At 70.6% G+C, this 113771-nt stretch carries 102 protein-coding genes and 3 tRNA genes (1 of these 105 running past the window's edge); 45 read left to right on the top strand and 60 right to left on the bottom strand.

The annotated features are described in order from the left end of the window. The 7 genes from ACWEEU_RS02835 to pdhA form a co-directional block, all read right to left on the bottom strand. A protein-coding gene (locus ACWEEU_RS02835) for an NAD(P)H-quinone oxidoreductase (RefSeq protein WP_385739024.1) crosses the window boundary here: on the bottom strand, positions 1–661 show its 5' portion. Its footprint begins 320 nt before the window's first position; the window shows 661 of its 981 coding nt (coding positions 1–661); it begins with the start codon at positions 659–661; its stop codon lies off the left edge, out of view. 68 nt (positions 662–729) lie between these two features. Next, on the bottom strand, positions 730–1827 hold the full coding sequence (locus tag ACWEEU_RS02830; protein ID WP_385739027.1) for a potassium channel family protein: 1098 nt from the start codon (positions 1825–1827) through the stop codon (positions 730–732). Beyond that, positions 1824–3215 carry a molybdopterin molybdotransferase MoeA gene (locus ACWEEU_RS02825; protein WP_451727771.1) on the bottom strand — a complete coding sequence of 464 codons (1392 nt, stop codon included), beginning with the start codon at positions 3213–3215 and terminating at the stop codon, positions 1824–1826. The genes ACWEEU_RS02830 and ACWEEU_RS02825 overlap by 4 nt, the downstream gene beginning before the upstream one ends. Then, complete coding sequence (locus tag ACWEEU_RS02820; RefSeq protein ID WP_451727768.1) at positions 3212–4126, bottom strand: NTP transferase domain-containing protein; 915 nt, start codon at positions 4124–4126, stop codon at positions 3212–3214. The genes ACWEEU_RS02825 and ACWEEU_RS02820 overlap by 4 nt, the downstream gene beginning before the upstream one ends. A gap of 111 nt (positions 4127–4237) precedes the next feature. Beyond that, positions 4238–5701: a 2-oxo acid dehydrogenase subunit E2 gene (locus tag ACWEEU_RS02815; RefSeq protein ID WP_451727765.1), complete on the bottom strand. Its 1464-nt coding sequence runs from the start codon at positions 5699–5701 to the stop codon at positions 4238–4240. Then, the gene (locus tag ACWEEU_RS02810) at positions 5701–6705 is read right to left on the bottom strand and encodes an alpha-ketoacid dehydrogenase subunit beta (RefSeq protein ID WP_451727762.1); all 1005 of its coding nucleotides are present in this window, start codon (positions 6703–6705) and stop codon (positions 5701–5703) included. The genes ACWEEU_RS02815 and ACWEEU_RS02810 overlap by 1 nt, the downstream gene beginning before the upstream one ends. Then, on the bottom strand, positions 6702–7847 hold the full coding sequence (pdhA, locus tag ACWEEU_RS02805; RefSeq protein ID WP_451727759.1) for a pyruvate dehydrogenase (acetyl-transferring) E1 component subunit alpha: 1146 nt from the start codon (positions 7845–7847) through the stop codon (positions 6702–6704). The genes ACWEEU_RS02810 and pdhA overlap by 4 nt, the downstream gene beginning before the upstream one ends. Before the next feature lie 175 nt (positions 7848–8022). On the opposite strand from pdhA, the gene ACWEEU_RS02800 reads away from it, so the two are divergent. Next, positions 8023–8523: an Lrp/AsnC family transcriptional regulator gene (locus ACWEEU_RS02800; protein ID WP_385739044.1), complete on the top strand. Its 501-nt coding sequence runs from the start codon at positions 8023–8025 to the stop codon at positions 8521–8523. A gap of 25 nt (positions 8524–8548) precedes the next feature. Here the strand turns inward: ACWEEU_RS02800 and ACWEEU_RS02795 are convergent, their stop codons facing one another. After that, a complete protein-coding gene (locus ACWEEU_RS02795; RefSeq protein ID WP_451727755.1) occupies positions 8549–9136 on the bottom strand; it encodes a TetR/AcrR family transcriptional regulator in 588 nt (195 codons plus the stop codon). After that, positions 9133–10647, bottom strand: coding sequence for a 3-hydroxyacyl-CoA dehydrogenase (locus ACWEEU_RS02790; RefSeq protein WP_451727752.1), 1515 nt, complete (start codon positions 10645–10647; stop codon positions 9133–9135). The genes ACWEEU_RS02795 and ACWEEU_RS02790 overlap by 4 nt, the downstream gene beginning before the upstream one ends. 211 nt (positions 10648–10858) lie before the next feature. Here ACWEEU_RS02790 and paaN point away from each other — a divergent pair, with 211 nt between their 5' ends. Continuing rightward, positions 10859–12550, top strand: coding sequence for a phenylacetic acid degradation protein PaaN (gene paaN / locus ACWEEU_RS02785; protein ID WP_451727749.1), 1692 nt, complete (start codon positions 10859–10861; stop codon positions 12548–12550). A 34-nt stretch (positions 12551–12584) separates the two neighbouring features. On the opposite strand, the gene ACWEEU_RS02780 is transcribed toward paaN, so the two are convergent. The 3 genes from ACWEEU_RS02780 to ACWEEU_RS02770 are packed head-to-tail and all read right to left on the bottom strand — an operon-like array spanning position 12585 to position 15591. Further along, positions 12585–13343 carry a TrmH family RNA methyltransferase gene (locus tag ACWEEU_RS02780; RefSeq protein WP_451727746.1) on the bottom strand — a complete coding sequence of 253 codons (759 nt, stop codon included), beginning with the start codon at positions 13341–13343 and terminating at the stop codon, positions 12585–12587. After that, on the bottom strand, positions 13340–14554 hold the full coding sequence (locus ACWEEU_RS02775; protein WP_451727743.1) for an HTTM domain-containing protein: 1215 nt from the start codon (positions 14552–14554) through the stop codon (positions 13340–13342). The genes ACWEEU_RS02780 and ACWEEU_RS02775 overlap by 4 nt, the downstream gene beginning before the upstream one ends. Beyond that, positions 14551–15591: a DUF5819 family protein gene (locus ACWEEU_RS02770; protein ID WP_451727740.1), complete on the bottom strand. Its 1041-nt coding sequence runs from the start codon at positions 15589–15591 to the stop codon at positions 14551–14553. Before ACWEEU_RS02770 ends, ACWEEU_RS02775 begins: the two co-directional genes overlap by 4 nt. Before the next feature lie 422 nt (positions 15592–16013). Between ACWEEU_RS02770 and paaA the strand changes: the two genes are divergently transcribed. The 5 genes from paaA to ACWEEU_RS02745 are packed head-to-tail and all read left to right on the top strand — an operon-like array spanning position 16014 to position 19636. After that, positions 16014–17033: a 1,2-phenylacetyl-CoA epoxidase subunit PaaA gene (paaA, locus tag ACWEEU_RS02765; RefSeq protein WP_385739065.1), complete on the top strand. Its 1020-nt coding sequence runs from the start codon at positions 16014–16016 to the stop codon at positions 17031–17033. Continuing rightward, on the top strand, positions 17030–17317 hold the full coding sequence (gene paaB, locus ACWEEU_RS02760) for a 1,2-phenylacetyl-CoA epoxidase subunit PaaB (RefSeq protein ID WP_161179987.1): 288 nt from the start codon (positions 17030–17032) through the stop codon (positions 17315–17317). Before paaA ends, paaB begins: the two co-directional genes overlap by 4 nt. Continuing rightward, on the top strand, positions 17314–18033 hold the full coding sequence (gene paaC / locus ACWEEU_RS02755; protein ID WP_451727736.1) for a 1,2-phenylacetyl-CoA epoxidase subunit PaaC: 720 nt from the start codon (positions 17314–17316) through the stop codon (positions 18031–18033). The genes paaB and paaC overlap by 4 nt, the downstream gene beginning before the upstream one ends. After that, the gene (gene paaD / locus ACWEEU_RS02750) at positions 18027–18572 is read left to right on the top strand and encodes a 1,2-phenylacetyl-CoA epoxidase subunit PaaD (protein WP_451727733.1); all 546 of its coding nucleotides are present in this window, start codon (positions 18027–18029) and stop codon (positions 18570–18572) included. The genes paaC and paaD overlap by 7 nt, the downstream gene beginning before the upstream one ends. Next, positions 18572–19636, top strand: coding sequence for a 2Fe-2S iron-sulfur cluster-binding protein (locus ACWEEU_RS02745; RefSeq protein WP_451727730.1), 1065 nt, complete (start codon positions 18572–18574; stop codon positions 19634–19636). The genes paaD and ACWEEU_RS02745 overlap by 1 nt, the downstream gene beginning before the upstream one ends. Positions 19637–19673: 37 nt before the next feature. Here the strand turns inward: ACWEEU_RS02745 and ACWEEU_RS02740 are convergent, their stop codons facing one another. The 5 genes from ACWEEU_RS02740 to ACWEEU_RS02720 form a co-directional block, all read right to left on the bottom strand. Beyond that, on the bottom strand, positions 19674–20003 hold the full coding sequence (locus tag ACWEEU_RS02740; protein WP_018547693.1) for a rhodanese-like domain-containing protein: 330 nt from the start codon (positions 20001–20003) through the stop codon (positions 19674–19676). Between the two features lie 73 nt (positions 20004–20076). Then, positions 20077–20889: a hypothetical protein gene (locus ACWEEU_RS02735; protein ID WP_385739077.1), complete on the bottom strand. Its 813-nt coding sequence runs from the start codon at positions 20887–20889 to the stop codon at positions 20077–20079. A gap of 109 nt (positions 20890–20998) precedes the next feature. Then, on the bottom strand, positions 20999–21463 hold the full coding sequence (locus ACWEEU_RS02730; RefSeq protein WP_385739080.1) for a hypothetical protein: 465 nt from the start codon (positions 21461–21463) through the stop codon (positions 20999–21001). Positions 21464–21500: 37 nt separating this feature from the next. Then, the gene (locus ACWEEU_RS02725; protein ID WP_451727725.1) at positions 21501–22937 is read right to left on the bottom strand and encodes a DUF2252 domain-containing protein; all 1437 of its coding nucleotides are present in this window, start codon (positions 22935–22937) and stop codon (positions 21501–21503) included. Between the two features lie 194 nt (positions 22938–23131). Continuing rightward, positions 23132–24580: an MATE family efflux transporter gene (locus ACWEEU_RS02720; protein WP_451727722.1), complete on the bottom strand. Its 1449-nt coding sequence runs from the start codon at positions 24578–24580 to the stop codon at positions 23132–23134. A gap of 131 nt (positions 24581–24711) precedes the next feature. On the opposite strand from ACWEEU_RS02720, the gene ACWEEU_RS02715 reads away from it, so the two are divergent. Next, entirely contained in the window at positions 24712–25245 is a 534-nt protein-coding gene (locus tag ACWEEU_RS02715; protein WP_451727719.1) for a PadR family transcriptional regulator, read from the top strand. A gap of 211 nt (positions 25246–25456) precedes the next feature. Here ACWEEU_RS02715 and ACWEEU_RS02710 read toward each other — a convergent pair. Then, positions 25457–25543 (bottom strand) — tRNA-Leu (locus ACWEEU_RS02710). Between the two features lie 495 nt (positions 25544–26038). Between ACWEEU_RS02710 and ACWEEU_RS02705 the strand changes: the two genes are divergently transcribed. The 7 genes from ACWEEU_RS02705 to ACWEEU_RS02675 all read left to right on the top strand — a co-directional run bounded on the left by ACWEEU_RS02705 (position 26039) and on the right by ACWEEU_RS02675 (position 35195). Beyond that, positions 26039–26887, top strand: coding sequence for an FhaA domain-containing protein (locus ACWEEU_RS02705; RefSeq protein ID WP_385739092.1), 849 nt, complete (start codon positions 26039–26041; stop codon positions 26885–26887). 10 nt (positions 26888–26897) lie between these two features. Next, positions 26898–27434, top strand: coding sequence for an FHA domain-containing protein FhaB/FipA (locus tag ACWEEU_RS02700; RefSeq protein WP_199581567.1), 537 nt, complete (start codon positions 26898–26900; stop codon positions 27432–27434). A gap of 84 nt (positions 27435–27518) precedes the next feature. Then, on the top strand, positions 27519–29093 hold the full coding sequence (locus ACWEEU_RS02695; RefSeq protein ID WP_451727714.1) for a Stp1/IreP family PP2C-type Ser/Thr phosphatase: 1575 nt from the start codon (positions 27519–27521) through the stop codon (positions 29091–29093). A 27-nt stretch (positions 29094–29120) separates the two neighbouring features. Continuing rightward, positions 29121–30596 carry an FtsW/RodA/SpoVE family cell cycle protein gene (locus ACWEEU_RS02690; RefSeq protein ID WP_385739099.1) on the top strand — a complete coding sequence of 492 codons (1476 nt, stop codon included), beginning with the start codon at positions 29121–29123 and terminating at the stop codon, positions 30594–30596. 187 nt (positions 30597–30783) lie between these two features. Beyond that, the gene (locus tag ACWEEU_RS02685; protein WP_385739102.1) at positions 30784–32259 is read left to right on the top strand and encodes a peptidoglycan D,D-transpeptidase FtsI family protein; all 1476 of its coding nucleotides are present in this window, start codon (positions 30784–30786) and stop codon (positions 32257–32259) included. Between the two features lie 170 nt (positions 32260–32429). Continuing rightward, positions 32430–34421 (top strand): Stk1 family PASTA domain-containing Ser/Thr kinase, encoded by a 1992-nt coding sequence (pknB, locus tag ACWEEU_RS02680; RefSeq protein WP_385739105.1) that lies wholly within the window; start codon positions 32430–32432, stop codon positions 34419–34421. Between the two features lie 99 nt (positions 34422–34520). Next, a complete protein-coding gene (locus ACWEEU_RS02675; RefSeq protein ID WP_451727709.1) occupies positions 34521–35195 on the top strand; it encodes a restriction endonuclease in 675 nt (224 codons plus the stop codon). Between the two features lie 3 nt (positions 35196–35198). On the opposite strand, the gene ACWEEU_RS02670 is transcribed toward ACWEEU_RS02675, so the two are convergent. From ACWEEU_RS02670 to ACWEEU_RS02650, 5 genes are all read right to left on the bottom strand, one after another. Then, on the bottom strand, positions 35199–35945 hold the full coding sequence (locus ACWEEU_RS02670; RefSeq protein ID WP_385739111.1) for a class E sortase: 747 nt from the start codon (positions 35943–35945) through the stop codon (positions 35199–35201). A gap of 31 nt (positions 35946–35976) precedes the next feature. Next, the gene (locus ACWEEU_RS02665) at positions 35977–37083 is read right to left on the bottom strand and encodes a class E sortase (protein ID WP_451727706.1); all 1107 of its coding nucleotides are present in this window, start codon (positions 37081–37083) and stop codon (positions 35977–35979) included. Beyond that, positions 37080–37721: an aminodeoxychorismate/anthranilate synthase component II gene (locus ACWEEU_RS02660; RefSeq protein WP_385739117.1), complete on the bottom strand. Its 642-nt coding sequence runs from the start codon at positions 37719–37721 to the stop codon at positions 37080–37082. The genes ACWEEU_RS02665 and ACWEEU_RS02660 overlap by 4 nt, the downstream gene beginning before the upstream one ends. Then, positions 37718–37900 (bottom strand): hypothetical protein, encoded by a 183-nt coding sequence (locus ACWEEU_RS02655; protein WP_199581873.1) that lies wholly within the window; start codon positions 37898–37900, stop codon positions 37718–37720. The genes ACWEEU_RS02660 and ACWEEU_RS02655 overlap by 4 nt, the downstream gene beginning before the upstream one ends. A 190-nt stretch (positions 37901–38090) precedes the next feature. Beyond that, positions 38091–38876 carry a DUF881 domain-containing protein gene (locus tag ACWEEU_RS02650; RefSeq protein WP_385739120.1) on the bottom strand — a complete coding sequence of 262 codons (786 nt, stop codon included), beginning with the start codon at positions 38874–38876 and terminating at the stop codon, positions 38091–38093. 151 nt (positions 38877–39027) lie between these two features. Between ACWEEU_RS02650 and crgA the strand changes: the two genes are divergently transcribed. After that, positions 39028–39282, top strand: a complete 255-nt coding sequence (gene crgA, locus ACWEEU_RS02645) for a cell division protein CrgA (protein WP_199581577.1) — start codon at positions 39028–39030, stop codon at positions 39280–39282. A gap of 275 nt (positions 39283–39557) precedes the next feature. Here crgA and ACWEEU_RS02640 read toward each other — a convergent pair whose 3' ends face one another. Together ACWEEU_RS02640 and ACWEEU_RS02635 are read right to left on the bottom strand one after the other, a co-directional pair. Then, complete coding sequence (locus ACWEEU_RS02640) at positions 39558–40460, bottom strand: rhomboid family intramembrane serine protease (protein ID WP_451727701.1); 903 nt, start codon at positions 40458–40460, stop codon at positions 39558–39560. 130 nt (positions 40461–40590) lie between these two features. Next, positions 40591–41166, bottom strand: coding sequence for a peptidylprolyl isomerase (locus ACWEEU_RS02635; protein WP_385739126.1), 576 nt, complete (start codon positions 41164–41166; stop codon positions 40591–40593). Between the two features lie 319 nt (positions 41167–41485). Between ACWEEU_RS02635 and ACWEEU_RS02630 the strand changes: the two genes are divergently transcribed. Beyond that, positions 41486–42187, top strand: coding sequence for a DUF5324 family protein (locus ACWEEU_RS02630; protein WP_385739129.1), 702 nt, complete (start codon positions 41486–41488; stop codon positions 42185–42187). Between the two features lie 119 nt (positions 42188–42306). Here the strand turns inward: ACWEEU_RS02630 and ACWEEU_RS02625 are convergent, their stop codons facing one another. The 3 genes from ACWEEU_RS02625 to ACWEEU_RS02615 are packed head-to-tail and all read right to left on the bottom strand — an operon-like array spanning position 42307 to position 44185. Next, entirely contained in the window at positions 42307–42993 is a 687-nt protein-coding gene (locus ACWEEU_RS02625) for an SDR family NAD(P)-dependent oxidoreductase (RefSeq protein ID WP_385739132.1), read from the bottom strand. A gap of 43 nt (positions 42994–43036) precedes the next feature. Then, positions 43037–43429 (bottom strand): ester cyclase, encoded by a 393-nt coding sequence (locus ACWEEU_RS02620; protein WP_451727696.1) that lies wholly within the window; start codon positions 43427–43429, stop codon positions 43037–43039. 15 nt (positions 43430–43444) lie between these two features. Next, entirely contained in the window at positions 43445–44185 is a 741-nt protein-coding gene (locus tag ACWEEU_RS02615; RefSeq protein ID WP_451727693.1) for an SDR family NAD(P)-dependent oxidoreductase, read from the bottom strand. Between the two features lie 92 nt (positions 44186–44277). Between ACWEEU_RS02615 and ACWEEU_RS02610 the strand changes: the two genes are divergently transcribed. Then, positions 44278–44886 carry a TetR/AcrR family transcriptional regulator gene (locus ACWEEU_RS02610; protein ID WP_385739141.1) on the top strand — a complete coding sequence of 203 codons (609 nt, stop codon included), beginning with the start codon at positions 44278–44280 and terminating at the stop codon, positions 44884–44886. Positions 44887–44994: 108 nt separating this feature from the next. Here ACWEEU_RS02610 and ACWEEU_RS02605 read toward each other — a convergent pair. Further along, positions 44995–45067 (bottom strand) — tRNA-Ala (locus ACWEEU_RS02605). 180 nt (positions 45068–45247) lie between these two features. Between ACWEEU_RS02605 and ACWEEU_RS02600 the strand changes: the two genes are divergently transcribed. Together ACWEEU_RS02600 and ACWEEU_RS02595 are read left to right on the top strand one after the other, a co-directional pair. Further along, positions 45248–45799 (top strand): DNA-binding protein, encoded by a 552-nt coding sequence (locus ACWEEU_RS02600; RefSeq protein ID WP_385739144.1) that lies wholly within the window; start codon positions 45248–45250, stop codon positions 45797–45799. 79 nt (positions 45800–45878) lie between these two features. Then, a complete protein-coding gene (locus ACWEEU_RS02595) occupies positions 45879–47171 on the top strand; it encodes a serine/threonine-protein kinase (RefSeq protein WP_385739146.1) in 1293 nt (430 codons plus the stop codon). Here the strand turns inward: ACWEEU_RS02595 and ACWEEU_RS02590 are convergent. Continuing rightward, positions 47135–48559, bottom strand: coding sequence for a hypothetical protein (locus tag ACWEEU_RS02590; protein WP_451727688.1), 1425 nt, complete (start codon positions 48557–48559; stop codon positions 47135–47137). The genes ACWEEU_RS02595 and ACWEEU_RS02590 overlap by 37 nt on opposite strands. A 205-nt stretch (positions 48560–48764) precedes the next feature. Further along, a complete protein-coding gene (locus ACWEEU_RS02585; RefSeq protein WP_003999697.1) occupies positions 48765–48893 on the bottom strand; it encodes a DLW-39 family protein in 129 nt (42 codons plus the stop codon). Positions 48894–49263: 370 nt separating this feature from the next. Between ACWEEU_RS02585 and ACWEEU_RS02580 the strand changes: the two genes are divergently transcribed. Next, positions 49264–49647, top strand: coding sequence for a DUF6344 domain-containing protein (locus ACWEEU_RS02580; RefSeq protein WP_451727685.1), 384 nt, complete (start codon positions 49264–49266; stop codon positions 49645–49647). A 128-nt stretch (positions 49648–49775) separates the two neighbouring features. Here the strand turns inward: ACWEEU_RS02580 and ACWEEU_RS02575 are convergent, their stop codons facing one another. Further along, positions 49776–49964 carry a ferredoxin gene (locus ACWEEU_RS02575; RefSeq protein WP_385739155.1) on the bottom strand — a complete coding sequence of 63 codons (189 nt, stop codon included), beginning with the start codon at positions 49962–49964 and terminating at the stop codon, positions 49776–49778. A 536-nt stretch (positions 49965–50500) separates the two neighbouring features. On the opposite strand from ACWEEU_RS02575, the gene ACWEEU_RS02570 reads away from it, so the two are divergent. Next, positions 50501–54694 (top strand): nSTAND1 domain-containing NTPase, encoded by a 4194-nt coding sequence (locus tag ACWEEU_RS02570; RefSeq protein ID WP_451727681.1) that lies wholly within the window; start codon positions 50501–50503, stop codon positions 54692–54694. Positions 54695–54895: 201 nt separating this feature from the next. Further along, positions 54896–56143 (top strand): MFS transporter, encoded by a 1248-nt coding sequence (locus ACWEEU_RS02565; protein WP_451727678.1) that lies wholly within the window; start codon positions 54896–54898, stop codon positions 56141–56143. Between the two features lie 13 nt (positions 56144–56156). Here the strand turns inward: ACWEEU_RS02565 and ACWEEU_RS02560 are convergent, their stop codons facing one another. From ACWEEU_RS02560 to dnaA, 10 genes are all read right to left on the bottom strand, one after another. Continuing rightward, the gene (locus ACWEEU_RS02560; protein ID WP_451727675.1) at positions 56157–56585 is read right to left on the bottom strand and encodes a hypothetical protein; all 429 of its coding nucleotides are present in this window, start codon (positions 56583–56585) and stop codon (positions 56157–56159) included. A 179-nt stretch (positions 56586–56764) separates the two neighbouring features. Next, positions 56765–56838: transfer RNA gene (locus ACWEEU_RS02555), tRNA-Ile, on the bottom strand. Between the two features lie 89 nt (positions 56839–56927). Further along, on the bottom strand, positions 56928–57689 hold the full coding sequence (locus ACWEEU_RS02550) for a DUF3566 domain-containing protein (protein WP_451727672.1): 762 nt from the start codon (positions 57687–57689) through the stop codon (positions 56928–56930). Between the two features lie 15 nt (positions 57690–57704). Further along, positions 57705–60317 carry a DNA gyrase subunit A gene (gyrA, locus tag ACWEEU_RS02545; protein WP_385739211.1) on the bottom strand — a complete coding sequence of 871 codons (2613 nt, stop codon included), beginning with the start codon at positions 60315–60317 and terminating at the stop codon, positions 57705–57707. A 42-nt stretch (positions 60318–60359) separates the two neighbouring features. After that, on the bottom strand, positions 60360–62432 hold the full coding sequence (gene gyrB / locus ACWEEU_RS02540) for a DNA topoisomerase (ATP-hydrolyzing) subunit B (RefSeq protein ID WP_451727669.1): 2073 nt from the start codon (positions 62430–62432) through the stop codon (positions 60360–60362). 371 nt (positions 62433–62803) lie between these two features. Further along, on the bottom strand, positions 62804–63346 hold the full coding sequence (locus ACWEEU_RS02535; RefSeq protein ID WP_385739215.1) for a DUF721 domain-containing protein: 543 nt from the start codon (positions 63344–63346) through the stop codon (positions 62804–62806). Between the two features lie 13 nt (positions 63347–63359). Beyond that, entirely contained in the window at positions 63360–64481 is a 1122-nt protein-coding gene (gene recF, locus ACWEEU_RS02530) for a DNA replication/repair protein RecF (RefSeq protein ID WP_385739218.1), read from the bottom strand. A gap of 66 nt (positions 64482–64547) precedes the next feature. Further along, the gene (gene gnd / locus ACWEEU_RS02525) at positions 64548–65423 is read right to left on the bottom strand and encodes a phosphogluconate dehydrogenase (NAD(+)-dependent, decarboxylating) (protein WP_199581596.1); all 876 of its coding nucleotides are present in this window, start codon (positions 65421–65423) and stop codon (positions 64548–64550) included. A 306-nt stretch (positions 65424–65729) separates the two neighbouring features. Beyond that, positions 65730–66860: a DNA polymerase III subunit beta gene (dnaN, locus tag ACWEEU_RS02520; protein ID WP_199581597.1), complete on the bottom strand. Its 1131-nt coding sequence runs from the start codon at positions 66858–66860 to the stop codon at positions 65730–65732. A 1092-nt stretch (positions 66861–67952) separates the two neighbouring features. Beyond that, positions 67953–69860: a chromosomal replication initiator protein DnaA gene (gene dnaA / locus ACWEEU_RS02515; RefSeq protein WP_385739224.1), complete on the bottom strand. Its 1908-nt coding sequence runs from the start codon at positions 69858–69860 to the stop codon at positions 67953–67955. Positions 69861–70256: 396 nt separating this feature from the next. Between dnaA and rpmH the strand changes: the two genes are divergently transcribed. From rpmH to ACWEEU_RS02470, 9 genes are all read left to right on the top strand, one after another. Beyond that, positions 70257–70394 (top strand): 50S ribosomal protein L34, encoded by a 138-nt coding sequence (rpmH, locus tag ACWEEU_RS02510; RefSeq protein WP_018547628.1) that lies wholly within the window; start codon positions 70257–70259, stop codon positions 70392–70394. 21 nt (positions 70395–70415) lie between these two features. After that, positions 70416–70787: a ribonuclease P protein component gene (gene rnpA / locus ACWEEU_RS02505; protein ID WP_199581599.1), complete on the top strand. Its 372-nt coding sequence runs from the start codon at positions 70416–70418 to the stop codon at positions 70785–70787. Then, on the top strand, positions 70784–71146 hold the full coding sequence (gene yidD / locus ACWEEU_RS02500; protein WP_385739227.1) for a membrane protein insertion efficiency factor YidD: 363 nt from the start codon (positions 70784–70786) through the stop codon (positions 71144–71146). The genes rnpA and yidD overlap by 4 nt, the downstream gene beginning before the upstream one ends. Positions 71147–71149: 3 nt before the next feature. Further along, on the top strand, positions 71150–72445 hold the full coding sequence (yidC, locus tag ACWEEU_RS02495) for a membrane protein insertase YidC (RefSeq protein WP_385739230.1): 1296 nt from the start codon (positions 71150–71152) through the stop codon (positions 72443–72445). A gap of 15 nt (positions 72446–72460) precedes the next feature. Further along, positions 72461–72976 (top strand): Jag family protein, encoded by a 516-nt coding sequence (locus tag ACWEEU_RS02490; RefSeq protein WP_451727660.1) that lies wholly within the window; start codon positions 72461–72463, stop codon positions 72974–72976. A 123-nt stretch (positions 72977–73099) separates the two neighbouring features. Beyond that, positions 73100–73816, top strand: a complete 717-nt coding sequence (gene rsmG / locus ACWEEU_RS02485) for a 16S rRNA (guanine(527)-N(7))-methyltransferase RsmG (protein WP_199581603.1) — start codon at positions 73100–73102, stop codon at positions 73814–73816. 322 nt (positions 73817–74138) lie between these two features. Continuing rightward, on the top strand, positions 74139–75212 hold the full coding sequence (locus ACWEEU_RS02480) for a ParA family protein (protein WP_199581859.1): 1074 nt from the start codon (positions 74139–74141) through the stop codon (positions 75210–75212). Beyond that, entirely contained in the window at positions 75209–76297 is a 1089-nt protein-coding gene (locus tag ACWEEU_RS02475; protein ID WP_385739234.1) for a ParB/RepB/Spo0J family partition protein, read from the top strand. Before ACWEEU_RS02480 ends, ACWEEU_RS02475 begins: the two co-directional genes overlap by 4 nt. A gap of 227 nt (positions 76298–76524) precedes the next feature. Beyond that, positions 76525–77142 carry a GNAT family N-acetyltransferase gene (locus tag ACWEEU_RS02470; protein ID WP_385739237.1) on the top strand — a complete coding sequence of 206 codons (618 nt, stop codon included), beginning with the start codon at positions 76525–76527 and terminating at the stop codon, positions 77140–77142. 61 nt (positions 77143–77203) lie between these two features. Here the strand turns inward: ACWEEU_RS02470 and trxA are convergent, their stop codons facing one another. The 7 genes from trxA to ACWEEU_RS02435 form a co-directional block, all read right to left on the bottom strand. Further along, positions 77204–77536 carry a thioredoxin gene (trxA, locus tag ACWEEU_RS02465; RefSeq protein WP_451727655.1) on the bottom strand — a complete coding sequence of 111 codons (333 nt, stop codon included), beginning with the start codon at positions 77534–77536 and terminating at the stop codon, positions 77204–77206. Positions 77537–77578: 42 nt separating this feature from the next. Beyond that, a complete protein-coding gene (trxB, locus tag ACWEEU_RS02460; RefSeq protein WP_199581607.1) occupies positions 77579–78550 on the bottom strand; it encodes a thioredoxin-disulfide reductase in 972 nt (323 codons plus the stop codon). A gap of 182 nt (positions 78551–78732) precedes the next feature. After that, positions 78733–79608: an anti-sigma factor family protein gene (locus ACWEEU_RS02455; RefSeq protein WP_451727652.1), complete on the bottom strand. Its 876-nt coding sequence runs from the start codon at positions 79606–79608 to the stop codon at positions 78733–78735. Next, entirely contained in the window at positions 79605–80378 is a 774-nt protein-coding gene (sigM, locus tag ACWEEU_RS02450; RefSeq protein WP_451727649.1) for an RNA polymerase sigma factor SigM, read from the bottom strand. The genes ACWEEU_RS02455 and sigM overlap by 4 nt, the downstream gene beginning before the upstream one ends. Positions 80379–80512: 134 nt before the next feature. Then, positions 80513–82213 (bottom strand): protein kinase family protein, encoded by a 1701-nt coding sequence (locus tag ACWEEU_RS02445; protein WP_451727646.1) that lies wholly within the window; start codon positions 82211–82213, stop codon positions 80513–80515. Positions 82214–82330: 117 nt separating this feature from the next. Further along, positions 82331–84592, bottom strand: a complete 2262-nt coding sequence (murJ, locus tag ACWEEU_RS02440; protein WP_451727643.1) for a murein biosynthesis integral membrane protein MurJ — start codon at positions 84590–84592, stop codon at positions 82331–82333. A 46-nt stretch (positions 84593–84638) separates the two neighbouring features. Beyond that, entirely contained in the window at positions 84639–87005 is a 2367-nt protein-coding gene (locus ACWEEU_RS02435; RefSeq protein WP_451727640.1) for a DUF6049 family protein, read from the bottom strand. A 262-nt stretch (positions 87006–87267) separates the two neighbouring features. Between ACWEEU_RS02435 and ACWEEU_RS02430 the strand changes: the two genes are divergently transcribed. Next, the gene (locus ACWEEU_RS02430; RefSeq protein ID WP_451727637.1) at positions 87268–88734 is read left to right on the top strand and encodes a CCA tRNA nucleotidyltransferase; all 1467 of its coding nucleotides are present in this window, start codon (positions 87268–87270) and stop codon (positions 88732–88734) included. A 44-nt stretch (positions 88735–88778) separates the two neighbouring features. Here ACWEEU_RS02430 and ACWEEU_RS02425 read toward each other — a convergent pair whose 3' ends face one another. The 3 genes from ACWEEU_RS02425 to ACWEEU_RS02415 form a co-directional block, all read right to left on the bottom strand. Then, entirely contained in the window at positions 88779–90089 is a 1311-nt protein-coding gene (locus ACWEEU_RS02425) for an MFS transporter (protein ID WP_451727634.1), read from the bottom strand. A 95-nt stretch (positions 90090–90184) separates the two neighbouring features. Continuing rightward, complete coding sequence (locus ACWEEU_RS02420) at positions 90185–91267, bottom strand: inositol-3-phosphate synthase (RefSeq protein ID WP_199581615.1); 1083 nt, start codon at positions 91265–91267, stop codon at positions 90185–90187. Between the two features lie 44 nt (positions 91268–91311). Beyond that, complete coding sequence (locus tag ACWEEU_RS02415) at positions 91312–91995, bottom strand: helix-turn-helix transcriptional regulator (protein WP_451727630.1); 684 nt, start codon at positions 91993–91995, stop codon at positions 91312–91314. Between the two features lie 364 nt (positions 91996–92359). Here ACWEEU_RS02415 and ACWEEU_RS02410 point away from each other — a divergent pair, with 364 nt between their 5' ends. Together ACWEEU_RS02410 and ACWEEU_RS02405 are read left to right on the top strand one after the other, a co-directional pair. Beyond that, the gene (locus tag ACWEEU_RS02410) at positions 92360–95020 is read left to right on the top strand and encodes a transglycosylase domain-containing protein (protein WP_451727627.1); all 2661 of its coding nucleotides are present in this window, start codon (positions 92360–92362) and stop codon (positions 95018–95020) included. Positions 95021–95148: 128 nt separating this feature from the next. Beyond that, positions 95149–96642: a glycosyltransferase family 87 protein gene (locus ACWEEU_RS02405; protein WP_385749553.1), complete on the top strand. Its 1494-nt coding sequence runs from the start codon at positions 95149–95151 to the stop codon at positions 96640–96642. A gap of 72 nt (positions 96643–96714) precedes the next feature. On the opposite strand, the gene ACWEEU_RS02400 is transcribed toward ACWEEU_RS02405, so the two are convergent. The 3 genes from ACWEEU_RS02400 to ACWEEU_RS02390 form a co-directional block, all read right to left on the bottom strand. Further along, entirely contained in the window at positions 96715–97746 is a 1032-nt protein-coding gene (locus ACWEEU_RS02400; RefSeq protein WP_366800885.1) for an alanine racemase, read from the bottom strand. 99 nt (positions 97747–97845) lie between these two features. Then, the gene (locus ACWEEU_RS02395) at positions 97846–98967 is read right to left on the bottom strand and encodes a lipid II:glycine glycyltransferase FemX (protein ID WP_161183373.1); all 1122 of its coding nucleotides are present in this window, start codon (positions 98965–98967) and stop codon (positions 97846–97848) included. Between the two features lie 192 nt (positions 98968–99159). Continuing rightward, positions 99160–99477: a hypothetical protein gene (locus ACWEEU_RS02390; RefSeq protein ID WP_385749557.1), complete on the bottom strand. Its 318-nt coding sequence runs from the start codon at positions 99475–99477 to the stop codon at positions 99160–99162. Between the two features lie 278 nt (positions 99478–99755). On the opposite strand from ACWEEU_RS02390, the gene rpsF reads away from it, so the two are divergent. From rpsF to rplI, 4 genes are all read left to right on the top strand, one after another. Further along, entirely contained in the window at positions 99756–100046 is a 291-nt protein-coding gene (rpsF, locus tag ACWEEU_RS02385; protein ID WP_003975025.1) for a 30S ribosomal protein S6, read from the top strand. 77 nt (positions 100047–100123) lie between these two features. Continuing rightward, positions 100124–100708, top strand: coding sequence for a single-stranded DNA-binding protein (locus ACWEEU_RS02380; protein ID WP_385749560.1), 585 nt, complete (start codon positions 100124–100126; stop codon positions 100706–100708). Positions 100709–100750: 42 nt separating this feature from the next. Then, the gene (rpsR, locus tag ACWEEU_RS02375) at positions 100751–100987 is read left to right on the top strand and encodes a 30S ribosomal protein S18 (RefSeq protein WP_003949403.1); all 237 of its coding nucleotides are present in this window, start codon (positions 100751–100753) and stop codon (positions 100985–100987) included. Positions 100988–101005: 18 nt separating this feature from the next. After that, positions 101006–101452: a 50S ribosomal protein L9 gene (gene rplI / locus ACWEEU_RS02370; RefSeq protein WP_199581622.1), complete on the top strand. Its 447-nt coding sequence runs from the start codon at positions 101006–101008 to the stop codon at positions 101450–101452. Positions 101453–101662: 210 nt separating this feature from the next. On the opposite strand, the gene ACWEEU_RS02365 is transcribed toward rplI, so the two are convergent. Further along, positions 101663–103000 (bottom strand): MATE family efflux transporter, encoded by a 1338-nt coding sequence (locus ACWEEU_RS02365; protein WP_385749562.1) that lies wholly within the window; start codon positions 102998–103000, stop codon positions 101663–101665. Between the two features lie 458 nt (positions 103001–103458). On the opposite strand from ACWEEU_RS02365, the gene dnaB reads away from it, so the two are divergent. Further along, positions 103459–104937, top strand: coding sequence for a replicative DNA helicase (gene dnaB, locus ACWEEU_RS02360; protein WP_199581624.1), 1479 nt, complete (start codon positions 103459–103461; stop codon positions 104935–104937). A gap of 36 nt (positions 104938–104973) precedes the next feature. Here dnaB and ACWEEU_RS02355 read toward each other — a convergent pair whose 3' ends face one another. Beyond that, positions 104974–106083 (bottom strand): FAD-dependent oxidoreductase, encoded by a 1110-nt coding sequence (locus ACWEEU_RS02355; RefSeq protein WP_451727618.1) that lies wholly within the window; start codon positions 106081–106083, stop codon positions 104974–104976. A 70-nt stretch (positions 106084–106153) separates the two neighbouring features. Here ACWEEU_RS02355 and ACWEEU_RS02350 point away from each other — a divergent pair, with 70 nt between their 5' ends. Both ACWEEU_RS02350 and ACWEEU_RS02345 read left to right on the top strand, forming a co-directional pair. Further along, positions 106154–106834, top strand: coding sequence for a TetR/AcrR family transcriptional regulator (locus tag ACWEEU_RS02350; RefSeq protein ID WP_385749567.1), 681 nt, complete (start codon positions 106154–106156; stop codon positions 106832–106834). A 69-nt stretch (positions 106835–106903) separates the two neighbouring features. Then, positions 106904–108292 (top strand): serine hydrolase domain-containing protein, encoded by a 1389-nt coding sequence (locus ACWEEU_RS02345; RefSeq protein WP_451727614.1) that lies wholly within the window; start codon positions 106904–106906, stop codon positions 108290–108292. 89 nt (positions 108293–108381) lie between these two features. Here ACWEEU_RS02345 and ACWEEU_RS02340 read toward each other — a convergent pair whose 3' ends face one another. After that, the gene (locus ACWEEU_RS02340) at positions 108382–108834 is read right to left on the bottom strand and encodes a GNAT family N-acetyltransferase (protein ID WP_385749573.1); all 453 of its coding nucleotides are present in this window, start codon (positions 108832–108834) and stop codon (positions 108382–108384) included. An 11-nt stretch (positions 108835–108845) separates the two neighbouring features. Continuing rightward, positions 108846–109304 carry a MarR family winged helix-turn-helix transcriptional regulator gene (locus ACWEEU_RS02335; RefSeq protein ID WP_385749576.1) on the bottom strand — a complete coding sequence of 153 codons (459 nt, stop codon included), beginning with the start codon at positions 109302–109304 and terminating at the stop codon, positions 108846–108848. Positions 109305–109447: 143 nt separating this feature from the next. Here ACWEEU_RS02335 and ACWEEU_RS02330 point away from each other — a divergent pair, with 143 nt between their 5' ends. Both ACWEEU_RS02330 and ACWEEU_RS02325 read left to right on the top strand, forming a co-directional pair. Further along, positions 109448–110656 carry an MFS transporter gene (locus ACWEEU_RS02330; protein ID WP_451727609.1) on the top strand — a complete coding sequence of 403 codons (1209 nt, stop codon included), beginning with the start codon at positions 109448–109450 and terminating at the stop codon, positions 110654–110656. A gap of 94 nt (positions 110657–110750) precedes the next feature. After that, positions 110751–111173: a GlcG/HbpS family heme-binding protein gene (locus tag ACWEEU_RS02325; protein WP_199581631.1), complete on the top strand. Its 423-nt coding sequence runs from the start codon at positions 110751–110753 to the stop codon at positions 111171–111173. Between the two features lie 70 nt (positions 111174–111243). On the opposite strand, the gene ACWEEU_RS02320 is transcribed toward ACWEEU_RS02325, so the two are convergent. Then, positions 111244–112110 carry a GNAT family N-acetyltransferase gene (locus tag ACWEEU_RS02320; protein ID WP_451727605.1) on the bottom strand — a complete coding sequence of 289 codons (867 nt, stop codon included), beginning with the start codon at positions 112108–112110 and terminating at the stop codon, positions 111244–111246. Positions 112111–112414: 304 nt separating this feature from the next. Here ACWEEU_RS02320 and ACWEEU_RS02315 point away from each other — a divergent pair, with 304 nt between their 5' ends. Then, positions 112415–113590 carry a globin domain-containing protein gene (locus ACWEEU_RS02315; protein WP_451727602.1) on the top strand — a complete coding sequence of 392 codons (1176 nt, stop codon included), beginning with the start codon at positions 112415–112417 and terminating at the stop codon, positions 113588–113590. The last annotated feature ends 181 nt before the right edge of the window (positions 113591–113771 follow it).

The following is a 113771-nucleotide window of genomic DNA, read 5'->3' as shown; positions in this document are numbered from 1 at the left end:
GGTACTTGGCGCCCATGTTGTCGAGGATCACGTCGGCGCCCGCGCCGTCCGTGGCCCGTTCGATCTCGGCGACGAAGTCCTGCTCGCGGTAGTTGATGAGGATGTCGGCGCCCAGCTCGGCGCAGAAGTCCAGCTTCTCCTTGGACCCGGCCGTCACCGCGACGCGCGCTCCGACGGCCTTGGCCAACTGGATCGCCATGGTGCCGATGCCGCTGGAGCCGCCGTGCACGAGCAGCAGCTCACCCGGACGCAGATGGGCGATCATGAAGACGTTGGACCAGACGGTGCACGCCACCTCGGGCAGCGCGGCCGCCTGGTCGAGGTCGATCCCGGCGGGAACGGGCAGCAACTGCCCGGCCGGGACGACGACCTTCTGGGCGTAGCCGCCGCCCGAGAGCAGCGCGCACACCTCGTCGCCGACGGACCAGCCGGAGACGCCGGGGCCGAGGGCGGCGATCCGCCCGGAACACTCCAGGCCCGGGTAGGGGGACGCACCGGGCGGCGGGTCGTAGAAGCCCTGCCGCTGCATGATGTCGGCGCGGTTGACGGCGGTGGCCACCACGTCGACCAGCACCTCGCCCTCGCCGGGCGCGGGATCGGGCACCTCCTGCCACACCAGCTTCTCGGGACCGCCGGGTTCGGGAATGGTGATCGCATACATGCCTGCGACGCTACTCCCCGGTGCCGTCGCCCGGCGCCCGCCCCGCTCAGTCACCGGGCAGCCGCCGCTCAGCCGCCGTTCAGCGGGCGCGGATGCGGGGCGACCGGGGTCCCCGGGGTCGCGCGGGTGATGGTGATCAGACGGTCCGTGAGCTGGAGGGTGCCGACGGCCGGATCGTCGTAGCCGAGCACCCGATGGCCGCGCAGGACGCTCACCACCAGGTCCTCGACCTCCCGCGGGGTCTTGCCCACCTCGGCGCGGACCACGGGGCGTTCCACGATGTCCAAGCCGCTGCCCTGCTGGATCAGGTCCTCCATCACCATGCCGGCGGCGGGGCTGAGCACCGAGAGGCCGAGCAGCCGGCCCGCCGCGGCGGAGCTGGTGATCACGGCATCGGCGCCGGACTGCTTCAGCAGCGGGGCGTTCTCCTCCTCGCGCACGGCGGCCACGATCTTGGCGCCCCGGTTGAGCTGCCGGGCCGTCAGGGTGACCAGCACGGAGGTGTCGTCGCGCTGCGGGGCGATGATGATCTGCCGCGCCTTCTGCACCTCGGCGCGGCGCAGGACGTCGCTGCGGGTGGCGTCGCCGACCACGCCCGCGTACCCCTCGGCGGTAGCCGCGTCGATGGCCTTGGAGCTGGGGTCGATCACGACGACCTGCTCGCTCCTCAGGCCGGTGGCGCACACGGTCTGGATCGCCGAGCGGCCCTTCGTGCCGAAGCCGATGACGACGGTGTGGTCGCGCAAGGCTGACCTCCAGCGGTTCAGGCGCCATTCCTCACGGGTGCGTTCGGTGAGGACTTCCAGCGTGGTGCCGACCAGGATGATCAGGAACAGCACGCGCAGGGGCGTGATGACGAGGATGTTGGTGAGCCGGGCGCTGTCGCTGACCGGCGTGATGTCGCCGTATCCGGTGGTGGAGAGGGTGACCGTGGCGTAGTAGAAGGCGTCGAGCAGGTCCACCGGGCCGTCGGAGTTGTCGTGGTAGCCCGCGCGGTCGGCGTAGACGACGAAGGCGGTCGCCACCAGCACCAGCAGCGCCATGACCAGCCGTTTGGCCACCTGCCGGATCGGACGCTCCACCGCTTTCCGGGGGAGCTTGATCCGATGGGTCACCAGATGGTCGCCGGTCTGGCGGGCTATGGCGTCATGGCCCGGAAGTTTCACGTGAAACACACCCCGATTCCGCCCGCCGCCCACGGCAGGTCGAGCAGTTCCGCTCCGGCGCCCTGCGGGGAACCGCCCGGCGGTACGACGGCCAGCGCGTCGGCGGCGGCGATGCCGCGCAGCATGGCCGGGCCGTTGTAGTGCAGCGGTACGGCATGGTCGCCGCGCAGCACCACGGGGACCAGTTTCGTGTCGTGCGGGTGCCCCGGCACCGGCTCCGGCAGCGGCAGCGCGTACGGCTCGGGGGCCGGACGGGCCGCCAGGGTGCGCAGCAGGGGCTCGGCGAGCGTGATCAGGCCGGAGACCGCTGCGAGGGGGTTGCCGGGCAGCCCGACGAGGTGCCGTCCGTCCTTGATCCGCGCCAGCAGCATGGGGTGGCCGGGGCGTACCGCGACCCCGTCCACGAGGAGTTCGGCGCCGAGGGCCGCGAGGGTGGGGTGCACCTGGTCGACCGGGCCTCCGGCGGTGCCCCCGGTGGTGACGATCAGATCGGCGCGCGAGGAGGTGATCGCCCTGCGCAACGCCTTGCCGTCGTCGCCGAGGCGTCGTACGGCGGTCACCTCGGCGCCGAGGGCGCGCAGCCAGGGGGCGAGCATGGGGCCGAGCGCGTCGCGGATCAGACCGTCGTACGGCAGTCCCTCGGTGAGCAGTTCGTCGCCGAGGACGAGGATCTCGACGCGCGGGCGCGGGACGACGGCGAGGGTGTCGTACCCGGCTGCCGCCGCGAGACCCAGCACGGCCGGGGTGACCAGGGTGCCGGTCGGCAGCAACCGGTCGCCGCTGCGGCACTCCTGACCGCGCGGCCGGATGTCCTGACCGTGGCTCATTTCCCTGGTGGCGTGCAGTCGGCCCTGGGGGTCCGTGCGGCCGTGCTCGCTGCGCAGGACGGCGGTCACCCCGGCCGGGATGCGGGCACCGGTCGCGATGGACACGGCCTCGCCGTCGGTGAGCGCCTCGTGCGGGGCGTGCCCGGCGAGCACGCCGGACTCCCGCACCTGCCAGGGGCCGGGCCCGGCGACCGCCCAGCCGTCCATCGCCGAGGTGTCGAAGGAGGGCAGGTCACTGAGCGCGTCGAGCGGCGCTGCCAGGACCTTGCCGAGGGCGTCGGCGAGGGACACGGAGACCGGTTCGCGACGGCTGGTGGCGCGGGTCGCCCGGGCGGCGATCTCCCGGGCCCGGAGCCAGGGGGTGGCGGCGGCGTGTCCGCCGTGGGACCGGTGCCCGGCCCCGGAAGCGGAAGGGGTGGCCGGGGCGGACGGGTGCGTGGAGGCGGACGGGCCCGCGGGGGATGTCGGCGCGGGCCGTACGAGGGCCAGGGCCTCCTCCACGTCCAGGTCGTCGAGTTCGTCCCCGGCGGACGCCCCGGCGCGGGTGCCGGGGGCGGTCATCCGGCGTCCGGAGCGGTGTCGCTCCCGCTGTGCTCGGCCTCCCAGCGCTGGACCAGGGAGGCGACCTTCCCGGCGGCCTCGGCGACGGCCTCCGCGTCGCCCTTGCCCTGGGCGGCGGCGTATCCGACGAGGAAGGTGGTGAGCGGGGCGGCCGGGCGGGCCACGCCGTGCGCGACGTCTCGGGCCACGTCGAGCAGGACCTGGGTGTCCACGTCCAGGTCGATACCGAGTTCGTTCTTGACTGCGGTGATCCATTCGTTCAGCACGTGCCCATGCTCCCTGATGCGCGCCCTGGCGCGGGAGATGTCGTCCCAGGTGTCGCAGTCGAAGGACGCGAGCGCGTCCGGGACGCGGGTCAGCCGCAGCGCGGCGGTCAGACGGCGCAGCGGGAGCCCGGTGAGGCCGTCGTGCTCGGCGGCGAGGGCGTCGAGCGCCTCGCGCAGCGCGGCGGTGCGATAGGCGGCCACCAGCGGCTGGTCGCGTCCGTCGGCGTCGGTGAGCAGCGCGGCGTCGGCGCCGCTCTCCCGCAGCGCGGCCAGCAGCCGCAGCACCGTGGCCTCGTCGAGGAACGGCAGGTCGGCGGAGAGGACCACCGCGCACTCGGCGTCCGTGAGCCGCACTCCGGCGTCCAGGGCGGCGACCGGTCCGGCGCCGGGCGGCTCCTCGCGCGTCCAGCGCACCGGCCGCGCGGTGGGGCGCGGCTCGGCGACGACGACGGTTCCGGCTGCCCCGGCGCAGGCCGCGAGCACCCGGTCGAGCAGCGGACGGCCACCGACCCGCACGCCCGGTTTGTCGGCACCGCCGAGCCGCCGCGCGGCGCCCCCGGCCAGCACGACGGCGTCGTACGGGATGCCGCTCCCCGGCGCGGGGGACGGGGCGGGACTCGGGTCGGCGGGGGCGTTGTCGGTCACTCTCCGAGTATGTCCTGTCCGGGTGACCGGTGACCTCGTACGTCTGGTGGGGCGTACGAGGCCCGGGTCCCGTCCCGGCTCAGGCGTGCTCGGAGCCGAGTCCCGTCGGGCTCAGAGGGTGCGCAGGAGCACCGCCGGCTGTTCGACGCAGTCCGCGACGTACCGCAGGAAGCCGCCCGCCGTGCCGCCGTCGCACACCCGGTGGTCGAAGGTGAGCGAGAGCTGCACGACCTGGCGCACGGCCAGCTCGCCCTCGTGCACCCACGGCTTGGGGACGATCCGGCCGACGCCGAGCATGGCCGCCTCGGGGTGGTTGACGATCGGGGTGGAGCCGTCGACCCCGAAGACGCCGTAGTTGTTGAGCGTGAAGGTGCCGCCGGTGAGGTCGGCCGGGGTGAGCGTCCCCTCGCGGGCCAGCTCGGTGAGCCGGGCGAACTCGCCGGTCAGGCCCTCGGCGTCCCGCGCGTGGGCGTCCCGGACGACCGGCACGACCAGTCCGCGCGGGGTCTGCGCGGCGAACCCGAGGTGCACCTGGTCGAGCTGGACGATCTCGCGGGCCTCGGTGTCCACGGAGGAGTTCAGCTCGGGGTAGCGGGCGAGCGCGGCCGTGCAGATGCGGGCGAGCAGCGCCAGCAGGGAGATCTTCGGCGCCCCGGCCGCGTTCATCGCGGCCCGCGCGCGCATCAGTTCGGTGGCGTCGGCGTCCACCCAGCAGGTCGCGTCCGGGATCTCGCGGCGGCTGCGCGCGAGCTTGTCCGCGACGGCACCGCGCACGCCCTTGAGCGGGATGCGGAGCCCTCCGGGGGGCGCGGCGGCGGCCCGTGTGGCCGGGGCCGGTGTGGCGGGGGCGGCCGCCGGCCGGTCCTGTACCGCCGTCCTGGCCCGCAGTACGTCCTCCACGTCCGCGCGCAGGATCAGCCCGTCCGGTCCCGAACCGTGCAGGGTGCGCAGGTCCACGCCGTTGTCGCGGGCCATGCGGCGGACGAGGGGGGAGATGACGGCGACCGGGCCGTCGGGGTGGATGGGGGGCGCGTCCGCTCGGGCCGGGGTCCCCTCCGGGGCCGACGGCGCGAACGCGTGCGACGCGACGGGGAAGGCGGGCGGGCGGGGGGCGGCGGTGCGGGACGCGTCCGTGCGGGGCAGGGGCGCGGGCCGGGTCTCCTGCGAGCCGTCCGCGGCGGGCACGTTCTTCGGGCCGGCGCCGATCCCCGCGCCGGTCCCCGTGCGCACCCTGCGGCGACGCCCCGAGGACGCCCGGGTGCCGTAGCCGACCAGGACGTTGCCCGACTCCTCGCCCGCGGCCTCGGCGGGCTCGCCGCCCGGCTCCGCCGAGCCGACGGCGACCGTGATCAGGGGCGCGCCGACGGGCAGTTCGGTGCCCTCCTCGCCGAAGCGCGCGGTGACCACACCGCCGTAGGGGCAGGGCACCTCGACCATGGCCTTGGCCGTCTCGACCTCGACCACCGGCTGGTCCACGGCGACCACGTCGCCCACGTCCACCAGCCAGCGCACGATCTCCGCCTCGGTCAGTCCCTCGCCGAGGTCGGGCAGCTTGAACTCCAGTACCTGTGCCATCAGCCCTCGGCCTCCCACTGGAGCCGGGCCACGGCGTCCAGCACGCGGTCGACGCCGGGCAGGTGGTGCCGCTCCAGCATCGGCGGCGGGTAGGGGATGTCGAACCCGGCGACGCGCAGCACCGGCGCCTCCAGGTGGTGGAAGCAGCGCTCGGTGATCCGCGCGGCGATCTCTCCGCCCGGGCCGCCGAACCCGGTCGACTCGTGCACGACGACCGCGCGTCCGGTGCGGCGCACGGAGGCGCACACCGTCTCGTCGTCGAAGGGCACCAGCGAGCGCAGGTCGACGACCTCCAGGTCCCAGCCCTCGGCCTGGGCGGCCTCGGCGGCCTCCATGCAGACCGGCAGCGAGGGGCCGTAGGTGACGAGGGTGGCGCTGCGGCCGGTGCGGCGGACCACCGCGCGGCCGATGGGCGCGACCTCCTCCGGCTGCTCGGGGTTCCAGGCGTCCTTCGACCAGTACAGCCGCTTGGGCTCCAGGAAGACCACCGGGTCGTCGGAGGCGATGGCCTCGCGCAACATGCCGTAGGCGTCGGCGACGGTGGCCGGGGTGAGGACGTGCAGGCCGGGGGTGGCCATGTAGTACGCCTCGGAGGAGTCGCTGTGGTGCTCGACGCCGCCGATGCCGCCGCCGTAGGGCACGCGCACGGTGATCGGCACGGGCATCCGGCCCCGGGTGCGGTTGCGCATCTTCGAGACATGGCTGATCAGTTGCTCGAACGCCGGATAGGCGAACGCGTCGAACTGCATCTCCACCACGGGCCGCAGGCCGTACATGGCCATGCCGACGGCGGTGCCGAGGATGCCCGCCTCGGCGAGCGGGGTGTCGGTGCAGCGGTCCTCGCCGAACTCCTTGGCGAGCCCGTCGGTGACGCGGAAGACACCGCCGAGGGTGCCCACGTCCTCGCCCATGACGTGCACGTTCGGATCGGCGGCCATCGCGTCGCGCATCGCGCGGGTGAGGGCCTGCGCCATGGTGGCGGGCTTGACGGCCACGGTGGTCATCGACGACCGCCTTCCGGACCGTCCTGCTCGGCTTCCAGCTCGGCGCGCAGCATCTCGCGCTGTTCGCGCAGTTGCGAAGTGGGTTCGGCGTACACGTGGTCGAAGAGTTCCATCGGGTCGAGCGGGGCGTCCTGGTTCATGCGTTCGCGCAGGTCGGCGGCCATCGCCTCGGCGTCCTGGCGTACGGCCTCGATGCCGGCCTCGTCGAGCAGTCCGCGCGCGGTGAGGTCGTGCTCCAGCAGCCGGACGGGGTCGTGGGCGCGCCACGCCTCCACCTCGGCCTCGCCCCGGTAGCGGGTGGCGTCATCGGCGTTGGTGTGGGCCTCGACGCGGTAGGTCACCGCCTCGACCAGGGTGGGTCCGCCGCCCGCGCGGGCGTGCCGTACGGCGTCGCTCAGCACCTCGTGCACCGCCGCCGCGTCGTTGCCGTCCACCAGGCGGCCCGGCATCCCGTACCCGACGGCCTTGTGGGCCAGGGAGGGGGCGGCGGTCTGCTTGGCGAGCGGGACGGAGATGGCGAAGCCGTTGTTCTGCACGAGGAAGACGACCGGGGTCTGCCAGACGGCGGCGAAGTTCAGCGCCTCGTGGAAGTCGCCCTCGCTGGTGCCGCCGTCGCCGACCATGGCGAGCGCGACCACGTCGTCCCCCTTGAGCCGGGCGGCGTGCGCGAGGCCGACCGCGTGCGGCAACTGGGTGGCGAGCGGGGTGCTGAGCGGGGCCACACGGTGGGCGTGCGGGTCGTAACCGCTGTGCCAGTCGCCGCGCAGCAGGGTGAGGGTCTCCACCGGGTCGACGCCCCGGGCGACGACGGCGAGGGTGTCGCGGTAGCTGGGGAAGAGCCAGTCGCGGTCCTCCAGGGCCAGGGCGGCGGCGACCTCGCACGCCTCCTGACCGGTGCTGGAGGGGTAGACGGCCAGGCGGCCCTGCTTGGTCAGCGCGGTGGCCTGCGTGTTGTACCGGCGGCCGCGCACCAACTGGGCGTAGAGCCGGAGCAGCAGGTCCGGGTCGGCCTTCGCGGCGGCCTCGGTGCCGAGGACGCGATAGGGCTCGGCGTCGGGCAGCAGCGGCGCGGGGTCCATACGGGGCTGCCAGGCGGGCGGCGGCGATGGCCGGTACGCGCCCCGCTGCTCCATGACCGTCATGACGGCACCTCCTCGTGGGAGTGGCTACGGGAGACGGGTCGGCTGTGACCCGTCTCACCTACCGATTGTTCGGTCGTCGGTGCATTTTGGCTACTGGCCCCTCCAGGCTGTGGACAAACGGTTCTCCACAGCCTGGAATGAACGCAGGACGTCCACGGCGATGAAGCGGGGGGACATGACACCTGAACAAATGGCCCAGGCGCCGGAGGCGGGGACGGCCCTGCCCCCGCCGCGACCGCTGGACGCCATAGATCAGGACATCCTGAGAATCCTCCAGGCGGACGGACGCGCCTCGATACGCTCCGTCGCCGACCGCGTCCACGTCTCCCGCGCCAACGCCTACGCGCGGATCAACCGCCTGGTCGAGGACGGGGTGATCCGGGGCTTCGGGGCGCGCGTGGACCACGAGCGCGCCGGGCACGGCACGTCGGCGTACATCACGCTGAACATCGTCCAGAACACCTGGCGCACGGTCCGCGAGGAGCTGCGCAAACTGCCGGGCGCCTCGCACATCGCCCTGGTCGGCGGGGACTTCGACGTCCTCCTCCTGGTGCACACCCCGGACAACCGGGCGCTGCGCGAGCTGGTGCTCACCCGGCTCCAGGCGATCCCGGAGGTGCTGAGCACCCGCACCCTGCTGGTCTTCGAGGAGGAGGACGTGGGACCGGAGGCGTGAGGGAGGGGTGCCCCGGCCGGGTGCCTCAGTCCCCCCGCAGCCCCGCGAACACCAGCCGCACCACGGCGTCGGCCACCTCGCGCCCGTTGGCGCCGCGGGCCTCGGGCCGGTACCACTCCACGATGGAGTTGATCATGCCGAAGACGAGCCGGGTCGCGAGCCGCACCTCGACGTCCGCGCGCACGTCCCCCTCGTCGGCGGCCGCCCGCAGCAGGTCCGCCACCCGGTGGTCGAACTCGCGGCGCCGCTCCAGCGCCCACCGTTCGGCCTCGGTGTTGCCGCGCACGCGCAGCAGCAGCGTCACGTAGGGCAGCTCGGATATGAGCACCTCGACCATGCGCCGTACGACGTACTCCAGTCGGTCGACGGCGCGCCCCTCACGCGCGTGCTCCTCGGCGAGGATGGCGAACAGGCCGTCCAGCGCCCGCGACACCGCCCGGCGCAGCAGTTCCTCCTTGCCGCTGACGTGGTGGTAGATCGAGGACTTGGAGATGCCGGCGGCCCGGGAGAGGTGCTCCATGGACGTGCCGTCGTAGCCGCGCTCGTTGAAGACGCCCACCGCCACCGAGAGCAGGGTCTCGGGGGTGTACGTGTCGCGCTTGGCGGTCGTCATGAGGTGCCCTCCCGCTTGTCGTTGGCGTAGGCGTGCCGGTAGAGGGCGAGGGACGGCGCGTAGCGCCCGCAGGGGTCGCACGCGTGCAGCTGGTCCAGCAGGTCGTAGGCCCAGCCCCGGCCGAGGGCGCGGCTCCATTCGAAGGGGCCGAGCGGGTAGTTCACGCCGAGCTTCATGGCCGTGTCGATGTCCTCCTCGGTGGCGACGCCCTTGGCGACGGCGTCGTGCGCGAGGTCGACGATCCGGGCGACCGTGCGCGCGACGATCATGCCGGGCACGTCCCCGATGACGCTCACGTCCTTGCCGAGCGCCTGGAACAGGCCGACAGCCTCGGCGAGGGTGCGCGGCGAGGTGTCCTGGGAGGCGGAGAGCGCGATGCGGGTGGCCGCGCGGTAGTCGAGAGCGAGGTCGAAGTGGACGACGTCGCGGAACTCCACGGAGGTCTGGCCGTCGGCCAGGATGAGCTGGCCGCCGCTCGGCAGGACGAGCAGGGCGCCGTTCTCCTCCTCCTGCTCGTGGACCGGGATGCCCGCCTCGCGGATCAGCGCGAGCAGGGGCGCCGCCGGGCCGAGGTCGCCCTCGACGGTGACATGGGCGGGTGGCCGCTCCTTCTCGGCGGTGTGCGGCTCGGGACGCTCGGCGCCCTCCGCGTAGTCGTACCAGCCGTGGCCGCTCTTGCGGCCGAGCCTGCCGGACTCCACCAGCCTGCGCTGGGCGAGCGAGGGCGTGAAGCGCACGTCCTGGAAGAAGGACTGCCACACCGAGTGGGTGACGGACTCGTTGACGTCCTGCCCGATGAGGTCGGTCAGCTCGAAGGCGCCCATCCGGAAGCCGCCGCACTCGCGCAGCACCGCGTCGACGGTGGCCGGGTCGGCACCCTGGGACTCCAGGACCGCGAACGCCTCGGCGTAGAAGGGGCGGGCGATCCGGTTGACGATGAACCCGGGGGTGTCCGCGCAGGCCACCGGGGTCTTCCCCCAGGCGCGGGCGGTCTCGTACGCCCGCGTGGCCGACGTGACGTCCGTGGCGAACCCGGAGACGACCTCGACCAGGGGCAGCAGCGGCGCGGGGTTGAAGAAGTGCAGGCCCACCAGGCGGCCTGGGTTGCGCAGCGCGCCGCCGATGGCCGTCACCGACAGGGAGGAGGTGTTGGTGGCGAGCAGACAGTCGTCGCCGAGGATCTCCTCCAGCTCGGCGAAGAGCCGCTGCTTGACGTCGAGGCGCTCCACGACGGCCTCCACCACCAGCGCGCAGCCGGCCAGGTCCTCGATGGGCCCTGCTGCGGTGAGGCGGGCCCTCGCCGCGTCCCGGTCGGCGGCGGCGAGCCGGTCCTTGGCCACCAGCCGGTCCAGCCGGGCGCGGATCGCCCCGGCGGCCTCGTGGGCGCGCCCGGGAACGGTGTCGTAGAGCCGCACGGGGTGACCGGCGACCAGCGCGACCTGGGCGATGCCCTGGCCCATGGTGCCGGCGCCGACCACGGCCACGGGGCTGCTGAGGTCCAGTGCTGTCATGTGCGCGATCCTCCCGCACGGGGTTGTCCACAGATGCGCCGGACCCCCTTGTCCCGACCGATCGTTCGGTTACTCTAGCTCTGACCACCCGTGGCCCACCACCGCCTTCGAGGGGCGCGCACCGGGCCACACCCCACCCGCAGCCGCTTTCTCCGTTTCCGCCCAGGTCGGAGCTCGACGACGAGTTCCCGAGACGAGGAGTTGGTCCCGCATGGCCGCCCCACAGACCGCCCACGAGCTGATCGCGAAGCACCGGCCCACACTCGACCAGGCCCTGGAAGCGATCCGCACACGCGCCTACTGGTCCCCCCACCCCGAGCACCCCAAGGCCTACGGTGAGCACGGCAGCCTGGACGCCGCCGCCGGCAAGGCCGCCTTCGACGCCGTCCTCGGCACCCGTCTCGACCTGGACCAGCCGGGCACGGACGACTGGGTGGGCGACGAGACCTCGCCGTACGGCATCGAGCTGGGCGTGACCTACCCGCACGCGGACCTCGACGTGCTGCTGCCCGCCATGAAGGCCGGCCAGGCCGCCTGGCGGGACGCGGGCCCCGAGGCGCGCGCGGCGGTCTGTCTGGAGATCGTGAAGCGGATCAGCGACCGCACCCACGAGTTCGCGCACGCCGTCATGCACACCAGCGGACAGGCGTTCATGATGGCGTTCCAGGCGGGCGGCCCGCACGCCCAGGACCGCGGCCTGGAGGCGGTGGCGTACGCGTACGCGGAGCAGGTCCGCACCCCGGAGACGGCCGAGTGGTCCAAGCCGCAGGGCAAGCGCGACCCGCTGAACCTGACCAAGACGTTCACCGCGGTCCCGCGCGGCATCGGCCTGGTCATCGGCTGCAACACCTTCCCGACGTGGAACGGCTACCCGGGTCTTTTCGCCTCCCTGGCGACCGGCAACGCGGTCCTGGTCAAGCCGCACCCGCGCGCGGTGCTGCCGCTCGCGCTCACCGTCCAGGTGGCTCGCGAGGTGCTGGCCGAGGCCGGGTTCGACCCCAACCTGGTCGCGCTGGCCGCCGAGCGCCCCGGCGAGGGCATCGCCAAGACCCTGGCGACCCGCCCCGAGATCCGTGTCGTCGACTACACCGGCTCGACCGCCTTCGGCGACTGGCTGGAGGCCAACGCCCGCCAGGCGCAGGTCTACACGGAGAAGGCCGGCGTCAACACGGTGCTCGTCGAGTCCACCGACGACTACCAGGGGATGCTCGCCAACCTCGCCTTCTCGCTGTCCCTGTACAGCGGCCAGATGTGCACCACCCCGCAGAACCTGCTGATCCCCCGTGAGGGCATCCGCACCGACCAGGGCCACAAGTCCTACGACGAGGTGGCCGCCGACCTCGCCCGCGCCGTCGACGGCCTGCTCGGCGACGACGCGCGCGCGAACGCCCTGCTCGGCGCGATCGTGAACCCGGACGTGAAGGCCCGCCTCGAGGCCGCCACCGAGCTGGGCGAGGTCGCCCTCGCCTCCCGCGAGATCGCCAACCCGGACTTCCCGGACGCGGTCGTGCGCACCCCGGTGATCGTCAAGCTCGACGCCGCCAAGCCGGACGACGAGGCCGCGTACACGAGCGAGTGCTTCGGCCCGGTCTCCTTCGCCGTCGCCGTCGACTCGGCCGGCGACGCGTTGGAGCTGCTGCGTCGCACCATCCGCGAGCAGGGCGCGATGACGGTCGGCGCGTACACCACCGACCCGGAGGTGGCACGGGCCGTCGAGGAGGTCTGCCTGGAGGAGCCCGCGCAGCTCTCCCTCAACCTCACCGGCGGGGTGTACGTGAACCAGACCGCCGCCTTCTCCGACTTCCACGGCTCGGGCGGCAACCCGGCGGCGAACGCCGCCCTCACCGACGGCGCCTACGTGGCGAACCGCTTCCGGGTGGTGGAGGTGCGCCGGCAGGCGTGAGCCCGCGCGGCTCACGCCCGGAGGCCGGAAAGGCTCAGGACTTCGCGGGCGCGGCGCCCCCGAAGGCGCTCCAGTGGTACAGCGTCATGGCCACGCTGGTGGCGAGGTTGTAACTGGAGACCTGGGGGCGCATCGGGAGCGCCAGCAGGTGGTCGGCACGCGCGCGCAGCACCGTCGACAGCCCGCTGCGCTCCGACCCGAAGGCGAGCACGGCGTCGTCGGGCAGCACCGTCCCGCGGATGTCCTCGCCCTCGGGATCGAGGGCGAACAGCGGCCCGGCGGGCAGCTCGTCGACACCGAGCCGCTCGACCGCGGTCGCGAAGTGCAGCCCGGCACCGCCGCGCACCACGGTGGGGTGCCACGGGTCCAGCGTGCCCGTGGTGACCACGCCGGTCGCCCCGAAACCGGCGGCCAGCCGGATCACGGCACCGGCGTTGCCGAGGTTGCGCGGCTCGTCCAGGACCACCACGGGGGCGGTCCTGGGCGTACGGGCCAGCGCCCGCAGATTGGTCTCCCGGGAGGGCCGTACGGCGAGCGCGGCCACGCCCGTGGGGTGCGGGCGCGGCACCAGCGTGGCGTACGCCGTCGCGGGCACCTCCGTGAGGAGCGCGTCCAGCGTGTCCGCGAGGTCACCGGCCAGCTCGTCGGCGAGGGCGAGGGTCGCCTTCCGGTCGGTGGTGACCGCCACCGGCACCTCGGCGCCGAAGCGCAGGGCGTGCTTGAGCGCGTGGAAGCCGTCGAGCAGCACGGCGCCCCCGGCGCGCTCGCGCCAGCGGATCAGGGGGTCGGTCATGCCGTGAACCCTACGCGGCCCGCCGGGTCCTCCTCCGGGGCGCGGGGTCCGGGCACCGCGGGGCGGGCGCCGCGCCGGAACAGCCGGGCACGCGCGCGTGCCACGCCTCCGCCGACCAGCAGCAGGAAGGCGGTGGGCAGGAAGACCGCGTCGGCCGCGATCATCGCCAGCGAGAAGAACGGCAGTCCGAGGACGACGGCGATGGCGGCGTGCTCCATCATCATCAGCACCAGGAGCACGTTCTTCACCCGCCGGTTGAACAGGGTGAAGGGGAAGGCGACCTGCATCATGACGGTGCCGTAGGCCACGAGCATCATGAGCGTGCCGCTCGCGGACATCAGACCGGCAAGTCCTGGCCAGGGCGAGAAGTAGTCCAGGTGGAGCGGGTAGTAGACGGCGGTGCCGTCCTGCCAGCGCGAGCCCTGGATCTTGTACCAGCCGGCCGTGGCGTAGATCAGGCACGCCTCCGCCATGATCACGAGCAGCGCGCCGTTGTGCAGCACGTTCGCGATCACGTCGAGCAGCATCCGGGGCTGCGGCGACCGCGCCCAGCGGCCCGCCGCCCACCACATGCCGAGGCCCGCCCAGGTCGCCCACAGCAGCGTCGGCACCGGCCAGGCGGGCCCGAACCCGCTGGTCAGCGCCACGACCACGAACGCCACGCCCGACACCGCCCACAGCGCCGGGCCCACCCGGTCGACGGGAGCGCGGCCGTCACGCGCGCGTGCCGCGTCGGCGTGGGCGGCCCGCCGCGCGTCGAGCGACCAGACCTGTCCGCAACGCGTGAACACCAGGTAGAGCGACATCAGATGCAGCACGTTGTCGCCGCCGTCGCCCACGAAGACGCTGCGGTTCTGCAGGGACAGCACGCCCACCATGAACAGCACCGAGGCCGTACGGGTGCGCCAGCCGAGCAGCAGCGCGGCACTGGCAAGCACCGCGAGCACGTAGAGAACCTCGAACCAGGTGCCGCTGCCGGACCACATCAGCGCCGTGAAGGCGTGGTTCTCACCGATCAGCCGGTGGGCCAGCTCCCAGCTCCAGGGGCCGTCCGGGCCGTACAGCTCCCGGCGGTGCGGGAACTCGCGCAGCAGGAACAGCAGCCAGGTCGCCGCGAACCCGATCCGGATCACGGCGCTCTGGTACGGCCCGAGCGCCGAGCCGGTGACCTGGGCGACGCCGCGCGAGAGCAGCAGGGAGAGGCGGTTCACCGCACACCTCCGGCGGCCTCGTCGGCCGTCGCGTTCCACCAGGGCAGCTCCCGGTAGACGGGCCGGGTGGAGATCCGCTCACCGCTCCACGAGGGCGGCGGCACGTTGACGGTCTCCGAGCGGACCTGGACGCGCTGGACGACACCCTGGCTCCTGACGTCGGCCTCGCGGCCCAGCCGCATCACCACGATGCGGCGCACGTACTCCTCGGAGAGCGCGCCGCGCGTGCCCACGGGCCGGTTGTCCGCGTTGTGGGTGGAGACGAGGAAGTCCCAGGCCCGGCGCAGCTCGTTCTGCTGGGTGTGGCTCGGCACCGGGTTGTGGTCGATGGCGGCGCCGTCCTCGGCCGACAGGTCGACCCAGCCGGTGGTGCGCACCCCGCCGTCCTTCGTCCGCACCTCCGCGCGCGCCTGCACGGCGATGTTCTGCTGCAACGGGTTCGGCGCGAACAGCTTCCAGTTCTGCTCGAACTCCGGATACACCCACGCCTCGACCGCCTTCCCGTGCCGCTTGCTCACGGTGTTCGCGGGCGCGAGGCTCAGGAACACCATGCCGAGGTGCACACAGACGACGACCCCGACGACCCCGAGCGCCACGGCGGCGGCGATGCGGTAGGCGGGGGAGAGGGCTGCGACGCCGGAGAGCGGGGCGGTGGGGGACGCGTAGGGGCGGCTGGAGGGGCCGAGGTTCGAGGGGTCGGGGTGGGTGGCGTCGAGGCCGGCGTCCGAGTGAGTCGTCCCGCCACGCGCGCCGCCGGAAACGGCGTCCCCGCCGTTCGCGGCCCGGCTCTCGGCACCCTCGGAACCGGCGCTGACGGAACCGACGCCCTCGCCGGTCCCGGTCTCGCCGACCCTCGTCCCCTCGTCCCCTGTCTCGGCGCCCCCGCTCGGACGCCGGACGTCCTCCCGGCCATCCGCCCGCGCTCCGGCCGCCCCGCCGACCGACCCGCCGTCCGGCTCCGGGGCCTCCGCGCGACGCGCACCGGCCGGCCCGTCCGGCCCGCGCGGGGCTCCCGAGTCCTCGTCGTACGCGTCCATTCCGCCCCGTCCCCCGCTTCGCCGCTTCGTCGGAGCACCCGGCACGGGCGCCCCATGGTCAACGGGCGTCCCGTCCCGACGCCCGCACGGAACGGTACTCAGCCCTGACTGCCGGGCGCAGCCCCGGGTACGGCCCCCGCCCCCGGACCTCGGCCCACGACCGGCCGCTCCCGCACCGCCCGGAACGCTCCCCCGCACCCGTCGCACCCGCCTCCACCTCCCCTTCCTCCCGTCCCGAGGCTCCGCCCGCGTCCCGGCGAACTCCTTGTCCACAGACACCCCGGGCAGGTTTTCCACAGCGGTTGACACCCGACGACGGCCCGGCCCACCATTGATGCGCACGGACCGAACGATCGGTCGGGACACGTCCCGGCGGAACCAGAGGTCATATCCCAGGCACAGACCGAGGTCAGGGGGACCGCATGGCCACAGCAGCCGAGCACCGCACGGCCGGCCCGCCGTCGGACGGCGCACCCGACGCCGCCGACGACACGGCGGAGCGGCAGCGCGCCTTCGACGCGGCCGTGGCGGCGGACGAGCGCATCGAGCCGCGCGACTGGATGCCGGAGCCCTACCGCGCCACGCTGATCCGGCAGATCGCCCAGCACGCGCACTCCGAGATCATCGGCATGCAGCCGGAGGCAAACTGGATCACCCGCGCCCCGAGCCTGCGCCGCAAGGCGATCCTGATGGCCAAGGTGCAGGACGAGGCGGGCCACGGCCTCTATCTGTACAGCGCCGCCGAAACCCTCGGCACCAGCCGCGACGAGTTGCTCGACAAGCTGCACACCGGCCGCCAGAAGTACTCCTCGATCTTCAACTACCCGACGCTCACCTGGGCCGACGTGGGCGCGATCGGCTGGCTGGTGGACGGCGCCGCGATCACCAACCAGGTCCCCCTGTGCCGCTGCTCCTACGGCCCGTACGCCCGCGCGATGATCCGCGTCTGCAAGGAGGAGTCCTTCCACCAGCGCCAGGGGTACGAACTGCTCTTGGCCCTGAGCAAGGGCACCGCGGAGCAGCACGCGATGGCCCAGGACGCGGTGGACCGCTGGTGGTGGCCCTCGCTGATGATGTTCGGCCCGCCCGACGCCGACTCGCCGCACTCGGCGCAGTCGATGGAGTGGAAGATCAAGCGCCACTCGAACGACGAGCTGCGTCAGCGCTTCGTGGACATCTGCGTCCCCCAGGCCGAGTCCCTCGGCCTCACCCTCCCCGACCCGGACCTGCGGTGGAACGAGGAGCGGGGGCACCACGACTTCGGAGTGATCGACTGGACCGAGTTCCAGCAGGTCCTCAAGGGCAACGGCCCGTGCAACGAACAGCGGATCACCCAGCGCAGGCGCGCCCACGACGAGGGCGCCTGGGTGCGGGAGGCGGCCGCCGCCTACGCGGCCAAGCACACCGGGACCGCCGGTGGGACAGGAGCGACGCAGGCATGACGAACACCGAATGGCCCCTGTGGGAGGTCTTCGTGCGCTCCCGCCGCGGCCTCTCCCACACCCACGCCGGCAGCCTGCATGCGCCGGACGCGGAGCTGGCCCTGCGCAACGCCCGCGACCTGTACACCCGGCGCGGCGAGGGCGTCTCGATCTGGGTCGTCCCGGCGACCGCGATCACGGCGTCCTCCCCGGACGAGAAGGACCCGTTCTTCGAGCCGTCCGCCGACAAGCCCTACCGCCACCCGACGTTCTACGAGATCCCCGAGGGGGTGCGGCACCTGTGACCGTCACCGTGCCCGTGACCGCGGCGCTCGCCCTCGGCGACGACGCCCTGGTGCTCTCCCACCGCCTCGGCGAGTGGGCGGGCCACGCCCCCGTGCTGGAGGAGGAGGTCGCGCTCGCCAACATCGCGCTCGACCTCCTCGGCCAGGCTCGCGTACTGCTCTCGATGGTGGGCGACGAGGACGAGTTGGCCTATCTCCGCGAGGAACGCGCCTTCCGCAACCTCCAGTTGACGGAGCAGCCCAACGGCGACTTCGCGCACACCATCGCCCGCCAGCTCTACTTCTCCACCTACCAGCATCTGCTCTACGCCGAACTCGCCACCGGAGAAGGCCCGTTCGCCCCGCTGGCCGCCAAGGCGGTCAAGGAGACCGACTACCACCGCGACCACGCCGAGCTGTGGACGCTGCGCCTCGGTGACGGCACGGAGGTCAGCCGCGAGCGGATGCGGCAGGCCGTCGAGGCACTGTGGCGGTTCACCGGAGAGATGTTCCAGCCGGTCGAGGGTATGGACGTCGACTGGTCCGCACTCGACCGACGCTGGCTGGAGTCGGTGACGGACGTGCTCGGCCGCGCGGGCCTGTCCGTGCCCGACGGACCGCGCACCGGTGCCTGGTCGGCGGGCGCGGGACGCCAGGGGCTGCACACCGAGTCCTTCGGCCGGATGCTCGCGGAGATGCAGCACCTGCACCGCAGCCACCCGGGGGCGACATGGTGACGGCCACCGCCCTGGAGGCGGAACTGCTGGAGCTGGCGGGCTCGGTGCCCGACCCCGAGCTTCCGGTACTCACGCTGCACGAGCTGGGCGTGGTGCGCGCGGTGCGTGTCGGTGACTCCGGCGCGGTCGAGGTCGACCTGACCCCCACCTACACCGGCTGTCCGGCGGTCGAGGCGATGAGCGCCGACATCGAGCGGCTGCTGCACGAGCACGGCGTCCACGAGGTCAGGGTCCGCACGGTCCTCAGCCCCGCCTGGTCGACCGACGACATCACCGCCGAGGGCTGCCGCAAGCTGGAGAGCCATGGCATAGCTCCCCCGCGCCCGCAGCGCACCCCCGGTCCGGTCGCGCTGTCCCTGGGCCCCACTCGCACCACCGGCCACGACACGGACACGACCGGTGCCGCCGACCCCGTGCGCTGCCCGCACTGCCACTCCACGGAGACGGAGCTGCTCAGCCGGTTCTCCTCCACCGCCTGCAAGGCGCTGCGCCGCTGCCTGTCCTGCCGTGAACCCTTCGACCACTTCAAGGAGTTGTGATGGCGCGCTTCCACCCGCTCCCGGTGGCCGAGGTCGAGCGGCTCACCGACGACTCGGTCTCGCTGACCTTCGCCGTGCCGCCCGAACTGCGCGCGGAATACCGGCACGCGGCCGGTCAGCACCTCACGCTGCGCCGCCGCGCCGACGGCGTGGACGTCCGCCGCACCTACTCGATCTGCTCCCCGGCCCCCGACCCGGCCGGCGAGGGTCCGAGCACACTGCGGGTGGGGGTGCGCCTGGTCGACGGCGGCGCGTTCTCGACGTACGCGCTGAAGGAGATCTGCGTCGGCGACATACTGGAGGTCATGACCCCGGCCGGCCGTTTCACGCTGGACCCGGCGCCGGGTCTGGTCGCGGCGGTGGTCGGCGGCAGCGGCATCACCCCGGTGCTGTCCATCGCCGCCACGCTGCTGGCTCGCGAGCCCTCGGCCCGCTTCTGCCTGATACGCAGCGACCGCACGGCGGCCTCGACGATGTTCCTGGAGGAGGTCGCGGACCTGAAGGACCGCTATCCGGAGCGGTTCCAGCTGGTCACGGTGCTCTCCCGGGAGGAGCAGCAGGCGGGTCTGCCGTCCGGCCGCCTCGAACGTGCCCGGCTCGCGGAGCTGCTGCCCGCGCTGCTGCCGGTGGACCGGGTGGCGGGCTGGTTCCTGTGCGGACCGTACGGCCTGGTGGAGGGCGCCGAGCGGGCCCTGCGCGATCTTGGCGTGGACCGTACCCGCGTCCACCAGGAGATCTTCCATGTGGACGAGGGCCCCGCCCCGGCGGTGGTGGTCCCGGCGGCCGCGCACAGCTCTGTCACCGCGCGCCTCGACGGACGCGCCGGGACCTGGCCGGTCGCCGAGGGGGAGTCCCTGCTGGACACGGTCCTGCGCAATCGCTCCGACGCGCCCTACGCCTGCAAGGGCGGCGTCTGCGGCACCTGCCGGGCCCTGCTGGTGACCGGCGAGGTCCGCATGGACCGCAACTTCGCCCTGGAACCGGAGGAGACCGAGGCGGGCTATGTCCTGGCCTGCCAGTCCCACCCGCTGACGGAGAAGGTGGAACTGGACTTCGACCGATAGGGACCGCGGCCAGGGGAGAAGCGGGCCGCGACGGCGGTTAGACGACGAAGCCGTCCTTGCCGTCGTCGGTCACCACGGGGCGGCCGGAGGCCTGCCAGACCTGCATGCCGCCGTCGACGTTCACGGCGTCGATGCCCTGCTGGACCAGGTACATGGTGACCTGGGCCGAGCGGCCGCCGGAGCGGCAGACCACGTGGACGCGGCCGTCCTGCGGAGCCGCCTCGGTCAGCTCGCCGTAGCGGGCCACGAAATCGCTCATCGGGATGTGCAGGGCACCCTCGGCGTGGCCCGCACGCCACTCGTCGTCCTCGCGGACGTCCAGCAGGAAGTCGCCGTCCTTGAGATCCGCGACCGCGACGGTGGGCACACCAGCTCCGAAATTCATGTCCCCGACGCTACCCGAAGCGTGCTCCGGCGCACTCCCACGCCGGAGCGGGCGCTCATTCCTGGGTCAGCAGAGCCGCGAGGTCGTTCTCGCGGTGCTGGATGTCGCTCCTGAGCCGCTCGGCGATCTCCTCCAGGAGACTGTCCGGGTCGTCCGGGGCCAGGCGCAACATGCCGGCGATCGCGCCGTCCTCCAGCTCGCGCGCGACCAGGGTGAGCAGTTCCTTGCGCTGGCTCAGCCACTCCAGGCGGGCGTACAGCTCGTCGGCGGGGCTGGGCTGCCGCTCGGGCGGCACCGGGCCGGCGGCCCACTCCGCGGCCAGTTCCCGGAGCAGCTTCTCGTCGCCGCGGGCGTAGGCGGCGTTGACGCGGGTGATGAACTCCTCGCGCCGCTTGCGCTCGTTCTCCTCCTGCGCGAGGTCCGGGTGGGCCTTGCGGGCCAGCTCGCGGTAGAGCTTGCGGGCCTCCTCGCTGGGGCGCACCCGCTCGGGCGGCCGGACGGCCTGGTCGGTGAGCATCGCGGCCGCCTCGGGGAACAGGCCGTGGCCGTCCATCCAGCCGTGCATCAGCTCCTCGACGCCCGGTATCTGCTGGAGGGCGGCGCGGGCCTCCTCGGCGCGGCGGATGTCCTCGGGGTCCTGCGTCTGGGCGGCGCGTGCCTCGGCGATGCGGGCGTCCAGCTCCTCGATGCGGGCATAGAGAGGACCGAGCCGCTGCTCGTGCAGCCGGGCGAAGTTCTCGACCTCGACGCGGAAGGTCTCCACGGCGATCTCGTACTCGATCAACGCCTGTTCGGCGGCGCGCACGGCCTTTTCCAGCCGTTCCTCGGGCCGCGATGCCTTGGACTGCTCAGCTTCCGGGGTCGTCACCCGACCAGCCTAGGCCACGGCCGGTCCGGCACACCCCTGATGACCGCACCGGCCCTACCTCCGAGACGGTCGCACCTGGTTCGCCCCGCACGTGCGCCCCGCGCCCGCCTCAGCCCTCCGGGCAGGCCGCGGGCACCCACTCCGCCTCCAGGTCACGGCAGGCGACCACCAGGGTGCCGGGGCGGCAGGCCAGTTCATGGGTGCAGCCGCCGGGGCGCGGCAGGATCTCGTCGAGGATCACGTCGCCGAGGGAGGCGGGGTCGCAGACACCGAGGACGTCCGACTGGAAGCGGGAGACGCCCTTGTAACGGACGACCAGGTCCTCGTCGTGGCGGAAGCAGTTGTGGCGGAAGCGGATCTCCACGTCGCCGTCGCCGGTGCGGCGCACCCGGGCGGGCAGGAGGTCGCTGACACAGCGTCTGTCCCCGGGGTCGTAGTGCGCGGGGTCGGTCGCGAACGCGCGGGCGCCCGGCGGCAGTCCGGCCGCGATACCCGGCAGCCTGGCCAGATAGGGCCGCGCGTCGGCGGACACCGGCTCCTCGCCGGCGCCCCCGCTCAGTTCGACGTACTTCACGTCATCACCCCGGCCCCCGGCTGCCCGGCATCGGCGATCACACTCCCGCTTCCGCCGCGATCCGCCCGGACCGCACCGCGGACAGCAGCCGCGCGTGGTCGGCCTCGGTGAGGTCGGCGTAGGCGACGGAGAAGGCGGCGACGGCCTCGTCCAGCTCCTCGTTCTTGCCGCAGTAACCGGCGATCACGCGCGGGTCGGCGCTGTGGGAGTGGGCGCGGGCCAGCAGGGCGCCGGTCATGCGGCCGTAGTCGTCGAGCTGGTCGGCGGCGAGCGCGGCCGGATCGACGCTGCCCTTGCGGTTGCGGAACTGCCGTACCTGGAAGGGGCGTTCGTCGACCGTCGTCCAGCCCAGCAGGATGTCGCTGACGACCTGCATCCGCTTCTGGCCGAGCACCACGCGCCGCCCCTCGTGCTCCACCGGCGTCACCGGGAAACCGGCCTCGGGCAGATGCGGGAGCAGCGCCGAGGGGCGGGCCTCCTTGACCTGGAGGACGAGCGGCTCGCCGCGGTGGTCGAGGAGCAGGACGACATAGGAGCGGGTGCCCACGCTGCCCGTGCCGACCACGCGGAAGGCCACGTCGTGCACGGTGTGCCGGGCCAGCAGCGGGAGCCGGTCCTCCGAGAGCGTCGTCAGATAGGGCTCCAGGGAACCGGCGACGGCGGCGGCCTCGGTGTCCGGGACGCGGCGCAGCACCGGGGGAGCGTCCACGAAGCGGCGGCCGCCCTCGGGCGTCTCCTCGGTCGACTTGGCGGCGAACCGGCCGCTGGTGTTGGCCCGCGCCTTCTCCGCGACCCGCTCCAGGGTGCCGAGCAGGTCGTGGGCGTCGGTGTGGGAGACCAGCTCCTCGTCCGCGATGGCGTTCCAGGCGTCCAGCGCGGGCAGCCTGGCCAGCAGGCGCATGGTGCGCCGGTAGGCGCCCACGGCGTCCCGGGCGGCGGCACGGCAGGTGTCCTCGTCGGCACCCGCCTCGCGCCCGGCCAGCACCAGCGAGGTGGCGAGCCGCTTCAGGTCCCACTCCCAGGGGCCGTGCACCGTCTCGTCGAAGTCGTTGAGGTCGATGACCAGGCCGCCCCTGGCGTCGCCGTACAGACCGAAGTTGGCCGCGTGGGCGTCGCCGCATATCTGGGCGCCGATCCCGGTGACGGGGGTGCGCGCCAGGTCGTACGCCATGAGCCCGGCCGAGCCGCGCAGGAAGGCGAACGGTGTCGCGGCCATCCGGCCCACCCGGATCGGCGTCAGCCCGGCGATCCGGCCCGCGTTGGACTCCACCACGGCGTCGACGGCGTCCGGACGCGTCGGGCCGATCTCCAGCGCGCGGTGGGCCTCGCGCGGCACCCGCTCGCGCAGCGCCTTGCCCTCGGCCTTGGCCGAACCGCTCGGCGGCCACTGGGCGAAGCCGCGTACCCGGGGCAGCCGGGCCACGGTCTCCTCGCCGTCCGGCCCGGACACCACGTCCGCACCCGCTCCGGTCACCCCGGCCACCTCCCCCGCACACCGCTCTTTCGCGCTCCCACACGAGCGCTTCGAACATCAACTCGTGCAGACCGTACATGCGGCGACGTGATCGCGTCAGACCCTGTGGACAACTCGTCGGTTGTGGACACGGACCTGTCCCGACCGGAACGAACCCGCCGACCCGCCAACGGACTTCGCGTCACGCCCTCCCGTCACGCGCCCCTCTCACCTCCGGCGGAGCCACCCCGTGGTCGCACCCACGTCCGGAACATCAGCACCGTCGTCCCCCACTGCACCCCCGTACCGAGGCTCATCGACAGCCACACCCCGCGCACCCCCAGCCCGTCCACGGAACTCAGCCAGTGAGCCAACGGGAGCTGCACACAGGCACCCACCGCCGTCACCCACAGCAGCGCCTGAGCACGCCCGCCGCCCATGAACACCCCGCCCGGCCCGACGACCCCGGCGAGCGCCACCAGATACGGCAGCAGGAACCACAGCAGCACGGAGCCGGAATCGACGACTCCGTCCGCGCTCGTGAAGAACCCCACGACCAGGCGCCCGCAGAGCGCGAGCACCAGCCCCGCGCCCGCCCCCACCAGCACGGCGAGCAGCCCGCTCTGCACCGCGATCACCCGGTCGGCCAGCTGCCCCGCGCCCCGCGCCCGGGCCGTGAGGATGCCGCCCGCCTGGCGCAGGGCGTAGAACGCCATGGTGACGAAGAGGATCACCTTGGTTCCGATGCCGTAGGCGGCGAGCGGGTCCTCGCCGAACCGCGCGACCATGCCCAGCAGGGCCGCCCCGATCCCCATGCGCAGCACGAAGTCCCCGGACGCGGGCAGCCCGACGCCCAGAACGCGACGCAGCGCCACGGTCCAGCCCATTTCCGCACCTGACCCCGCGCCGCGCCCCGCGTCCGCCCCCAGCACCACACCCCGCCTCCGCCACAGCAGCACCAGGCTGACCCCGAGAGCGACCGCCCGCCCGAGAACCGTCCCCAGCGCCGCCCCACGCACCCCCAGCGCGGGCAGCGCCCCCACCCCGTAGATCAGCAACGGGTCCAGGAGCAGCACGCACCCGTTGGCGACCAGCGCGGTCCGCATCGGCGTCCTGGTGTCCCCGAGCCCCTTGAAGATCCCGTCCACGACGTTCTGCGCGAAGAAGACGGCGAGCCCCGGAAAGGAGACGGCGAGGAACTCCGAGACCAGGTGTCCGACTTCACCGGAGCCCCCACCCACCAACAGCCCCGCCACCTCGCCGCGGAAGAGGAACCCGGTCCCGGCGACCACGCCCGTGACGACCAGCCACAGCACACCGGCCGCCTTGATCACGGGTGGAATTTCGGCCAATCTCCGAGCCCCGGCCGCGTCCGCGAGCACCATGGTGACGCCGGTGCCGGCCATGAGGATCACCCCGAGCAGCAGGTTCTCCAGCGTCCCCGCGGCGGCCACCGCACCGACCGCCGCCCCGCCGAGGCGCGCCACCCAGAGCGTGTCCACGACGCCCACGACCACTCCGGACAGCAACTCGCAGTAGACCGGCAGCCCCAGCCCGAGCAGCGCCCGCCGCGCCTCCGCCGGACCGAGCACGTCCGCCCCGCCCGGCTCCACCGCCGCACCGTCCTCGCGCACGACGACCGGCCCCGATCCCCCGAACCGCACCAGAACTCCCCCAACCTCACCGGAAAACGGCCCAGTTGATCCCGGGCGCCCCGGAGGCTACCTCGATTAGTGACACTCGAATAGAGGTAGCCCACACTGAGAGACGCCCGAACCTCCCGCGAAGGACCCCCGTGCTGACCCTCTCGATCCTCGGCTTCCTGGCGGAACGCCCTCTGCACGCCTACGAGTTGCGCCGCCGCATCTCCGACCTGATCGGCCACAACCGCCCGGTCAGCGACGGCGCGCTCTACCCTGCCGTCAACCGCCTCCGCCAGGCCGGGCACGTCGAACGCCGGGCAGAGCCGGGCGAGAACGCGCCCACCCGGCAGGTGCTGCGGATCACGCCCTCCGGCCGGGCCGAGCTGCTGCGCAGGCTGACCGAGCCCAAGGAGACCGAGATCACGGACGGCGGCGCCTTCTTCACCCTGCTCGCCTTCCTCGGCCAGGTCCCGGAACCGGCCCGCCGGGCCGCCGTCCTGCGCCGCCGACTCGACTTCCTGACCGCGCCGGCCGGCTTCTTCACCCGCGCCGGACAGCCGGTGCGCATCAAGGACGAGGAGGACCCGTACCGCAGAGGAATGCTGATCATGGCGCGCGCGGCCCAGCAGGCGGAACGGGCATGGCTGGAGGAAACACTCCGCGAACTGGAGAAGAAGCTCCCCTGAGGGCGCATCGAAGAAGGCGCCCGCGGTCCTGAGACCTTACTCACAGAAGCCCTGCGCAGCGGCACCCCGCGGGGCGCCACGCGAAGTCACCCGAAGCGGCCGGAATCGAACGGACGTGACCCGCGACACCCCGGCACGATCCGAGGCGGCGTCACCACCGGCCCCGGACACGACAATGGGCGGCACCGTTTTCACGATGCCGCCCATTGGATGGTGCGCGAGGGGGGAGTTGAACCCCCACGCCCTTTCGGGCACTGGAACCTGAATCCAGCGCGTCTGCCTATTCCGCCACCCGCGCATTGGGTGTGTCTTCCGTTTCCGGCCCTTTCGGGCTGGCCCCTTCCGACATCGAGAACATTAGCACGCCGTCCGGGGTGGATTCACATCCCTTCCCGCAGCCCCCTCCACCACCCCTCACCAGCGCACCTGTCCCTCACTGGGGCACACGCGTTCCCTTCCGCCCCGCCCGGCACGACCTGACGCCCCGCCTCCCGCACGCCCGCACCGGCTCCCCCGTCCCGCCCGGGCCGGCCTTCCCGCACGGAGATGCCTTGTTCAGGTATCAACCTCGTACCGGTCCGGCCCGTCTTATCCACAGGGGGACCGGGCTCACCGCCACGTGCGGGACACTGGAGCCGAGCCGCCTCTACGATCCTTGCCTCAAGGAGTTCGAAGGGGGCGGCTGGGGGAACCGGCTGATTGCCGGGCGCGTAGATACGATCAGTAAGAGGTACGGGCCAAGCGGCGGTACCAAGCACGGCAAGCAGTACGGCAGCGACGGAGGAGGTGCCCCGTGGGAGTCCTGAAGAAGTTCGAGCAGCGTCTCGAAGGTCTGGTCAACGGCACCTTCGCCAAGGTGTTCAAGTCCGAGGTCCAGCCGGTGGAGATCGCCGGCGCGCTCCAGCGCGAGTGCGACAACAACGCCACGATCTGGAACCGCGACCGCACGGTCGTGCCCAACGACTTCATCGTGGAACTGAGCACACCCGACTTCGAGCGCCTCAGCCCCTACTCCGGGCAGCTCGGCGACGAGCTGGCCGGCATGGTGCGCGACTACGCCAAGCAGCAGCGCTACACCTTCATGGGCCCGATCAAGGTCAACCTGGAGAAGGCCGAAGACCTCGACACCGGTCTGTACCGGGTGCGCAGCCGCACCCTGGCCTCCTCCAGCAGCCAGCAGGCGCCCGGAGGACCGCAGCCCGGCGGCCAGCCCCCGGCCGGCCCCCAGGGCGGCTACGGCTACCCGCCCGCCGCCGCCCCGCCCATGCCGTCCGCGCCGCCCCCCGGCGCCCGGCCCGGGGGCTACGGTTACCCGCAGCCCGCCACCCAGCGGCCCGCGGCCGCCCCCATGGGCGGCGGCCAGACCCGCTACTGGATCGAGATCAACGGCACCCGCCACCAGATCTCCCGCGCGACCCTCGTGCTCGGCCGCAGCACCGAGGCCGACGTGCGGATCGACGACCCCGGCGTCTCCCGCCGGCACTGCGAGATCCGGACCGGAACGCCCTCGACGATCCAGGATCTCGGCTCCACCAACGGCATCGTGGTGGACGGGCAGCACACCACCCGCGCTACGCTCCGCGACGGCTCGCGGATCGTCGTGGGCAGCACCACCGTTATCTATAGGCAAGCCGAAGGGTGAAGCGGGGGCAATGTCAGAGCTGACCCTCACGGTCATGCGGCTGGGTTTCCTGGCCGTACTGTGGCTGTTCGTGATCGTGGCCGTGCAGGTCATCCGCAGCGATCTGTTCGGTACGCGCGTCACCCAGCGCGGTGCGCGCCGGGAAGCGGCCCGCCCGCAGCAGGCCGCCCGACAGCAGGCCGCGCCCCCGCAGCAGCGCGCCCAGCAAGGCCGCCGGGCCCAGCAGAGCGGCGGCGGCCGCCAGCGGCGCAACGCACCCAGCAAGCTCGTCGTGACCGAGGGCACGCTGACCGGCACCACCGTCGCCCTCCAGGGACAGACCATCACCCTGGGCCGCGCCCACGACTCCACGATCGTGCTGGACGACGACTACGCCTCCAGCAGACATGCCAGGATCTACCCGGACCGCGACGGTCAGTGGATCGTCGAGGACCTCGGCTCCACCAACGGCACATACCTGGACCGGTCCCGGCTGACGACGCCCACGCCGATTTCGCTGGGAGCGCCGATCCGCATCGGCAAGACCGTCATCGAGCTGCGGAAGTAGTACGACAATGAGCGAGCGGAGCGAGCACGCAACGGCGGACCTCACCCCGGTCCCCGGCGCGCTCCCGACCGGAGGGTGGGCAGTGTGGCTCGACACGACCGGCTGTACCCGGAGCCGACGGGCGAGGTGCGCATGAGTCTGTCACTGCGCTTCGCCGCCGGATCGCACAAGGGCATGATCCGGGAAGGCAACGAGGACTCCGGTTACGCCGGTCCGCGCCTGCTCGCCATCGCCGACGGCATGGGCGGCCAGGCGGCCGGCGAGGTCGCGTCCTCCGAGGTGATCTCCACCCTGGTCACCCTCGACGACGACGTGCCCGGCTCCGACCTGCTCACCTCCCTCGGCCAGGCCGTGCAGTACGCCAACGACCAGCTCCGCAGCATGGTCGAGGAGGACCCCCAGCTCGAAGGCATGGGGACCACGCTGACCGCCCTGCTGTGGACCGGCCAGCGCCTCGGCCTGGTGCACGTCGGCGACTCGCGCGCCTACCTGCTGCGCGACGGGATGCTCACCCAGATCACGCAGGACCACACCTGGGTGCAGCGCCTGGTCGACGAGGGCCGGATCACCGAGGAAGAGGCCACCACCCACCCGCAGCGCTCCCTGCTGATGCGCGCGCTGGGCAGCGGCGACCACGTGGAGCCCGACCTCTCGGTCCGCGAGGTCCGCGCCGGTGACCGCTATCTGATCTGCTCCGACGGCCTCTCCGGCGTCGTCTCCCACCAGACGATGGAGGAGACCCTCGCCAGCTACCAGGGCCCGCAGGAGACCGTGCAGGAGCTGATCCAGCTCGCGCTGCGCGGCGGCGGCCCCGACAACATCACCGTGATCGTCGCCGACGTCCTCGACCTGGACACCGGCGACACCCTCGCCGGCCAGCTCTCCGACACCCCCGTGGTGGTCGGCGCCGTCGCCGAGAACCAGCTCCACCTGCACGACAACGGCATCATGCAGACCCCGGCGGGGCGCGCCTCCGGGCTCGGCCGCCAGGGCCGCGGCCAGGGCGGCGGCGGAGAGTACGGCGGCTCCGGCGGGGACTACGAGGGCGAGAACTACACCGACGACGACTTCGTCAAGCCCCGCAAGGGCCGCCGGTGGCTCAAGCGCACGTTCTACAGCGCCCTCGCCCTCGCGGTGATCGGCGGCGGCGTCTACGGCGGCTACCGCTGGACCCAGACGCAGTACTACGTCGGCATCAACGGCAAGCACGTCGCCCTCTACCGGGGCATCAGCCAGAACCTGGCCTGGGTCTCCCTCTCGAAGGTCGAGAAGGACCACCCCGAGATCGAACTCAAGTACCTGCCGACGTATCAGCAGAAGCAGGTCAAGAACACGATCGCGGCGGGCGGCCTCGAGCAGGCCCGCACCAAGATCGACGCTCTCGCGCTCCAGGCGTCGGCCTGCCGCAAGCAGGCCGAACGCGCGGCCGCCGGGAGCGAGAGCGACAAGACGGGCCGGGATTCGGCGACGGGCGGCACCACCACCGCCACCCGCACCTCCTTCTCGGCCACGGGCTCCCCGACCCCGAACCCGTCGGGATCGGCCCAGTCGTCCACCGCGTCGCCCTCGAAGTCCCCGACCGCAACCGCCACGCCCCGGCCCGGCCCGAGCCTCTCCAAGGATGAGCAGAAGGTCGTCGATCAGTGCGGCAAGCAGTAGGCAAGCCGTGAGAGGCCCCGTCACACGATGAGCAGTACTACCAACACGCCGACGCACCAGACGTCCACGATCGGCTCCATCGGCGCACCGAGCCGTCGGAACACCGAGCTGGCCCTGCTGATCTTCGCCGTGGTCATCCCGGTGTTCGCCTACGCCAACGTGGGCCTGGCCCTGAACGACGAGGTCCCCGCCGGCCTGCTCGGCTACGGCCTGGGCCTCGGCCTGCTGGCCGGCGTCGCCCACCTCGTCGTCCGGAAGTTCGCGCCGTACGCCGACCCGCTGCTGCTGCCGCTGGCCACCCTGCTCAACGGGCTCGGCCTGGTCTGCATCTGGCGCCTGGACCAGTCGAAGCTGCTGCAGTCCATCGGCCAGGCGGGCGGCAAGGCGACCAACCAGCTCGTCTACACCGCGCTGGGCATCGTCCTGTTCGCCGTCGTGCTGATCTTCCTCAAGGAACACCGCACGCTGCAGCGGTACACCTACATCTCCATGGCGGCGGCGCTGGTCCTGCTGCTGCTCCCGCTGGTGCCCGGACTCGGCGCCGACCTGACCTACGGCGCCAAGATCTGGATCAAGATCGGCAGCTTCACCATCCAGCCCGGTGAGTTCGCCAAGATCGCGCTCGCGGTCTTCTTCGCCGGCTATCTGATGGTCAAGCGGGACGCGCTCGCGCTCGCCAGCCGCCGCTTCATGGGCCTCTACCTGCCGCGTGGCCGCGACCTCGGCCCGATCCTGGTCGTCTGGTTCATCTCGATCCTGATCCTGGTCTTCGAGACCGACCTCGGTACCTCGCTGCTGTTCTTCGGCATGTTCGTGATCATGCTGTACGTCGCCACCGAGCGGACCAGCTGGATCGTGTTCGGTCTGCTGATGTCCGCGGCCGGCGCCGTCGGCGTGGCCACCTTCGAGCCACACGTCCAGACCCGTGTGCAGGCCTGGCTCGACCCGATGCGCGAGTACAGGCTCAGCCGCACGATCACGCACGACGGCATTCCCCACTCCGACCAGCTGCAGCAGGCCCTGTGGGCGTTCGGCTCCGGCGGCACCCTCGGCACCGGCTGGGGGCAGGGCCACTCCGAGCTGATCCGCTTCGCCGCCAACTCCGACTTCATCCTCGCCACCTTCGGCGAGGAGCTGGGCCTGGCGGGCATCATGGCGATCCTGCTGGTCTACGGCCTGATCGTCGAGCGCGGTGTGCGCACCGCCCTTGCCGCCCGCGACCCCTTCGGCAAGATGCTCGCGGTGGGCCTGTCCGGCGCCTTCGCCCTCCAGGTGTTCGTCGTCGCCGGCGGTGTGATGGGTCTCATCCCGCTGACCGGTATGACGATGCCGTTCCTCGCCTACGGCGGTTCGTCCGTCATCGCCAACTGGGCGCTCATCGCCATTCTCATTCGCATCAGCGACACGGCCCGCCGCCCCGCGCCCGCCCCTGCCGCCAGTCCCGACGCCGAGATGACCCAGATCGTCCGGCCCGGCGACAACGGACCCGCCGCCGAAGCGTGAGCGCCCGCGACCACGGCGGTGCGGCGGCCCTCAGGTGCCCGCTGCGCCGCCGTACGACCGTCACGGGCCAGCCGGGGCACACAGCCGGTGCCCCTAGACTGTGGGCGGCCGAGGACGAGCGCCAGCACCAGCGACACCGAGAGACTGAAGCAACAGGCGCCCCTGTTAGCTTGTGGAAAGGCCGGACGTGAACAAGCCCCTGCGCCGAATCGCGATCTTCTGCGGACTCCTCGTCCTGGCACTGCTGATCCGCGACAACTGGCTCCAGTACGCCCAGGCCGACAAGCTGCGCACGGACCCCGACAACCGCCGCGTCGCCATCGAGCGTTACGCCTACCCGCGCGGCGACATCATCGTGGACGGCAACCCGATAACGGGATCCGTCGAGACCAAGGCCGGCGACTACAAGTACAAGCGCACGTACAAGAACGGGCCCATGTGGGCGCCGGTCACCGGCTACTCCTCCCAGGCGTTCGACAGCAGCCAGCTCGAAAAGATCAACGACGGGATTCTCACCGGCAACGACGACCGGCTCTTCTTCCGCAACACCCTCGACATGATCACGGGCAAGCCGAAGCAGGGCGGCAACGTCGTCACCACGCTCAACGCCGCCGCGCAGAAGGCCGCGTACAGCGGTCTGAAGGCCCAGGGCGGCAAGGGTGCCGTGGTCGCGCTGGAGCCCTCGACCGGCAAGATCCTCGCGCTGGCCTCCTACCCGTCGTACGACCCGTCCTCCTTCTCGGGCGACCGCAACAGCGACTCGGCCGCCTGGCAGAAGCTGCAGAAGAAGAACGACTCCTCGGACCCGATGCTCAACCGGGCGCTGCGCGAGACCTATCCGCCGGGCTCCACCTTCAAGGTGGTCACCGCGGCGGCCGCGCTGCAGAACGGTCTGTACTCCTCGGCCGACCAGAAGACGAACTCGCCGCTGCCCTGGGTCATGCCCGGCACGCAGACCGAGCTGAAGAACGAGGGCAACCTGCCCTGCGAGAACGCGACGATGCGTGAGGCGCTCCGCGTGTCCTGCAACAGCGTCTTCGGCAAGATCGGCGCCGACCTCGGCAACGACAAGATGCTCGCCGAGGCCAAGAAGTTCGGCTTCGACTCCGAGCAGTTCGTCCCGGTCCGCTCCAACGCCTCGGTGTTCTCGGACAAGATGAACGACTCGCAGACCGCGCTGTCCTCCATCGGCCAGTACAACACCGCGGCTACCCCGCTGCAGATGGCCATGGTCGCCTCGGCGGTCGCCAACGACGGCAAGCTGATGAAGCCGTACATGGTGGACGAGCTGCAGTCCTCCAACCTCGACCCGATCGAGAAGACCGAGCCGAAGGAGCTGAGCCGCCCGCTGACGGCGCAGAACGCGCAGATCCTGCAGTCGATGATGGAGACCGTGGTCAAGTCGGGCACGGGCACCAAGGCGTTGATCGACGGGGCCACCGTCGGCGGCAAGACCGGTACCGCGCAGCACGGTGTGGAGAACAGCGAGAACCCGTACGCGTGGTTCATCTCCTTCGCCAAGCTCCCCGACAACAGCTCCCCGGTCGCGGTCGCGGTGGTCATCGAGGACGACAACGCCAACCGTGACGACATCTCCGGCGGCGGCCTGGCCGCCCCTATCGCGAAGAGCGTCATGCAGGCGGTCATCAGTTCCAAGAAGTGAGCCCGATCACGTCACCTTCACAACGGTGCACGTTGCGATACCGGTCCGGTATCGGGTTACCGGCTTGGCCAGGCCACACAGAGCGGGACGGGTACGGTAGGGCCCGGACGGCAGCCTCCGGCCGCACACACGTGCAGGCCGGGACCGACGGAGAGGGCTGGTAGGTAGCTATGGAAGAGCCGCGTCGCCTCGGCGGCCGGTACGAGCTGGGCCATGTGCTCGGCCGCGGTGGCATGGCCGAGGTCTACCTCGCGCATGACACTCGCCTCGGCCGCACGGTGGCAGTGAAGACGCTCCGCGCCGATCTCGCGCGCGACCCGTCCTTCCAGGCCCGGTTCCGCCGGGAGGCCCAGTCGGCCGCCTCGCTCAACCATCCCGCGATCGTCGCGGTCTACGACACGGGCGAGGACTACATCGACGGGGTCTCGATCCCGTACATCGTCATGGAGTACGTCGACGGCTCCACTCTCCGTGAGCTGCTGCACTCCGGCCGCAAGCTGCTGCCGGAACGCTCCATGGAGATGACGATCGGCATCCTCCAGGGTCTGGAGTACGCCCACCGCAACGGCATCGTCCACCGTGACATCAAGCCGGCCAACGTCATGCTGACGCGCAACGGCCAGGTCAAGGTCATGGACTTCGGCATCGCACGCGCCATGGGCGACGCCGGTATGACGATGACCCAGACCGCCGCCGTCATCGGCACCGCGCAGTACCTCTCGCCGGAGCAGGCCAAGGGCGAGCAGGTCGACGCCCGCTCGGACCTCTACTCCACCGGCTGTCTGCTCTACGAACTGCTGACCGTCCGTCCTCCCTTCGTCGGCGACTCGCCCGTGGCCGTGGCCTACCAGCACGTCCGCGAGGAACCGCAGCCGCCCAGCGTGTTCGACCCCGAGATCACCCCCGAGATGGACGCAATCGTCCTCAAGGCGCTGGTCAAGGACCCGAACTACCGCTACCAGTCGGCCGACGAGATGCGCCAGGACATCGAGGCGTGCCTCGATGGCCAGCCGGTCGGCGCCACCGCCGCCATGGGCGCGGTCGGTTACGGCGGCTACCCCGACTCCCAGGCCACCACGGCGATGCGCGCCGAACCGGCCGGGGCGACGACGATGCTTCCGCCGATGTCCCCGGACGACGGCGGCTACGGCTACGACGACCGGCCCGACCGGCGGCGCCAGCCGAAGAAGAGCAACAACACCTCGACGATCCTGCTCGTGGTCGCCGGTGTGCTGGTGCTGGTCGGCGCCATCCTGATCGGCATGTACGCGTTCGGCGGCGACCCGGCGGACAAGCCCTTCGGTGCGCCCAACCTCGTGGGCGTCAAGTACGCGTCGGACGCCAGGCAACAGGCCGACAACGTCGGTCTGAAGGTCACCGCCGAACGCAAACCCTGCGAGGACCAGCCCAAGGGCAACGTCTGCTCGCAGAGCCCGAAGGCCGGCACGAAGGTCAAGAAGGGCGACACCCTCGCCCTGGTCGTCTCCACGGGTGCCCCCAAGGTCACCGTACCCAGCGTGATCGGTCTCTCCTTCGACGACGCCCGCCAGAAGCTGGAGGGCGACGACTACAAGTTCACGGTCAAGAAGGACACCCGGGTCAGCACCGAGACCCCCGACCAGGTGCTCGACCAGGACCCGGTGGACGGCAAGCGCGTCCAGAAGGGATCGACGATCACCCTGGTCGTCGCCAAGGCGGCGGAGAAGGTCACGGTCCCGGACGTCACCGGCAAGAGCTGCGACGACGCGAAGAAGGCTCTGCGGGAAGCGGGTCTCGCCCCGAACGACAACTGCACCGAGTCCCCGGTCTCCGACCCGAACCAGAACGGCAAGGTGACGGGCACCAACCCGCCCGCGAACCAGCAGGTCAACAAGAACACGCCGGTCGCGATCACCGTCGGCAAGGCGCAGGACGACCAGCCCTTCACCCTGCCCGAGATCCGCAACCGCCCGCTCAAGGATGTCCGCCAGCAGCTCCAGGGCCTCGGCCTCCAGGTCACCGTCCAGGGCAACCAGGACGACGACGCCACCGTGGTCGGCTCCAACCCGGGCGTGGGCAACCCGGTCAAGAAGGGCGACAACATCACGGTGCAGACCGTGAAGCAGGGTGGCAACGGCAACAACGGCGGCTTCCCGAACATCTTCGGCGGCACGGACGGCTGACCCGCCCCGCCCGCTCCAGGCCCCCGACACCGCACGGTGCCGGGGGCCTGGTGCTTTCCGCACTCGTGCCCTCACCCGCGCGTCGGTCGTTGACAGGACATGATTGATCAGACCGCACTCCTGGAGTCCCGGGCCCTCCGCAGCTCCGTGCTGGATCGCACGGATGTGCTGGACCGGGTGAAGACACTCGCGCTGCTGCCGGACGGGTTGCATGTGACGACGGCGATGGTGGCGACGTACTTCGGGGTGAGTGTCGAAGTGGTCCGGCAGTTGGTCCGGCGCCACCACCAGGAACTCCGAAACAACGGCATGACCGTGCTGCGCGGCGCTGACCTGCGGAATTTCGAGAGTGACAACATGTCACTCTCGAAGGGAAGTTATCCACAGGCCCGCCGGAGCCTCACCCTCTACTCCCGCCGAACCGTCCTCAACATCGCCATGCTGCTCCGCGACAGCGGGGTCGCACGGCGGGTGCGCACCTATCTCCTCGACATGGAGCACCTGGCCCGCACCGGACTCCTGAACGAATCCGCCGACTACCCGGCCGAGCCCGCGACCCCCGAGATCCTCTCCCTGGCCGCCCTCGACGCCCGCATCGACCAGCGCGTCCACCACGTCCTCGGCCGCACCGTCGTCCCGATGTTCAACGCCCTGATCGAGACCTCGGGCGAGCACCACCGACGGCTGACCGCGCTGCACGGCGACGTCCGGCGGATCGAGAACCGGCTCAGGCTGCACTCGGCGCGGCTGCGGCGGCTGCAGGAAAGCTGGTGAGGGTCAGCGGAGTTCCTTCGGAGGCGTGCGCTTGCTGTCGACCTTCTGGACGCGTTCCAGTTCGCCCCAGACCACGTAGCGGTAGCGGCTGGTGTAGACCGGGGTGCAGGTGGTCAGGGTGATGTAGTGGCCCGGCTTCTTCTTGCCGGATTCCTCGGGGACCTGGTCGATGACGTCGACGTTGTACTTCGAGGTCTCCGGGAGGATCGCGTAGACCTTGTAGACGTACCAGTCGTCCTTGGTCTCGAAGACGACCGGGTCGCCCTCGCGGACCTTGTCGATGTTGTGGAACTTGGCGCCGTGGCCGTCGCGGTGGGCGGCGAGGGTGAAGTTGCCCTTCTTGCCCGTCATGGGGAGGACGGCCTTGTCGGGGTCGGTGTAGTAGCCCGCCACGCCTTCGTCGAGGACGTCGGTGGAGGTGCCCTTCTCCACCAGGACCGCGCCGTTGTGCATCGAGGGGACGTGCAGGAAGCCGATGCCGTCCTTGGTGTCGAGCTTGCCGGGACCGGTGTCGGCCGAACGGGCCCAGTGGTCGCGGACCTTGTCGGCCTGCCGGTCGGCGTGCCGGTCCGCGACGACGTTCGTCCACCACAGGGAGTAAACGACGAACAGTCCGAGGACCACGCCCACCGTCATGAGGACTTCGCCGAAGAAGCTCACCACCAGGGCGACAGGCCCGGGACGGCGCTCGGCGCTGCCCGCGCCGTACGCGTCCGTGTGTTCTTCGGTGTCGTCGGCGGTCGCTGCCACTCGTCCTCTGCCCCTGTTCGACTCGGCTCGACTACTCGATGAGCGCGTCCGGCTTGCCCTTGCTGCGCGGGCGTTCCTCGACCATCTTGCCCCAGACGATCAGCCGGTACTTGCTGGTGAACTCCGGAGTGCACGTGGTGAGGGTGATGTACCGGCCCGGCGCCGTGAAACCCGACCCCTTGGGAACCGCGTCCAGCACACTGGTGTTGGACGGCGGCGTCACCGGAAGCATCGAAGTGACCTTGTACACGAAGTACTTGTCCTGTGTCTCGACGACGACCGGGTCACCCGCGACGAGCTTGTTGATGTACCGGAACGGCTCACCGTGCGTGTTGCGGTGCGCGGCCAGACCGAAGTTGCCCGACTTGTCGTACGGCATCGCGGTCTTCAGCGGCGCCTCGCCGTAGTGCCCGACCATTCCCTTGTCGAGCACCCGCTTGTTGCTGACGCCCTCGGCGATCGGCACCACCACGTCCAGCTTGGGTATGTGCAGGATCGCGAAGCCCTGTCCGGGCTCGAAGACGCCCGGCGCCCGCTTGCCGCTCGCCCAGTCGTCCTGGAGCTGATGCGTCTCGCTGCCGGCCTGCGCGTGCGCGCGCACGTTCGTCCACCAGAGCTGGTAGGTCACGAACAGCAGCATCAGTACACCGGTGGTGATGAAGACCTCGCCGATCGCCCGGCTCGCCACGACCGCCGCGCCGGGCTTGCGCGCCCGCGCCCGGCGCCGGGCCTCGACCCGGGACAGCGGCCGCCCGGAGTCCGCCTCCGCCGAACTGGCCGCGTCCGCCGTGTCCTTGGCCCCACCGTGCCGTCCGCCGCCCCGCCCGCCGCCGCGCTTGGCGGCCTTCCTGCGGGCCGCGCGGCCGCCCGGAGCACCCGCGGCACCCGACCGGGCCGAAGCGCCCGCAGAGGCGCTCCCAGAGCCGCTCCCGGGGCCCGGAGGCGTCCCGGGGAGCCGCAGCGCCATCGTCTGCTCGCTGGAGGGCGGCTCCGTCGCGCCCCCCGGCACGCCCCCGTGCCCGTCCACGGCCGGCATCCGGGCCGTCGGCGGGTCGCCCGCGCCCGTGAACACCGGGCCGTAGGACCCGTACGGCGCCTCGCCGTACACATCCTCGCGCTCGGGGCGCAGCGCGGTCACGCCGTGGACCTGCCCACCACCGGGGCGAGCCCCGCCGACCTCGCCACGGCACCGCTGTCGCCGCACTCCGCCAGCCAGTTGGCCAGCATCCGGTGCCCGTGCTCGGTCAGCACCGACTCGGGATGGAACTGCACTCCCTCCACCGGGAGTTCCCGGTGGCGCAGCCCCATGACGATCCCGTCCTCGGTGCGGGCGGTGACCTCCAGCTCGGCCGGGACGGTGGCCGGCTCGGCGGCCAGCGAGTGGTAGCGGGTCGCGGTGAAGGGCGACGGCAGCCCGGCGAAGACGCCCTTGCCGCCGTGGAGCACCGGGGAGGTCTTGCCGTGCAGCAGCTCGGGCGCGCGGTCGACCACTCCGCCGTACGCCACCTGCATCGACTGCATCCCCAGGCACACCCCGAACACCGGCACACCGGTCGCGGCGCAGTGCCGGACCATGTCCACGCACACCCCCGCCTCCTCCGGCGTGCCGGGACCCGGCGAGAGCAGGACACCGTCGAAGCCGTCCTGGGCGTGGGCCGTGGTCACCTCGTCGTTGCGCAGCACCTCGCACTCGGCGCCGAGCTGGTAGAGGTACTGGACGAGGTTGAAGACGAAGCTGTCGTAGTTGTCGACAACGAGAATCCGCGCACTGCTCACTGGTGGTCCACCGTCACATCGTTGAAGGGCAGCAGTGGTTCGGCCCACGGGAACACGTACTGGAACAGGACGTAGACCACGGCCAGGGCGAGCAGGAGTGAGAGCAGGGCCTTCACCCACGTGTTGCCCGGCAGATGCCGCCAGATCCAGCCGTACATGCCGTCCCTTCCGTTCCTCACGGCACAGACTCACGCCGTACGGCACCAGACTAACGGCGCCGGACGGCCTCCCGGCCGTTGTCCACAGGCCGGGTCGACACCCGGACTTACGTGCCCCAGCGCCGATCACCTCAACGTGTGACGGAACGGGTTTCGGGGCGCCCCTCGCCGATCTCTCACGAAGCGGCTCCCGGAGCTTCCCGTGACGCTCCTACTTCGCCGGCCGCGCGTAGTGCAGGTCCACGGTGCCCGTGTAGCCGGGCAGGGTCACGTCGCCGTCGTCCGCGACCTGCCAGCCCAGACCGTAGACGTTGACATACACCATGTACGTCTGAATCGCCTTGCTGTCGGCCAGCGCCTGCTTGAGCCGCTCCGGGTCGCCGACCGCCGTGATCTTGTACGGGGGCGAGTAGACGCGGCCCTGGAGGATCAGGGTGTTGCCGACGCAGCGCACCGCGCTGGTGGAGATCAGCCGCTGGTCCATGACCTTGATGCCCCGGGCGCCGCCGTGCCACAGGGCGTTGACCACGGCCTGGAGGTCCTGCTGGTGGATCACCAGGTAGTCGGGCTGCGGCTCGGGGTAGCCGGGGAGCTTGGCGGTGGCGTTGGGCGGGGCGTCGTTCAGGGTGACGGTGATCGCCTTGCCGGTCAGCGCGTGCGTGCCCGCGTCGCGCTCCAGCCCGCCGAGCTTCCGGTCCTGGGTGCGGCTGCTGCCGTCGTCGCTCTCGGCCAGGGACTCCACGCGCTCGCGCAGGGTCGCGTTCGACTCGTCGAGGCCCTTGTTCTTGCGGCTGCGCTCCTGGATCAGGTCGGACAGCTTGAGCAGCGAGGTGTCGGTGCGGATGTCCGTGCCCTTGGCGGTGTCGAAGCTGGTGAAGAAGATCAGCCCGGCCAGGGCGAAAACGCCCGCCGTGAGGATCCGCACCGGCTTGAGGCGCACGCGGGGACGGGTCGGACCCGTTGATCCCGTACCGGGGGAGTCGGCAGAATTGCTCAACGTACCCTTATCTCCTTCGGCGCCGTAGAAGCACTACGCTAACGGACGCCCGGGGGAGCGCTCAGTGTGCCCTTACTGTCCCCTTGTACGCTGCCCCGAGCCCGACCCGTTACCTGCGCGGCCACGCAGCGCATCGACAGGAGAGACCCTCGTGCCGAAGTCACGTATCCGCAAGAAGGCCGACTACACGCCGCCGCCGGTGAAGCAGGCGCAGGCTGTCAAGATCGGCAACAGCGCCTGGGTCGCGCCCGTGATGCTGGCCATGTTCCTCATCGGCCTGGCGTGGATCGTGGTCTTCTACGTGACCGACGGCTCGCTGCCGATCGACAGCCTCGACAACTGGAACATCGTGGTGGGCTTCGGCTTCATCGCGGCCGGGTTCGGCGTCTCCACGCAGTGGAAGTAGCGGGGCCGCACGACGGGGCCCGGGGCACCTCTGCCCACGGCCCTTCACTGAGTTATCCACAGCCTTGGGCAGAGTTTCCACATGTGCCTGGGGAAAAGAAACTACGATCTGTGGATAACTCATCGATCGTTGACGCCGGTGTGACTGCCCTACCGGCTGCGGAACTGCCGCTGCCCCCTGTCTGACCTGCGGGAACTCATCCGAGCGACAGGGGGCACGCCTGTTCCCGCACGCTGTGCACAAGATCGCACACACGCTGTGGACAACGGTTCGGATCAGGTGAGCTGAGCCGTTCTCACCAGGGTGAGAATCGCCACCACGACGAGCACCAGCGCGCAGGCGCCGTACTGGATCAGCGCCCGCCGGTCGCGCGGGGCGTGGATCATCGCGTAGCCGACGCCGAGACCGGCGACCAGGCCGCCGATGTGGGCCTGCCAGGCGATACCGGGGACCTGGAACGTGATGATCAGGTTGACCACCAGCAGCGCGATGACCGGCCGCATGTCGTACTTGAGCCGCCGCACCAGGACGACGGTGGCGCCGAAGAGGCCGTAGATCGCGCCGGAGGCCCCCAGGGAGGGCTCGTTGGGCGCGACCATCAGATAGCTGAGCGCGCTGCCCGCGAGTCCGGAGACCAGGTAGAGGGAGAGATAGCGGGCGCGGCCGAGGGCGGCTTCGAGCGGGCCGCCGATCCACCACAGGCTGAGCATGTTGAACGCGATGTGCAGAAAGCCGCCGTGCAGGAACATCGCGGTCAGCAGCCGGTAGTACTGACCGTCCGCCACACCCTGGACGCCGAGCTGCGGGACGAGGGCGTTGCCGATCAGCTCGAAGCGGTTGGTGAAGGCGCCCCCGACGACCTGCTGGATCACGAAGAAGACGAGGTTCAGCCCGATGAGCACCTTGGTGACGAGCCGGGGGTCGGCGGTGTGCCGCCCTCCGGCGAGGGTGCGGGGCGCGGCGGCGGGCGGAGCCGGGTGGGCGGCGCCGGGAGCGGGGGTGTGCGCGGTGCCGCGCACGCACTCGGGGCAGTGGAAGCCGACCGAGGCGTCGACCATGCACTCCGGGCAGATCGGCCGGTCGCAGCGGGTGCAGCGCACGCCGGTCTCGCGGTCCGGGTGCCGGTAGCACGCGGGCAGGCTCCGGGCGTCCCGGGCGCCGGCTGCGGCCTGGTCCATGAGATCCCCTTGTCCGTCGCGGGACATCACCGGGCGATACCCCGCCCTGCCCATCCTTACGGACGAGCGGGGCGTTTGGTTCCCCTGCGGGTTTTTCGTCCCCGCCTCCACGCCGCCCGGCTTCGGCGGGCTACCCGGCGGTCTCCATGTTCTTCCCCGTCTGGTCCTCTCCCCGCTCCTGCCCCGTCCGCTCCACGACCACGGTCAGGATCACCACGTCCTCCACCGGCCGGTGATCACGCCCGGTGGGCACGGCCGCGATGGTGTCGACCACCTTGCGGCTCTCCGCGTCGGCGACCTCACCGAAGATCGTGTGCTTGCGGTTGAGCCACACGGTCGGGGAGACGGTGATGAAGAACTGCGAGCCGTTGGTGCCCGGCCCGGCGTTGGCCATGGCGAGGAGATAGGGGCGGCCGAAGGACAGGTCGGGGTGGAACTCGTCCGGGAACTGGTAGCCGGGGCCGCCGATGCCGGTGCCGAGCGGATCACCGCCCTGGATCATGAAGCCGCTGATCACCCGGTGGAAGACCGTTCCGTCATAGAGCGGGTCCGTGCTCTCCGCGCCGGTCTCGGGGTTCTTCCAGGCGCGCTCGCCCTGGGCGAGTTCGACGAAGTTTCTGACGGTGGCCGGGGCGTGGTGCGGGAACAGCCGGACCCTGATGTCGCCGCGATCCGTCTTGAAAGTGGCGTAGAGCTGCTCGGCCACGGGGTGCCTTCCCTGTTGCTTCCGTCGTTCGTTTCCGTCGTCATTCCCGGAAAGGCTTCGATCGTCGCACGCCGTGGGCGGGCGACCCCCGGACGGCCACGAGTTCCGCGCCGTACTGCCACCGGTTCGCCGCGGAGAGCGGCGCGCGGCGGGGATTCGTGGCAGGGTCGGCGGTGGGGCCGTTGCCCGGATTTCCGTACGTGTGAAGCGATCGGCACCCGTATGCCCGCTCGCACATGCCGTGCGAGCCCCGGACAGGCATGATCCGTAACAGGGTGGACAGTCGACATACCGTACCGCCACCGAGGAGGAGGTTCCCGTGACCCGCATCGAGAGCGTGCGCGCCGCGACCGGCTCGGCGAAGGACAGCGTGCTGCACGCCGCGGACGTGGTGGCGCCCTACGCCGACACGGCCAAGGAGCGTGCCGCGTACTACGCGCAGGAGGCACGCGTACGCCTCGCGCCCGTGATGTCCCAGGCCGCCGACCAGGCCCGCGTGCAGTACGACGCGCTGCTCGCCCCGCGTCTTGAGCAGGCCCGCGCCCATGTCCCGCCGAAGGTCGACCAGGCCGCCCAGGACGCCGCGGAGCGCACCCGCAAGGCCGCCAAGCAGGCGGCGGAGTACTCGCGTCCGAGGATCGAGCAGGCCGTGGCCGCGGCCGCGCCGGTCTACGACGAGGCCGCGACGCGCGGTGCCGCCGCCCTGGTCGCGCTGCGCGGCAATGTCTCCGCCAAGCAGATCAAGAAGCTGGCCCGCCGCAACGAGCGCCGCGGCACGGCCCGCAGCGTGCTGAAGTACGCGGCCCTGGCCAGCATCGTCGCCGGCACCGCGCTGGCCGTGTGGAAGTGGTGGGACAAGCAGGCCAACCCCGACTGGCTGGTCGAGCCCCCCGCCGCCACCGAGATGCCCGACGCCGCCCGCCTGCACTCGGTGGACGGCACCGGCACCTCTCCCCTGGACCCCGAGGTCCGCGCGAAGCAGAACGAGGAGGACTCGTCCAACGGCGACGAGAACAGGTGACGACCGGCTCGGCCGTCGTCAGCGGGCCGCGGGGGCAGGCGGGTTGCGCACCGCCTGCCCCTCGCCCTGTGGGCGGTCCCGTGCGCGTGAGGCGTCCGGCGACCGCCATGTGCCGGTGACTACCAGGGCAGTTCCCCGTTCTCGTCCTGGAAGGTCCCCGTCGGGCCGTCCGCGCCGAGCGTCGCCAGCCGCACGACGACCCGGGCACTCGCCTCCGGCTCCCTCCCGATGCCGAACGCCGCGGTCATGTCGGTCGCGGTGGGGCCGGGCTCGACCGCGTTGAACTTGATGCCCGGATACGCCTTGGCGTACTGGACCGTCAGCATGGTGGCCGCGGCCTTGGAGGCGGAGTACAGCGTCAGCGGCAGGGTGGACTCCAGCCGGTCCGGGTTGGTCACCGCCCAGAACGAACCGGCGCTGCTCGACACGTTGACGACGACGGGGTTCGAGGACCTGCGCAGGAGGGGCAGCGCCGCCTCCGTGACGCGCACGACGCCCACCGCGTTGGTGTCGAAGGCCCTCAGGGCGGCGGGTCCGTCGATCGTTCCCTCCGCCAGAATGCCCGCGTTGTTCACCAGGACGTCGAGGCGGCCCTCCTCCGCGTCGATCCTCCGCAGCGCGTCGCGCACGGACGCGTCGTCTGTCACGTCGAGCTGGACGAAGCGCGCGCCGAGCGCCGCCGCGGCCTTCTCGCCCCGGTCGGCGTCGCGCGCTCCGACGTAGACGACGTGGCCCGCCGCCAGGAGCTGCCTGGCCGTCTCGTAGCCGATGCCCTTGTTGGCTCCGGTGATCAGTGTGATGGTCATGAACGTCCTCTCGAAGGCGGCCCGGCAGGGCCGTTGCCGGGGATCAACGGGTCAGCCGGCGGCGGAGTTCGCCCGCGTCGTGCAGCGCGGTCATGTGCACGAACCGCCCGTCGCGGACCTGGTAGACGGCGTATTCGGTGATCTCGAAGGAGGCGCCGGTGGGAGTCACGCCGAGCCACTCCTTCACCGGCGTACCCGTGTTGACGAGTCGTGCGGCCAGCCGGTCGCCGTCGAAGAGCAGTTCCTCGAGCTCCCAGTGGAGGTCCGGAACCGCGTCCACGTCGCGCTGCTGCACCGCGAGGACGTCGGCACGGGCGGCCGGCTCCCCGTTCAGGGTGATGCGGTCGGCGATGAACTCGTCCATGCCGTCGAACTCGTGGGCGTTGAGCGCGTCGATGTAGCGCAGGTAGAACGCGCGCAGATCGCTGTCGGACATGAGGGCCCTCTCCGCTCAGATCTGGTTCATGCCGCCGTCGACGTACAGGCTGGAGCCGGTGATGAAGCTGCTCTGGCCGGAGGCGAGGAAGGCCACCGCCGCGGCGGTCTCCTCCGGGCGGGCGAGCCGGCCCAGCGGGACGCGTGCCGCCAGTTGCCGCTTGAACTCCTCCGGGGTGGTGGTGAGCCCCGACAGCGCGGGAGTGTCGGTCGGGCCGGGCGTGACCGTGTTGACGCGGATGCCGCGCCCCTTGAGTTCGTTGGCCCACGTCCGGGCGAGCGAGCGGGTGGCGGCCTTGGTCGCCGCGTACACGCCCATCCCCTCGTCGCCGGTGTCCACGGTGGTGGAGCCGTTCAGGATGACGGACGCCCCGTCGTTGAGCAGGGGCAGCGCCTTCTGCACGGTGAACAGCGTGCCGCGGACGTTGATGCCGAAGAGGGTGTCGACGTGCTCCTCGGTGGCCTCCGCGAGCGGCACGAGCGAGGCGATGGAGGCGTTCGCGAACAGGACGTCCAGACCCTGTCCCCGGGCGCGGACCGCGTCGTAGAGGCGGTCCGGGTCGGCGAGGTCCGCGATGTCGCCGACCACCGGGGTGGCGGCCGGGCCGATCGCCTCGGCTGCCGCGTCGAGCTCGGCCTTGCGTCGGCCGGTGATGAACACGTGCGCGCCCTCCGCCGCCAGCCGTACGGCGCTGGCCAGGCCGATTCCGGTACTGGCGCCGGTGACGAGAGCGGTCTTTCCGTCCAGCAGCCCCATGACGAACAGCTCCTCGAATTCCGCATCAATCGCTACAGAATTCCACCGTAACACTTCTGTAGCGATCGATGCGGAAGCAGTAGGCTGGGATCGTGGAGACGAAACGGACCAGCCCCGTCGGCCGACCACGGGGATTCGACGCCGACGAAGCCCTTGAGCGCGCCATGCTGTTCTTCTGGCGGCACGGCTACGAGGGGGCCAGCACCGCCGGTCTGGCGAAGGCGATGGGCATCTCCACCACGAGCATGTACGCGGCCTTCGGCAACAAGGAGCAGTTGTTCCGCCGGGCCCTGGAGCGCTACACGGAGGGCCCGAGCGCCTATCTGGTCCGGGCCGTGGAGGAGCCGACCGCCCTCGGTGTCGCCACCGCGGTCCTGGCCGGCGCGGTGCGCACCACCACCCGCCCGTCCCACCCGCAGGGCTGCCTGGGCGTCTCCGGCGCCCTGACCACCAGTCACTCCGGGGAGGAGGTCCGCGACCTCCTCGTCTCCTGGCGCGACAACGGCTACCGCTGCCTCGAGCAGCGCTTCCGGCGAGCCGTCGAGGAGGGCGACCTGCCCGCCGACACCGACCCGGGCCTGCTGGCCCGTTACGTCACCACCGTCGCCTACGGCATCGCGGTCCAGGCCGCGAGCGGTGTCTGCCGCGAGGAACTCCAGGAACTGGCCGATGCCGCCCTGCGCACCTGGCCGCTGCGCTGAGCAAGGCGTCGGCACGGCGCCGGCACGACGCCGGCACCGTGCCGACGTTGTGAACGCGAAGAGCCCCCCTGACCCGCGTTTCCGCAGGTCAGGGGGGCTCTCGGGGTGTGGAGCCTAGGGGAGTCGAACCCCTGACATCCGCCATGCAAAGACGGCGCTCTACCAACTGAGCTAAGGCCCCGTGCAGCAGCGTCCGGCCGGAGAAGGTCTCCCGGCGGTCGCCGCAGACCAGAGTACCGGGTCACCCCGGGTATCCGGCAAAAACTTTGGGGCTCCCCCCGTCCGAACACGCTCCGTAGGATGCTCGACAAGGTTCGCGTGAGCGAACCGCGGTTCAATGGGGAAGCGATGGGGAGACGCAATGGACGCCGCACAGCAGGAAGCGACCGCGAGAGCGCGGGAGCTGCAGCGGAACTGGTACGGGGAGCCGCTGGGGGCGCTCTTCCGTAAGCTCATCGAGGATCTCGGGCTCAACCAGGCCCGGCTGGCGGCGGCTCTCGGCCTGTCCGCTCCGATGCTGTCGCAGCTCATGAGCGGCCAGCGCGCGAAGATCGGCAATCCTGCGGTGGTCCAGCGGGTGCAGCTCCTTCAGGAACTGGCCGCACAGGTCGCGGACGGCAGCGTGAGCGCGGCCGAGGCGACCGAGCGGATGGACGAGATCAAGAAATCCCAGGGCGGCTCCGTGCTCAGCAACAACACCGCGCAGACGACGAACAGTTCGGGCGCGCCGACCGTCAAGCGCGTCGTCCGCGAGATCCAGTCGCTGCTGCGCTCCGTGGCCGCCGCGGGCGACATCATCGAGGCCGCAGAAAGCATCGCCCCGGCCCACCCCGAGCTGGCAGAGTTCCTCCGGGTCTACGGCGCGGGACGCACCTCCGAGGCGGTCGCGCACTACCAGTCCCACCAGAGCTGACCGCCGCCCGGCGCGCGTCCCGGTGGGGGTCGGGACGCGGACCGGACGGCGCACCGGACCAGGGGGAGGAGCCGCACGCATGGGTGAGGTGTTCGGCGGCCGGTACGAGCTGGCCGACCCGATCGGGCGCGGCGGTGTGGGCGCCGTATGGCGCGCCTGGGACCACCGGCGGCGGCGTTACGTGGCCGCGAAGGTGCTCCAGCAGCGCGACGCCCACGCCCTGCTGCGATTCGTCCGCGAACAGGCCCTGCGTATCGATCACCCGCACGTCCTGGCTCCGGCGAGCTGGGCGGCCGACGACGACCAGGTGCTGTTCACGATGGACCTGGTCTCCGGCGGGTCGCTGGTGCACCTGGTCAACGACTACGGCCCGCTGCCGCCCCGCTTCGTGTGCGAGCTGCTCGACCAGCTGCTGTCCGGCCTCGCCGCCGTCCACGCCGAGGGCGTGGTGCACCGGGACGTCAAGCCCGCCAACATCCTGCTCGAGGCGACCGGCACCGGCCGCCCCCGGCTGCGCCTTTCCGACTTCGGCATCGCGATGCGCCTGGGCGAACCCCGGCTGACGGAGACCGACCTCGTGGTCGGCACCCCGGGCTATCTGGCGCCCGAACAGATGCTGGGCGGCGACCCGGACTTCCCGGCCGACCTGTTCGCGGTGGGGCTCGTCGCCCTGTACCTGCTGGAGGGCGCCAAGCCGGACGCCAAGGCGATCGTGCGGTACTTCATGGAGCACGGCACGCCGAGTGCGCCCGCACGGATCCCCGAGCCGTTGTGGCAGGTCGTGGCGGGTCTTCTCCAGCCCGATCCGGGGGCCAGGTTCCGCTCGGCGACGGGGGTGCGCAAAGCGCTCGCCTCTGCCGTCGAACTCCTGCCGGAAGCCGGTCCCGACGATGAACCGGTCGAGATCTTCGACCAACTCGGGCCACTGCCGGACGGGTTCGGACCGGACGGTCCGGCCAAGCGGGCCTCCGGGGTACGGCCCGACGCCGTGCGTCCCGATGCTGGACGCCCGGAGGTGGTGGGCCCGGACGCTGCACGTCAGTACCCGCCTCCCCCACCCGACCCCCGCACCGTCCACCCCGCCATGTCCGACACCGGAAGCTTCCATCTGCCTCCCCCCGCTCCCCGGGAAGCGTCCGGCACCCCCGTGCCGCGGTCGGTGTCCGCACCCCCCGCTCCGGCCGGCGAAGCCCCGACCGTCGCTCCTCCAGCCGAACCCCCGACCGCCCCGTACACCGCGCAGGGTCACCGCGCGACCTCTCACCGCCACTCCCGCCGCCGCCCGGGTCCTCCGGCCAAGGTGGCCGTCCCCGTCGTGCTGCTCGCGCTGGCCTGCTACGCCGTCGGCTTCTGGGCGCTGGTACGGATCTGAGCCCGGCGGGCGGCCAGAGTCCAGGCGCCGAGGCCGAGCAGCAGCGCGGTCCCGGTGCCGATGCCCCCGGCCGCGAGGAGACGCATCGTGGTGCCGTCGTCCCCGCTCTCGTCGGTGATCGCGTCGTGCCAGTCCTGGGAGCTGACCTCGAAAAGGCCGTCCGGCACCGACTTCCCGGCGTACCGGGGCCCGTCGTGCGGGTGGCCGTCGAGTTGCACGGTCAGCGTCACCTCGTAGGGACCGGGCCCGAAGCTGTCGGCCAGGCGCGAACTGACGTGGACGACCAGGTAGTACCGGCCGGCGAAGCGCACGGTGTTCTCGTCGTCGGCGACCGCGTAGCGGTTGGCGTACGCCACGGGCGGCACGGGCGGCAGGGCGGCGGTGCGGGGGGTGCCGGTGAAGCCGAGGGAGGCGTCCTCGACGCGGCCGCGCGCGGGGTTGTGCAGGGCGAGGTCCAGGGCGCCGCCGACGTAGCCGCTGCCGCTCGCGGCGCCGAGTTCGGCGGTGGCGTGGAGCTGCTGCCCCCAGCCGACGGGCACCGCGTAGAAGAGGGTGGTGCCGGGGGCGGCACGGGTGCGCCAGATGCCCTCGCCCAGCGGGCGCGCGGTGGCGAATCCGGCTCCGCCCGACCGGGTGCGGGCGGTGCCGACGGGCGGCCGGGGCGTGGCGGAGTCCCAGGTGGCGGGCGGGGTGGTGGGGCCGGCCGTAGTCGGGCGGGACTCCGTGACGGGCGCGATCTCCAGGTCCCAGGTCCGGCCGGATCCGGAGCCCCCGCTGTCCAGGCGCTCGACGAGCAGGTAGTACGTCCCCGCACCCGCGCACAGGGTCCGGCCGGTGTCGCGCTGGGCGAGCGCGGTCACGGGCCGCGGGCTGAGGGCGGCGCCGATGGTGGCGGAGGCGTAGGAGCAGGCGTTGCCGTCGGTGTCGCGGAGCGAGACCCGGATGCCGTCGGTGGAGGCGACGGGGGTGCCCGCCGGGGGGACGGCGGTGACGGGGACGTAGGCGGTGGCCTTCGCGGTGAGGTCGAGGCGGTAGTAAAGCTTTCCGTGGGCGGAGAGTGAGCTGCGGTAGGTGTGGCCCGCCGTCAGCGGCCGCGCCGCGGAGATGCCGGGTTCGCCCGACACAGACTCGGCGCCGGTGGCAAAGGCGTACGGCCGGGGTGTGGACGGTGCGGCTTCGGCGGTCCCGGCCGGGGTGACGGCCAGGACGCACAGGAGGCTCGCGGCGAAGAGGGCGGCGGTGCGGCGGGGGAGGTGGCGCTGCCGGCCGGTCCGGGGGCCCGGTGCCGGCGCCGACGACGGCCGTCGCGCCCGTGCGGTGGTGAACCTCCGCAGTACCCGCCCCGCGCGTCCTCGCCCCCGCATGGACACCCCCGGTCCCTCCCGCATCGTCCGCACCACGCCTGGGCCCATCCTGCACCGGGGGCCCTTGCTCCATCCGGGCATTCCACGCGGCTGTCCGAAAGGTCCGGGGCGTCCCCGCGGGCCTACACCAGCCTCCGGAGCCCGGCAACCGGAGACGGCCGCCCCCGGACAACGCGGAACCCCGGTCGCTCGGGGCGGCCGGGGTTCGGTTCAGATCGTGGTGCCGGAGTCAGGAACCCGTGGGCACGGAGTCGGTGGCCTCCGTCCACAGGTCCTGCTCGGCGCGATCCGCCTGGATCTGGCGGTACACGAGGAGACCGCCGATGGCGGCCAGTGCGACCAGGAGCAGCTTCTTCACCGCGCGACCTCGTCTTTCCTTGGCGTTGGGGACCTCTGGCGCCCGACTATACACACCGGCCGATATCGATCGGTGACCTGCGTCGGGGGCTGTCGCACGCCTCAACTCCCGCTTCCCCGCCCGCGATAGCCGAGCGGAAGGGCGCTCGTCCGGAGGGTGACCACAAGGGCGCTCACACCCGCGCGCACGGTCAGTTTTCTCCCACTTCATTCTCATCACCTGGTTTTGCGGGGTTATCCGGGCTCTTGCGGCCATCCGTGTGGTGTTCATCTGAACATCGACGCGCCACGGCGCGAGGTCCACCACTTCGGGTCGCTCATACACATCATGAGGAAAGTACGCAAATCGCCCAACCCGAAAGTGAGGGGACATGGCCCGCACCAAGGTCATGAAGCTGTGGACCGCGTTCGTCACCGCCTTCCTGGCGCTGTGCACGGCGCTCGGACTCGCCACCGCGACCGCCCCGACGGCGGCCGCCCGGACCGGAAGCCCGACCGAGAGCCCGAGCCGGAGCACCGAGCACCACACGGCGCCGACGACCACCACGGCGGCACAGCACAGGATCTGGCCCCACGCCAGAACCCTGCCCCCCACGATGAAGCAGCGCATCCGGGCCGAGGCCCACGGAAAGTCGCCCCACTGCCGGAGCCGCTCCCGCACCACCGGTGACACCGTGACGAAGATCCCGCACCGGCTGTACGTCCCGGAACAGACGGAGAGCGGCGACCGCCACACCCAGCAGCTCGACTGCTGAGGAACCCCTCGGTCCCACAGAACCGCTGACGTCTCGACACCCGGCGACTTGCGTACGCGACCGTCGATGCGAAACCCCTGGCCGACCCGGCCGGGGGTCAGCGCTGCATCCGCCGCGGCCCCATGCCGCTACTCCTCCAGCACCACGGCCCGGGAGGGACACTTCTCCGCCGCCTCCCGCACCGCCGGATCGTCCCCGGCCTCCTCCTGGCCGGGCCGGACCACGCCGTACCCGTCCACGAAGTCGAACACCGCCGGCACCCGGAACGCGCAGTCGGACGAGCCGTAGCAAGCGTCCCGGTCCACGGAGACCTTCATGCGTCCTCCCCTTCTCGGGCGGCGGGCCCGGGCCACGGGAACCGGCTCCCGCGCGGGCTGCCCCCGCGCCCAGCACGACCCTGCCCCCTCGGCACCCGCCTGAACCGGACCCGAGGCCAACGCGGACACCGCGCGCCACCGCCCGTCCGGCACCGGTCCCTCCCCTCGTGGGGACCGGTACCGAACCGAGCGGGGGTCCGGGAGCCCCGCGCCGCATCGGCGTGTCCGGCGCGAGGTCGTGCGGAGCGGATACGGACACCACCCGGGCTCCGAGCCGGGCGACACGGACCCACCGGGCACGTCCCGGCGAAGTTGACCGAGAACTTTCGACGCCCCGAGGCTCTGTCCCGGCGGCCGGACCCTTGGCCTGTCCGAACGGTGTGTGACAGCTCCGCTACCACGTCGTGATCCTGCCATCCGGTGCGCCCGCAGAGGAGATCCCCGTCCCCCGGAGCAGAGCTTTCGCCCAGGTCAGCCGTATAGGGTGAGTTTTCCGGTCCGGACGTCCAGAAGCGGGGGAAGTAAGGGGTGGGACCTTGGGTTCCGACTCAGGGGCACGCACAGCCTTGGCCGAGCGCCTCGCCCTGCTCTACCGGGAAGCCGGAAATCCGCCCCTCAAAAGCGTGTCCGAGGCCGTCGTCCGGCTCCAGCGCGTGGACGAACGCGGGCGGCCGGTACGGGTCTCCGCGCAGCGCATCAGCGACTGGCGGCGGGCCAGGAACGTACCCGCCCAGTTCACCGCCCTCGCTGCCGTCCTGCAGATCCTGATCCCCGAGGCCCGGCGCGCACGGCCCACCCCGGTCTCCGGCGGGCTGTACGACCTGGCGCAATGGCAGCGACTGTGGGAGACGGCGCTGGCCGATCCGGTGGGCGATAAGACGCAGCCGCAGGCGGGGGCGGAGAGGCGGCAGCCGCCGTCCCAGGCACCGCCCGTGCCGGAGAGCGTCTGCCCCTACCGGGGGCTCACGCCCTACCGGCGGGAGGACGCGCGGTGGTTCTTCGGCCGCGAGCGCGGTACGGACGCCCTGGTAAGCCAGCTCCGCACCGCCGGGCGCACGGGCGGCCTGGTCATGCTGGTCGGCGCCTCGGGCGCCGGAAAGTCCTCCCTCCTCAACGCCGGCCTCGTCCCGGCCGTGCGGGACGGCGCCCTGGGCGATGACGGCGGCCCGGTGCTGCACCTGGTCCCGGGCGCCGATCCGCTTGGTGAGCTGATCCGGCTCGTCCCCGCCCTCGAACCTCTCGTCGCCGAAGCCCTCACGGCCGAGCGGAAGGCCGCACGTGATCCGTCGGTGCCCCGTGCGGACACACCTCGGCTGGCTCGGGCGGTCCGTGGGGTGGTGGATGCGTGGGCTCGGGGCACGACGGAGGGCGGGCTCGTCGTTTCACGTGAAACGAAGGCGACTGACTCATCCGTTTCACGTGAAACAGAGGCCGGCACTTCCGTCGTTTCACGTGAAACAACGCCCGTGGTTCCACGTGAAACACCCATGCCCATCCCCGCCCCCCGCACCGAACGACACTCCCGCCCCGTCCTGATCGTCGACCAGTTCGAGGAGACCTTTACGCTCTGCCCGCACGAGGCCGAGCGCCGTGTCTTCCTGCGCTTCCTGCACGCCGCCTGCACGCCCGGGCCGTCCACGCCGGATCCGTCCGCACCTGGCGCGGCCGCGCCCGTCCTCGCCGTCCTCGGCATACGCGCCGACTTCTACGAGGAGTGCCTCGGCTACCCGGAACTCGCCGACGCCCTTCAGCACCGGCACATGGTGCTCGGTCCGCTGACCACCGCCGAGCTGCGCGAGGCGGTGACCGGGCCCGCCAAGGCGGTGGGGCTGGAACTGGAGGCGGGCCTGACCGAGCTGATCGTGCGCGAGGTGACCGCCGACGGCCCGCGCGGAGCACACGACGCAGGGGTGCTGCCCCTGCTGTCGCACGCCCTGCTCGCCACCTGGCAGCGCCGCAAGGGCGGTCGGCTGACTCTCGCCGGATACCGCGCGGCCGGCGGCATCCAGGGCGCCGTCGCCGCCACCGCCGAGCGCGCCTGGTCCGGCCTCGACCCGGCCGCACGCAGTGCCGCCCGGCTGCTCCTGCTGCGCCTGGTCCGGCTGGGCGAGGACACCCACGCCACGCGCAGGCGCGGCACCCGGCGCCAGCTGGCCGAGGAGTCCACCGACCCGGGCAAGACCGAGGAGTCGCTGGAGGCGCTGGTGCGCGCCCGGCTGGTCACCCTGGACGCGGACACCGTCGAGATCACCCACGAGGCGCTGCTGCACGCCTGGCCCCGGCTGCGCCACTGGATCGACGACAACCGCACCGAGCATCTGCTACGCCAGCGCCTTGAGGAGGACGGCCGGGCCTGGGAGTCCTCGAACCGGGACAGCTCGCTGCTGTACCGGGGCTCCCGTCTGGAGCAGGCCCGCGACTGGGCCGAGTCGGCGGGGGACACCTATCTGACGCGGGGGGCGAAGGAGTTCCTGGCCGCCTCGGTACGGCTGCGCCGGCGCACGGTGCTGATCAGCCGGGCCGCGGTCGCGGCGCTGGTGGTACTGGCCGTGCTCGCGGCGGGCTCGGCGGTGATCGCCTCGCGGCAGCGGGACGACGCGGTGTTCCAGCAGGTGCTGGCCGAGGCGGACAGGGTGCAGCACACCGACCCCTCGCTCGCCGCGCGTCTGGACCTGGTGGCTCATCGGCTCCGCCCGGACGACGACGGCGCCTACAGCAGGCTGATCTCCATCGTGAACGCCCCGCTCGCCACCCCGCTGTCCGGCCACACCGGGGCCGTCTACCTCACCACCTTCAGCCCCGACGGCCACACCCTCGCCACCGCGAGCTACGACCGCACCGTCCGCCTGTGGGACACGACCGACCGGAAACACCCTGCCCCGCTCGGCACACCGCTGACCGGCCACACCGGCTGGGTGAGCAGCGCGGTGTTCAGCCCGGACGGTCACACCCTCGCCAGCGCGGGCGACGACGGCACGATCCGGCTGTGGAACACGACCGACCGGAAGCACCCGACCCCGCTCGGCGCTCCCCTCACCGGACACAAGGGCACGATCTATCTGGTCGCCTTCAGCCCCGACGGCCGCACGCTCGCCAGCGCGGGCGAGGACCACACCGTACGGCTGTGGAACGTGGCCGACCCGCGCCGGCCGAAAGCCCTCGGCACGCTGCGCGGCTCCACCGCGGCGGTGCGCTCCGTGGCGTTCAGTCCCGACGGGCACACCCTGGCCTCGGGCGGCGACGACGACAAGGTCCGCCTGTGGAACGTGGCCGATCCCCGGCGCCCCCGGGCGATCCGCCGGATGCTCACCGGGCACACGGACCTGGTGCACTCCGTCGCCTTCAGCCCCGACGGCCGCACCCTGGCCAGCGGCAGCGCGGACGACACGATCCGGCTGTGGAACGTCGCGGACCCCGGGCGTCCGGCCCCGCTGGGCGGACCGCTGACCGGGCACACCGGGCCGATCTGGTCGGTGGCGTTCAGCCCGGACGGTGGCCGTCTCGCCGCCGCCAGCGCGGACAGCACCGCCAGCCTGTGGAACGTCGGCGATCCGGCGTCTCCCTCACAGGTGGGCGAGCCGCTCGCGGGCGGCAGCGGCGAGATGTACGCCCTCGGGTTCAGCCCGGACGGCCGTACGCTCGCCACCGGCAGCGGCGACGGCAAGGTCCGGCTGTGGTCGGTGCCGGTCTCGGACATGATCGGCCGGGTGGGCGCGTTCCGGCCGGACGGCAAGGTGCTCGCCACGGCCGCGCGGGACGGCCGCATCCGGCTGTGGAAGGTGACGGCGCCCGGACGCCCGGTGCCGCTGTCCGCCCCGTTCATGCCCGCCGACGGGGGCGAACGCTCTCTGACGTACTCTCCCGACGGCCGCACCCTCGCCGTCCTGACCGGCACCGGCTCGGTCCGCCTCTGGAACGTGGCCGATCCGGCCCACCCGGTCCCCGCCGGGCGTCCACTGCGGCTACTGACCCGGTTCATGGGCTCGGACGCGCTGGCCTTCAGCCCCGACAGCCGCGTCCTGGCCACGGCCTACGACGAGCACCGGCTGCGGCTGTGGAACGTCGCCGACCCGGCGCGTCCGGCGCCGCTCGGCAAGCCGCTCTCCGGCCACCGCGGGTACATCAACGGCCTGGAGTTCGCCCCGCGCGGCCACGTCCTGGCCAGCGGCAGCGCGGACGGCACGATCCGGCTGTGGAACGTGCGCCGCCCTGCGCGCCCTGTCCCGCTCGGCCGTCCCCTCACCGGCCACTCGGGCCCGGTCAACGCCCTGGCGTACAGCCCGGACGGGCACACCCTCGCCTCCGGCGGCGACGACGACACGGTCAGGCTCTGGAACGTCACCGACCCGGCCGTCGCGGTCCCCGTCGGCCGGATCCTCACCGGTCACACCGAGGCGGTCACGTCGCTGACCTTCAGCGCGGACGGGCACACGCTGGCCAGCGGAGGAGACGACAACACGGTCCGGCTGTGGGACGTCGCCGACCCGGCGTCGGCCGCGCCCATCGGTCAGTCCATGAGCCCGTACGCCAAGACGGGCAACTTCCTGTCCTTCAGCCCCGGCCGCCAGATCCTCGGGGTGTCCAGCGGCGCCGACACGGTCCGCCTGTGGAGCCTGGACACCGACGCGGCGATCCGGCACATCTGCTCCCTCACCCGGGACGTCCTCACCCCGGCCAGGTGGCACGAATACCTTCCCCGCCTCTCCTACGACCCGCCGTGCCGGGAATGACCCCCCAGGATCAGCCAACTCCCCCAATCTTCAAGCCTGTTGCCCACCCCCCTGGCTCGCTCCACCCTCTCCGACCTTGTACCCTTGGCCATAGCCCGACCGCTGACGCATCCCCCGTCGTCAGCGGTCGGGCCTTTGCGTCGGGCGCGAAGTGGCTTGATCGGCACGGGCGTTGACCAACGCGGCGGTAGGGTCCGCCGAATGGATCTCCGCGCATCCCTGTCCGTGCTGGGCAACCGGCCGTTCCGCCTCCTGCTGGCGGCCCGGCTGATCTCCGCGAGCGGGTCGGCGATGGCGCCCGTGGCACTCGCCTTCGCCGTCCTCGGCTTCGACGACCGCCCCACGGCGCTGGCGACCGTCCTCGCGGGCAACACCCTCCCGCAACTGGTGCTCCTGCTGGCCGGGGGCGTCGCCGCGGACCGGTTCTCCCGCCGTGGCGTCATCATCGTCGGCAACCTGGCGGCCGCCCTGTCCCAGGCCGGCGTCGCCCTCCTGGTCGCCACGGGCACGGCCGACGTCGCGCGGGTGGCCTTGCTGGCGTGCGTGACGGGCGCCGCGAACGCGCTGATGTCTCCGGCCATGAACAGCCTGCTGCCCCAGCTCGTGGACGCCCGGCACCTCCAGGAGGCCAACGTCCTCGTCCGGCTGCCCACCAACGTCCTGAGGATCGCCGCTCCGGCGCTGGGCGGCGCGCTGGTCGCGCTGGTGGGCCCGCAGTGGGTCCTGGGCTGGGACGCGGCGAGCTTCACCCTGGCAGCCGCGCTGTGCGCCTTCCTGACCCTCTCCGGCACGGCGAGGACCGTCCCCGGCGTCTCCGTGCTGCACGACTTCGGCACCGGCTGGCGTGAGTTCGCCCGCCGCCCCTGGATCTGGTCGTACACCCTGTCCGGGACGGTCGTCGTGGCCCTGTGGCTCGGCGGTTACCAGCTCCTCGGTCCCGTCGTCCTGGCCCACGAGGGCCTGGGCGCGGCGGCCTGGGGGATCGTGCAGGGGAGCTTCGCCGTTGGTCTCGTCCTCGGCGGTCTCGTCGCCCTGCGCTGGAGGCCCGAGCGGCTGATGATCGCGTGCGTGGCCACGGGCCTGCCCATGGCCCTCCCCCTCGCGGTGCTGGCGACCGGCCCTCACCTCGCCCTGCTGGCCACCACGGCGGCCCTGGCCGGCATCGGCCTCGACCTGTCCATCGTCTACTGGAACACCGCCCTCCAGCAGGAACTCCCCGCGGACGTCCTGGGCCGGGTGACTTCCTTCAACGCCCTCGGCGAGCTCCTCGCCGTCCCCCTCGGCTACGTCCTCGTCGGCCTGACCGCCACCACCACGGGCACGACTCCTGTCCTCCTCACCTCCGCCACCCTCATCCTCGTGGCCTCGGCCGCCCTGTTCGCCGTCCCCAGCCAGTGGACGATCCACCGCGCCCCCCGCACACCGGCACCCGAGCCCGCGACGGCGTGAACACCGCCGTCGGTCAGTGCGGACCGCGCCGCGGCGGCCGCAGCAGAGCCCGGACGACGACGGTCTCGAAGTGCCACGCGACCCATCCGGTGAACCTTCGGAACGTCGAACGGCGCAGGGCGCAGAGCCAGACGTAGGCGGTCAGGGAGACGCAGAGACACCCCCAGCTCTGCCACCAGAAGTCCCACCCCGCCGGATCCCGGCTGACGAGCAGCCAGAACCCCCAGACCGCCACCGTGGCCCCTTCCCACGCGGCAAGCCCCGCCCCGAGCACATGCCCTTGAGCCGCCCAGCGGGACGCGAGAAGCCCGACCGGAATCTGGACACCCACATGAAGCATCAGCACCCAGAGCATCAGGCCCAGCCACTGGCCGTAGGTCTGCGTCGACACGGCCGGCAGCAGATGCATCCCGATCAACAGCAGCACGCCACTCACGTGCATGGCCACCAGGTTCAACGGCACATGCCACCCCGCCACCCACCGACGCGGCTCACCACTCACCCGCACCACGACCTCCCCCAAGGACTCCGACGGGCCCCCACCCTGTCCGGATCCTACTGACGGCCCCCCGGGAAAGCCGAAGACCCCCGGCCCAAGTGGACCGGGGGTCTTCGCAGATGTGGGGCTAACAGGATTTGAACCTGTGGCCTCATCCTTATCAGGGATGCGCTCTAACCAACTGAGCTATAGCCCCGCCGCGCTCTGCGGTGTATGTCCCGCGCGCTGACTCCTGAAGATTAGCGCACGACCGGGGCAGTCCCAAAATCGGTTGTCGGGGGACGGTCACTCGTCCTCGGCGAGGGTCAGCTCGACGCCGCCCACGAAGCCCGCGGAGAGGTTGTAGATGAAGGCGGCGAGGGTGGCCAGCGCCGTCGCGAGGACGACGTCGATCACGGCGATGATCGTCGCGAACATCAGGACGTGCGGCAGCGAGAGGTAGGACTGCAGGTCGAAACCATTCGCCTCGCTGGACCCGGTCGCCTCGGAGATCGTGCCGCCCACCGTGGAGAACACGCCCATCGCGTCCATGACCATCCACAGCACCGCCGAGGCGACGATCGTGCAGATGCCCAGCGCGATGGAGAGCAGGAAGCTGACCTTCATCACCGACCACGGGTCGGCCTTGGCCACCCGCAGCCGTGCCTTGCGGGTGCGCGGCGCCGTGCGGGCGCCGGTGCGGGCGACGCGCATGGCATCCGCCGGCGGCTGCGCGGGGTAGGCCTGCGGCGGGTGGTAGGGCCCGGCGGGCTGCTCGGGGCCGCGCTCACCGGGGAGCGGCGAGCCGGCGGACTTGCCCTCCGCGGCCCCATCCTGTCCGCCGCGGGTGTCCGTCACAGTGCCCCCCTGGGATGCGTCCGGGTCCGCCTCGGCGGGCGGGACCGGCTTGAGGTTCGTCGTGGGCGGGTCGGCCGGAGCGCTCCCCGGACCCGCCTTCCCCTTCTTGCCCGCAGTGTTCCCTGTGTTCGCGGCGGAGCCACGGCCGCCGCCGTCCGTCTCCGTACCCGTCGAGGTACCGGCCGATCCGGCGCCCGTGGCTCCGCTCACGTCTCACTCCTCGCGCTACTCGGCCGAGGGCGCCTCACCCTCGTCCGTCTCCTCGGCCTCGATCACGACCACGGTCTCGTCGACGACGTCCTCACCGTCGACCTCCTCCGCCTCGCGACCCGCCTCGGCGTTACGTGCGATGCCGACCACGGCATCGCGCTTGCCCAGGTTGATCAGTTGGACGCCCATGGTGTCACGGCCCGTCTCCCTGACTCCGCTGACTCGCGTGCGAATCACACCGCCGGACAGGGTGATGGCGAGGATCTCGTCGGTCTCCTCGACAATCAGCGCGCCGACGAGCGATCCACGGTCCTCGACGATCTTTGCAGCCTTGATGCCGAGACCGCCACGTCCCTGGACGCGGTACTCGTCGACGGCCGTGCGCTTGGCGTATCCGCCGTCCGTCGCGGTGAACACGAACGTACCGGGTCGCACCACATTCATCGAGAGCAGTTCGTCGCCCTCGCGGAAGCTCATGCCCTTCACACCCGAGGTGGCACGGCCCATCGGACGCAGCGTCTCGTCCGACGCGGTGAACCTGATGGACTGCGCCTTCCGGCTGACGAGGAGCAGGTCGTCGTCCGCCGAGACCAGCTCGGCGCCGATCAGCTCGTCGTCCGCGCCGTTCTCCTGCGCGCGCAGGTTGATGGCGATGACACCGCCGGAGCGCGGCGAGTCGTAGTCCTTCAGCGGCGTCTTCTTCACCAGGCCCGCCTTGGTGGCCAGGACCAGGTACGGCGCCGCCTCGTAGTCGCGGATCGCGAGGATCTCGGCGATCGCCTCGTCCGGCTGGAAGGCCAGCAGGTTCGCCACGTGCTGACCACGCGCGTCCCGGCCGGCGTCCGGCAGCTCGTACGCCTTCGCGCGGTAGACCCGGCCCTTGTTCGTGAAGAACAGCAGCCAGTGGTGCGTGGTGGAGACGAAGAAGTGGTCGACGATGTCGTCTTCCTTCAGCTTCGCGCCCCGCACACCCTTGCCGCCGCGCTTCTGCGCCCGGTAGTCGTCGGTCTTGGTCCGCTTGATGTAACCACCACGCGTGACCGTGACGACGATGTCCTCCTCGGCGATCAGGTCCTCGATGGACATGTCGCCCTCGTAGGGGATCAGCTTGCTGCGCCGGTCGTCGCCGAACTTCTCGACGATGGCGGCCAGCTCGTCGTGGATGATCCGGCGCTGGAGGGACTCGGAGGCGAGGATCGCGTTGTACTCGTTGATCTTCGCCTGGAGCTCCTCGTGCTCCTGGACGATCTTCTGGCGCTCCAGGGCGGCCAGCCGGCGCAACTGCATCTCGAGGATGGCGTTGGCCTGGATCTCGTCGATCTCCAGAAGCTCCATCAGGCCCGTGCGGGCGATCTCGACGGTGTCGCTGGCGCGGATGAGCGCGATGACCTCGTCGATGGCGTCCAAAGCCTTCAGCAGACCGCGCAGGATGTGCGCGCGCTCCTCGGCCTTGCGCAGCCGGAAGCGCGTACGGCGGACGATGACCTCGATCTGGTGCGTCACCCAGTGGCGGATGAACGCGTCCAGGGACAGCGTGCGCGGCACGCCGTCGACCAGCGCCAGCATGTTGGCGCCGAAGTTCGTCTGCAGTTCCGTGTGCTTGTACAGGTTGTTCAGGACGACCTTGGCGACCGCGTCCCGCTTCAGGACGATGACCAGGCGCTGACCGGTGCGCGAGGAGGTCTCGTCGCGCACGTCGGCGATGCCGCCGATCTTGCCGTCCTTCACCAGGTCGGCGATCTTCTGCGCGAGGTTGTCCGGGTTCACCTGGTACGGCAGCTCGGTGACGACCAGGCACTGACGGCCCTGGATCTCCTCGACCTCGACCACCGCGCGCATCGTGATGGAACCGCGACCGGTGCGGTACGCCTCCTCGATGCCCTTGCGGCCCACGACCAGCGCGCCGGTCGGGAAGTCGGGACCCTTGATCCGCTCGATCAGGGCGTCGAGCAGCTCCTCCTGCGAGGCGTCCGGGTTCTCCAGGTGCCACTGGGCACCGGCCGCGACCTCACGCAGGTTGTGCGGCGGGATGTTGGTCGCCATGCCGACCGCGATACCGGCCGAACCGTTGATCAGCAGGTTCGGGAAACGCGCGGGCAGGACGGTCGGCTCCTTGGAGCGGCCGTCGTAGTTGTCCTTGAAATCGACGGTGTCCTCGTCGATGTCGCGGACCATCTCCATGGACAGCGGCGCCAGCTTGCACTCGGTGTAACGCATGGCGGCGGCCGGGTCGTTGCCCGGGGAGCCGAAGTTGCCGTTGGAGTCCACGAGCGGCATCCGCATCGCCCACGGCTGGGCGAGACGGACCAGGGCGTCGTAGATCGAGCTGTCGCCGTGCGGGTGGTAGTTACCCATGACGTCACCGACGACACGGGCGCACTTGTAGAAGCCGCGCTCGGGGCGGTAGCCGCCGTCGTACATGGCGTACAGCACGCGGCGGTGGACCGGCTTGAGGCCGTCCCGGACGTCGGGCAGCGCCCGGGACACGATGACGGACATCGCGTAGTCCAGGTACGAGCGCTGCATCTCCGCGTCGAGTCCGACCGGCTCGATGCGCAGCGTCGCCGGAGTCGACTCGGTCTCGGGCGTCACTGGCTCAGGGGTGAAGTTCGGGGTCTCGTCGGCCATTGCTGGTGAAGATCCTTCCTGGTGCGGTCAGCGGAGACCGACTCAGATGTCGAGGAAGCGGACGTCCTTGGCGTTGCGCTGGATGAACTGGCGACGTGCCTCGACGTCCTCGCCCATCAGCACCGAGAACAGGTCGTCGGCCTGGGCGGCGTCGTCGAGGGTGACCTGGCCGAGGACCCGGTGCTCGGGGTCCATGGTGGTCACGCGCAGCTCCTCGGCGTTCATCTCGCCGAGACCCTTGAAGCGCTGGATGGAGTCCTCGCGGATGCGCTTGCCCCGCTGGCGGCCCATCTCGATCAGTGCGTCGCGCTCACGGTCGGAGTAGGCGTACTCGATGTCGTCCCGACCCCACTTGATCTTGTACAGCGGGGGACGCGACAGGTACACGTACCCGGCCTCGACCAGCGGCCGCATGAAGCGGAACAGGAAGGTCAGCAGCAGGGTGTTGATGTGCTGGCCGTCGACGTCGGCGTCCGCCATCAGGATGATCTTGTGATAGCGGAGCTTGTCGATGTCGAAGTCCTCGTGCACACCGGTGCCGAAGGCGGAGATCAGCGCCTGGATCTCCTGGTTCTGCAGGATCTTGTCGATCCGGGCCTTCTCGACGTTGAGGATCTTGCCGCGGATCGGCAGGATCGCCTGGAACTCCGGGTTGCGGCCGGACTTGGCCGAACCGCCGGCGGAGTCACCCTCGACGATGAAGATCTCGCACTTGGCCGGGTCGTTGGACTGGCAGTCCGACAGCTTGCCCGGCAGGGACGCCGACTCCAGCAGACCCTTGCGGCGGGTGAGGTCGCGTGCCTTGCGGGCCGCCACGCGCGCGGTGGCCGCCTGGATGCCCTTGCGGATGATCTCCGCGGCCTCGACCGGGTTGCGGTCCAGCCAGTCGTTCAGGTGCTCGTAGACCGCCTTCTGCACGAAGGTCTTGGCCTCCGTGTTGCCCAGCTTGGTCTTCGTCTGGCCCTCGAACTGCGGCTCGCTCAGCTTGACCGAGATGATCGCGGTCAGACCCTCGCGGATGTCGTCGCCGGTGAGGTTGTCGTCCTTCTCGCGAAGGAGCTTCTTGTCGCGCGCGTACTTGTTGATCAGCGACGTCAGCGCGGCGCGGAAGCCCTCCTCGTGCGTACCGCCCTCATGCGTGTGGATGATGTTCGCGAAGGAGTACACGCCCTCGCTGTAACCGCTGTTCCACTGCATGGCGACCTCGAGGGACAGGCTCTTGTCCTTGTCCTCGGCCTCCAGGTCGATGATCGTGGGGTGCACCACCTCTCCCTTGCGGGAGTTGAGGTACTTCACGTAGTCGACGATGCCGCCCTCGTAGTGGTACGTGACGGACTTGACCTCGTCCTTCTCGTCCGCACCCGCCTCGTCGGCACCGCTGGTCGCCTTCGCCACCGCGCGCTCGTCGGTGAGCCGGATCGTCAGGCCCTTGTTGAGGAACGCCATCTCCTGGAAACGCCGCGACAGCGTCTCGAAGGAGTACTCCGTGGTCTCGAAGATCTCCGGGTCCGCCCAGAAGGTGACCGACGTGCCGGTCTCCTCCGTGGCCTCGTTCCGCTGCAGCGGGGCGGTGGGGACGCCCATCTTGTAGTCCTGCGTCCAGCGGTGGCCGTCCGTCTTCACCTCGACGGCGACCTTCGTGGACAGCGCGTTCACGACGGACACACCCACGCCGTGCAGACCACCGGAGACGGCGTACCCGCCACCGCCGAACTTGCCGCCCGCGTGCAGCACGGTCAGCACGACCTCGACGGCCGGCTTGCCCTCGGAGGGCACGATGCCGACCGGGATGCCTCGGCCGTTGTCCACCACACGGACCCCGCCGTCCGGCAGGATCGTCACGTCGATGGTGTCCGCGTAACCGGCCAGCGCCTCGTCGACCGAGTTGTCGACGACCTCCTGCACCAGGTGGTGCAGACCGCGCTCACCGGTCGAGCCGATGTACATACCGGGTCGCTTGCGGACCGCGTCCAGCCCTTCGAGCACGGTGATGGCGCTGGCGTCGTAAGAGGTGGAGGCGGCGGGTGCCTCGCCGTTGACGCCGGCGTCGGTGGACGGGATGTTCTCGTTGGGGTTGCCGGAATCGGCCACGAAGCGCCCTTTCTGGCACAGCACGAGCCGGGCTCCCGGGGGAACCCCCTCTGGGGGAGGGTCGCCGGAGCGGCTGCGGCATGTTGCGTTTGGTAAGCCTGGATCAGCGTTGCTCAGCTTTTCCCGGACAGTCCCCACGAGTGGGGCGGGATTCGCCTTCCAGTCTACCGGTAGCGCCGACAGTGATGGGGGTTTGCGGGCACCTGAGTCCCCATGTGCCGCCCTGAACCGGCCTCGATGGCATCCCGATATACGGAAGGGGGCTCCAAGGGGCTCACGGCGGCGCTCAGAGCTTTCGGCCGTCATCCCTTGTCCAGAGGGGGGTGCACGCTCCATCGGCGCAGGTGCGCAGCGGTGCGAACACGCTCCGCACAGGACCGGGGACGTGAGGTACGTCACCCGTAGGTGTCGCCCGGACCCCGGCTTCCAGGGGCCCTGAGGGGGCCGTAACGGCGTGCGGGACCGCTCGGACCGTGCACCTTGATCATGCGCACCGTGCCGTGGCCGAGGTCCTCGTTCAGCCGCGCGACCAGAGCGGGGGCCAGGAGCCGGAGCTGCGTCGCCCACGCCGTCGAGTCGCACAGCACCGACAGCACGCGCTCGTCCTCGTCGTAGCGCTGCGGCACACAGTGCTTCGCGAGGTCGTCGCCGACGATCTGCGGCCAGCGGCCCATCACCCCGCCCACCGCGGCCGGGGCCTCCCAGCCCCGCTCGTTGATCAGCCGGTTGATCGCCGCGCCCAGCGCCATGGGGTCGCGCCCGTCCGCGCGCGCGCCGGAGCGCAGTCCGCCGCGGCGCGCCTGCTTCTTCTGCCGCGCCGCGTCACCCCGCGCGCGTGCCTGCTCCTTCGCCGCGCGCAACGCCACGCGCGCGAGGTCGACGCCGGTCGGCTCGGGGGCCCGCTTCTCGCCGTCCCCGGCGGGCTGGTCCGTACTCATCCGCGCTCCACACTCATACGCGCTCCACCGTCCCACCGGAGACCGCGTAGCGCGCGCCGGCCAGCACGTGCGGCACGTCGTCGTCCACGGCCGCGGTCACCAGCACCTGCTCGCCCGGCGCGACCAGCTCCGCGAGCCGCTCGCGGCGGCGCGCGTCCAGCTCCGCGAAGACGTCGTCCAGGACGAGCACCGGCTCGTTGCCCTCCGAGCGCAGCAGGTCGTACGAGGCCAGGCGCAGCGCGAGGGCGTACGACCAGGACTCGCCGTGCGAGGCGTATCCCTTGGCGGGCAGCCGGCCGAGCTTGAGCACCAGGTCGTCGCGGTGCGGGCCCACCAGGGTCACCCCGCGCTCGATCTCCTGCTTGCGGGCCTCGCCGAGCGCGGCCGAGAGCTGTTCGTACAGCTCCTCGCGCGTGTGCGCCTCGCCCGGGGCCGACGGCTTGTACTCCAGCGCGAGCGGGCCGCCGCCGGGGGCGAGCTGCTCGTACGCCTTGTCGGCGAGCGGCTGGAGCGCGGCGATCAGGTCCAGGCGCTGGGCGAGCAGCTCGGCGCCCGCGCGCGCGAGGTGCTGGTCCCACACGTCGAGCGTGGACAGGTCCATGGAGCGGCCGCCGTGCCTGCGCGCGAGCGCCGCCGTCTTCAGCAGGGTGTTGCGCTGCTTGAGCACCCGTTCGTAGTCCGAGCGCACGCCCGCCATGCGCGGGGAGCGCGCGGTGATCAGCTCGTCCAGGAAGCGGCGCCGCTCGCCGGGATCGCCCTTGATCAGCGCGAGGTCCTCGGGCGCGAACAGCACGGTCCGCACGATCCCGAGCACGTCCCTCGGTCTGACCTGCGAGGAACGGTTGATACGGGCCCGGTTGGCGCGGCCCGGGTTCAGCTCAAGCTCGACGAGCTGCTGCCGGTCGCCCTGCCGCACCTGGGCCCGCACGATCGCCCGGTCGGCGCCCATGCGGACCAGCGGCGCGTCGGCGGAGACGCGGTGGCTGCCCAGGGTGGCCAGGTAGCCGACCGCCTCGACCAGATTGGTCTTGCCCTGGCCGTTGGGGCCGACGAAGGCGGTGACGCCCGGGTCGAGGGGAACCTCGGCCCGGGCGTACGAGCGGAAGTCGGCCAGCGAAAGATGCGTGACGTGCATGGTCGTTCGCCGACCTCCCTCAAGGTGTGGATCGCGGACGCGTCCTGGCGTCCGGTGTCCTGTGGACTACTTCTTCTCTACGGCGTGGCCGCCGAACTGGTTGCGCAGCGCGGCGATCATCTTCATCTGCGGCGAGTCGTCCTGGCGGGACGCGAACCGCGCGAACAGCGACGCGGTGATCGCGGGCAGCGGCACCGCGTTGTCGATCGCGGCCTCCACCGTCCAGCGTCCCTCACCGGAGTCCTGGGCGTAACCGCGCAGGCCCTCCAGGTGCTCGTCGTCGTCCAGCGCGTTGACCGCGAGGTCGAGCAGCCAGGAGCGGATGACCGTGCCCTCCTGCCAGGAGCGGAAGATCTCGCGGACGTTCTCCACGGAGTCGACCTTCTCCAGCAGCTCCCAGCCCTCGGCGTACGCCTGCATCATGGCGTACTCGATGCCGTTGTGGACCATCTTCGCGAAGTGGCCCGCGCCGACCTTTCCGGCGTGCACGGAGCCGAAGTCACCCTCGGGCTTGAGCGCGTCGAAGACCGGCTGCACCTTGGCCACGTTCTCGGCGTCGCCGCCGTACATCAGCGCGTAGCCGTTCGCCAGGCCGTGGACGCCGCCGGAGACGCCGCAGTCGACGAAACCTATGCCCTTGGCGGCGAGCTGCTCGGCGTGCTTCTCGTCGTCCGTCCAGCGCGAGTTGCCGCCGTCCACGACCACGTCGCCGGGCTCGAGCAGCTCGGCCAGCGCGTCGACCGTGCCCTGGGTGGCCTCGCCCGCCGGGACCATCACCCACACCACGCGCGGCCCGCTGAGCTTGCCCACCAGCTCTTCCAGGCTGTGGACATCCGCGATGTCGGCGTTGCGGTCGTATCCGATGACGGTGTGGCCAGCGCGGCGGATGCGCTCGCGCATGTTGCCGCCCATCTTGCCGAGACCGACGAGACCGAGCTCCATCAGTTGGTTCCTTAGTTCGCTGTGTGGCAGAGGGGACACCGACGTGCCCGACCCCAGAGCCTAGCCCCGCCCTGACCTGCACAACTGTGGGCATAGGCGCTCATACGTTCCCCGTCGCCGCCGTAGTTGCGGACGGTCGTAGTCGCCCCCGCTGCGGGCAGTCGTGCCGCTTGGGGCGGCACGGGTGGGCGCAGCGGCACCGGGCCGGCGCCGCAAGCGTTCCCCACCCCGGCCGAACCCCCCGCAGAGCGACAGTGCCGGACACCCACAAGAGGCGCCCGGCACTGTCCACACCTGTGGAGAACGTCAGCCGCTCAACCGCACCGGCATGATCAGGTACTTGTACGCCCCATCGGCCTCGGCGTCCACCGCGGGCTTCCCGCTCAGCAGCGCCGGCTTCGTGGACGTCGTGAACGACAACTGCGCCACCGGAGAGTCGATCGCGCTCAACCCGTCCAGCAGGAACGTCGGGTTGAAGGCGATCGAGATGTCGTCACCCTCCAGCGCCGCCTCGACCCGCTCCACAGCCTGTGCATCGTCGCTGGACCCGGCCTCGAGCGTCAGCACACCCTGCTCGAAGCTCAGCCGCACCGGCGTGTTCCGCTCCGCCACCAGCGCGACACGCTTGACGGCCTCGACGAACGGCGCCGTCTCGATCACCGCGACGGAGTTGAACTCGGTCGGGAAGAGCGTCCGGTACTTCGGCAGGTCGCCCTCGAGCAGACGCGTGGTCGTACGACGCCCCGCGCCCTCGAAGCCGATGAGGCCCTCGCCCGCGCCGGAGCCGGACAGCGCCAGCGTGACGCTGTCACCGGCGCCGAGGGACTTGGCGGTGTCCAGGAGCGTCTTGGCGGGCACCAGGGCGACCGCGGAGGCGTCCGGGTTCTCCGGCTTCCACAGGAACTCGCGGACGGCGAAGCGGTAGCGGTCGGTGGAGGCGAGGGTCACGGTGTCGCCCTCGATCTCGATGCGCACACCGGTGAGGACGGGCAGCGTGTCGTCACGCCCGGCGGCGATGGCCACCTGGGACGCGGCGGCCGCGAAGACCTCGCCGGGGACGGTGCCGGTGGCGGTGGGCATCTGCGGCAGCGCCGGGTACTCCTCCACGGGCAGGGTGTGGAGCGTGAAGCGCGAGGAGCCGCAGACCACGGTCGCCCGCACGCCGTCGGTGGAGATCTCCACCGGCCGGTTGGGCAGCGCGCGGCAGATGTCGGCCAGCAGGCGGCCGGAGACGAGGACCGTGCCCTCCTCCTCGACCTCGGCCTCGACGCCGACACGGGCGGAGACCTCGTAGTCGAAGCTCGACAGGCTGAGCTGGCCGTCCTCGGCCTTGAGCAGCAGGCCGGCGAGGACAGGCGCCGGCGGACGGGCCGGGAGGCTGCGTGCCGCCCACGCCACTGCCTCCGCGAGTACGTCGCGTTCCACCCGGATCTTCACCGTAAGCCGCCTCCTGCTGTTGCTTCTGAGTCCTCCGACTCGGCGTCGCCGCCCATCACGAGGGGAAGGACACCGGGGACCAGTCTGACGCACCGCGCTGACATCAGGTGCCGGTCGGGGTCAAGTCGGACCGAGGGGCGGTCGGGCCACCGAGGGCGAGTTGTGCACAGCCCCCGCTTCAAAACGGTTTCCAGGCTCTCTCTAGTTGGGAGTAGTAGTAGGGCCTGTGGATACCGTGGATAACCTCGTTTGCCCAGCTCAGGGCCACAATTTTATCCACCGGGCCTGTGGGCGGAGCCCGTGGATAACTCGGGTGTTCTGTGGAGAACAGAAAGTTCTGCACACACCGTCCCCAGGGAGGGCCGAGTTCTCCCCAGGTGCGTCCCCAGGTTTACCCACGTTTCCCACAGCCCAACCCGGCAGCTTCGTGTGACGGCTTTCACTCGATGCGGCGATCGGGGCCGTGGAGTTGCCGAACAGTGGACAGCCGTGTGGAGAAGGGCCCGATCGCTGGGGAAAACCGCCCCCAGCCTGTGGGTTCTCGGTGGACAACCTTTTCCACACCCTGGGGGCGGGGACGTTTTCCACACCCTGTGGAGATCCTTCGTCCACGAATCCACAGCCCTCTGAGCTGCACGGACGCTCCTTCCCTCGCTGCCCTGTGGACACAGCTTGGGACAACTTCGCCGTCCCCATGATGTGGACGGAAGAAACTCGCCGAATCTGTGGAGGAAGGCCGTAACCCGAGGGCCAATCGAACACCCGGGGGCGGTCGGGCGACGGGTCGGGGTGGGACCGGAGGGGGCGCGAGGGGGTCGCCAAGGGGTCGGTCGAGGCTTCGGGAGGGGGTCGGAGGGGGTCCCGGGCGCCTCGGGTCGTGTCACGGACGCTCGCGCGAGGGCGTTCCACAGGGCTGTGGGCAGCGCGCGGCGGGTGGCCGGTCCCGGGTGCGATGGGGGGCGCACCGGGGTGCTCGGGCGTCCGCGTCGATTGCCTCGATCCCCCGATCCGGCGGGCACGGGAAAGCGCCCCCGGGATCCCCCGAGGGCGCTCACGCGGCCGGCGCGGCACAAAGCCGCCGGACGGCCGTACTCAGCCGTTCTTGATGCGGTTCGTCAGCTCGGTCACCTGGTTGTAGATCGAGCGCCGCTCGGCCATCAGCGCGCGGATCTTGCGGTCGGCGTGCATGACGGTCGTGTGGTCGCGGCCGCCGAACTGTGCGCCGATCTTCGGCAGCGAGAGGTCGGTCAGTTCGCGGCACAGATACATGGCGATCTGCCGGGCGGTGACCAGCGCACGGCCGCGCGAGGTGCCGCACAGATCGTCCACGGTCAGCCCGAAGTAGTCGGCGGTGGCCGCCATGATGTCCGTCGCCGTGATCTCGGGCGCGCTGTCCTCGCCGCCGGGGATCAGGTCCTTGAGGACGATCTCCGTGAGTCCGAGGTCCACCGGCTGCCGGTTGAGCGACGCGAACGCCGTCACCCGGATCAGCGCGCCCTCCAGCTCGCGGATGTTCCGCGAGATGCGGGAGGCGATGAACTCCAGCACCTCCGGCGGGGCGTTGAGCTGCTCCTGGACCGCCTTCTTGCGCAGGATCGCGATCCGGGTCTCCAGCTCGGGCGGCTGGACGTCGGTGATCAGGCCCCACTCGAAGCGGTTGCGCAGCCGGTCCTCCAGCGTGACGAGCTGCTTGGGCGGCCGGTCGGAGGACAGCACGATCTGCTTGTTGGCGTTGTGGAGCGTGTTGAAGGTGTGGAAGAACTCCTCCTGCGTCGACTCCTTGTCCGCGAGGAACTGGATGTCGTCCACGAGCAGGATGTCCATCTCGCGGTAGCGCTTGCGGAAGCTGTCGCCCTTGCCGTCGCGGATGGAGTTGATGAACTCGTTGGTGAACTCCTCCGAGCTGACGTAGCGCACGCGCGTGCCCGGGTAGAGGCTGCGCGCGTAGTGCCCGATCGCGTGCAGCAGGTGCGTCTTGCCGAGGCCCGACTCCCCATAGATGAAGAGGGGGTTGTACGCCTTGGCCGGTGCCTCGGCGACGGCCACCGCGGCCGCGTGCGCGAAGCGGTTGGACGCGCCGATGACGAACGTGTCGAAGAGGTACTTCGGGTTGAGCCGCGCGGTCGGCTCGCCGGGTCCGCCGGCCGAGGGCGTCGAGGAACCGCCGGACGAGCCGCCGCGGCCGGTCCCGGCGGCGGGCAGCGAGGGTCCGCCCCGGTGGGCGCCCCCGCCTGACGGAGTGTCGGGCAGCTCGCGGCGGACCGGGTCGCGCTGGTCGTACTCGGTGCGGGACGTCTCGTAGTCGGAGCGCTGCTCGTAACCGGGGCGCTCGCGGCTCGCGCGGTACTCGGGCGACGTGCCGTAGGTGTCGCGACCGGAGCCGCCGTAGGAGTCCTGAGAGGACGGCGAGGCGTACGGGTCGCGCTCGGGGAAGCCGAGCCGGGGCTGCTGCCAGCCGTAGTCGTCCTGTCCGGTGCGCGGCCAGGCGCCCGGCTCGGGGCGCTGGTACTCGGCCGGGTAGGCGGGACGGACGGTGGGCAGCTCGGTGGGCGGGCGCTCGGCGCGGGCGGCCGGTCCCTCGTCGGGGAGCTGCCGGTCGTCGGCACGGTGGCGGCCGTAGCCCTCGTACGGGGCGGAGGGCAGCTCCGGCTCCTCGTAGCGGGGCCGGTCGGCGCTCTCGTGCGGGGGCTGCGGCTTGGGCGCGGCGGGCGCGGGCCTGCTGCTCGCGGAGTCGTCGACGGTGATCGCGGTCCGGATGGGGCGGCCACACTCCCGGCTGAGGGTCTCGCTGACGACGGGGGCGAGACGGTCCTCGAAGGCGCGCTTGGCGAATTCGTTCGGCACGGCGAGCAGGGCGGTGTCCGCGACCAGCGCGAGAGGCTGGCAGCGCCGGAGCCAGTGCTCGTCCTTGGCGTCCACACGCTGACCCGGACCCTCGCCGAGCAGTTGCTCCAGTACGCGTGGCCACACTGCGGCAAGATCGGCAGGTACGTCAGCCACAGGGCACGCTCTCTCGCAGATCCCACGAACGTGTGGTTGTGGGATGGGTCGGGATGAAAATCGGGTGGATGGGCCGGGCAATCCCGCTCGGGCGGGGATAAGGGAACGAATCGGAGTTCAGCCACGGTAGTCAGCGTGGCGGGTAGGGTTCAAGTTGTTGTCCCCAGCCTGTGGACAGTGTCCCTCGGTGGGCGCCGGTTTGACCGGATGGCGTAGCCGCGCGTACCGTAACCAGGTCGAGTTGTCGATGGCTGCTGCCGCCTGCCTCCGATGGGCACAGATCGCTACAGGTGATCGGGAAGCGGTGCACTCGGGCGTGACGCGAGCTACTCGTGGGCGCACGGTGACAGCCAGGACGGCACCCCGCCAACTACCGATTCTTTCTGGAGCCCCCGAGTGAGCAAGCGCACCTTCCAGCCGAACAACCGTCGTCGCGCGAAGACCCACGGCTTCCGCCTGCGGATGCGTACCCGTGCCGGCCGCGCGATTCTCGCGAACCGCCGCAGCAAGGGTCGCGCCGCCCTGTCCGCCTGATCCTGACCAGGTCGTGACGTCGTGCTGCCCACCGACCACCGGCTGAGGCGGCGCGAGGACTTCGCGACCGCGGTACGACGAGGGCGCCGGGCAGGCCGCCCGACCCTCGTCGTCCACTTTCGTAGCGGTGCCACGGACCCGCACGCGCCTGGGGAGAGCGCTCCCCCGACGCGTGCGGGTTTCGTCGTGAGCAAGGCTGTGGGTGGCGCGGTCGTGCGCAACAAAGTGAAACGCAGACTTCGTCACTTGATGCGTGACCGAGTTGCCCTGTTTCCCCCCGGTAGCCTGGTAGTCGTACGAGCGTTGCCCGGATCGGGAGACGCTGACCACGCACTGCTGGCCCGAGACCTGGACGCCGCCCTGGAGCGGCTACTGGGAGGGGGCGCGCGATGAAGTACCCACTGCTGGCCTTGATCAAGCTGTACCAGTGGACGATCAGTCCACTGCTCGGGCCGGTGTGCAAGTACTACCCGTCGTGCTCTCATTACGGCTACACGGCCATCGACCGGCATGGTGCGATCAAGGGAACGGCTCTGACCGCCTGGCGCATCCTCCGGTGCAATCCGTGGTCGCTGGGCGGAGTGGACCATGTCCCCCCGCGCAAGCGTCCGCGGTGGCACGAAATGCTGCGCGGCGCCTGGAGCGCACGCAGGGGCGGAACCTCCGCCGCCGAACCGGCCACCGAGGCGAAGCTATCCGAGCCTCCTTCGAGCCCGGCCGCAGAGACCTCGTCCCATGCCCAAGGAGCATGATTAGTGGACACGATTGCCAGCTTCTTCAGCTTCATCACGACACCCGTCTCCTGGGTCATCGTCCAGTTCCACACGGTGTACGGGACGATCTTCGGTCCTGACACGGGCTGGGCCTGGGGCCTGTCCATCGTGTCCCTGGTGATTCTGATCCGCATCTGCCTGATCCCGCTCTTCGTGAAGCAGATCAAGGCGACGCGCGCAATGCAGACGCTCCAGCCTGAGATGAAGAAGATCCAGGAGCGCTACAAGAACGACAAGCAGCGTCAGTCCGAAGAGATGATGAAGCTGTACAAGGAGTCGGGTACCAACCCGCTCTCCTCGTGCCTTCCCATCCTGGCGCAGTCTCCCTTCTTCTTCGCCCTGTACCACGTGCTCAACGGCATCGCGTCGGGCAAGACCATCGGTGTCATCAACACCTCGCTGCTGGAGAGCGCCCGCAAGGCGCACATCTTCGGCGCCCCGCTCGCCGCGAAGTTCAAGGACAGCGCCGACACCATCGCGGCGATGCACGCCTCGGTCACCGACGTGCGCGTCGTCACCGCGATCATGATCGTCCTGATGTCGGCGTCGCAGTTCTACACGCAGCGCCAGCTCATGACCAAGAACGTCGACACCACGGTGAAGACGCCGTTCATGCAGCAGCAGAAGATGCTGATGTACGTCTTCCCGGTCATGTTCGCCGTCTTCGGCATCAACTTCCCGGTCGGTGTCCTCGTCTACTGGCTGACCACCAACGTGTGGACCATGGGTCAGCAGATGTACGTCATCCGCAACAACCCGAACCCGGGCTCCAAGGCTCAGGCCGCGTACCTGGAGCGTCTGACCAAGCACGTCACGCACCACGGCAAGGTCCGCCGGCGCAGCGAGCGCACGATCGTCAAGGCGATCGTCGCCAAGGGCCGCGACCGCAACGAGGCCGAGCGGAAGTTCATCAACGCGCTGAGCAAGGCCGGTCTGGCCGCCCAGGCGGACGGGTCCGTGGTCAAGAGCGACGCCCAGGCCGTGGCCCAGACCGAGGACGGTACGGCGACCACCGCCGCGGCCACCCCCCGGCGCCAGCAGCCCAAGCGGCAGAGCAAGGCCCAGCGTCACCAGGGCGGTACCAAGCAGCCGGGTGGCGCCACCGCGACCACCTCGCTGGAGAAGTCCGACGAGCCTCGCTCCGACGAGCCTCAGGACGACGCCAGGCCCGCCGCTGCCAAGCAGCCCCAGAAGTCCGGTTCCGGCACCCGCAGCAAGGCCCAGTCCGGGCAGAGCAAGGGTGGTCCGCAGCGGCCCAAGTCCCCGTCCAAGAAGTAAGAAGGAGCCCATCCCGTGACGGAAGGCACCACCACCTCCGCCGCTGCCGAGGGTGCAGACACCCTGACTCGCCTCGAGCAGGAGGGTGAGATCGCCGCGGACTACCTGGAGGGTCTGCTCGACATCGCCGACCTCGACGGCGACATCGACATGGACGTCGAGGCCGACCGCGCCTCGGTTTCGATCATCAGCGACGCCGGTGGCCGCGACCTCCAGAAGCTGGTCGGCCGGGACGGCGAGGTGCTGGAGGCGCTGCAGGAGCTGACGCGCCTGGCCGTGCACCGGGAGACCGGTGACCGCAGCCGTCTGATGCTCGACATCGCGGGTTACCGGGCCAAGAAGCGCGCCGAGCTGGCCGAGCTGGGAGCGAAGGCGGCCGCCGAGGTCAAGAACTCGGGCGAGCCCATGAAGCTCAAGCCGATGACCCCCTTCGAGCGCAAGGTCGTGCACGACGCGATCAAGGGTGCGGGACTGCGCAGCGAGTCCGAGGGCGAGGAGCCGCAGCGGTTCGTCGTCGTGCTGCCCGCCTGATCGGCCCCTGTTCCACCGGCCCCGTCTGTTGCGTCTGAGGCGCAGACGGGGCCGAACTTTGTCAGCCTGTAGTTCTGGTGGCCGGCGCGGGATGCGTCGGCGCTGTACGGAAGGACGGTCCCCGTGACGGAGGCAGCGGAGCTTCCCCCCGCGCCCGAACAGGCGCGGGAAGTATTTGGCGATCGCTTCGACGACGCCGTGCGGTACGCGGAGCTGCTGGCCGAGGCAGGTGTGCAGCGCGGCCTGATCGGTCCCCGGGAAGTGCCCCGGCTCTGGGAGCGTCATCTGCTGAACTGCGCGGTGCTCTCCGAGGCGGTTCCCGAGGGAGTGACGGTCTGCGACGTCGGCTCGGGCGCGGGTCTGCCGGGCATCCCGCTGGCCTTGGTGCGGGACGACCTCAACATCACCCTGCTGGAGCCGCTGCTGCGGCGCACCACGTTCCTCACCGAGGTCGTGGAGCTGCTGGGCCTGGACCATGTGACCGTGGTGCGCGGACGGGCCGAGGAGATGCTGGGCAAGGTGCCGCCGGTGCATGTGGTGACGGCCCGCGCCGTGGCCCCGCTGGACCGCCTGGCCGCCTGGGGTATCCCGCTGCTGCGGCCGTACGGCGAGATGCTTGCGCTGAAGGGGGACACCGCCGAGGAGGAGCTGAAGGCGGCGTCCACCGCGCTCGCCAAGCTCGGTGCGGTCTCGACCTCCGTCCTCCAGGTGGGCGAGGGCGTCGTGGACCCCCTGTCGACCGTCGTGCGGGTGGAGGTCGGTGAAAGCCCGGGCGGTGTCCGCTTCGCGGCCAAGCGGGCCAAGGCGGCGCGGACGGGCCGGACGCGCAGGCGCCGCTGAGGTCAGATCGCATGGGATGGGGTGTGCCCCGGGACGGAGAACCCGGAGCGCACCCCATCTGTCGTGTTCGGGCGGCGTACTCCACACAAGCTGCCAAAGCCGGGCGGGCCGGAGTGTCGCGAGGACCCGGTCGCCGTGGCTGTGCATCGTGTTTCACGTGAAACGTCGCTCACTGCTGCACGGCATCATCGGCCGGAGTCATGCTGCGGCCGAACCCAGGGACCGGAAGCCGCTCGGTTCACTGGGAGAGGTATCGCAGGTGTCCACAGAGGTGGATTTCTCCACAGAAGGCCAGGGCTCACTGGTTCGCGGCACCGAAGGCATGGGAGGCTCTGTTCATTGCGAGCCTGAAGTCGAGGAGAGTGAATCCGTGCGGTCCGACGCCAATATCGCGGGACCGATGACCGATCCGGTCCCCGGTCCCCGAACCGAGTCGATGGGGGCAGATGTTTCACGTGAAACACCGCCCCCGATGGACGACACTCCCATCGGTCGCGCTGCCCAGCTAGCGGCGGAGGCCCTCAGCCGCGCCGGAGAGGGCCTGCCGAGGCCCGAGCAGACCCGCGTCATCGTGGTGGCCAACCAGAAGGGAGGCGTGGGCAAGACGACGACCACCGTCAACCTTGCCGCTTCCCTGGCGCTGCACGGCGGCCGGGTCCTGGTGGTCGACCTCGACCCACAGGGCAACGCGTCCACGGCACTGGGGATCGATCACCACGCGGAAGTGCCGTCCATCTACGACGTCTTGGTGGAGAGCCGACCGCTCTCCGAGGTCGTCCAGCCGGTCCCGGACGTCGAGGGTCTGTTCTGCGCCCCGGCCACCATCGATCTCGCCGGTGCGGAGATCGAGTTGGTGTCCCTGGTGGCGCGCGAGAGCCGACTCCAGCGCGCGATCCAGGCGTACGAACAGCCGTTGGACTACATCCTCATCGACTGCCCGCCGTCGCTGGGCCTGTTGACGGTCAATGCGCTCGTCGCCGGCCAGGAGGTCCTCATCCCCATCCAGTGCGAGTACTACGCGCTGGAGGGCCTGGGACAGTTGCTGCGCAACGTCGATCTGGTGCGGGGTCACCTCAACCCGACACTGCATGTGTCGACCATCCTGCTGACGATGTACGACGGCCGGACCCGTCTCGCCTCCCAGGTCGCCGAAGAGGTCCGTACCCACTTCGGTGACGAGGTTCTGCGGACGAGCATTCCGCGTTCGGTCCGTATCTCCGAGGCCCCCAGCTACGGGCAGACGGTACTGACCTACGATCCAGGTTCGAGTGGGGCCCTCTCCTACCTTGAGGCGGCCCGAGAGATCGCGCTGAGGGGTGCGGGAATCGGTTACGACCCGACCCACGCCCATGTCGGCACCCAGAACGACCGGAACATGGTGGAGGGGTCACAGTGAACGAACGACGGAGGGGGCTGGGTCGTGGTCTCGCCGCACTGATTCCCGCTGCCCCGACCGAGAAGACCCTGGCGTCCAGTGCGCTGGGCAGCGCGGCACCCGCGTCTCCCGCTGCGGCTCCGCTGCTGACGGCCGACCGGGGAGTCGCCGAGTCGCCCACCGTGCCGGGGCCCGCGCAGGAGCCCGAGGATTCAGCTGCGAACCCGGTGGCGGAGCTGCCTGCCCCGCCGATGGGCGCCTACTTCGCGGAGATCCCGCTCGACTCCATCACGCCCAACCCGCGTCAGCCCCGTGAGATCTTCGACGAGGACGCGCTGCGCGAGCTGGTGACCTCCATCCAGGAGGTCGGGCTCCTCCAGCCCGTCGTCGTGCGCGAGCTGGGAGGGGACCGCTACGAGCTGATCATGGGTGAGCGCCGCTGGCGCGCCAGCCGCAAGGCGGGCCTGGAGGCGATCCCGGCGATCGTCCGCGCCACGGAGGACGAGAAGCTTCTCCTGGACGCCCTGCTGGAGAACCTGCACCGCGCTCAGCTCAACCCGATCGAAGAGGCACACGCCTACGATCAGTTGCTCAAAGACTTCAACTGCACCCACGACCAGTTGGCCGACCGGATCGGGCGATCCCGCCCGCAGATCTCCAATACCCTCCGTCTGCTGCGCCTCTCGCCGACCGTGCAGAAGCGGGTCGCGGCCGGAGTGCTCTCGGCCGGTCACGCCCGGGCGCTGCTGTCCGTCGAGGACTCCGAGGAGCAGGACCGCCTGGCGCACCGGATCGTGGCCGAGGGGCTGTCGGTGCGTGCGGTGGAAGAGATCGTGACCCTGATGGGCTCGCGGCCGCAGAAGACCTCACGCTCCAAGGGTCCGCGCGCCGGAGCCCTGGTGTCTCCCGCCCTCAGCGATCTGGCCACACGGCTGTCGGACCGCTTCGAGACCCGGGTGAAGGTGGACCTCGGGCAGAAGAAGGGCAAGATCACCGTCGAGTTCGCCTCGGTCGAGGACCTGGAGCGCATCCTTGGCACGCTCGCCCCGGGCGAGGGGCCCCTGCTCTCCACGGGTCTCCAGGAGGACGAGGGCCAGGACGCCTGACCCACGGCGGCCCGACCGACGACAGCGCGGGAGCGGATCGTGTCCGGTGTGTACCGGAACACGGTCCGCTCTTTGCTTTGAGCCGGTATCGAGGGAATCGCTTCGTGGATACGATGCGAACGGGTATGGCGCAGCGGTCGGCGGACTCGCCGGTGGGCTGCTCAGGAGACGGAGCGCTCTGACAGCCGCTCGCGATGCACGGCCTTAGGAAGCGAGGAACAGCCTTCATGGGGCGTCGGCTCGTACCGCTCACGCTGGACAACCTCAAGGACCTGCCCCAGCGCTGTCGCTCGTGCGTCTTCTGGGAACTGGACCCCGTCAGCGGAGAAGCCGCGGTGAAGGCGGGGACGGCCGCGGGCGAGAAGGAGGCATGGATCTCCGCCGTCCTGCTCGACTGGGGCTCGTGCGGCCGCACCGTCTACGTGGACGACGTGCCGGTGGGCTTCGTGCTCTACGCGCCGCCCGCCTATGTGCCGCGCTCGGGGGCGTTCCCCACCAGTCCGGTCTCGCCGGACGCCGTACAGCTGATCACCGCGTTCGTGCTGCCCGGCTATCAGGGACAGGGGCTCGGTCGGACACTGGTCCAGGCGGTCGCCAAGGATCTGCTGAGGCGCGGCTTCAGGGCCATCGAGGCCTTCGGCGACACCCGCTGGAAGGAACCGGCCTGTCTGCTCCCCGTGGACCATCTCCTCGCGGTCGGCTTCAAGACGGTACGGCAGCACCCGCAGCATCCTCGGCTGCGGCTGGAGCTGCGTTCGACGCTGTCCTGGAAGGAAGACGTGGAGATGGCCATCGACCGGTTGCTGGGGGCTGTACAGAAGGAGCCCGCGCTCCGGCCTTTGTAGCGGGATGCACGAAGGGGCCGACCCTCATCAGGGCCGGCCCCTTCGTGTTTCACGTGAAACGTCACTCGGCGATGAACTCTTCGAGGTCGCGCACGAGCATGGCCTTCGGCTTGGCGCCGACGATCGTCTTGACGACATCGCCACCCTGGTAGACGTTCAGGGTCGGGATGGACATGACGCCGTACTTGGCGGCCGTGTTCGGGTTCTCGTCGATGTTGAGCTTGACGATCTCGATCTTGTCGCCGTACTCGGCGGCGATGGCCTCGAGGGACGGAGCGATCTGGCGGCACGGACCGCACCAGTCGGCCCAGAAGTCCACCAGGACGGGCTTGTCGCTCTTCAGCACGTCCTGCTCGAAGTTGTCATCGGTCACGGTCTTCAGGTTGCCGGCCACAGCGGGCTCCTCTTCTCTGCTCGTACGGTGGGGGTGGGGATGTCAGACGGCCGCGGTCTTCTCGGGCTCGGCCTGGTCGGTGTCCAGCAGCGCGGCCAGGTAGCGCTCGGCGTCGAGGGCGGAAGCACAGCCGGTGCCGGCCGCGGTGATCGCCTGACGGTAGGTGTGGTCGACGACATCGCCCGCGGCGAAGACGCCGGGCACGTTGGTCCGGGTCGAGGGAGCGGCGACCTTCAGGTAACCCTCCGCGTCCAGGTCGAGCTGTCCCTTGAACAGCTCGGTGCGCGGGTCGTGGCCGATGGCGATGAACAGACCAGTGACGGGAAGCTCCGAGACCTCGCCCGTCTTGACGTTGCGGAGCTTGAGACCGGTGAGCTTCTGCTCGCCGAGGATCTCCACGACCTCGCTGTCCCAGGCGAACTTGATCTTCGGGTCGTTGAAGGCACGCTCCTGCATCGCCTTGGAGGCGCGCAGGGTGTCACGGCGGTGGACGATCGTCACGGACTTGGCGAACCGCGAGAGGAAGGTGGCCTCCTCCATCGCGGTGTCGCCGCCGCCGATCACGGCGATGTCCTGGTCCCGGAAGAAGAAGCCGTCACAGGTGGCGCACCAGGAGACGCCGCGACCCGACAGAGCGTCCTCGTTCGGCAGCGCGAGCTTGCGGTGCTGCGAGCCGGTGGCGACGATGACGGCCTTCGCGCGGTGGACCGTGCCCGAGGTGTCGGTGACGGTCTTGATCTCACCGGTCAGGTCGACCGACACGATGTCGTCCGGGATCAGCTCGGCGCCGAAGCGCTCGGCCTGTGCCCGCATGTTGTCCATCAGGTCGGGGCCCATGATGCCGCTCGGGAAGCCCGGGTAGTTCTCCACCTCGGTGGTGTTCATCAGCGCGCCACCGGCGGTGACGGCGCCTTCGAACACCAGAGGCTTCAGGGACGCGCGCGCTGTGTAGAGCGCCGCCGTGTAGCCTGCGGGCCCGGAGCCGATGATGATCACGTTACGGACGTCGCTCACGGCTTGTTTCCTCGTCTCTGGTCTGTGTCAGTCGACCGGTGAGAGCCCCTTTCGGGACTCTCACCCCACCCAACCGATCCTACGGGCCGCGCATTCCCCCGTTGTCTGGGCACACGGAGGCGGCACGGGGAGGCATCTACTCTCCGGATGACCGCAGGGGACCGAACGACGCCTGTGGCGCCTCAGTTGCGTGGTAGGGACTGCTTCAACAGGACGTTGCCGGAGGACGCGGGCCGGTGCACGGTGCAAGAGGCGTCCACGACATAGACGAGAACCCGCGTGCCGTCCGCGGTGTCGGGGAGCACGACCAGATAGGCCTTCTTCCCGGCGTATGTGCCTGTCTTGGCGGCGAGGACGTCGTTGCGGGAGTCCACCGCCTGCCGTACGCAGTAGGGCACCGGGACGGCGGTCTGGATCAGAGTGTTCGCGCTCTGCGTCGGGCCGCCGGGCGACAGCGTCGCACTCTCCTCGTGCGGCCGCTGCGTTCCTCGCTGAAGCCCCTTCTGCGCGGTGAGGAGACCTTTCACCTGGCTCTGCACGCTGGCCCCGGAGAACGTGGTGACGGCCGGGGCGGGCTTGGTGCGGGCGGAGGTGTTGGGGGAGTCGTTGCCGAGCGACTGCAGGAGCAACGAACCGGCTCCCACTACGGCAGCGGTGAGGACGGCGCCAAGAGCGACGGTCCGGCGGCGACTGCGGCCGCGCTCCTTGCGTCCGGGACCGGTGGCGGCGGACGGACGCCCAGTGGGGCGGCCCGGTGCCGTTGTTTCACGTGAAACCTGCTTCTCGGTTTCACGTGAAACATGCGGCGGGGCTTCCGCTTCGGCGGCCAGGGCGGCGTCGATTCGGTCCGCGACGTCCTGCGGCATAGGAGACGGCTCCGGCACACTGCCCAGCAGTGTCCGGATCTCCTCCAGGGATGCCTGCATGTCGGCGCACGGCTCGCAGCCCTCCAGATGCCGACGGACGTCTGCGCTGCGGGTCGGCGCGAGGATGCCTTCGGCGAGGTCGGAAAGCTCGGTGACGTCCGGATGTCCGGCCGTGTCTGTCAAGGACGTCATGCCCGTCCACCTCCGCCCTTCACGACGGCCGAATCGCTCGGTCCTGTGTCCTGTGACCCGTCACCGCTCCGTGAGGCGTCACCGCTCCGTGAGTCGTCACCCGGAGAATCTGTCGCAGGTGGGACGGATGCCCCGTGCACCCGGTTCCGTCCTGACGCGGGTTCTTTCCCCTCACCCGGGGCGTCGGAACGCAGATGGGTGAGCAGCGGAAGAAGTCTGGCGCGGCCCCGGGCACAACGGCTCTTCACCGTCCCCGTGGGCACGTCGAGAATGCGCGCGGCCTCGGCCACCGGATAGCCCTGCATGTCCACCAGAATCAGCGCGGCGCGCTGCTCCTTCGGGAGCGTCCCCAGCGCCTGGATGAGCTGCCGGTGCAGGTCGTTCCGTTCGGCCGGGGCGGAGGCGGACTCGTGCGGCTCCAGCAACTGTTCCAGCCGCTCGGTGTCGTCCATCGGAGCCGTCCTCCGGGAGGCGGTCTTGCGGGCGCGGTCCAGGCAGGCGTTCACCGTGATGCGGTGCAGCCAGGTCGTGACAGCCGACTGGCCCCGGAAGGTGTGCGCGGCCCGGTAGGCCGAGACCAGCGCGTCCTGGACCGCGTCCGCGGCTTCCTCCCGGTCCCCCAGCGTCCGCAGGGCCACGGCCCAGAGCCGGTCCCGATGCCTCCGGACCAGCTCGCCGAAGGCATCGGGGTCGCCGTCCACGTGCTGGGCGAGAAGAACCTCGTCAGATTCGAGGGACTGGAAGCTGTCATCGGCGGACGCGTGATTCACATATACCTCGAACCCGGAGCGGTTCGCCTCATGCGGTATGGAGAACTAGGCGAAAGTAGTGTCAACATTCCAGTGATGGCAGATCACCTTGTTAGAGGGCTTGCGCCTGCCTGGTCTGTGAATCAGTGCGCCTTTCAGCTGGTCACCTTGATATCGGTCACGCGGCCCCGCCAACTGCCCGTGCTATCTGCGGGCAGTTGAGTCAGCCACACGAGGATGTACCGCGTAGTGATGGGCTTCTCGGGCTTGAGACTCACGGTTGTGCCCGAGCCTTCAGCGGTACGGCTGTAGGCGTCGAACGACGTCGGTTCCGAACCCTCATCCGGCTTCGCAGCACGGAGTTCGACCGAGGTGTCCCCCACGAATGAAACGGTCGCTTTTCCGACCTGCTGAACCTTGCCGAGGTCGAGGATGACACCGACGCCCGGCTTCAGGTTTCCGAATTTTGGACTCAAGTAGAAGTCGGTCTGCCAGTAAGTGGCCAGGCTGTTGTCGTATACGTTCTTGACGCTGTTGGGCTTCTCGGAGTGGTCCGCGCTGAACGGGTCGAAGTCGCGGGCGCCTTGGATGGCGATTGGGGCACCGACCGTCAGCTTCTTAGTCCCCTTGTCGCCACCGTCTGTCGTTTTCGACTTGTTGGTGTCCTTCGGCTTATCCCCCCGGTCCATCAGGGCGTCCGCCAACTGCCAGCTACCCAAGCCCAGGGCCGCGATAAGGAGGGCTGAGACAGCCCATTTCAAGGCCTTGCCGGTGCGGCTTTGCAGGGGGGATGGCGGGGCGGTGAGCGGCTGAGTCACACCGGGGTAGGGCGCCGGGCGCCCATACGTGCCCTGCTGGTACGTGGTGCGCTGGTACTCCGGCGGGGCGGTGAACGCGGGCTCCGGCGGGCGGATGCGGGGCATCTCGCCGATCGCCTTGACCAGTTCCTCCGGCGTGGTGCACGGGGACTCGTGCCGGGAGGCGGTGGCACCGTCGTTGACGAGCGCCCGCATCGCCAGCTCGGACAGCCCCCGGTGGACGCCCGCGCGTACCTGGTCGGGTGCGACGAGGCCCACGTCCTTGGGCAGGCCGGTGAGGCCGTAGGCGTCGCTCTCGTACGGCCAGCGCTGCGTCAGCGCCGCGTACAGCAGCGCACCGATCGCCTCGGTGTCCGTGCGCTGCGGGGTGTCGGAGGAGATGCCGCGCAGCGCCGCGTTCACGGCCAGTCCGCGGATGCGCCACTGCCCGCTGGAGGTGCGCAGCACGGCGTTGGGGTTCAGCCGCAGATGGGCCAGGCCGTCACGGTGCGCCGCCGCCATGGCGGAAGCGATCTGACTGGCCATCTGGTAGCCGTCGTGCGGCTCCAGCGGGCCGTTGGCGAGCAGCGTGGTCAGCTCGGTGGCGTCGGGGAGCCACTCGTGCACGACGTAGACGAGGTCGTCCTCCTCGACCGCGTCGAGGACCTGGACGAACCGCGGGTCACCCAGGAGTGCCGCCGCGCGGGCCGCGGCCAGGACGGAACGGGCCCGAGGGTGCTGGGCCGGCAGGATGTGCACGCCGACGGCGCGACGAAGTTTCTCGTCGACCGCGCGCCAACTGCTGAATCCGTCCAGACGGGTGACGCACTCCTCGAGACGGTAGCGTCTGGCGAGCTTGTGACCGCTGTGCAGGTCCGGGGGCGCGGGCGTGGTTCCGATGGTTTCCGTTGCGCTGCTCCCCTGTGCCTCGGTGCTGTCCGTGTCCAGCTCCGGGTTCTTGGCCGTCCCGTCGGACGTGGACTGGCCCGCCTTGGCGGTCAGTGGCTGCTCGCCACTGTTGTCTGCCACGTCGACGGCAGCCGTGCTCCGTTCCGCCACCGTCGTCCCTGCCTCCCCATCCGTTGCACGCTGTCCGACGCCGAAACCAATTGTGCCCACAGTCCGCCGCTATGCACGACACGCGGCGACGGACGATGGTTGTGCGCCTACCCCGCCTCAGCGTCCCAGACGCCCGCGGACCATCCCCACGAGCGAGTTGAGTTCCTCGATCCGCATCCTCCTCGCGGCGACGAAGAAGATCCCAAGCAATACCGCACCACCGACCACGAGCGCTACGAAGGATCCGAACACGCCCTGGCCCAGAGTGTGCCCGATGCCGTAGCAGGCCGCACCGCTGAGGAGGGCCGCCGGCACCGAGGCGATGCCGAGCCGGGCGTAGGTACGCAGCACCCGGGAGCCGTCCAGATCGCCGCCCAGGCGCTTGCGCAGCCGCCGCCAGGCGACACCGACACCGATGGCGTAGGCGAGACCGTACGCGGCCGCCATGCCCGCGACCGCCCAGCGGGACGGCAGCAGGACGAAGCAGAGAGCCGAGGCGCCCGCGTTGACCACCGCGACGATGACGGTGTTGTAGAAGGGCGTCCTGGTGTCCTCGTAGGCGTAGAAGGCGCGCAGGACGACGTACTGCACCGAGTACGGGATCAGGCCCAGGCCGAAGGCCATCAGCATGTAGCCCATGTTGGTGGCCGCGCCGGTGCCCGAGGAGCCGAAGATCAGCGTGCACATCGGGATGCCGAGCGCCAGGAAGCCGAAGGCGATGGGCACGATGGCCACGGCCGTCGTCCGCAAGCCCTGCGAGATGTCGTCGCGGACCGCGCCGGCGTCGCCCTCGGCGGCCGAGCGCGAGATGCGCGGCAGGAGCGCGGCCATCAGGGACACCGTGATGATGGCCTGCGGCAGGCCCCAGATGAGCTGGGCGTTGGCGTAGGCGGCGAAGCCGGTGCCCTTGGCGTCCGAGTCCTCGCCCGCCGCGGTGGAGAGCTGGGTCACGATCATCGCGCCGGCCTGGTTGGCGAGCACGAAGAGGACCGTCCACTTGGCGAGCATCGCGGCCTTGCCCAGGCCATGGCCCTTCCAGTCGAAGCGCGGGCGGATACGGAAGCCCGTCTCACGCAGGTAGGGGATCATCGCCAGTGCCTGCACGACGAGACCGAGCAGCACACCGATGCCGAGCAGCCGCTGGCCCTCCACCGGGATGTTGGCGACGGTCATGTGGGAGTTGGCCGAGGTGCCGTAGACCCAGATGAAGGTGCCGAGCGTCACGATGATGACGATGTTGTTCAGCACCGGGGTCCACATCATCGCGCCGAATTTTCCGCGCGCGTTGAGGATCTGCCCCATCACCACGTGGATGCCCATGAAGAAGATCGAGGGCAGGAAGTAACGGGTGAAGGTGACCGCAACGTCGTCGGCCGCCGGGTTGGTCGCGACCGAGTCCGACAGCAGGCGGACCAGGAGGGGGGCGGCGAACATCGCGGCGCCCGTGAGCACGGCGAGCGCCACCATCACGAGGGTCAGCAGCCGGTTGGCGAACGCCTCGCCGCCGTCCTCGTCCTCCTTCATGGCCCGCACGAGCTGGGGCACGAAGACCGAGTTCAGGCCGCCGCCGACGGTGAGGATGTAGATCATCGTCGGGAGCTGGTAGGCGACCTGGAAGGAGTCGCCCAGGAAGCCCAGGCCCAGCGCGGAGACGATCAGTGCGGAGCGGACGAAGCCGGTGAGGCGGGAGACCATCGTGCCGGCCGCCATGACGGCGCTGGAACTGAGCAGGCCGCCCTTCTTGGGCGCGGCTGCCGGGGCGGGGGCCGAAGGACCCTCGGCGGGCCCCGAGGGCCCGGGCACGGGGGCCGGCGGCTGCGTGCGGTTCCCGGGTGCGGGAGGCCGCGTGCCGCCAGGTCCGGCCTGGCCGGGCGCCGACGGTCCGGCGGCGGTCCGTGCGCCCGTGGCCGCTGCGGCGCCGCCGTGCTGCTGGTCCTTCAGCAGATGCGCGAAGGCGTCCGGCTCGTGGTATTCCTCGCCGGAGTGCGAGACCAGGTCGTCCACGCCCACGAACTGGGTCGTGCGCGGATTGTCGCCGTAGGGCAGGTGCTGGGTGGCGTCGCCGTCGGGCTCGGGCGCCGGGGTGTTGGCCCACACACGGGGGTCGGGCGCGTACGGCGACTGGGAGGGCTGGGCGTACAGCGGCCGCTCGTAGGTGCCCGGCGGGGGCGGCGGGTGCGCGGCGCGGTCGTAGAGCGCCTCGGCGACCGGATCCTGGGCGGACAGGTCGTGCTCCCGGTAGGGGTCTTGGGCGTAGGCGTCCTGGAGGTACATGTCCGCCGCGGGCTGCGGCGGCACCTGGCCCGGCTCGGGCGACGTCTCGGGATGGCCCGAGTCGGCGGCGCCCCGGCCGCGGTCACCGTCGTACGGCGCGTTCATGGTTACCCCACCTCATCGTCCCGGGCCACACCGGCCACGACATCGCTCAACGGTCCACTCTCTCACCCGTGCCGGACGGGTCGGTGCTTTCCGGTGCGGTGTCCGGTGAAGGGTCACTCGGCTGGTCCGGCGTGTCCGTCACGGACGGGGAGGCGGGCTCCGCAGCGGGACTGTCCTCGGGGGTGCCGGGCTGCTCGGGCGCGTCGTCGGCACCGTCCTCGGCCGTGCCCTCCTGCTCGGCCCGACGGGCCGCCGCGCGCTTGCGCTGGGTGTACATCCGGAACCCGGCGAGCACCAGCAGGAGCACACCGCCGCCGATGACCAGCATCACGGTGGGCGTGACCTCGGTGACCTTCACGTCGAAGTTGACGGGGTCGCCGTACTCCTGGCCGTCCTCGGTGTAGAGCTGCGCGATGACGCCGACGCGGCCGTTGGCGTTGGCCGAGGTGGTGAACTTGACGGACTGGCTGTGGCCGCCGGAGACGTCGACGCGCTGCTCGTAGTACGCCTTGCCGCCGATCTTCAGGCGGGTCGGCATGGTCGAGGTGAGCCGCAGATACAGGTGACCGACGGGCTGGACGAGGTTGTTCTGCACCGTGACCGGGATGGTCGCGCTGCGCCCGGAGAGCTTGGTCTCCGACTTGTCGATCAGTTTGACCTGGTCCGCGAGGTCGTCGAGCCAGCCCTCCACGCCGCCGCGGAAGCTGTCCCCGTCGGCACGGTGGCCCCGCCACGACGTGGACATCCCGCGGTCTATGGCCAGCCCGAACGGCGTGACCACGCGGGACTGGTCCGAGAGGATCACCTGGAAGTTGTCCAGCTTGTCCTGCGTGCGCGCGATCTGCTCGAAGGCCGACTTCGGCAGCTCCTGCCTGCGCAGCGAGGAGGGGTAGGCGGAGGTGGAGGGGATGCGTGTGGTGGCGTTCGGGTCGGGCTTGACCTTGGCCGCCGCGCTCAGGTCCTGGGCGTCGGACCAGGTGCCGCTCTCGAGCGCCGTCAGCGCCGTGGCCATCGCCTGGGCCTGGCTCGCGGTGGGCGTCCGCTGCGGGGCCACCACGATGCTGCGCTGCTTGTCCGTCTGCGCGTTCACCTCAAGGCTCTGGGCCAGGAACTCCTGCACGGCGAGCGTGGTGGAGTCCGCCCTGGTCAGATCGCCCTCGAAGGCCGTGGACAGCCGGGCGTCGGCGACCACCGCGGTGGTGCCGCCGCCGACCGGGCGGGCGGCCGACGGCGTGTAGGACAACCCCGAGTTCTCGCGGAGGCTGTCACTGCGGGCGATCACCCGGTCCGCGCCGGCGGAGGTGGCGACCTTCATGATCGACGGGTCCACGGCGCCCTCGACGGGCCAGGAGAACTCGGTGCTCGGCGTGACATGGAGCACGGTCTTCACGGTCGTTGCGGCGACGTCGGTCGCGTCCTTGAGGTGGCTGAGCGAGCCCGTGACGCTGGTGCCGGTGTGGGCGAGCGAGGCCAGGTCCGGATCGCCGAAGGGCAGCGCGACGACTTCCTCGCCCGTGACGGCCTTCTGGAGGTCCGCCAGCCACTGCCGGGCGATCTGCTGGTGCTCGCGGGGGCCGGGCGTGGTGGTGTCGCCGGGCGCGTCGATCCGGTAACCCTTCGCCATGGCCTCCACGGAGGCCAGCAGGTCGGGGTCGATCACCCACGTGATGTCGAGGTCTTTGCCCAGCTCCACCATCTGCGCGAGACGCCCGCCGGGCGCGATCTCCTTGGCCAGCTCGTCGTCGCGGAACACCGGCGTCTGCGATTCGCCCGCACCGGTGCGTGCGGTCATGCGGACGGAGGAGATCAGGGGCCACAGGAACGTGGTCTTGGTGGTGGAGTCCGCATCCGAGGGCTGCCAGGGCAGGAAGGTCCGCTCGACACCGAGCACCTGGTCCCAGGGGCGCGCGGGGGTCTGGCCGGACACGGCGACCCCGAACGTGTAGACGCCGTCGCTCTTGAGGTCGAGTTTGTCCACCGGGACGGAGATGCTGAAGTGCTCGGCGATCCCCGGGATGAGCTTGGGGAACTTCTCCGTGTACTTGCCGCCGACCTCGGTCCCGGTGCCGCCCTGCAGGGAGTGCGGATGCCGGGCGATCGCCTCGATCGCCGAGCGCGTGTTCAGCAGCGAACCCAGCCGTACGCCGACGTGGGCGCCGGTCACGGTCTGCTTGCCGTTGTTCGTGACGGTGCCGGACACGGTCACGGTGTCGCCGTCCGTCGGCGCGCTGGGGCTGAGCGAGTCCAGCGCCACGGAGACCGAGTCCGACGACGCGGCCTGTGCGGGCGACGCGGCGGAGAACTGGAGCAGCCCGGCCACCAGCGGCGCGCCCGCGAGCAGCGCCCCGGTGCGCCGGAGCCACCGGCGGGCAGGTGAGGCACTGGTCCCCTGGAAGTCTGCCGCCTCGGCCACGCGCTAACCCGTCTCTCGTCGTCAGTGGTCGTCGGAATGTGCGTCCCCGCATGGTAACGATGACCGCTGAGGGGAAGTGCCGCGGACCGCTCTCCAAGATCGGGTACGGCGATGGCCTGTCCCCTATATCCACTATCGAGCGCAGCAGTGGCGTACGCCGCAAGAACTGCTCCTTGTATGGGTATGCCGGACGCCGTCGCCGACGGCTGCCGCCGGTTAAGGAGGCGCGGCCGGTCGGCCGAGCCACGTACCCTTTTCTGTTGTGCCGAACCCCAACGAAGACACTCCCGCTGCCCTGAGCCAGGTGCAGCAGCGCGCGGTGAGCGAGCTGCTGCGGGTGGCTCCCGTCGCCGACGACCTGGCCCGCCGTTTCAAGGAGGCCGGGTTCTCGCTCGCCCTGGTGGGCGGCTCGGTCCGTGACGCGCTGCTCGGCCGGCTCGGGAACGACCTGGACTTCACCACCGACGCGCGCCCCGAGGACGTCCTGCGGATCGTCCGGCCCTGGGCGGACGCCGTATGGGAGGTCGGGATCGCGTTCGGCACGGTCGGCGTGCAGAAGGACGCCCGCGTCGGCGACATTGACCGGCGCTTCCAGATCGAGATCACCACCTACCGGTCTGAGGCGTACGACCGCACCTCGCGCAAGCCCGAGGTGTCGTACGGCGACTCCATCGAGGAGGACCTGGTCCGCCGCGACTTCACGGTCAACGCGATGGCCGTCGCGCTGCCGGAGAAGGAGTTCATCGACCCGCACGGCGGCCTGAAGGATCTCGCCGCCCGCGTGCTGCGCACCCCTGGCACCCCCGAGGAGTCCTTCTCGGACGATCCGCTGCGCATGATGCGGGCGGCCAGGTTCGCCGCGCAGTTGGACTTCGAGGTGGACCCCGGTGTGGTCACCGCGATGACGGAGATGGCCGGGCGCATCGAGATCGTCTCGGCCGAGCGCGTCCGGGACGAGCTGAACAAGCTGATCCTCTCGGCCCACCCGCGCAAGGGCCTGACCCTCCTGGTCGACACGGGCCTCGCCGAGTACGTCCTGCCCGAGCTTCCGGCGCTGCGCCTGGAGCGTGACGAGCACCACCGGCACAAGGACGTCTACGACCACACGTTGATCGTGCTGGAGCAGGCGATCGCGCTGGAGGAGAACGGCCCCGACCTCACGCTGCGGCTGGCCGCCCTGCTGCACGACATCGGCAAGCCGCGCACGCGCCGTTTCGAGAAGGACGGCCGCGTCTCCTTCCACCACCACGAGGTGGTCGGCGCGAAGATGACCAAAAAGCGCATGACGGCCCTGAAGTACTCGAACGAGCTGGTCAAGGACGTCTCGCAGCTCGTCGAGCTGCACCTGCGCTTCCACGGCTACGGCACCGGCGAGTGGACGGACTCGGCCGTGCGCCGCTACGTCCGTGACGCGGGCCCGCTGCTGGAGCGTCTGCACAAGCTGACCCGCTCCGACTGCACCACGCGGAACAAGCGCCGGGCCGCCGCGCTGTCCCGGGCCTACGACGGCCTGGAAGAGCGCATCGCCCAGCTTCAGGAGCAGGAGGAGCTGGACGCGATCCGCCCGGACCTCGACGGTAACCAGATCATGGAGATCCTCGGCGTCGGGCCCGGTCCCGTCATCGGTCAGGCGTACAAGTTCCTGCTGGAGCTGCGGCTGGAGAACGGTCCGATGGAGCACGAGGCGGCGGTGGCGTCCCTCAAGGAGTGGTGGGCCGGCCAGAACTGAGGTCGGTCGAGCGTCCCTGTTTCACGTGAAACGCGGACCACGGTTCAACGCAGGGGCGGTGTTTCACGTGAAACACCGCCCCTCGTGCCGTCCGGGTGCCAGGGGGCTCGGTACATCGACACGGCAACCCCGCCGTAGAGGCCGGCGACGAGGATCGCCAGCGCCGGTGAGCGTCCGTCCGCCGGGAGGATCAGGGCGGCGGCTGCGGCGGCCCCGACGAAAGCGATGTTGAAGAGGACGTCGTAGACGGAGAAAACCCGGCCCCGGTAGCCGTCCTCGACGGACTCCTGCACGACCGTGTCCGTGGCGATCTTGGCGCCTTGGGTGGTCAGACCCAGCACGAAGGCCGCGATCATCAGCGGTACGGCGGCGAAGGGAAGCCCGAGGGACGGCTCCAGCACCGCAGCTGCGCCCGCGCACACCGCGATCCAGCGCCCCGGGCCGAGCCGCCCCGTTGCCCATGGAGTGATCACCGCCGCCACGAAGAAGCCCCCACCCGACAGTGCCAGTGCCAGACCGAGCAGGCCGAGACCCTCGCGTGGTGTCGTGGCGAGGCCGTACCGGCACAGCATGAGCAGCAGAACGAGCAGCGCGCCGTAGCAGAAGCGCATCAGGGTCATCGAGGTGAGTGCCCACGCCGCGGCACGGCGTTCGGGGGCGGAGAGGTACCGGACGGCGGCGGCCAGGTCGCGTGCGGTGTCCACGAGCGCGGCACGCAGGCGAGGGTGGGCCGGTGCCCGGTCGGGGCCGAGCCGGTCGGGCGGCAGACTCAGGGCGGTGAGACCCGCGCACAGATAGAGGATCGCGCCCGTCAGCACCACGGTGGCGTCCGAGTCCGGGCCCGCCATGCGTATGACGAAGGCGAGACCGCCACCCGCGGTCGCGGCGAGTGTCCCGGCGGTCGGGGAGAGCGAGTTGGCCAGCACCAGACGTTCCGTGTCCACCACGCGCGGCAGCGCGGCCGACAGCCCCGCGAGGACGAACCGGTTGACGGCCGTGACGCACAGCGCGGAGGCGTAGAAGAGCCAACCGGGTGCCTGAGTGACCATCAGTAGTGTGGTGGCGACTGCCAGAAGGGCGCGCAACGCGTTGCCGTAAACGAACACCTGCCGTCGCCGCCAGCGGTCGAGGAGTACCCCGGCAAAGGGACCGACCAGGGAGTACGGAAGCAGCAGTACCGCCATCGCCGAGGCGATCGCCGCGGCCGAGGTCTGCCGTTCGGGGGAGAAGACAACGTAGGTGGCGAGGGCCACCTGATAGACACCGTCGGCGCCTTGGGAGAGCAGACGGACACCCAGCAGGCGCCGGAAGTCCGGTACCCGCAGCAACCGGTGCAGGTCCTGGGCGACGGGCATGGGAGACAGCCTCACACATGCGGAAGGTCCCCGGGAGACGACCCCGGGGACCTTCCTCGCCCTGGCAGGAGCTTTCGCGTACGAGCGGTAGGGCTTTAGCGCTCGACGTCGCCGCGGATGAACTTCTCGACGTTCTCGCGGGCCTCGTCGTCGAAGTACTGGACCGGCGGGGACTTCATGAAGTACGAGGACGCGGAGAGGATCGGGCCGCCGATGCCGCGGTCCTTGGCGATCTTCGCGGCGCGCAGGGCGTCGATGATGACGCCGGCCGAGTTCGGGGAGTCCCAGACCTCGAGCTTGTACTCCAGGTTCAGCGGGACGTCACCGAAGGCGCGGCCCTCGAGGCGGACGTAGGCCCACTTGCGGTCGTCCAGCCAGGCCACGTAGTCGGACGGGCCGATGTGGACGTTCTTCTCGCCGAGGTCCCGGTCGGGGATCTGGGAGGTGACGGCCTGCGTCTTGGAGATCTTCTTGGACTCCAGGCGCTCGCGCTCGAGCATGTTCTTGAAGTCCATGTTGCCGCCGACGTTGAGCTGCATCGTGCGGTCCAGGATCACACCGCGGTCCTCGAACAGCTTCGCCATGACGCGGTGCGTGATGGTGGCGCCGACCTGGGACTTGATGTCGTCACCGACGATCGGGACGCCCGCCTCGGTGAACTTGTCCGCCCACTCCTTCGTGCCCGCGATGAAGACGGGGAGGGCGTTGACGAAGGCGACCTTGGCGTCGATGGCGCACTGGGCGTAGAACTTCGCGGCGTCTTCGGAGCCCACCGGGAGGTAGCAGACCAGAACGTCGACCTGCTTGTCCTTCAGGACCTGGACGACGTCGACCGGCTCGGCGTCCGACTCCTCGATGGTCTCGCGGTAGTACTTGCCGAGGCCGTCGAGGGTGTGGCCGCGCTGGACGGTGACACCGGTGGTGGGGACGTCGCAGATCTTGATGGTGTTGTTCTCGGAGGCGCCGATGGCGTCCGACAGGTCGAGGCCGACCTTCTTGGCGTCGACGTCGAACGCGGCGACGAACTCGATGTCCCGCACGTGGTAGTCACCGAACTGCACGTGCATCAGGCCGGGGACCTTGGCCGCCGGGTCGGCGTCCTTGTAGTACTCGACGCCCTGCACCAGCGACGCGGCGCAGTTGCCCACGCCGACGACGGCTACGCGAACCGAACCCATTCCGGTTGCTCCCTGTGTGTACGAGTGAGGCCCTGAGTGGGCCGTCACGTGGCGGTGTCGCCGGGCGTATCCGTCCCCGGGAGGTCCCTGGGACGGGGCAGGCCGCCCGTCGATCCAGATGTGGTGTCCTGCTGAGCGGACTCCCCGGACTCCGACCCCTTGAGGTCGCGCCCGGCCCGCTCGCTTTCGATGAGCTCGTTCAGCCAGCGCACCTCGCGCTCCACGGACTCCATTCCGTGGCGCTGGAGCTCAAGCGTGTAGTCGTCGAGCCGCTCCCGCGTGCGTGCCAGGGAGGAGCGCATCTTCTCCAGACGCTCCTCCAGGCGGCTGCGCCGGCCCTCCAGCACACGCATCCGCACATCGCGTGAGGTCTGCCCGAAGAAGGCGAACCGCGCGGCGAAGTGCTCGTCCTCGTACGCGTCCGGCCCGGTCTGCGAGAGCAACTCCTCGAAGTGCTCCTTACCTTCGGCCGTCAGCCGATAGACGATCTTGGCGCGGCGCCCGGTGAGGGGGGCCGCCAGAGCGTCTTCGCGGGTGTTGCCCGGTTCCTCGATCAACCAGCCGTTTACGACCAGCGTCTTGAGGCAGGGGTACAGCGTTCCGTAGCTGAAGGCCCGGAACACACCCAGGGATGTATTGAGTCGTTTGCGCAGTTCGTAGCCGTGCATCGGAGACTCGCGCAGCAGCCCGAGTACGGCGAACTCAAGGATGCCGGAACGCCGGCTCATGATCGCCTCCTCTCGGCACACAGCGTCTTTATCGCGCGCTGATGTATCGACTCGATACATCCCGACGATAGAACGGCCTCCGGTGTGCGACAAGAGGGCAGATGGTGAACGGGATCACATCACTGATTCGTACGCGGCAAGTTGCCTGATTTGGGGTGAACTTCGGGGCTGGGAAGGTTTTGGCGGTGCGTAGTCTGTGCGCCATGCACACCACCGGGAACCAAGGGGCGCTTGGGGGGCGTCATGGTCCTCGGTGCAGTACGGGTGAATGCAGCAACGACCGCATCCGTACTTCGGGGGGACCGGAAACCAGCCGCTGTTTCCAGGCGCGCACGGGTGCGCCTGCCCGAGGAGTAATCGTTCGATGAGCGAGCACCGTCGCAAACCGCCGCCGCCGCAGGGAGGCGGACGTGCCGCGGCCCGACGCGGCCAGCCCGGCCCGTCCTCCGGCCGCCGAGCGGCCCCGCGAGGCACCAACGAGGCCCCTGCCGACTCCTATGGTGACGAGCCTGCCTACGGCAGTCGCGCCGAGGCGCGCCGCGCGACCCAGAGAGGCGGCGGCCGCCGCCGAGGTCCCGACAACACAGGCCCGGGACGCGGCCGGGGCCGCGCCGCGGCCCCCGCCACCCCGAGATTCATCGACTACCCCCGGGCGGGTAAGGACGGCTGGCAGCGCTGGCTGCCGTCGTGGAAGCTCGTGGCCACCGTCTGCGTCGCCCTCTTCGGAAGTCTGGTGGCCGTGGCGGGCATCGGCTACGCGATGGTCGGTATCCCCGACATCGCGAAGACCGCCAGGGCACAGAACAACGTCTTCGAGTGGTCCGACGGCTCCGTCATGGTCGCGACCGGTGGCGAGATCAACCGGCAGAACCTCAACTACGCCCAGATCCCGCCGGAGATGCGCTATGCCGTGATCTCCCAGGAGAACAAGACCTTCGAGAACGACAGCGGTGTCGACCCCAAGGGCATCGCGCGCGCCTTCCTCAACATGGCCCGCGGCGGCCAGACACAGGGTGGCTCCACCATCACCCAGCAGTACGTCAAGAACGCCATGCTCGACGACCAGTCCCAGACGATCTCCCGTAAGTTCAAGGAGATCCTCGTCGCCGTCAAGGTGGGCGCCAAGGTCCCCAAGCCGGAAGTCATGGCCGGCTATCTGAACTCCGCGTACTTCGGTCGCGGGGCCTACGGTATCCAGGCGGCGGCTCGGGCCTACTTCAACGAGGATGCCAAGAAGCTCGATCCCGGCCAGTGCGCGTTCCTCGCGGCGATGCTCAAGGGCGCCACGTACTACGACCCCGCTGGCGCGGTCTCCATCGACCCGGCTGCCACCTCTACCGCCAACACCATCAGGGCCACGCGCCAGATGCAGGACACGCTGAACAAGATGGTCGAGTACCACCATCTGAGCGCGGCGGAGCGGGCTAAGTACACGAAGCTTCCCAAGGTCCAGAGCCCGCACGCGAACGGCCAGTTGAGCGGGCAGGTCGGCTACCTGGTCGACCTGGCCAAGGGGTACCTGATCGCCCACAAGGACGACACGCACATCACGGCGAACGATCTCCAGCAGGGCGGTTACACGATCCGGACGACCTTCGACAAGAAGAAGGTCAAGCAGCTCGAGAAGGCCGTCGAGAACGTCCGGAAGAAGAACATCAACACCAAGCTGCGTCCAGCCACCGACAAGTACGTCCAGTTCGGCGGAGCGTCGGTCGAGCCCAAGACCGGTGCCATCAGGGCCATTTACGGCGGCGAGGACTGGACCAAGCACTTCACCAACAACGCCGATGCCACCGGTGCCCAGGTGGGTTCGACGTTCAAGCCGTTTGTGCTGGCCGCGGCGATGAAGTGGGGCGTGCGGAATCCGCACGGCCTTGAGAATCAACCGCAGGACGAGCGCACCCCGGCGTCGCCGAAGAGCCTGTACAGCGGCCAGAACAAGCTCAAGATCCGGACCTACGACGGAGCGGTCTGGAAGGACAGGAAGGGCAAGGAGTGGCTCCAGACCAATGACGGAGGCGAGTCGGAGGGAAACCCTCCCGACTACAAGATCGATCTGCGCTACGCCATGCAGTTCTCGGTCAACTCCGCCTACGTCCAGTTGGGTATGGATGTCGGCCTGGACAAGGTCAAGCAGAGTGCCCTGGACGCGGGCGTCCTTGAGAACAGCCTGGCCAGCTCCAGCTTCCCGTCGTTCTCCATCGGAACCTCGGACCCCAGCGCGATTCGTATGGCCGGCGCCTACGCGACCTTTGCAAACAGCGGAACGCAGCGAGACCCGTACTCGGTGGCTCAGGTCAGCGGCAAGGACGGGGTCGTCTACAAGCACAAGGACGAGCCCACGGATGCCTTCGAATCGAAGGTGGCCGACAACGTCACCGACGTTCTGAAGACTGTCGTCGACAAGGGCACCGGTACCGCTGCCCAACTCCCGGGTCGCGATGTGGCCGGCAAGACCGGTACCACCGACGGCAACAAGTCGGCCTGGTTCGTCGGGTACACCCCCCAGTTGTCCACCGCGATCGACATGTTCCGGATGGACGACCAGGCGAAGCCCAAGGACCGCAAATTCCTGAAGATGTACGGGACCGGCGGCCAGGCGAAGATCCACGGTGCCTCGTTCCCCGCCGAGATCTGGCACGACTACATGATCGAGGCACTGAAGGGCCAGCCGGCGGAGAAGTTCCCGACTCCCATCCCGTACGGCAAGGCGCTCAACGTCGAACCGAGCCCCTCGCCCACCCCGACCGTGACGCAGAGCCCGACCTCGAGCCCCTCGTCGAGCCCGTCGCCGAGTGAGTCCGAGGTGCAGCCGTCGCCGACGAACAGCGCCACCTGCGGCTTCTTCGGATGCCGTGACGGCGGTAACCAGAACGGCGGTAACCAGAACGGTGGCACCGACAACGGAGGCGCCGACGGTGGCCCCGGAGGGACCGATCCGAGTCCGACTCTCTCCGAAACGAGCGGTACCGGTACCACCCGAGGAAATGGAAACGGGGGCTTCTTCGGAGGTCAGACCGGTTAGACCGTCCGAATGACCGGTTCCGTCCCTGACGGCCGGTAAGCGTGTTTCACGTGAAACGTGGGCCGCCGCACCTACGAGGTGCGGCGGCCCACGGCGTTTTCCGGGGTGCGTACGGCAGGATGTGCCCCATGCCCAGTGCTGAAACGACGCCCGTGCGTGTGCCCGAGCCGGAGACGGTGCGACCGAGTCGGGAGGACGAGATCGCCGCGGTCGGCAGTGAGCTGATCGGTGGCCCGGTCGGGCGGCGTGCCCTGCTCGGGACGTCCTGGTGGACGCCGGTCAGGGTCATCGCCCTCGTGGCGATCGGCATGTTCGCCCTCGGCCTCGTCCAGAAGGCGCCTTGTTACGACGGCGCCTGGTTCTTCGGAGCCAGCTCGCAGTACACGCACGCCTGCTATTCGGACATCCCGCACCTCTATCAGGGGCGCGGCTTCGCCGATGGACTCGTGCCGTACTTCGACAGGCTCCCGGGCGACATGGAGTACCTGGAGTACCCGGTCCTGACCGGCGTGTTCATGGAGGTCGCCGCGTGGCTCACGCCGGGCAGCGGCGGTATCCAGCAGCAGGAGCAGTGGTACTGGTTCGCCAACGCCGGAATGTTGATGGTCTGCGCAGCGGTCATCGCCGTCTGCGTGACCCGCACGCACCGCCGACGCCCCTGGGACGGTCTGCTGGTCGCCCTCGCGCCCGCCTTCGCCCTGACCGCCACCATCAACTGGGACCTGCTCGCGGTGGCCCTGACGGCCGCTGCGATGCTCATGTGGTCGCGGAGCCGTCCCATCGCCTTCGGGGTGCTGCTCGGGCTTGCCACGGCCGCCAAGCTCTATCCGGTCTTCCTGCTCGGGCCGCTGCTCGTGCTGTGCTGGCGGGCCGGCAAATGGCGGGCGTTCTTCCAGGCCGTGGGCGGCGCGGTGGTCGCCTGGCTCGTGGTGAACCTGCCGGTGATGCTGTTCGCCTTCCCGGGCTGGTCGAAGTTCTACACGTTCAGCCACGACCGGGGCGTCGACTTCGGCTCGTTCTGGCTGATCTGGTCGCAGAACTCCAGCAACCCGCCCAGCATCGACTTCGTGAACACGGCGGCCAGTGCGCTGGTCGTGCTCGCCTTCCTCGGGATCGCGGCGCTGACGTTCTTCGCCCCGCGCCGCCCGCGCTTCGCGCAGTTGGCCTTCCTGATGGTGGCCGCCTTCATCCTCACCAACAAGGTCTACTCCCCGCAGTACGTCCTGTGGCTGGTGCCACTGGCCGTGCTGGCCCGGCCCAAGTGGCGGGACTTCCTTATCTGGCAGGCGTGCGAGGTGGCGTACTTCCTGGGCATCTGGATGTACCTCGCGTACACGACCAGCGGCGACGCCCACAAGGGCCTGCCCACGCACGGCTACCAGTGGGCGATCGCGCTGCACCTGCTGGGCACGCTGTACCTGTGCGCCGTGGTCGTCCGCGACATCCTCCTGCCGGAGCGGGACGTGGTGCGCCGGGCCGGGGACGACGACCCCTCGGGCGGCGTTCTCGACGGTGCGCCGGACGTGTTCGTCCTGGGCGGCGCCGCCCACGACAGGCGGGCCGCCGAGCCCGACGAGATGCTCCGGATGGAGTGGGGAGTACCGGGCGAGCCCGCGCCCTGAGCGAGGCACCGGACAGCGGGAAGGCCGTGTACGAGCTGCTCGTACACGGCCTTTCCGTCTCAGCCTCGTGCTCTAGCGGTCGACGATCCGGTCGAACTGCGTGGTGGTGTGCCGCAGATGGGCCACCAGCTCGTCACCGACCTGCGGCTCCGGGGCGTCCGACGGCACGAACAGGATCGACACCTGCATGTGCGGCGGCTCGGCGAACCAGCGCTGCTTGCCGCCCCAGACGAACGGGGCGAGGTTCCGGTTCACCGTGGCCAGGCCGGCCCGTGCGACGCCCTTGGCGCGCGGCATGACGCCGTGCAGCGCCTTCGGGGCCTCCAGGCCCACTCCGTGCGAGGTACCGCCCGCCACGACCACCAGGTAGCCGTCGGAGGCCGCCTTCTGCTGCCGGTAGCCGAAGCGGTCGCCCTTGGCCACGCGCGTGACGTCCAGGACGGCGCCGCGGTACTCGGTGGCGTCGTGGTCCCCCAGCCACAGCCGGGTGCCGATGCGCGCGCGGAACCGGGTCTGCGGGAACCGCTGCTGGAGCCGCGCGAGTTCCTCGGCCTTGAGGTGGCTGACGAACATGGTGTGCAGCGGCAGCCGAGCCGCGCGCAGCCGGTCCATCCAGCCGATGACCTCGTCGACCGCGTCGGTGCCGTCGGTGCGGTCCAGCGGCAGGTGGATGGCGAAGCCCTCCAGGCGGACGTTCTCTATGGCCTGGTGGAGCTGCGGCAGGTCCTGCTCGCTGATGCCGTGCCGCTTCATCGAGGACATCACCTCGATGACGACACGGGCGCCCACGAGGCCGTACACGCCGTCGACCGACGACACCGACCGCACCACGCGGTCCGGCAGTGGCACCGGTTCCTCGCCGCGCCGGTACGGCGTCAGGACGAGCAGGTCGCCGCTGAACCAGTCCTTGATGCGCGCGGCCTCGTACGTGGTGCCGACGGCGAGCATGTCGGAGCCCAGCCGGGTGGCCTCCTCCGCCAGCCGGTCGTGCCCGAAGCCGTAGCCGTTGCCCTTGCAGACCGGGACGAGTCCCGGGAACTGCTCCTGCACGTGCTTGTGGTGCGCCCGCCAGCGCGCGGTGTCGACGTAGAGCGTGAGCGCCATGGCCGGACCGGAACCTTTCTCGTGGCTGGGGTGGATCAAGGGGTGAGCCCGGCGGCCGGTGAAGGCCGCTCGAAGGCTATGGAATCAAAGGTTCGCTGCTCAGCGGCGCGACATGTAGATGTCGAGAGCCTTGTGGAGCAGCTTGTTCAGCGGGAAGTCCCACTCGCCGAGGTACTCGGCGGCCTGGCCGCCCGTGCCGACCTTGAACTGGATCAGGCCGAACAGGTGGTCCGTCTCGTCCAGGGAGTCGGAGATGCCGCGCAGGTCGTAGACCGTGCCGCCGAGCGCGTAGGCGTCGCGCAGCATGCGCCACTGCATGGCGTTGGAGGGGCGGACCTCACGGCCGATGTTGTCGGAGGCGCCGTAGGAGTACCAGACGTGGCCGCCGACGATCAGCATGGTCGCCGCCGACAGGTTCACGCCGTTGTGGCGGGCGAAGTACAGCCGCATCCGGTTGGGGTCCTCGGTGTTGAGGGCCGTCCACATCCGCTGGAAGTACGACAGCGGGCGCGGCCGGAAGTGGTCGCGCACGGCGGTGATCTCGTACAGCCGCTGCCACTCCGCCAGGTCCTGGTAGCCGCCCTGGACAACCTCGACGCCGGCCTTCTCGGCCTTCTTGATGTTGCGGCGCCAGAGCTGGTTGAAGTTCTTGTGGACCTCTTCCAGGGAGCGATTGGCGAGCGGCACCTGGAAGACGTAGCGGGGCTGCACGTCGCCGAATCCGGCGCCGCCGTCCTCACCCTGCTGCCAGCCCATGCGGCGCAGCTTGTCGGACACCTCGAAGGCGCGCGGCTCGATGAAGTCGGCCTCCATGTCGCGCAGGCGCTTCACGTCCGGGCTCTGGATGCCCTTCTTGATGGTCTCCGAGTTCCAGCGGCGGATGATCACCGGCGGGCCCATCTTCACGGAGAACGCGCCCTGGTGCTTGAGGTGGGCCAGCATCGGCTGGAGCCACTCCTCCAGGTTCGGCGCGAACCAGTTGATGACCGGACCCTCGGGAAGGTAGGCGAGGTAGCGCTTGATCTTGGGCAATTGGCGGTAGAGGACCAGGCCGGCGCCGACCATCTCGCCGGTGCGCTCGTCGAACCAGCCCAGGCTCTCCGAGCGCCACTCGGCCTTCACATCTGCCCAGGCCGGGACCTGCATGTGGCTAGCCGCCGGCAGGCTCTGGATATAGGCCAGATGCTGCTCACGGCTGATGGTCCTCAGGGTCAGGCTCATGTCGGGGCGCTCCTCGGGCTGGTGTGTCCCCATGGGTACAGGGGCTCCGGCTCTCGCGCGAAGCCTACTGCCCGGTGCGAGCGCGCCGACTGGGGCGTACGGCACCTTCTTCCCGGCCGGTGGCCGGGAAGGTGCCCCCGGGTGTCTTCGTGGATGCGGTGAAGGGGTGCTGTGCGCGGGGTGAGGGGTCGGTCAGCTGCCGATCACGCCGCCGAACAGACCGCCGTTCGCCATGCCGATCAGGAAGCCGATGCCGGAGGCGCCGAGCCCCAGGATCAGGCCGAAACGCTCGCGTGTGGTCACCGAGATCCACTGCCCGTACGCGCCGCCGACGAGCCCGATCAGGCCGGCCCAGGAGGCGAGCAGGTGGAGACCCGTGAAGAAGGACGTGATGAAGGAGAGCAGACCGAGGACCAGCGTCGCCACCGTCAGGGTGTCCTGAACCGGATGGGGCTTGCCGTCGGTGGCGAACAGGGAGCCGGCGATGTTGGGGAACGATGCCTGTGCCATGTGGGCACCTCCTGCGGATAGCGGCGGCGCACGGTAGCGCCTTACACACCCGATGTGTACAGATTGGCTGCCCCCACCGCCTGATTTCAACCGGAAGCCGGTGTGCGGGTACTCTGTAACGTCTGCACCGGTGTCTGCCCGCACCTTTCCAGGTCACTGCGCGGAACTTCCTTCGAAGCCTCCGATTGTCAGTGGCGGCCGATACCGTTGCGCACGCATCACGACCCTCCTGCCACGGAACGACCGTGGCCGCTGAGTCCAAAGGAGGTGGGTTCCACATGCGTCACTACGAGGTGATGGTCATCCTCGACCCCGATCTCGAGGAGCGTTCGGTCTCCCCGCTGATCGAGAACTTCCTCTCTGTCGTCCGCGATGGCGGCGGCAAGGTGGAGAAGGTCGACACCTGGGGCCGTCGTCGTCTGTCGTACGAGATCAAGAAGAAGCCCGAGGGCATCTACTCGGTCATCGACCTGCAGGCCGAGCCTGCGGTCGTCAAGGAGCTCGACCGCCAGATGAACCTGAACGAGTCGGTCCTCCGGACCAAGGTCCTCCGCCCCGAGATGCACTGAGCCTTCGGCTCGACTGATCTCGGGATTCGAGTAGCAACCAAGCAGCCAGAGCAGCAAACCCGCCGAGAGGTTCCCCCATGGCAGGCGAGACCGTCATCACGGTCGTCGGCAATCTTGTCGACGACCCCGAGCTGCGCTTCACCCAGTCCGGTGCGGCGGTCGCGAAGTTCCGCGTCGCGTCCACTCCCCGCACCTTCGACCGGCAGACCAACGAGTGGAAGGACGGCGAGAGCCTGTTCCTGACCTGCTCGGTCTGGCGTCAGGCGGCGGAGAACGTCGCGGAGTCGCTCCAGCGCGGCATGCGCGTCATCGTGCAGGGCCGGCTGAAGCAGCGGTCCTACGAGGACCGTGAGGGCGTCAAGCGCACGGTCTTCGAGCTGGACGTCGAGGAGGTCGGCCCGAGCCTGCGCAACGCGACGGCGAAGGTCACCAAGACCTCCGGTGGCGGTGGCGGCGGCGCACGCGGCGGCCAGGGCGGATACAGCGGTGGCGGTGGCGGCGGCTGGGGCGGTGGCTCCGGCGGCAACCAGGGCGGCGCTCCCGCCGACGACCCGTGGGCTTCCGGCGCTCCTGCCGGTGGCAACCAGGGTGGCGGCGGCTGGGGCGGCGGCTCCGGTGGTTCCGGCGGCGGCGGTGGCTACTCGGACGAGCCCCCCTTCTAAGGGGCTCGCACCCCCACTTCTTGATCACACAGGAGAAACACCATGGCGAAGCCGCCTGTGCGCAAGCCTAAGAAGAAGGTCTGCGCTTTCTGCAAGGACAAGGTCACGTACGTGGACTACAAGGACACGAACATGCTGCGGAAGTTCATTTCCGACCGCGGCAAGATCCGTGCCCGCCGCGTGACCGGCAACTGCACGCAGCACCAGCGTGACGTCGCCACGGCCGTGAAGAACAGCCGTGAGATGGCGCTGCTGCCCTACACGTCCACCGCGCGATAAGGGAAGGGTGACCGACACATGAAGATCATCCTCACCCACGAGGTCTCTGGCCTCGGTGCCGCCGGCGATGTCGTCGACGTCAAGGACGGTTACGCCCGCAACTACCTGATCCCGCGGAAGTTCGCTATCCGCTGGACCAAGGGTGGCGAGCAGGACGTGGCGCAGATCCGCCGCGCCCGCAAGATCCACGAGATCCAGACCATCGAGCAGGCCAACCAGATCAAGGCCCAGCTCGAGGGCGTGAAGGTCCGTCTGGCCGTTCGCTCCGGCGACGCCGGTCGTCTCTTCGGTTCCGTCACCCCGGCCGACGTCGCTTCGGCGATCAAGGCTTCCGGTGGCCCCGAGGTCGACAAGCGTCGTGTCGAGCTGTCCTCCCCGATCAAGACCCTGGGCTCTCACGAGACCTCGGTGCGTCTGCACCCCGAGGTTTCCGCCAAGGTCAGCGTCGAGGTTGTCGCGGCCTGACGCCGTGCGGCTGAATAGCTGAGAGAAGGGCCGTCCCTCTGGGGCGGCCCTTCTTCGCGTGCGGGGGCGGGAAACAACGGGGCGTCGGCAGGCGTCCGGCCTTCAGGTGTTCGACCCCCGTGTTTCACGTGAAACCGGGACAACAGTGGTCTGATCCCCGGGCGCCGGCTTCGGTGCGCCGACCACCGGTCTTGAGGGCCGGCGCGTGCCTCAGCGGCTCGCGCCCGTCACGATCCACTTGCCCGACCGGGCCCGCAGCCACAGCGTGAGCAGGCGAACCGTCATCATCAGCGTCATGGCGCCCCACAGGGCGGTGAGTCCGCCGCCCACCACGGGGACGAGTAGCGCCACCGGCGTGAACACGGCCAGAGTGACCACCATCGCCCAGGCCAGATAGGGTCCGTCCCCCGCGCCCATCAGGACGCCGTCCAAGACGAAGACGATCCCGCAGATCGGCTCGGAGAGCGCCACCATCAGCAGGGCGGGCAGCGCCACGTCCCGCACGACGGGGTCGCCGGTGAAGAGCGGCAGGAAGAGCGGCCGGGCGGCCACGACGAGCACCCCGAGGACGACACCGGCCGCGATGCCCCACTGCACCATGCGGCGGCACGCCTCCCGGGCGCCCCGGGCGTCGGAGGCGCCGAGGTACCGGCCGATGATCGCCTGCCCGGCGATCGCGATGGCGTCCAAAGCGAAGGCCAGCAGACTCCACAGGGACAGAACGATCTGGTGGGCGGCGATGTCCGCGTCTCCGAGCCGGGCCGCCATCGCCGTGACGATCATCAGGATCGCCCGCAGGGACAGCGTGCGGACCAGCAGCGGAACGCCCGCCTGAGCCGATGCCCTGATACCCGCGAGGTCCGGCCGCAGGGACGCCTTGTGCCGCCGCGCCCCCCGCACGACCACGAAGAGGTAGACGGCGGCCATGCCCCACTGGGCGACGACCGTGCCCCAGGCCGAGCCCGCGATGCCGAGCCCGGCCGGGTAGACGAGCAGCGCGTTGAGGACGGCGTTGGCGACGAAGCCGCCGACGGCGACGTACAGCGGGGTCCTGGTGTTCTGGAGCCCGCGCAGCACGCCGGTGGCTGCCAGGACCGTGAGCATGGCCGGGATGCCCAGCGCCGAGATGCGCAGATAGGTGGTGGCGTAGGGCGCCGCCGTGGGGGAGGCGCCGAAGAGGCGCACGATGTCCGGCGCCAGGGGCAGGACCACGGCGATGACCGCCACGCCGATGAGCAGGGCCAGCCAGATGCCGTCCATGCCCTGGCGCAGGGCCGCCGGGAGATCCCCGGCGCCGACCCGCCGGGACACCGCGGCCGTGGTGGCGTAGGCGAGGAAGACGAACACACTCACGGCGGTCGTGAGGAGTGCGGTCGCGACGCCGAGACCGGCAAGCTGCGCGGTGCCGAGGTGGCCGACGATCGCGCTGTCGGCCATGACGAACAGAGGCTCGGCGACGAGCGCGCCGAAGGCCGGAACCGCCAGGGCGACGATCTCTCGGTCGTGCCGTCGGCGGGTGGCCGGGGGGATCGCGGGAGCCTGTGTCATGGGCGCCAATGTATCCGTCCACAGGTAAGCGATGCAATTATCGCGCGACCCTTACAGTCGGTCCTGGATCGCGTACGTTCGCGCATTGTTCGAGGTGATCTTGGTCCGGCTGGGGACTTTTTTGTTCTGCACAGCCGGTGGACGGTAAAGATGCAGGTCAGCGTCGTCCTGCTCGGGGGATCGAGGTCTTGTTCACAGGGCTGTCCACCGGGTCGTGCACAGGTTTCGGCGAGTTCTCCACAGCATCTGGGCCGTCGTCCACATGGCCTGTGGATAACCAGATTGGCTGAAGGTGCCGAGGGGCCTACCGTGGTCCGGCGCCCGCTCCTGCCCCGGCCCTGGAAAACGTCGTCCCATCGACGCGCCGGAACCGGATCCGGGCCTCTCATTTTGTCAGTGCCGTGCCGTACAACAGAGGCTCGGCGAGGTCCGCCGTGCGGACGGGAGGAGGTGGCTCGGTGAGCATTTCCGAGCCCTTGGACGATCCGTGGGCGGACAGCGGGCCCAGCGATCGTCTGCCTGCCTCCCGCCGCCGCGGCGAGACCGGCCGCAACCGTGGCGAGCAGCACGACCGGGGCCGTGACAACGGCGACTGGGACGGCGGCGGCTCCTCCTTCGAGCGGGTGCCGCCCCAGGACCTGGACGCCGAGCAGTCCGTCCTCGGCGGCATGTTGCTGTCCAAGGAAGCCATCGCCGACGTGGTCGAGATCCTCAAGGGTCACGACTTCTACAAGCCCGCGCACGAGACGATCTACCAGGCGATCCTCGACATCTACGCGAAGGGCGAGCCGGCCGACCCGATCACCATCGCGGCCGAACTCACCAAGCGCGGCGAGATCAACAAGGTCGGTGGCGCGGCGTATCTGCACACCCTCGTTCAGACCGTGCCGACGGCGGCGAACGCCGAGTACTACGCCGAGATCGTCCACGAGCGTGCGGTGCTGCGCCGCCTGGTGGAGGCCGGCACGCGCATCACGCAGATGGGATACGCGGCCGACGGCGACGTGGACGAGATCGTCAACAGCGCCCAGGCCGAGATCTACGCGGTCACCGAGCAGCGCACCAGCGAGGACTATCTGCCGCTCGGCGACATCATGGAGGGCGCCCTCGACGAGATCGAGGCGATCGGCTCGCGCAGCGGCGAGATGACCGGCGTGCCCACCGGGTTCACGGACTTCGACTCGCTCACCAACGGCCTGCACCCCGGCCAGATGATCGTCATCGCCGCGCGTCCCGCCATGGGTAAGTCGACGCTCGCGCTGGACTTCGCGCGGGCCGCCTCGATCAAGCACAACCTGCCTAGCGTGGTCTTCTCGCTCGAGATGGGCCGCAACGAGATCGCCATGCGTCTGCTGTCCGCCGAGGCGCGGGTCGCCCTGCACCACATGCGCTCCGGCACGATGACCGACGAGGACTGGACCCGGCTGGCCCGCCGGATGCCGGACGTCTCGGCCGCACCGCTCTACATCGACGACTCCCCGAACCTGTCGATGATGGAGATCCGCGCCAAGTGCCGCCGTCTGAAGCAGCGCAACGACCTGAAACTGGTCGTCATCGACTATCTCCAGCTCATGCAGTCCGGCGGCTCCAAGCGTGCCGAGAGTCGTCAGCAGGAGGTCTCGGACATGTCCCGTAACCTCAAGCTCCTCGCGAAGGAGCTGGAGATCCCAGTGATCGCGCTGTCCCAGCTCAACCGTGGTCCCGAGCAGCGCACCGACAAGAAGCCGATGGTCTCCGACCTGCGTGAGTCCGGCTCCATCGAGCAGGACGCGGACATGGTCATCCTGCTCCACCGCGAGGACGCCTACGAGAAGGAGTCCCCGCGCGCGGGCGAGGCGGACCTGATCGTCGCCAAGCACCGAAACGGCCCCACGGCCACGATCACGGTCGCCTTCCAGGGCCACTACTCCCGCTTCGTGGACATGGCCCAGACCTGACCAGCCCATCCGCGCGCCCGGTGCGGCGGCGGTTCCTCAGTCCGGCTGGAAGAACGCGAGCAACTTTCGGGCGGCGTCGGGCGCTGTCAGGAGTTCCTGGACGCGTGCGGACTGCCGGGCGGCGGCGCCGGTGCGTGCGAACATCTCGCGTTCGTACTCCTCGACGGCGGCGGGGAAGTCGTCCCGGTGCCCGGCCAGTGCGAGGCCGAGCACGGCTCCGTCCAGCAGCGCCATGTTGGCGCCCTCGCCCGCCGGCGGCATCAGGTGCGCGGCATCGCCGACCAGCGTGACGTCCGGCGCCGACGGCCAGGTCAGGCCGACCGGAAGCGTGGTGATCGACCGCGGCACGACCGTGTCGTCGCAGGCCGCGATCAGCGTGGCGAACCGTGTGTCCCAGCCGGAGAGCAGCTCGATCAGCCGCGCCTTGGCGGCGGCCGGGTCGTCGAACGGGATGCCGGCGGTGGCGAACCAGTCCTCGGGAGTGTTGTAGAAACTGAGCCCGATGCGGACGCGGCCGTCGCCGTTGCGCTGCGCCGCCAGGCACATGCCGTCGCCGAACACCCAGTAGTTGCCGCGCCCGACCATCGCCGCGAGGTCGGGGTGCGTGCGGTCGATGTCGGGGATGCCGACCTCGACGACGTTCTGACCGATGTGCTCCGGACGGGCGTCGGTGAGCAGCGGGCGGACCCGGGACCGCGCGCCGTCCGCGCCGACCAGCAGGTCGTACGGGGCACTGCTGCCGTCCGTGAAGCGCAGCAGGCCGTCGTCGGCGGAGGTGAACGCGTGCCCCCAGCGCACCGTGCCCTCGGGGAGCGAGTCCAGCAGCAGGTCGCGCAGATCGGCGCGGTCGACCTCGGGGCGCGCCAGCGGAGCGTCGTCGGGGGTGTCCTCCTGGAGCAGCAGGGTGCCGTCCGCCTCCAGGAGACGCATGTCCTGGCCTTCGCCGCGGGCGATCGCGTGGAACCGGTCGATCAGACCGGCCTCGCGCAGCGCCCGCTGGCCGGAGTGAATGTCGAGCATTCCGCCCTGCCCGCGTGCTTCGCGTGACGGCTCACGCTCGTACACGACGGAATCCAGGCCGTTCACGCGCAGCACGCGGGCGAGAGCCAGGCCGCCCAGTCCGGCTCCGACGATGGCGATGGTCATGGATGCCTCCCCTTAGATACACCGTATTGAGCGATACACTGTATCGCTGAGTGCTGGGTACTGTGGGCGCATGTTGGTGTGGGAGAGGCCGGAGCCTGCGAATCGACCCGTTCCGGCCGCGCTGAACCGGGAGCGGATCGTGGGGGCGGCCGTTCAATTGGCCGACGCCGACGGTCTGGAGGCGGTGTCGCTGCGCAAGGTCGCCGCCGTGCTGGGCGTCGGGCCGATGCGGCTGTACGGCTACATCGACAGCAAGGAGGAACTGCTCGACCTGATGGTCGACGCGATGTACGCCGAGATCCGGCCGACCGGAGACGGTTGGCGGGAGATGCTGCGCTCCCTCGCCGAGACCACCAGGCAGGCCGCGCACGAGCACGAATGGCTCGCCGACCTGCTCGGTGGACGGCCGCAGCTCGGGCCGCACGCGCTGGCCAACGGGGAGACCGTGGCGGCCGCGCTGGGCGACCTCGGCGTGGACGCCGTCATGCCGGTGGTCGCCGCGGTCAGCGCGTACGTGATCGGAGCGGTGCGCCGGGAGATCGCCGAGCGTCGTGCCGAGCGGGCCAGCGGGATGGACGAGAGGCGCTGGCAGGCCGAGCTCGGTCCCTATCTCACACGGACCTTCGCCACCGGCCGCTTCCCCGCCCTGTCCACGGTGGTGCGCGACGCCGACCACCTGGACGCCGACCACACCTTCCGGCTCGGCCTCGACTTCCTGCTCGACGGCATCGAAGCCCGCATCGCCAAGTGACGCGCGGCTCTCGGGGCGGACCGCAACAATGAATTCGACGTGCCGCCCTTCAGCGGATGGACTGGGCGCATGACGACATCTCATGAAGAGCTGCTGCCGGGGACACGGCGGGCGCTGCTGCACCGGATCGCCGTCGCGCAGACCGAGGGCCGGGCGCCGTCGTTGGTCGCCGCGGTGGTGCGGGGCGGGCGGGTCGTGTGGCAGGGGGCGCGGTCCTCGGTGGACGGGTATGCCCCGGACGGGGACGTGCAGTACCGGATCGGTTCCATCACCAAGACGTTCACCGCCGTCCTGGTGATGAGGCTGCGGGACGAGGGGCTGCTGGACCTCGGGGATCCGCTGGAGAAGCATCTGCCGGGCACCGGTGCCGGGGAGGCGACCGTCGCCGAACTGCTCGCCCACACCGCGGGCTTGGCGGCCGAGTCGCCCGGTCCCTGGTGGGAGCGCACCCCGGGCTCGCTGCGTCCCGAGCTGAGCGACGTGCTCGGTGAGCACCCCCTGCTGCACCCGGTGGGACGGCGCTTCCACTACTCCAACCCCGGCTACACCCTGCTCGGCGCGCTGGTGGAGGAGTTGCGCGGCGCCCCCTGGGAGCAGGTGCTGCGCGAGGAGATCCTCGAACCGCTCGGCCTCCACCGCACGAGCACCCAGCCCCAGGCGCCACACGCCGGCGGCTGGGCGGTGCATCCCTGGGCGGACGTCATGCTGCCCGAGCCGCTGGAGGACCTCGGCCGGATGGCACCGGCCGGACAGCTCTGGTCGACCACCGGTGACCTCGCCCGGTTCGCCGTCTTCCTGGCCGAGGGGGACGACCGGGTGCTGAGTGCGGAGTCGGTCCGGGAGATGCGGACGCCCGCCGCGCCCGCCGAGGCCACGGATGTGGCGGACGGGGCTGCCTACGGCCTCGGGATGCAGATCCAGCACCGCGGCGGCAGGCTCCTCGTCGGCCACTCCGGTTCGCTGCCCGGCTTCGTAGCGAACCTCGTCATCAGCGTGGAGGACGACGTGGCGGCGATCGTGCTGGCCAACGCCACCAGCGGCCCGCTGGTCGGTTCGGTGGGCGCCGATCTCGTCCGCATCGTCGCCGAGGCGGAGCCGCGCATCCCTGAGCCGTGGCAGCCCTTGCCCGAGGTCGACCAGGAAGTCCTCGAGCTGGCGGGGCAGTGGTACTGGGGGACATACGCCTTCGGGCTGCGGGTGTCCGCCGACGGCCTCCTGCTCGGCCCGCTTTCCGGAGCTGGCCGTCGTGCGCGGTTCCGGCCGAACGGCGACGGTACCTGGACCGGCCTGGAGGGCTACTACGCCGGTGAGCTGCTGCGCGCCGTGCGGGGTCCGGACGGGACGCCGAGCCACCTCGACGTCGGCTCCTTCGTGTTCACCCGGCAGCCGTACGACTCGGAGGTGTCGGTGCCCGGCGGCGTGGACGAGGGCGGCTGGCGAGGGAGTAAGCAGGCTTAAACGCGGCGGTAGTTGCGAGGATTCGGCCCTGTTTCACGTGAAACGGGGCCGAATCGCTGTCGGTGGGGGCGTTCGCTGGATGCGGGCGCTCAGAGGTTCAGCTTGAAGCCCTCGTGCGAGGCGGTGAACCCGAGGCGCTCGTAGAAGCGATGCGCGTCGGTGCGGGTCTTGTCGGAGGTCAACTGCACCAGGGCGCAGTCGAGTTCCTGTGACCGCGCGACGGCCCAGCGGATGAGTTCGCTGCCCAGTCCGCTGCCGCGCTGGTCGGCGTGGACGCGGACGGCCTCGATGAGCGCGCGGGTCGCGCCCTTGCGGGAGAGCCCGGGGATGATCGTGAGGTGCAGGGTGCCGATCACGCGTCCCTCCAGGACGGCGACGACAAGGTGCTGGTTCGGGTCGGCGGCCAGACGCTCGAACGCGGCGAGATAGGGCGCCAGGTCGTCGGGTGATTCCCGCTGGGCGCCGAGGGGGTCGTCGGCCAGCATGGCGACGATCGCGGGGATGTCGTCCGGTCGGGCGCGCCGTATGTCCGTCTGTTCCATGATTCCTGACCCTAGGCGGGCGTGTGCAGGGACTCCACTGCTTTGACCAGGGGCGCCAGTTCGGGCTTCAGGGCGGCGGTGTCCAGCGCCTCGCGAAGGGCGGCGTCAGCGGTGGGGCGCGCCTGCTCCAGCAGGGTCAGACCTGCTTCGGTGACGTTGGTGTAGATGCCCCGGCGGTCGGTCGGGCACAGATAGCGCTCCAGCAGGCCCCGGTCCTCCAGGCGGGTCACCAGACGCGTGGTGGCGCTCTGGCTGAGCACGACCGCGTCGGCCACCTGCTTCATCTGGAGATGGCCGCCCTCGCCGTCGTGCTGGCGGCTGAGCACGTCGAGCAGGGAGTACTCGCGCACGCTCAGCTCGTGCGGCGTCTGGAGGGCGCGCTCGATGTGCGCCTCGATCCTCCCGTGCAGGAGAGACAGCGCGTACCAGCCCTGGGACAGGGCAGTGAGCGCGGGGTCCGTCGCAGTCATGGGCGTTCTCCTCCATCCCGGCGGCCGGCTTCCAGGGTAGAGCATCACACGCAATATCCAGCGATTGCGTTTAACCCGCGTCTGCAACTATTGTCGAAGCGCGCAAAGCGCTCCTGCAATCGTCTGGGAAGGTGTACCCCCTCATGCCTCTCGCGCTTCTGGCCCTCGCGATCGGGGCCTTCGGAATCGGGACGACCGAGTTCGTGATCATGGGCTTGCTGCCCCAGGTCGCGGGCGACTTCGGGGTCTCCATCCCCACGGCGGGCATGCTCGTGACCGGCTACGCCCTGGGCGTGGTGATCGGCGCCCCGCTGATGACCGTGCTCGGCACCAAGGTCTCGCGCAAGCGGATGCTGATGATCCTCATGGGTCTGTTCATCGCCGGGAACCTGCTCTCCGCCGTGGCCCCGGTGTTCGGGCTCATGCTCGCCGGGCGCGTGGTCGCGTCGCTCGCCCACGGTGCCTTCTTCGGCATCGGCTCGGTCGTCGCCGCCGACCTGGTGGCCCCGGACAAGAAGGCCGGCGCCATCTCGATGATGTTCACCGGCCTCACGGTCGCGAACGTGGTCGGAGTGCCGCTGGGCACGCTCGTCGGACAGCACGCCGGCTGGCGGGTGACCTTCGGCATCGTGGCCGCGCTGGGCGTGGTCGGCCTCGCCGGCGTCGCCAGGCTGGTGCCCGAGATGCCGCGCCCCGAGGGTGTGCGTCTGCGCCACGAGCTGGCCGCCTTCAAGAACGCCCAGGTTCTGCTCGCCATGGCGATGACCGTCCTCGGCTTCGGCGGGGTCTTCGCCGCCGTCACCTACATCGCCCCGATGATGACCCACGTCGCCGGTTTCGCCGACGGCTCGGTGACCTGGCTGCTGGTCCTGTTCGGTCTCGGCATGGTCGGGGGCAACCTGGTCGGCGGCAAGTTCGCCGACCGCGCCCTGATGCCGATGCTGTACATCTCCCTGGGCGCCCTGGCCGTCGTCCTCGCGCTGTTCACCCTGACCGCGCACAACAAGATCGCGGCTGCCGTGACCATCGCCCTGATCGGCGCCCTCGGCTTCGCGACCGTCCCGCCCCTGCAGAAGCGCGTGCTCGACCAGGCCCACGGCGCCCCGACCCTGGCCTCGGCCGTGAACATCGGCGCCTTCAACCTGGGCAACGCCCTCTCCGCCTGGCTCGGCGGCGTGGTCATCGCGGCCGGCTTCGGCTACACCGCCCCGAACTGGGTGGGCGCCGCCCTCGCGGCCGCCGCCCTGGTCCTCGCCTTCCTGTCGGCCGCCCTGGAGCGCCGCGACGGCACCACCGGCACCCCGGTCGCTCCCGACGCGGCCGTGCCGCAGCGAGCGGCCGTCCACCACTGAGCCGCCCCCCCCGGACCGCCGTCGGCACCGGAGACGTCGCACCTCTCCCGGACCGCACGGCAGCACCTCAGAAAGATCCAAGGAGAACCCCACCATGAGCACCACCACCATCACCCCGCTCACCACCGAGGACGCCGAGCTGCTCATCGCGACGGCGCGACGCGCCGCCGAGGACGCCGGCGTCACGGTCAGCGTCACCGTGCTGGACGCGGGCGGTCACCTGCTCGCCTTCCGCCGGGACGACCGGGCGGTGCTGATCTCCGGCGAGACCAGCACCCGCAAGGCATACACGGCGCTCCAGCTGAACGCGGCCACCGCCGACCTGGTGGAGGCCGTGCAGCCCGGCGCGCCGTTCCACACGCTGCCCACCGCGCTCGACCGCCCCCTGCTGTTCATCGCCGGTGGTGTCCCGGTCCACCGCGACGGCCGGCTCATCGGCGCCATCGGTGTCGGCGGCGGCGCCCCCGACCAGGACCACGGCTTCGCGACCGAGGCCGTGCGCGCGCTCGACGCCTGACGGAGCCGTCACGACGTGACGCGGGCGGGCCCCCTGCTGGACGCAGCGGGGGCCCGCCCGCGTCGTGCGATCAGCCCGCTGCCACCGTCAGCGGGGCGAACCGCCGCGTCCAGTCGCCCGGCAGATCAGGGATTCCACAGGTCATGACGGCATTGGCGGCCACCGACGCCAGACCCCGCTCCTTGAGCCAGGTGCGCAGTTCGTCGTGGCGCATGTCGATGTCGGTGCGCAGCGGGCGTTCGGTGTGCGCAGCGAGCGAGGTGACGAGCGCCTTCGCCGTCTCCGTGTCGCGGGCGATCAACGGCCCCACCACGTGGGTGTCCATGTTGGGCCAGGCGGCGGCGTAGCCCGTGATCCGTCCCGCCTTCTCCGCCACGCGCAGTTGGTCCGCGAACGCGGGCAGGCGGGCGAGGAGCGGGGTGCGGTCGGTGCCGAAGACCTCCGCGTCGAGCCGGAGGATCTCGGGAAGGTCCTCGGCGGTCGCGGCGCGGGTCGGTGTCCGCTCCGGCACCCCGGACGGGACGAAGTCGCCCATGAGCATGTCGGCCTCGCCCACGACCTTGAAGCCCAGCTCCTCGTAGAGCGGCCGTCCCATGGGGGTGGCGTGCAGGGCCAGCGGTGTGGTTCCCGCCGCCGACATGACGTGCCGCAGCAGGTGCCGCCCCACGCCTCGGCGGGCATGGCGCTCGGCCACCAGGACCATCCCGATGGCCCTGAGGTCCGGACACCCTTCGGGACCGTACTCGGTCACGACACAGGCGGCGACGAGGCCGCCCTCGGGGTCGTCGATGCCGTATCCCTGTCCGGCGGCGAGGAGCAGTCCCCACTTGTGTTCCTCACGCTGCCACTGCCGGTTCTCGGAGAGATCGGCGCAGGCGGTCAGATCGCGCGGGGTCAGTCGACGGATGGGCAGAGCGGCGGGAGAAGGCGTCGGCACGCGGGCCAGGCTGTCGGATCGGGGGCGCGGCGTCCACCTGTTTAGGAAAACCCCGGTGCGGCCCTCGTGCCTCCGGGCGACCGAGTCGCATGACTGTTTCACGTGAAACAGTCATGTTGGGAGGTACTGGATCAAATGCCCGACTCTGTCCGCCACTTGAGGAACGAACAGCCTAACCGGACGAACGCTCCGAAGAACCGCTTTTTCGGGTACACCGCTGCGGTCCCCGAACCCGGTGGAAGGCTGCGGAACGAGTGTTGTCGGATGTTCGAGGCGAGGGCACACCATGGACGCTCCGGCCGTCATGTCGGGGGGGAACGGGACACCGGGCGAGGGGCAGGGGAGCCGCCCGGTGGAATCCGCCGGGGAGGCGTCGCCGGACGCGCTCCTCGTCCGTCGCACACTGGCCGAGATCGCGCCCGTCGCCGACAAGGTCACCTCGTACTTCTACGCGCTCCTCTTCGTCCGCCACCCCGAGCTGCGCTCTCTCTTCCCGCCCGCGATGGACACCCAGCGGGACCGGCTGCTGCGCGCGCTCCTCACCGCCGCCGAGCACATCGACGACACCCCCGTCCTCGTCGACTACCTGCGCGACCTGGGCCGCGGACACCGCAAGTACGGCGCGCTGGACGCCCACTACCCGGCCGTGGGCGCCTGCCTCATCGGCGCCCTGAGCACGTACGCCGTCCGCACCTGGACCCCGCAGACCGAGGCGGCCTGGTCCCGTGTCTACGCCGCCCTCTCCCAGGTGATGATCTCCGCCGCGGCGGAGGACGCGCTCGACGCCCCGCCCTGGTGGGGAGCCGAGATCATCGCGCACGACCTGAGAACCCCGGACATCGCCGTCCTCACCCTGCGCCCCGACCAGCCGTACCCCTTCCGCGCGGGGCAGTACACAAGCGTGGAGACGCCCTGGTGGCCCCGCGTCTGGCGGCACTACTCCTTCGCCTCCGCGTCGCGCGCCGACGGACTGCTGACCTTCCATGTGCGGGCCGTTCCGGCGGGCTGGGTGTCCAACGCGCTGGTGCATCGCGCCCGCCCCGGGGACGCCGTACGCCTCGGGCCGCCGGTCGGCTCGATGACCGTCGACCACACCGGCGACGGGGGGCTGCTCTGCCTGGGCGGCGGCACCGGTATCGCACCCATCAAGGCCCTGGTCGAGGAGATCGCCGGACACGGCGCCCGCCGCCCGGTCGAGGTGTTCTACGGTGTCCGCGCCGACCACGACCTGTACGACATCGACACGCTGCTGAGGCTCCGGGCGAGCCACCCCTGGATCTCGGTGCGGCCCGTCGTCGACTGGCAGGACCGCCGACGGCTGCCCGACGTCATCCGGGCGGGCGGACCCTGGCACGGGTACGACGCCTACCTCGCGGGACCGCCCGGCATGATTCGCAGCGGAGTCGCCGCCCTGCGCGCCCTCGGCGTCCCGGACGTCCGCATACGGCACGACCCGGTGGAGGACATGGTCGGTACCTGAGCGGCTAGGGCCTGTCTGACACTTCTCGTCTGCCGCGCGACGCCGTGCACGCACTCTCGCCGCGCCGGCCCCAGGCCCCCGTACGTCCAGTACGGGGGCCTGGGGCCGACACGCCGAGAGCACGCACCTGACGCCGCGCGGCCGCCCTCCGGGCGACGACGGGAATGGTCAGACAAGCCCT

The organism is Streptomyces sp. NPDC005004 (genome assembly GCF_053600675.1).
The sequence above is the reverse complement of the archived record's forward strand: the minus strand, read 5'-3'. Positions and strand labels throughout refer to the sequence as shown.

What these genes read in the sequence shown, in the direction of transcription:
- ACWEEU_RS02810 (WP_451727762.1), bottom strand. Translation starts at nt 6,705, where the DNA reads ATGACCACCGTGGCCGTCAAGCCCGCCACCATGGCGCAGGCCCTCACC.
- rplI (WP_199581622.1), top strand. Translation starts at nt 101,006, where the DNA reads ATGAAGATCATCCTCACCCACGAGGTCTCTGGCCTCGGTGCCGCCGGC.
- gnd (WP_199581596.1), bottom strand. Translation starts at nt 65,423, where the DNA reads ATGGAGCTCGGTCTCGTCGGTCTCGGCAAGATGGGCGGCAACATGCGC.
- ACWEEU_RS02470 (WP_385739237.1), top strand. Translation starts at nt 76,525, where the DNA reads ATGGGGCGTCGGCTCGTACCGCTCACGCTGGACAACCTCAAGGACCTG.
- ACWEEU_RS02400 (WP_366800885.1), bottom strand. Translation starts at nt 97,746, where the DNA reads ATGGCGCTCACGCTCTACGTCGACACCGCGCGCTGGCGGGCGCACCAC.
- ACWEEU_RS02380 (WP_385749560.1), top strand. Translation starts at nt 100,124, where the DNA reads ATGGCAGGCGAGACCGTCATCACGGTCGTCGGCAATCTTGTCGACGAC.
- ACWEEU_RS02625 (WP_385739132.1), bottom strand. Translation starts at nt 42,993, where the DNA reads ATGACCATCACACTGATCACCGGAGCCAACAAGGGCATCGGCTACGAG.
- ACWEEU_RS02410 (WP_451727627.1), top strand. Translation starts at nt 92,360, where the DNA reads ATGAGCGAGCACCGTCGCAAACCGCCGCCGCCGCAGGGAGGCGGACGT.
- pknB (WP_385739105.1), top strand. Translation starts at nt 32,430, where the DNA reads ATGGAAGAGCCGCGTCGCCTCGGCGGCCGGTACGAGCTGGGCCATGTG.
- ACWEEU_RS02600 (WP_385739144.1), top strand. Translation starts at nt 45,248, where the DNA reads ATGGACGCCGCACAGCAGGAAGCGACCGCGAGAGCGCGGGAGCTGCAG.
- pdhA (WP_451727759.1), bottom strand. Translation starts at nt 7,847, where the DNA reads ATGACGGTCATGGAGCAGCGGGGCGCGTACCGGCCATCGCCGCCGCCC.
- ACWEEU_RS02580 (WP_451727685.1), top strand. Translation starts at nt 49,264, where the DNA reads ATGGCCCGCACCAAGGTCATGAAGCTGTGGACCGCGTTCGTCACCGCC.
- ACWEEU_RS02415 (WP_451727630.1), bottom strand. Translation starts at nt 91,995, where the DNA reads ATGAGCCGGCGTTCCGGCATCCTTGAGTTCGCCGTACTCGGGCTGCTG.
- ACWEEU_RS02340 (WP_385749573.1), bottom strand. Translation starts at nt 108,834, where the DNA reads ATGGAACAGACGGACATACGGCGCGCCCGACCGGACGACATCCCCGCG.
- ACWEEU_RS02455 (WP_451727652.1), bottom strand. Translation starts at nt 79,608, where the DNA reads ATGACGTCCTTGACAGACACGGCCGGACATCCGGACGTCACCGAGCTT.
- ACWEEU_RS02355 (WP_451727618.1), bottom strand. Translation starts at nt 106,083, where the DNA reads ATGACCATCGCCATCGTCGGAGCCGGACTGGGCGGCCTGGCTCTCGCC.
- ACWEEU_RS02365 (WP_385749562.1), bottom strand. Translation starts at nt 103,000, where the DNA reads ATGACACAGGCTCCCGCGATCCCCCCGGCCACCCGCCGACGGCACGAC.
- ACWEEU_RS02390 (WP_385749557.1), bottom strand. Translation starts at nt 99,477, where the DNA reads ATGGCACAGGCATCGTTCCCCAACATCGCCGGCTCCCTGTTCGCCACC.
- ACWEEU_RS02640 (WP_451727701.1), bottom strand. Translation starts at nt 40,460, where the DNA reads ATGGACCAGGCCGCAGCCGGCGCCCGGGACGCCCGGAGCCTGCCCGCG.
- ACWEEU_RS02700 (WP_199581567.1), top strand. Translation starts at nt 26,898, where the DNA reads ATGTCAGAGCTGACCCTCACGGTCATGCGGCTGGGTTTCCTGGCCGTA.
- ACWEEU_RS02405 (WP_385749553.1), top strand. Translation starts at nt 95,149, where the DNA reads ATGCCCAGTGCTGAAACGACGCCCGTGCGTGTGCCCGAGCCGGAGACG.
- paaB (WP_161179987.1), top strand. Translation starts at nt 17,030, where the DNA reads ATGACGAACACCGAATGGCCCCTGTGGGAGGTCTTCGTGCGCTCCCGC.
- ACWEEU_RS02620 (WP_451727696.1), bottom strand. Translation starts at nt 43,429, where the DNA reads ATGTCCGACAGCGATCTGCGCGCGTTCTACCTGCGCTACATCGACGCG.
- ACWEEU_RS02350 (WP_385749567.1), top strand. Translation starts at nt 106,154, where the DNA reads ATGTTGGTGTGGGAGAGGCCGGAGCCTGCGAATCGACCCGTTCCGGCC.
- ACWEEU_RS02825 (WP_451727771.1), bottom strand. Translation starts at nt 3,215, where the DNA reads ATGACCGCCCCCGGCACCCGCGCCGGGGCGTCCGCCGGGGACGAACTC.
- ACWEEU_RS02815 (WP_451727765.1), bottom strand. Translation starts at nt 5,701, where the DNA reads ATGGCACAGGTACTGGAGTTCAAGCTGCCCGACCTCGGCGAGGGACTG.
- ACWEEU_RS02335 (WP_385749576.1), bottom strand. Translation starts at nt 109,304, where the DNA reads ATGACTGCGACGGACCCCGCGCTCACTGCCCTGTCCCAGGGCTGGTAC.
- paaN (WP_451727749.1), top strand. Translation starts at nt 10,859, where the DNA reads ATGGCCGCCCCACAGACCGCCCACGAGCTGATCGCGAAGCACCGGCCC.
- gyrA (WP_385739211.1), bottom strand. Translation starts at nt 60,317, where the DNA reads ATGGCCGACGAGACCCCGAACTTCACCCCTGAGCCAGTGACGCCCGAG.
- ACWEEU_RS02615 (WP_451727693.1), bottom strand. Translation starts at nt 44,185, where the DNA reads ATGGGGCTGCTGGACGGAAAGACCGCTCTCGTCACCGGCGCCAGTACC.
- ACWEEU_RS02690 (WP_385739099.1), top strand. Translation starts at nt 29,121, where the DNA reads ATGAGCAGTACTACCAACACGCCGACGCACCAGACGTCCACGATCGGC.
- paaD (WP_451727733.1), top strand. Translation starts at nt 18,027, where the DNA reads ATGGTGACGGCCACCGCCCTGGAGGCGGAACTGCTGGAGCTGGCGGGC.
- paaA (WP_385739065.1), top strand. Translation starts at nt 16,014, where the DNA reads ATGGCCACAGCAGCCGAGCACCGCACGGCCGGCCCGCCGTCGGACGGC.
- ACWEEU_RS02535 (WP_385739215.1), bottom strand. Translation starts at nt 63,346, where the DNA reads ATGAGTACGGACCAGCCCGCCGGGGACGGCGAGAAGCGGGCCCCCGAG.
- ACWEEU_RS02575 (WP_385739155.1), bottom strand. Translation starts at nt 49,964, where the DNA reads ATGAAGGTCTCCGTGGACCGGGACGCTTGCTACGGCTCGTCCGACTGC.
- recF (WP_385739218.1), bottom strand. Translation starts at nt 64,481, where the DNA reads ATGCACGTCACGCATCTTTCGCTGGCCGACTTCCGCTCGTACGCCCGG.
- ACWEEU_RS02565 (WP_451727678.1), top strand. Translation starts at nt 54,896, where the DNA reads ATGGATCTCCGCGCATCCCTGTCCGTGCTGGGCAACCGGCCGTTCCGC.
- ACWEEU_RS02790 (WP_451727752.1), bottom strand. Translation starts at nt 10,647, where the DNA reads ATGACAGCACTGGACCTCAGCAGCCCCGTGGCCGTGGTCGGCGCCGGC.
- ACWEEU_RS02780 (WP_451727746.1), bottom strand. Translation starts at nt 13,343, where the DNA reads ATGACCGACCCCCTGATCCGCTGGCGCGAGCGCGCCGGGGGCGCCGTG.
- ACWEEU_RS02345 (WP_451727614.1), top strand. Translation starts at nt 106,904, where the DNA reads ATGACGACATCTCATGAAGAGCTGCTGCCGGGGACACGGCGGGCGCTG.
- ACWEEU_RS02480 (WP_199581859.1), top strand. Translation starts at nt 74,139, where the DNA reads ATGGGAGGCTCTGTTCATTGCGAGCCTGAAGTCGAGGAGAGTGAATCC.
- rpsF (WP_003975025.1), top strand. Translation starts at nt 99,756, where the DNA reads ATGCGTCACTACGAGGTGATGGTCATCCTCGACCCCGATCTCGAGGAG.
- ACWEEU_RS02315 (WP_451727602.1), top strand. Translation starts at nt 112,415, where the DNA reads ATGTCGGGGGGGAACGGGACACCGGGCGAGGGGCAGGGGAGCCGCCCG.
- ACWEEU_RS02425 (WP_451727634.1), bottom strand. Translation starts at nt 90,089, where the DNA reads ATGCCCGTCGCCCAGGACCTGCACCGGTTGCTGCGGGTACCGGACTTC.
- ACWEEU_RS02395 (WP_161183373.1), bottom strand. Translation starts at nt 98,967, where the DNA reads ATGAGCCTGACCCTGAGGACCATCAGCCGTGAGCAGCATCTGGCCTAT.
- ACWEEU_RS02330 (WP_451727609.1), top strand. Translation starts at nt 109,448, where the DNA reads ATGCCTCTCGCGCTTCTGGCCCTCGCGATCGGGGCCTTCGGAATCGGG.
- ACWEEU_RS02675 (WP_451727709.1), top strand. Translation starts at nt 34,521, where the DNA reads ATGATTGATCAGACCGCACTCCTGGAGTCCCGGGCCCTCCGCAGCTCC.
- ACWEEU_RS02745 (WP_451727730.1), top strand. Translation starts at nt 18,572, where the DNA reads ATGGCGCGCTTCCACCCGCTCCCGGTGGCCGAGGTCGAGCGGCTCACC.
- ACWEEU_RS02560 (WP_451727675.1), bottom strand. Translation starts at nt 56,585, where the DNA reads ATGCACGTGAGTGGCGTGCTGCTGTTGATCGGGATGCATCTGCTGCCG.
- ACWEEU_RS02800 (WP_385739044.1), top strand. Translation starts at nt 8,023, where the DNA reads ATGACACCTGAACAAATGGCCCAGGCGCCGGAGGCGGGGACGGCCCTG.
- rpsR (WP_003949403.1), top strand. Translation starts at nt 100,751, where the DNA reads ATGGCGAAGCCGCCTGTGCGCAAGCCTAAGAAGAAGGTCTGCGCTTTC.
- yidD (WP_385739227.1), top strand. Translation starts at nt 70,784, where the DNA reads ATGAAGTACCCACTGCTGGCCTTGATCAAGCTGTACCAGTGGACGATC.
- ACWEEU_RS02325 (WP_199581631.1), top strand. Translation starts at nt 110,751, where the DNA reads ATGAGCACCACCACCATCACCCCGCTCACCACCGAGGACGCCGAGCTG.
- ACWEEU_RS02795 (WP_451727755.1), bottom strand. Translation starts at nt 9,136, where the DNA reads ATGACGACCGCCAAGCGCGACACGTACACCCCCGAGACCCTGCTCTCG.
- ACWEEU_RS02590 (WP_451727688.1), bottom strand. Translation starts at nt 48,559, where the DNA reads ATGCGGGAGGGACCGGGGGTGTCCATGCGGGGGCGAGGACGCGCGGGG.
- ACWEEU_RS02770 (WP_451727740.1), bottom strand. Translation starts at nt 15,591, where the DNA reads ATGGACGCGTACGACGAGGACTCGGGAGCCCCGCGCGGGCCGGACGGG.
- ACWEEU_RS02420 (WP_199581615.1), bottom strand. Translation starts at nt 91,267, where the DNA reads ATGGGTTCGGTTCGCGTAGCCGTCGTCGGCGTGGGCAACTGCGCCGCG.
- ACWEEU_RS02595 (WP_385739146.1), top strand. Translation starts at nt 45,879, where the DNA reads ATGGGTGAGGTGTTCGGCGGCCGGTACGAGCTGGCCGACCCGATCGGG.
- murJ (WP_451727643.1), bottom strand. Translation starts at nt 84,592, where the DNA reads ATGAACGCGCCGTACGACGGTGACCGCGGCCGGGGCGCCGCCGACTCG.